The sequence below is a fragment of the Sphingobium yanoikuyae genome (assembly GCF_013001025.1).
In the GTDB taxonomy this organism is placed as follows: Bacteria; Pseudomonadota; Alphaproteobacteria; order Sphingomonadales; family Sphingomonadaceae; genus Sphingobium; species Sphingobium yanoikuyae_A.
The window spans coordinates 3083713-3196397 of the sequence record NZ_CP053021.1 but is presented as its reverse complement, the minus strand read 5'-3'; the positions used below and the strand labels follow the sequence as shown (position 1 = coordinate 3196397).

The window sequence follows — 112685 nt, the reverse complement described above, 5'->3', positions numbered from 1 at the left end:
CAGGGGAGCAGCGCCACGCCGCAGACGACCGAAGCCGATCGCAATCCGGAAGCGACCGGGGAGGTCGCGTCGTCGATCGTCGTGACCGGTTCGCGCATTCGTCGTCCGAATCTGGAAGCCAATGCGCCGATCACCACCATTTCGGGCGAGCAGTTCTTCGAGACGGGCCAGCTGTCGGTCGGTGATACGCTGAACGAGCTGCCGCAGCTGCGCAGCACCTTCAGCCAGCAGAACTCGACCCGCTTCCTCGGCACGCGCGGCCTTAACCTGCTCGACCTCTACGGCCTGGGCACGCAGCGCACCCTGGTGCTGGTCAATGGTCGCCGCCATGTCGGTTCCGACGTTCTGTCGAACGGCGTGTCGCCCGACACCAACACCTTCCCGACCGACCTGATCGAACGCGTCGACGTGATGACCGGTGGCGCATCGTCGGTCTATGGTTCGGACGCGATCGCCGGTGTGGTCAACTTCGTGCTGAAGCAGGACTATGAAGGCGTCCAGGTGCGCGGCCAGAATGGCGCGAGCAAATATGGCGATGCCGGCAACCGCTATGCTTCGATCCTGGCGGGCAAGAATTTCGCCGATGGCCGCGGCAATATCGCGATCAACGTCGAATATGCCCAGTCGGACGATTTCTACGGTTCCAACCGTCCGACCATGCGCCAGAATGATGCGTTCATCGTCGTCGACACCGACCCGGCCGGCACCGCCAACGGTTCGGACGGCGTGTTCGATCGCCAGTTCTTCCGCGACGTGCGTTCGGCCACCATCTCGCTGGGCGGCCAGACCGGCATCTTCCAGAGCGCCGGCAACGCGGCCTGCGGTCGTGATGCGGTAGGCGCGGCCTTTGTCTGCAACATGCTGTTCCAGCCCGACGGCACGCTGGTGCCGCAGACCGGTGAGCGCATCGGCCTGGGCCCCAACGGCAATTATGTCGGTGGCAACGGCACGAGCAGCCGCGAAGGCAAGCTGCTGGCACTGAGCCCCAATCTGGAACGCATTTCGGTCAACCTGATGGGCCATTATGAGTTCAGCCCGTCCTTTGTGCCCTTCTGGGAAGCGAAATATGTCCGGGCCGACGCCTATGGTTCGCAGAGCGGTCCCTTCTTCTCGCAGGGCACGACGCTGGGCGATCCGGGCGGCCGCGAACGCATCCGTCTCGACAACCCGTTCCTGTCGGACCAGGCCCGCACGCTCCTGACCCAGCAGTTGCTGGCGACGACCGTCAACGCCAATACCGGCGCAGCCCTGACGGCGGCGCAGCTCGACGCGCAGCGCGCCGCGATCAACGCCGGCACGTTCCGGTTCAACCTGCGTCGCAACTGGGTCGACTTCGGCATTCGTGACGAAGCCATCCGTCGTGAAACCTATCGCGCCGTCGTCGGTGTCCGCGGCGACTTCAACGACGACTGGAACTACGAACTGTCCGTCAACTATGGCGAGCATCGCGAGAAGAATGTCGTCAAGGGCAATGTCAACGTCCAGCGCTACCTGCTGGGCATCGACACCACCCGCGACGCCGCCGGCAACATCGTCTGCCGTTCGAAGCTGAATCCGGCCGGCACGGTCGACTATGGCGCGGATGCGGCCATCCTGGCCGCCGACATTGCGGCATGCGTTCCGATCAATCCCTTCGGCCAGGGCTCGGTCTCGCAGGCTGCGCGCAACTATGTGCTGATGGACACGGTCGCGACCGGCAAGATCAAGCAGTTCGTGGCGTCCGGCTTCGTGGCGGGCGACACCAGCGCCTGGTTCGAACTGCCCGGCGGCCCGGTCGGCTTCTCGGTCGGTGGCGAATATCGCCGCGAGAAGGTCTATTATGACCTGGATGAGCTGACCCAGCAGGGCTACGCCTTCTACAACGCGATCCCGACCTTCCGCGCCCCGGCGTTCGAAGTGAAGGAGCTGTACGGCGAAATCAGCGTGCCGATCCTGAAGGACGTTCCCTTCTTCAAGGAACTGACCGCCAATGCCTCGGGCCGCGTGTCCGACTATAAGGGCGCGACCGGCACCGTCTACACCTGGGGCACGGAACTGACCTGGACCCCGGTTCAGGACATCCGCTTCCGCGGCACCTACAACAAGGCGATCCGTGCGCCCAACGTGGTCGATCTCTATTCGGAGCAGAGCCAGAATTTCGCGCCTGCGCCGAACGATCCCTGCTCGCTGCGCAACATCGGTACCGGTTCCTCCTATCGCGAGGCCAATTGCCGTGCGGCCGGCGTGCCGACCAACTATGACTTCGTCTACACCTCGTCGATCGAGCTGATTTCGGGCGGTAACCCCAATCTGCGGGAAGAAACCTCGACCAGCTGGACTGTCGGTGGCGTTCTGCAGCCCCGCTGGATTCCGGGCCTGTCGCTGTCGGTCGACTATTTCAACATCAAGGTGGACGACGTCATCACCGCGCCGTCGGCCCAGCAGATCCTGAACGCCTGCTATGACGCACCCAATCTGGACAATCCGTTCTGCGGCCTGTTCACGCGTAACGGCGCGACCGAAGGTCCGTCGGGCGAAGCGGCCTATCAGGTGCTTCAGGGTTCGTTGCAGCAGACCACGCTCAACTATGCGAAGCTGACCGCGGAAGGCATCAACGCCGAACTCAACTATCGTCATGATTTCAGCTGGGGTTCGGCTGGTTTCAAGACGGTCTACACGCGCATGATCAAGCGGAACGAATATCTCAATCCGGCTGATCCGAGCTTCCGCAACCAGATCCTGGAAGAACTGGGTGATCCCAAGAACCAGGTCAACTTCAACGGCGACGTGAAGTTCGGCAAGCTGACGATCGGCTATCAGATGCGCTGGATCGACAAGATGTACCTCAACACCTATGAGGACTATAACTCGGTCAACGGGCTGCCGCCGCAGAATGCGGACTATGCCTCGCTCAAGAAATATCCCGACGTCTTCTATCATGACGCACGTATGGGCTATGACGTGACCGAAAAGTTCAACATCTATGTCGGTGTCGACAATATCGGTAACCGCGCACCGCCCTTCGGCCTGACCGGCGTGGGTGCGGGTTCGGGCATCTACGACGTCCGCGGCCGCTATGGCTATATCGGCGCCGTCGCCAAGTTCTGATCGCAGCGACATGCTGTAAGCGAGAGGGCCGGATTGACTTCCGGCCCTTTTCGTTTTCTGCTTGGCCATGACTTCCCCCACCGTTTCCCATGCCCGGCAACTGGCCGCATCCGGCCAAGTGGCGCAGGCTGTCGCCCGGCTGGAACAGGCATCGTCGCAGGGCGATGTCGATGCGCTCTTCTGCCTCGCCACCTGGCATCTGGCGGGCCATGGCGTGGCGCGCGATCTGGAGCGGGCGAGGGGCCTGCTGCGCCGCGCGGTCGAGATCGGCCATGTCGATGCGGCGCTGATGGAAATCGCGCTGACCGCCAATGGCAGCGGCGGGCCGGTCGACTGGAGGGAGGCGCTGGCCCGGTTGAAGATTGCGGCGCAGGGGGATCCGGTTGCGCAGCAGCAACTGGCGCTGATCAATCGCATGGCATTGGCCCCGGACGGTGCGCCTGTGGCCGTGCCCGCGGGCGAAGCGCTGGCCGGTGGCTGGGATGTCCGGCTGTTCCGCCAGTTCCTGACGGGCGACGAATGCCATCATGTCATCAGAGAAGGCCAGGCGCTGCTGGAACCGGCGATGGTGATCGATCCGCGCAGTGGCCGGCCCATGCCGCATCCGGTCCGCACGTCGGATGGCGGGATTTTCGGCCCGGCGCGCGAGGATCTGGTGATCCAGGCGATCAACCGGCGGATTGCGGCGGCAAGCGGGACGATGCTGTCGGGCGGCGAGCCGCTGACATTGCTGCGCTATGCCGTCGGCCAGCAATATCGGCAGCATCATGATTGCCTGCCTCATGTCCGCAACCAGCGGGCATGGACGATGCTGATCTATCTCAACGAAGGCTATGCCGGCGGGGAAACGATCTTCCCGCGGCTGGGCCTGTCGGTGAAGGGGCGGAAGGGCGATGCCTTGCTGTTCCGCAACACCGATGCGCAGGGGCAGGCGGCGGAAGCTGCCGTGCATCTGGGCGCGCCGGTCATGGCGGGACAGAAATGGCTATGCACCCGCTGGATCAGGCATGATCGTCACAATCCCTGGAACCCGTGAGCATGGGGGGCGGGCCCCGGCCGTGCCGGGGCTGCGCCCGACCGGAGCTTCTCCGCATTTCCACGCTCAGTGGAAGCGGATGCCGATGCGGTCGACGAAACCGCTATAATCGCGTGTGGGGACGTTGGAATCATTGCTGGCATAGCCGGCAATCGTGCAGAAGGGATGCGTGCGCTAGGCCCATTCGTAGAAGGGCCTGATTTCGATCTCGCTGGGGCCGGGCATGGGATTGGGGCAGCGTTTCGCCCAGGCGACCGCTTCGTCCATGTCGGCCACCTCCCACAGCCAGAAGCCGGCGACCAGTTCGCCGACCTGGGGAAAGGGGCCGTCGATGACGCGGCGATCGGTGCCGTCGAAGGCGATACGCTTGCCATGGGAAGAGGGGAGCAGGCCGTCGGCCATGCGCAATATGCCGGCCGCTTCCAGTTCGTCGTTGAAGCGGCCCATCGCCGCCATCATCTCCGGGTCGGGCGGGCCGCCTGCCTCGCTGTCCTGCGTCGCCTTCACAAGCACCATCACGCGCATCGATCGCCTCCCTGTCCGGACCGCAGGAGGATAAGCGAAAACGGCCGGTTGCGGTAGGCGCATCGACATCATTGGCCGGCGCGAGGTGCCGTCTCCCGCAACCAGGAAGAGAATTGACGACTTTCAAGCAGTTGGCGCGCGTTTATGCGGTGAAACGATGCGGCCCTTTTGCTGCCGGGATCATGTGTCTTAACCTTTTGGAAAGGCACGACCTGCGAAATGAAAGCGGGGACTACGGGGCCGTATAAATGTTGAAAAAAATCCGCACCCAGGACGTGAAACTGGGGATGTTCTTGCACAAGCTGGACGGGTCGTGGTTTTCCCACCCCTTCTGGAAACGCAAGATGCTGCTCGACGATCCCGAGCAACTGGCGGACCTGCATGCCAGCAAGGTCGAGTGGGTGACGATCGACGTGTCGCGCGGTGCGGATGTGGCCCCGGCCCAGCCGGTGCCATCCCGCGTGGTGCAGATGGCCGAGCCGCGCGAACGGGTGTTCGGTCGCGCCGGGCCGACGATCGTGCGCCGCGCCGCGCCCCAGCCGGTCGACCGTCCCTTCGATCCGCTGTCCAAGGACAAGCTGCCGATCCGCGCCGAGATGGTCCATGCCCAGCGGCTGGCGCGCAAGTCGGGTCGCACCATGCGCAAGCTCTATGAGGATGTGCGGCTGGGCAAGGCGGTGAAGGCGGCCAAGCTGGAAACCATGGTCGACGAGATTTCCAGCTCCGTGCAGCGCAACCCGCATGCCTTCATGGCGATCACGCGGATGAAGAATAGCGGCGAATATCTGTATCAGCATGCGCTGTCGGTCTGCGCGCTGATGATCGGCCTTGCCCAGCAGATGCACCTGTCGCCCGAGGATATCCGCAAGGCTGGCCTGGCCGGCCTGCTGATGGACATGGGCATGGCCCATGTGCCGCAGGAAGTGTGGGACAAGGATGCGCCGCTGACGCCGGAGGAGTGGGACGTGGTCAAGAGCCACACCACGCTGGCGCATGAATTCCTGACCCTGGGCGGCGAAATGCCGGCGGAAGTGCTGGACGTGTGCCTCAACCATCATGAGCGGCTGGACGGCAGCGGCTATCCCAATGGCCTGGCCGGCGAGCAGATCGGCATGTTCGCGCGCATGGCCGCGATCTGCGACAGCTATGACGCCATGACGTCCAATCGCTTGCACCGCAGTGGCGAAGACCCGTCGCGCGCCTTGCTGAAGATCGACGAGGATGGCGGCGCGCTGTTCGACGCGGAAATCTTTCAGGCGTTCCAGCGCGCGGTCGGCATCTATCCGATCGGGTCGCTGGTGCGGCTGCGATCGCACCGGCTGGCGATCGTGGTCGAGCAGAATCCCGATGACCTGACCCTGCCCAAGGTCCGCCCCTTCTATTCGCTCTCCGACCGGGCGTTCGAGAAGAGCGAGGATATTGACCTCGGCAATTGCTTCGGCGCGGATCAGATCATTACCCGCGAGACGCCCGAAGGATGGGACATGAGCGAATGGCCGGCGATGAGTGCCAAGCTGCTGGCAGTCGCAAGCTGAAACAGGGCGGGCGGCTCGGTCAGATCCGCGTCGCCTGCAACTCTTCCGCCCATTGGAGCAGGCGCTCCTTCAACCGGCGGTCGCGGCCGGCGCCGAGATCATCCGCTTTCAGTCGTTCGAGAATCTCGAAGTCGAAGCCGTCTTCGCCATGGGCATTCCAGGCGTCCTGCAGGCCAGGGTGCCGATCATGGCCCAGTCGCAGGGTGAACCAGAGCCGGTTGCGGATCGTGGCGAGATTGAGCGCGCTGCCGACCCAGCGCTGGCCAGAGGGTAGGCAAGATAGGGCATAGATGCCGCTTTCGACTTTCTGCTCCCTGTAGGCGGCGATCGCGGCCCACTTTTCCTCTTCGGTCATGAGGGGACTTTAATATTACCCGGATATATTGGCAAATGATATTTATCCGGGTCAAATATGCCGGCTTGATTTTGCGGTCATGAGAACGATGGTCTGCCCCCGTCTTCCTTAGCGGATCGGGAGTTTTGCCTAAGGGAAAACCCATATGGCGCATTATTGGAACAGCCTGTCGGAGGCTTAACCAAATCCCGCAACCGGGTGAAGACATTGTCTAACTAGGCTAGCTAAGGGCCCGCCTCCTTTTGGGTCTGACAGGGTAGGCAATTCATGAAGAAGATGGGGGGCGGCGTTGCCGCCGCTGTGGTTGCGCTGGCCGCGACGGGTGTTCTTGCGGCCGTTACACTATCGGGGGGCGAGGCGGATGCGCCGGACGCACGGGTGATCACCATCCCGTCATCGTCCAGTTCTGCGTCAGCCGCCAGCACTGGCACCAGCGCGACGGTGCCGACCACGACGGCGGCGCAGGCCTATGCTGCGGCGGCAGCGGCCGCCGTGCCGGCGGCTACGGCGACCAGCAGGTCCAAGGTGCTGCCGGGCATCAATATCTCTGGCGGCGAATTTGGCGGCACCGGTGGCAAGCTGGGCACAAACTATATCTATCCCAGCACGGCGGAAATGCGCAGCTATGCGGCGCAGGGCTTCAAGCTGCTGCGCGTGCCGTTCCGCTGGGAACGGTTGCAGCCCAATCTCTACGGCCCCTTGTCGGAGGTCGATCGCAAGGCACTGAAGTCGGTGGTGACCCAGGCCAATGCGCTGGGCCTGACGGTGATCCTGGACATGCATAATTATGGTGCGCGCCAGGTGAAGGGCTCTGCGGCCTTGGTCGGCAGCGGCACGCTGGCGACGACGGCGCTGACCAATGCCTGGGTCAAGATCATGGAGGATTATCGGTCCAACCCCAAGGTCTGGATCGGCCTGATGAACGAGCCCAATCGCCAGACGGCGGCGCAATGGTGGGCCATTGCCGGGCAGGTGACCAAGGGTATCCGCGCCCAGAAGATCAGCAACAAGCTGCTGATCCCCGGCACGGCCTGGACCGGGGCGCATAATTGGGTGAGTTCGGGCAATGCGGCGCAGGCGGTGAAGTTCGTCGATCCCGGCAAGAATTACGCGTTTGAAGTGCATCAATATCTGGATGCCTGGTCGACCGGCACCACCGACAAGTGCGAGGTCAAGGCCGGCCAGCGCGTGAATGCGGCGCTGACCTGGGCCGAGAAATACAAGGTGAAGCTGCTCTTCGGCGAGATTGGCGCGTCGGGCCAGCCGCAATGCGCGAAGGAATATCCCGACATGCTGCGCCGTCTGAAGACGTCGTCGGCGGTGCTGGGCTGGACCGCCTGGGGCGGCGGCGCCTGGTGGGCCTATGACTATATGTTCCGTCTCCAGTCGCGTACGACCACGCCGACGGCACATATGAAGCTGCTGCTCGCCAACATGCCCTGAGGCGGGGGTTACTCCAGCGCCAGCAGCGCGAAGCTGGACAGCCAATGTTCCCCCATATAGTCGCCGGCTATATGGGGGAGCGCGGCGTCGAGATGGACGAGGGCCGCCTGCTCGGCGATCGGCGCGATCGGGGCGTCGGCGCCCAGCGCGGCGGCGATGCCGCGCCAGCACCAGGCACGGCTGAGGTTCAGGCCGTCGAGATGGGCGATCTTGCCGTCGCTGCGATCCGACACGGTGGCCGGGGTGAACAGGGTCGCCGGCTGGCCGGTCAGAAGATCGGGCAGGAAGGCGCCGAACCAGTCGGCAAATTCATCGCGCGCGAGCAGCCGGCTCATCAGCAGCGCTTCGGTGAGCGCCGAGGAGAGAAACTCGTCGCCACCCGGTTCCCAGGCCTGGCAGGCGCGGTCCTGCCCGAACCAGGCAAGGGCGCGCTCGCGGATCAGTGCCTGGAGCGCGGGATCGCGGTTCTCGGCCCAGTCATAAGCGTGGATCAGCGCGAAGCTGCTGTTGAAATGGGTGCCGACGCGCAGCGGATAGGTCATTTTCGGCAGGAAGGCGTGGAAGCGCGCGGCGAAGTCGAGCGCCAGCGGTTCGATCGCGGCGGCCCAGGGGCCGTCCTGCCGGGCGAGTTCGGCATGAAGGGCGAGCAGCCAGGCCCAGCCATAGGGGCGTTCGAACCCGCCGGCGGTCGGGCGGGTGAGGAAGGCCCGTTCGCCCGCGACCTTGTCCGGCACCAGCATCATGTCGGCGCGGGCGCGGATCGCATCGGCCTGGGCCATGGCGGGGTAGAGGCGGCGCAGGCGCATTACCTGCCACCAGCCATGGACGCAACTGTGCCAGTCATAGCTGCCATGGAAGATCGGATGATGCTCCGCCGGGATGCGCGCATCCTCCGGCCCCTGATAGGTCAGGTCCATCTTGTAGGGATATTGCCGCCCCAGATGGGACAGGGTGAGGGCAGCGAAACGGTCGGCAATGTCTTGGGAAAGTCGGGTCATCGGAAGGCCAGCCAATAGATCAGGAGGATGTTGACGCAGAGCAGGGGGAGGGCGGTGCCGACTTGGCGGCGGATCACGCCATATTCATCCTTGAGCTGCAGCAGCGCGGCGGGGAGGAGGTTGAAATTGGCGGCCATCGGCGTCAGCAATGTGCCGCAAAAGCCCGCGAGCATGCCGATCGCGCAGATGATCGCCGGATCGCCATGATATTGGTGGATCAGCAGCGGGATGCCGATCGCCGCGGTCATCACCGGGAAGGCGGCAAAGGCATTGCCCATGACGATGGTGAAGAGCGCCATGCCCAGGCCATAAGCGATCACCGCGCCGAGCAGGCTGCCATCGGGAATGGCGAGGCGGACGATGCCGCCGACGACATCGCCGACGCCGGCCAGCGCGAACACCGCGCCGAGGCTGGCGAGCATCTGCGGCAATATGCCCACCCAGCCGACCGAGTCCATCAACTGCCGCCCCTGTTGCAGGGCGACGATCGGCCGGGCGCGCAGCCAGGTGCAGCCGATGGCGAGCGCGATCAGGACGCCGAGTGCCAGCGAGATGAGCGTGGTCTGCTTGGGATCGATCCAGGCGGGGAACGCCTTGAACAGGAAAGTGCCGGCCAGCGCGGTGACGGGGATGACCAGGGCGATGGCGAACAGGCCATTGCCATGGCGATCGGCCCGCGCCTGCCGCTCTTCCAGCGGCACGCCGCCGCTGCCGCGTCCCAGCCCCTTGAAGCCGGCAATGGCGACGAGGCCGAGGACCAGGACGCCATTGCCGATGTCGCCAATCCGATCGCCCGCCCACATGCTGAGCGCGAGCAGTGCCCAGAAGGCGGCGGTGGTGAAGCTGCGCGGGTTGCTGCGATCGGCGGCGCCGAGCAGCGCATAGCCGGCGAACACCGCGCCCATCAGCGCATAGACCCAGTGGAGCGTGATCATGCGGCGTCCTCCGCTTCCTTGGCACCCTGCGCGTTCAGCCGGCGGTCGAGCCGCCACAGGCGAAAGCCGTGGATCAGCAGCGCGGCGATCGCGGTCGGGATCGCCCAGACCGACAGCTGGAGCGGTTCGAGCAAGATGCCATATTGCTCCAGCAGCCCCTTGATCAGCAGGATCGACCCGATGGCGAGGAAGATATCCTCGCCAAAGAAGACGCCGACATTGTCGGTCGCAGCGGCCCAGGCCTTGATCTCGTCGCGCTGTTCTTCATCCAGTGCACCGGCCTGTTTCTCGGCCGCGGCTTCGGCGATCGGGGCGACCAGCGGGCGCACGGTCTGGGCATGGCCGGCGACCGAGATCAGGCCCATGGCGGCCGAAATCTGGCGGGCGACAAGATAGAATAGGAGGAAGCGGCCGGTGGTGGCGCCACGCATCCGGTCGATGAGGCCGCGTGCCCGTTCCTGAAGCCCATGCGCTTCGAGCAGGCCGATCACCGGCAGCACCACCCAGACGACCGAGACATAGCGCGAGTCGTTGAACGCCTTGCCAAAGGCGGCGAGGATGGTGAGCGGATCGAGCCCGGCGGCAAGGCCGGTGGCGATGGCCGAGGCGAGGATCACCAGCAGCGGATTGAAGCGCAGCACGAAGCCCGCGACGATCAGGGCGATGCCCAGCAACACCCACATCAGTCGTTCGCGTCCCGCAGTCGTCCGTCCGTCATCGTGACGGGGTAGCGGCAATGCAAGCCGCTGGCCATAGGCGGTTGAAATCCGGTGCGATGGTCGCACCGGTCGCACCGGACGGTCGGTTCGCATCTTTTCCGAAAATCCTGATGGCCAATGACATCGGCCTGACATAGTTGGAGGAGACAGGGGCGTATCAGACGTGGACGGCCAGACCCAAAAATGGGGCGGACGTGGAATTATTCGGAGAGAGCCTTTGACCATCATGGCGATCGATTTCGAGGCGTCGTGCCTGCCCCGGCACGGACGATCCTTCCCGATCGAAGTGGGCATAGCGGGCGGCGGCATTGCCCGCAGCTGGATCATTCGACCGCATGCAGCCTGGGCCGGCTGGGACTGGACCGCCGAAGCCGAGGCGCTGCACGGCCTGTCGCGCGCCCGGATCGAGGCGGAGGGCGAGCCGGCGGACCTGGTGCTGGCGCAGCTGGCGGCCGCAGTGGCCGGCTGCCGCGTGGTCGCCGACAGTGTGATCGACCAATATTGGCTGCAGACGCTGGCCGATACGCAGGCCGTGGTGGCGCCGTTCGCGATCGATCATGTCTCATTGTTGCTGGATGAATGGGGCGCGGACGAGCCGCGGATCACGGCCGCCATGGCCCATGCCGATGCGCTGCATACCGCGCGGCACCGCGCCGTGGCCGATGCGCTGTGGCTTTCTGGGCTGATCGAGGCCCTGTCGGGGGTGGCGCGACCGCTTCAGGCCAGTCCGGTGATCGCAGGGGTCGCTTGACGGCATGCTGCGACACAGCAATAATTTGTAACGTTCGGCATATTGGGGAGACATTCTCCCTGCCTAAACCCGTCGGAAGGATCCCGCTTATTGCTGGATATTGTCTGTTTCGAAGGGAAGCCACCCATGTTGCCGATCCTTGCCAGTGTCGCGGCGCTCGCCGCTTCGTCCACCCCGATCCACAGCGCCGAACTGACCCACGGCGCCCAGGCCTATACAGCCAGCTATCACACCGCATCGTCGGTGCGCTTCACCCAGGTCGAGCCGCGCTTCGGCAATCGCAACGCCATCCCGGTCTGCCGCTGGCAGGCTGATGTGCGCGTCGACCGCGCCGTCGCGGCCCAGGGCCAGTCGGTGCCGGCCTTCGGCAAGGCGGTCCATCGCTTCGCCCCGCTGTCGGGCAGCTATGCCGGCACCTGCGCCGCTGCCCGCAGCCAGGTGGACGCAGAGGTCGCCCGCTATGCCAGCGCCCGCAATGCCGAGGCCGTGTCGGTCGCGCAGCAGGACCGTGCCGTGCTGGTGAATGAACTGGACAGCGTACGCGCGCTGACCGTGAAGGGCTGATGAGTCCACCGCTGATACTGGTCGCCGAGACGCAGCAGGATTTGCGGCACAAGGTGCGCGAATTCCTGGAGCAGAGCGGGTTTCGCGCTCTGCCTGCGGCCTCGTCGAGCGATATATTCAGTGCCATGGACCGGATGCCGGTCGGCGCGGTCGTGCTGGATGCGGGACTGCGCGGGCCGGACGGCATGGACCTGTGCCGTGACGTGCGCGAGCGTAGCGACGTGCCGATCATCCTGGTCGGCGCCGACAGCAGCGAGGTCGACCGGGTGGTCGGCCTGGAGCTGGGCGCCGACGATTACATGGCCAAACCCTATTCGACCCGCGAACTGGCGGCGCGGCTGCGCGCCGTGCTGCGGCGCGGGCGCAGCGAGCGGGCGCTGGGCCTGCGGCGTCAGACCCAGGCGCGCTTCGACGACTGGGTAGTCGATTTCGCCCGGCGCGAAGTGACCGACCCGGCCGGCGCGCTGGTCGAATTGACGGCAGCGGAATTTTCGCTGCTCGCCGTATTGCTGGATCATGCCCAGGCGGTGATTGCCCGTGCGCGGCTGATGGAACTGGCGGGCGTGCGCGACGCGCCCTCGTCCGACCGCAGTGTCGACGTGCTGATCAGCCGGTTGCGGCGCAAGCTGTCCCATGAGGGGCGGCCTGCCGCGATCGTGACTGTTCGTGGCGTCGGATACATGTTCAGCGCGGTCGTCGACCGGCGCTGACCTCCCGAAAAGACGCGCTGATGGCGGTTTTCCGCCATTTGGCGCGCCTGTCGGGCGCTTTGCATCCCAGACATGATTTTTAACAATTCCGCTGCGCCGCAGCAAAATCTGCTGCGTATTTTGCAAGCTAGGCCGGTCCGCCCCCTGACCGGCAACGCAATAGTAATAAGAGGATGAAAGCCATGAACGAGCTTATCGGTCGTGTATTCAGTTTCGAGACCAAGGTCTTCCCGAACGAAAGCACGCTCTACAATCAGTTGGCCAGCCATGGTCAGAGCCCCAAGGCGCTGATGATCTCCTGCGCCGACTCGCGCATCGTTCCCGAGCACATCATGCAGGCCCAGCCGGGCGACCTGTTCGTCTGCCGCAACGCCGGCAACATCGTGCCGCCGCATGACAGCCAGCTGGGCGGCGTGACCGCCACGGTCGAATATGCCGTGATGGTGCTGGGCGTGCGCGACATCATCGTGTGCGGTCACAGCGACTGCGGCGCGATGAAGGCGCTGGCCACCGACGCCGACCTGACCGGCATGCCCAATGTCGCCGCCTGGCTGCGCCACAGTCATGCCGCGCAGAAGCTGTGCCGCGAATCCTATCCTGCCGACCTGGATGCCGCCGAAAAGCTGCGCAACATGGCGCTGGAAAATGTCGTCGTACAGCTGTCGCACCTGCGCACCCATCCGTCGGTCGCGTCGGGCATCGCCCGCGGCGAGATCGCCCTGCATGGCTGGTATGTCGACATCCATGCCGGCCAGGTCCTGGGTCTGGACGGCGAAACCGGCCGTTTCTCGGTGCTGCGCGAAGGGCAGAAGCTGCCCGTGGCGCTGCCGCATGGGCGTCGCCTGGCCGGCGAATCGCTCATCGCACAAGCTGCGGAGTAAATCATGTTGAAGGCCTTTTCCGGCGGCACGTTCAGCCGCGACTTCACGGCGTCGATCGTCGTGTTCCTGGTGGCCATGCCGCTGTGCATGGGCATCGCCATTGCCTCCGGCGTGCCGCCGGAAAAAGGCCTGATCACCGGCATCATCGGCGGCCTGGTCGTCGGCCTGCTGGCGGGTTCGCCGCTGCAGGTCAGCGGTCCGGCGGCCGGTCTTGCGGTCATCGTCTTCGAAATCGTGCGGGAACAGGGGCTGTCCGCCCTTGGCCCCATCCTGATCCTGGCAGGCGCGATCCAGATCGTCGCCGGCCTGCTGAAGGTCGGCGGCTGGTTCCGCGCCATTTCGCCGGCGGTCGTGCATGGCATGCTGGCGGGCATCGGCGTGCTGATCGTCGTCGGCCAGTTCCATGTGCTGTTCGATGACAAGCCGCTGTCGAGCGGCCTGCACAATCTGATCGCGATGCCGGGCCAGATTCTGGGCCTGACCAATCAGGATGCGGCCACCGCCTTCGCTGTCGGCCTGGTCACCATCGGCGCGATGCTGGGCTGGGAGAAGTTCCGCCCCGCATCGATGAAGTTGGTGCCCGGTGCGCTGGTCGGCGTGGTCTCCGCGACGCTGGTCGCCTTCGCGCTCGGCCTGCCGGTCGCCCGTGTTGTCGTGCCGGAATCGATCCTGTCCGCCATCAGCCTGCCCGAACAGGGCCTGCTGGCGCAGCTGATGAGCCCGACCATCATCACCACCGCCATTGCCATCGCCTTCATCGCCAGTGCCGAGACTCTGCTGTCGGCCGCGGCGGTCGACCGCATGCATGATGGCGTGCGCACCAATTACAACCGCGAACTGAGCGCGCAGGGCGTGGGCAACCTGCTCTGCGGCGTTGCTGGCGCGCTGCCGATGACCGGCGTCATCGTCCGCTCGTCCGCCAACGTCCAGGCCGGCGCCAAGACCCGCCTGTCGGCGATCCTGCATGGCGCGTGGATCCTGGGCTTCGTCGCCCTGCTGCCCTGGCTGCTGCGCGAAGTGCCGATGGCGGCGCTGGCCGGCATCCTGGTCGTGACCGGTTTCCGCCTCGTCAGCCTGTCGCACGTCAAGCATCTGTTCCACCTCTATGGTCCGCTGCCGGCGATCGTGTGGGCCGCGACGCTGATCTGCGTCGTCGCGACCGACCTGCTGACCGGCGTGCTGGTGGGCATCGGCCTGTCGCTGATCGAACTGATCCCCCATGCCAGCCGCCTGCGCCTGGGCGTCGAGGAAGCCAGTCGCGGCGATGCGCATGAAGTGGCGCTGCACGGCACGGCGAGCTTCCTGAGCCTGCCCAAGCTGTCGGCCAAGCTGGAATCGGTGCCGGCGGGGCAGCTGGTCATCCTCAATGTCGAGCGCCTGACCCATATCGACCATACCTGCGCCGAAATGGTGCGCGAATGGGCCGATCGCCGCACCGGCGCGGGCGCCAAGGTGGAGCTGTTCGGCGCGACCGGACGGATGCGCCAGCTCGTCGCCTGACGCAGGCCTGCATGACAGAAAAGCCGCCGCATCCCCGGATGTGGCGGCTTTTTCATGTTCAGATGCAATTCGGACATCAAATAGAAACAATATCGGTGGCAATTAGAAAAGAACCGTGATCGCTATATCACAGAGCCTCTCTTCCCTTGTGCAGATGCGAAGATAGAGGTTTGCGCCGAGGGCTGGCGAGAATAGTCGAGTAGTCATCCGCCGGTACGGAAGACGATATTCCAACAGATCTTCGGGCCGCGGATGCAGGACGGAACATTCTTTCGTAAAAGGGGAATGTTCATGAAGTATCAAATCGCTTGTGCCGCTCTGGCTCTGATGTCGAGTGCGCCGGCCTTCGCCCAGGAAGAACCCGCAGGCCCGGTCACCGTGACCGGCAGCGTCGGCCTGGTTTCCGATTATCGCTTCCGTGGTGTTTCGCAGTCCGATCGCGGCATGGCGATCCAGGGCGGCCTGACCGCAACCCATGAAAGCGGCGTCTATGTCGGCACCTGGGGTTCCAACCTGTCGGGCTGGGGCACCTTTGGCGGCGCCAACATGGAACTGGACCTGTTCGCAGGCTATGCCATTCCTCTGGGCGACAGCGGCGCGACGCTGGACCTCGGCCTGACCTGGTACATGTACCCGTCGGGCGCCGACAAGACCGACTTCGCCGAACCCTATGTGAAGCTGTCGAGCCAGGTCGGCCCGGTCAAGGGTCTGCTCGGCGTGGCCTATGCCCCCAAGCAGGAAGCGCTGGGCAAGTGGTGCAGCGACGCCGATTGCACCATCTACAAGCCGGGTGACAAGGAAGATAATTTCTACATCTGGGGCGATGTCAGCGGTGCGATCCCGAACACCCCGGTCAGCCTGAAGGCGCATCTGGGCTGGTCGAACGGCAATAGCGGCCTGGGCCCGAACGGCACGTCGGTCGCGCCGACCGGCAAATATCTCGACTGGCTGGTCGGTGCCGACCTGGCCGTGCCGGGCACGCCGCTGACGCTGAGCATCGCCTATGTCGACACCGACATTGCCCGCGTCGAGGAAAATTATCTGCGTCCCAACTTCCAGGTCGCGGACGGCGATAATTTCGGCAAGTCGATCGCGCGCAGCACGGTCGTCTTCTCGATCTCGGCCGCTTTCTGATCTTTACGGATCGGGCCCGTTCGCGCGGGCCCGATCTGCTGTATTTCCGGGCCTTATCTTGTGCCGAGCTGTCGCCGGCGTGACAAATTGTTGCTGTGGCCCCCGTCAACTGTTTCGGCAGCAAGCTGCGGTTGACCCTCCACCGGTCGCTGCTTATCTCCCAACATCATGAACAGCCTGATGTTGCTCCGCGCATGACCGCCCCCTCGATCATCCTTGTCGAAGACGATCCGCCGCTCCGCACGCTGACGGCGCGCGCGTTGCAGGAACATGGCTATCAGGTCCGTCCGGCCTCGTCCGGTCCGGAAATGTGGGTGGCCTTCGATGCCGGCCCGGTCGACTTGGTCGTTCTGGACGTCATGCTGCCCGGCACCAACGGCATCGACCTGTGCCGCCAGATCCGTCGCAAGAGCGACGTGCCCATCATCTTCATCAGCGCCAAGGGCAGCGAGACCGACCGTATCGTCGGGCTGGAACTGGGCGCCGACGATTATCTGCCCAAGCCCTTTGGCACGCGCGAGCTGATCGCCCGTATCCGGGCCATCCTGCGCCGCGTCGGCGTGGAGCGTGGCCCGGACGAGCAGCGCGAGAATGAAGCGCGCTTCGACGGCTGGATCGTCAACTTCCCGCGTCGTGAACTGCGGTCGCCGACCGGCGCGATCGTCGACCTGACCGGTGCCGAGTTCGACCTGCTGGGCAGCTTCCTCAGCCATCCGCAGCGGGTGATCGCGCGCGAGCGGCTGATCGAATTGTCGCGCACCCGCATGGGCGACAGTAGCGACCGCAGCATCGACGTGCTGGTCAGCCGCCTGCGCCGCAAGCTGTCGACCGAGGACCGGCCCGCGCCGATCACCACGGTGCGCGGCGTCGGCTACATGTTCAACGCGGAAGTCGCGCGCGCTTGAGACGACAGCGGTTCAGCCGGTCGCTCGGGCTGGTCGGCCGCATCTTTGGCATATTGCTGCTGACCGTCCTGCTGGAATTCGTGGTCGGCACGCTCATCTATGAGCGCGCCAGCCATTTGTCGCTGCAGGATGACGAGGCGCGCCGCCTGGCCGAGCATCTGGTGATCGCGCGCAAGCTGGTGGCCAAGGCGCCGGTCAGCCAGCGCGGCGGGGTCAGCGCGCAGCTGACCACCGACCGCTATGACATCCACTGGACGCTGGCCGCGCCGCCGCCACCGCCGCTGTCGCCCGAACTGGCGCGGATGCGGCAGCAGATCGTCGACTGGGAACCCAGCCTGCATGAATCGCGGTTGTGGCTGCGGCTCAATTCACCCGGCCGTTCCTCGCAGATCAATGGCGGGCTGCAGCTGGCGGACGGCAGCTGGCTCTATTTCGGCATGCACCATAGCGGCGGCAAATGGGCCTTCACCTTCGGTCGCTTCGGCCTGGCGCTGATCCCCGTGCTGGCGCTGCTGATCGCCGGTGGCGTGCTGATCCGGCGGACCCTGGCGCCGCTGCGTGACCTCACGCATGCGACCAAGCGGATCGGCCTGGCCCAGCAGGTGGCGGTGGCGGAAGCGGGCACCAATGATGTGCGCAACCTGATCCGCGCCTTCAACGCGATGCAGACCCGCATCCATCGCCTGATCAACGAGCGGACCGAGACGCTGGCGGCGGTCGGCCACGATATGCGCACGCCGCTCGCGCGGCTGCAATTGCGGCTGGAAGCGGTGGACGACCCCGAAATTCGCGAGGCGATGGGCGAGGATCTGGCCGAGATGGGCGAGATGATCGAGTCCGTGCTGGCCTTTCTGGGCGGCGAGAAGAATCCGGAGCCGGCGGTGCGGATCGACGTAGCGGTCACGATCGCGACGGTGGTGGACGCCTTCCAGGATCATGGCGACGATGTGATCTATGACGGGCCGGATCATCTGGAAATGGAGGTCCGCCCGCTGTCGCTGCGCCGCGCTGTACGCAACCTGATCGAGAATGCGCTCCATTATGGGGTGCGTGCGCGGGTCAGCGTGGCGCGGCACGATAATGAGGTGCTGATCCGCGTCGATGATGATGGCCCCGGCATTCCGCGCGACCGGCTGGAGGAGGTGCTGAAACCCTTCCACCGGCTCGACACCGCGCGCCAGCGCAACACGCGCGGCATGGGGCTGGGCCTGGCCATCGTCGCCAAGACGGTCGAGCAGGAGGGCGGCCGCCTGACCCTCGCCAACCGGCCCGAGGGCGGGCTGCGCGTCGAAATCTGTCTCTATCTGAACAGGCCGGAAGCCAAGGTCTGATCGGCCTCCCGGCGCGTTCGGCAAAGAGAATCTCGCTACCCCCAAGCAAAACTCGTTTATCCTGGCGCGCAGACGCGGGTTATTCCGGTTGCCCATCGGACAAGAGGCGCAGGGAATGGCGGACGGCGATATGCAGGGTGAAGGCGTGGGCTATTGGGATCTGGACCGGCTGGTCACGGACCTGGCCGCCGCGCGCAGTCGCTGGCGGCAGGAACAGCAGCATCATGCCGAATATGGCGCCGAAGGATTCCCGTCGCGCGCCAATCTGGTAAAGATCACCGGCGCGCTGTGCGGCGCGCTGTTCCCGCTGCGGCTGGGGCCGAGCTTCGTGCGGCTGCATAATGAGGACGCCTATGTCGCCGAGACGCTGCAGACCGTGCTCAGCCGCCTCTATGGCCAGATCCGGCTCGAACTCATCTATGCGATGAAGGATGACCCGATTGCCGCAGTCGACGCGGCGGCGGCGCGGATCATTGGCGAGTTCGCGCACAGCCTGCCGGCGCTGCGCACCCTGCTCGACAGCGATGTCGAGGCAGCCTTCCTGGGCGATCCGGCCGCACGCAGCGTGGACGAGGTGCTGATCTGCTACCCATCGATGCTGGCGATCATCCATCATCGGCTCGCGCATCGCCTCTATGAACTGGGCGCGCCGCTGGTGGCGCGGATCATTTCCGAGATCGCCCATTCCCATACCGGCATCGACATCCATCCCGGCGCGCGCATCGGCCACGGCTTCTTCATCGACCATGGCACCGGCGTCGTCATCGGCGAGACGGCGATCGTCGGCGATCGGGTGCGGCTCTATCAGGGCGTGACGCTGGGCGCGCGCAGCTTCCCCTCGGACGAGAAGGGGGCGCTCGAAAAGGCGCAGCCGCGCCATCCGATCATCGAGGATGATGTCGTCATCTATGCCGGCGCGACGGTGCTGGGCCGGATCATCATCGGCAGCCGATCGGTCATCGGCGGCAATGTCTGGCTGACCGAAAGCGTGCCGGCCGACAGTAATGTGCGCCAGGCCAAGGCCCGGCATGAAGTGACCAGCCGGGTCGAGGTGTCGGCCCCGCACCGAGTTCATGCCCTGCTGGAAAGCACGGACGGGATTGGCGAGAATATCTGATCCTCCCCCTTTTGACGGGGGGAGGATCGGCAAGGGCTTATTGCCCGGCGCAGCTGTCGTCCTTGCCGGCGACCAGATCGAGGCAGCGGCCGTCAATCTGGTCCTTGGGCACGGGCAGCTTGATCAGCGCGGCGAGGCTGGGGAGGATGTCCACCGTCTCGACGCCCAGCGGCTGTTCGAAATGCTGCATGCCCTTGCGCCAGAACAGGATCGGCACGCGGCGGTCCGTATCCCACGGCGAACCATGGGTGGCGACAGACCCCATCACTGCCTGTTCGGGGATCGACATGACGCGCGGCTTGAGCAGCAGCAGCAGGTCGCCCGAGCGGCTGGGGTAGAAGCTGGCGCGCGCTTCCTGGATCAGGCTCCAGCTTTCGGGCGGACCCGAGGGCGAGGGGGTGGCGGCGATTTCCGCCTTGGTGAAGACGGTCTGCACCTGCGGATGGGCGCGCAGATATTTGAGCGCTTCGGTTTCGACCCTGGCGCGCTGCGCGGCGGTCAGGCCCTTGTCATAATAGATGTCGCCCGACGGGCCGTCGCTCCAGATCACCTTCTTGCCGGGCAGGCCGGCCTTCTCGGCGATGGTGGCGTTGAGCGCCTTGGGCGTCAGCGCCATGTCGACCCGCTGTTCCATCGGCATCGCGTTCATGCGGTGGCGTTCGGGCAGGTCATGGCCGCCATGGTCGGCGGTCAGCACCACGACATAGTCGATGCCGTCCTTGTCGAGCTTGTCGAAGAAGGCGCCGAGTTCGGTGTCGAGCCGGTCGACCTGGATGCAGCTTTCGGTGCCTTCGGTGCCGAAGGTGTGGCCGACATAGTCGGTCGCCGACAGGCCGATCGAGATGATGTCGGTCTGCGCCTGCTTGCCCAGCTGCATGCTCTCGATCGCAGCGGCGGCGAAGGCGAGGGTCATCGCATCCTGCTCGGGCGAAATGCGGAAGCCCTTATAGTCGCCCGCGTCACGCGCGAAGCGGCCGGTGCCCACGGTGCGGTTGCCGGCCTGGACCGGAAAATCCTTCGACACGCACTGGGCGGGCAGCTCGAAGCCGGGGTTGGGCTGGGCGAGGCGCTGGGCAAAGGCCTGGTTGACCTGGGTGACGAGCGGGGTGGGGGCGACGCCCTTGTAGCTGACATAGCCCTGCGGCCCGCCGAGCCACCAGACCTGATCGGCGGTCGCGCCGCCCATCATGATCGCGGCGCGGTCCTTGCCGGCGACCGACACGACGCGGGTGGCGGGATTGGCCGCCTTCATCCGGCCGCCCAGCGTCGGCACCTTGAGGTGCAGGGGCGAGGCTTCATATTTGTCGCTGCTGCTGCCCGGCTGGCTCTCATCCTCGGCGCAATAGAGATTCTTGTCCTCGCGCTTGGCGTCGAGGTCGAACCAGTTATTGGCGATGATGCCGGTGCGCGACGGGCGACTGCCGGTCAGGATGGTCGAATGGCCGGGGCAGGTCTCGGTCGCGGCATGGCTCTGATAGCCGCGCGGGAAGACCGCGCCTTCGCTGGTCAGGCGCTTGAGGCCGCCGGTATAATATTGGCGATATTCGCTGAACAGGTCGGCCGAAAACTGGTCGACCGAGATGGCGACGATCAGCTTGGGCGGCGTCGCGGCAATGCTGCTGGCGGCTGGCGCAGGAGCGGCAGCAGGCGCGGGGCTCTGCGCCACGACGGGCATGGCAGTGGCGAGCAACAGGGCAGCGGCGACGTGTTTCAACATTATGGGTACCTTCTCATGCCTTGACGGCGGATAGGGAGCGACCTAGCCCCCTTGCATCCACGCGACCAGAGGCCCGATGCGGATTTTTCAAGTCATATTCATGACGCTCGCCATGCTGGCAGGGCTGTCGATCGCATCGCCGGCGGTACAGGCTCAGGGCGCTTTTGGCGGCGGCCCGGCGCATATCGCCGCGCAACTGATGGCCGAAAGTGCGGTGCCCGCGCCCGGCAAGGGGACGACCATCGCCTTTGCCATGAGGCCGGAAAAGGGCTGGCACGGCTATTGGGAAAATCCGGGCGACGCGGGCCTGGGCATGACCGTTACCTGGACCCTGCCCAAGGGCGTGACGATCGGCGCGCTGCGCTATCCGGTGCCCGAGACGCTGCTGATTTCGGGCCTGATGAACCATGTCTATGAAGGCCCCTATGCGGTGCTCGCCAATCTGAGCGTCGCGCCGGACGTGGCGGCCGGCACCCGCCTGCCGGTCCGGGTGAAGGCGGAATGGCTGGCCTGCACCGACAAGATCTGTGTGCCCGAAAGCGGTGAACTGGCGCTGGAACTGGTCGCGGGCGACGGCAAGGCCGTGCCGGCGATGCAGGCCCGCTTCGATGGCTGGCGCGGCCATCTGCCCCGGCCGCTGGGCAGCGAGGCTACCTATCAGATCGTCGACGGCAAGCTGCGCCTGTCGGTGCCGTTCCCGGCCGATGCGCAGGCGCGCGAGGTTCACCTCTTCCCGTTGAGCGACGGGCTGGCCCGCTTCGCCGCCGCGCAGAAGGTCAGCCGCGAGGGCGACCGGCTGCTGGTCGAGACGGAGGCGGGCGAGGGTTTCAAGGGCGGCGCTGCGCAGGCGGTGCTGCGCACCGGCGACCATGTCGGCTTCCTGCTGAGCGCCAAGCCCGGCGAGGTCGCGGCGATCGCGTCCAAGGGGCTGGCGGACACGGTCCTGCTGGCGCTGGGCGGGGCGATATTGGGCGGGCTGCTGCTCAACGTCATGCCCTGCGTCTTCCCGATCCTGGGGTTGAAGGCACTGAGCCTGGCCAAGGCGGGCGGCGACGAGCGGGCGGCGCGTCGCGAGGCGCTGGCTTACACCCTTGGCGTGATCGTCGCCTGTCTGGCTTTGGGCGGTCTTTTGCTCGGACTTCGTGCTGGTGGCGCGGCGCTGGGCTGGGCGTTCCAGTTGCAACGGCCCGAGATTATCATCCTGTTGCTTCTGCTCGTGACGGCCATAGCGCTCAATCTTGCCGGTCTGTTCGACCTGCCCGCTTTTGGTGGTGGCGATCGATTGACCCGCCAGCAAGGCGCGGCCGGTGCCTTCTGGACCGGCGCGCTGGTCGCCTTCGTTGCGACGCCCTGCACCGGGCCGTTCATGGGCGCGGCGATGGGCACGGCGCTGGTGCTGCCCCTGGGCGCGGCACTGGCGATTTTTGCCGGCCTTGGCCTTGGTCTGGCGCTGCCCTTCCTGTTGCTCGCTTATCTGCCGGCTTTGCGCAATCGCCTGCCACGTCCTGGTGCGTGGATGGGCCGCTTGCAGCGTATCCTGTCGATCCCGATGTTCCTGACAGCCTTGGGCCTTGCTTGGCTGTTGTGGCGGCAGCGGGGCTTGGAGGGCTTGAGCATTGGTTTCTTCGCCGTGCTGGTGTTCGGCGGTGCGTTGGCATTCTATGGCGAAAGGCAGCGATCCGGAAAAAAGGGCGGCATGACATGGCTGGTTGGCGCTGCCCTGATCTGCGTTGTTGCCATAGCCTCGGTGCCCTATGCCGACCCTCGCCTCCAACATCAGGATGAAGGCAACGTCGTCGCCTTCGACGCGGAAAAGCTCGATGGGCTGCGCGCCGCGAACAAGCCGGTCTTTCTCTATTTCACCGCCGACTGGTGCCTGACCTGCAAGGCCAATGAGGCCGCCGCGATCGAGCGGGCGGAGGTGCGCGCGGCGTTCGAGAAGGCGGGCGTCACCGTCATGATGGGCGACTGGACCAATGCCGATCCGGCGATTACCCGCTTCCTCGAAGCGCAGAGCCGTTCGGGCGTGCCGCTCTACCTCTGGTACGCACCGGGCAAGGAGGCCCAGACATTGCCGCAGCTACTGACCCCGTCGACCCTCACCGGACTGGTGCGCTGATGGCCAAGATTCGTGCCGACCAGTTGCTCGTCGACAATGGCCTCGCCGAAAGCCGCGCGCGGGCGCAGGCGCTGATCCTCGCCGGCCTGGTCTATCTGGGCGACAAGAAGGTGGAGAAGGCGGGGCAGCAGGTGGCGGCCGACGCCGAACTGGACGTGCGCGGGCGCGACCATCCCTGGGTCTCGCGCGGCGGCATCAAGCTTGCCCATGCGATCGATGAATATGGCATCGACGTCACCGGTTTCGTCGCGATCGACGTCGGCAGCTCGACCGGCGGCTTTACCGACGTGCTGCTGACCAAGGGCGCGGCAAAGGTCTATGCCGTCGACAGCGGCACCAACCAGCTTGCGTGGAAGCTGCGCTCCGATGATCGCGTCATCGTCCATGAGCAGACCAGCGCGCGTATCCTGACCGACGCCCACATAACCGAGCCGGTCGACATCATCGTGTGCGACGCCAGCTTCATCAGCCTGGCCAAGGTGCTGGAAAAACCGATCGGCTTCGCCCGGCCCGGCGCGCAGATGGTCGCGCTCATCAAGCCGCAGTTCGAGGCAGGGCGCGAGGAAGTGGGCAAGGGCGGGGTGGTGCGCGATCCTGCCATCCACCAGCGCGTCTGCGACGAAGTCGCTGCCTGGGTCCGTGAGAAGGGCTGGGAAGTGCTTGGAATCACGACCAGTCCGATCACCGGGCCACAAGGCAATGTCGAATTTCTGATTCACGCGCGGCTTGGCGGATAATCGCGCCAGCTTCGTTACCCGCCCTGCGATACATTTTGACACATTCCATGCGGTTGTGTCCGTCACAAAGGCCCGTTAGCCCCTCGTCATGCGCTCGACCCTGCCTGTCATTCTCGTTGCCCTTTGTCTTGCCGGTTGCGGCGGGGAGAAGGAAAAGAAAGCTCGCCCGCCGGCGCTGGTGGAGGCGGTGGCGATTGCGCCCACCCGCTTCACCGACAATGTCGAGGCGGTCGGCACCGCGCTCGCCAATGAGCAGGTGATATTGTCCGCGCCGGTGACCGAGCGGATCGACGTGCTGAACTTCACCGATGGCGGTTTCGTGTCCAAGGGGCAGGTGATCGCCCGCATGGCCGTGGGCCAGGAAAAGGCCGAGCTGGCCGCCGCCGAGGCGACCGCGCTGCAGGCCGATCAGCAGTTGAAGCGCATCCAGGCGCTCAAGTCGCGCGGCTTTGCCACCGGCGCCACGGTCGAGCAGCAGATCGCGCTCGCCAGCAGCGCTCGCGCCAATGCCGACCTCGCCCGTGCCGGCATCGGCGACCGCACCATTCGTGCGCCGTTCAGCGGTTGGGTCTCGCTGCGCACGGTCTCGCCCGGCGCGGTCATCACCGCCGGCACCGCGATCGCCACGGTGAGCGACATTTCGCGGATCAAGCTGGACTTCACCGTGCCCGAGACGCGGCTGTCGATGATCCGCGAGGGCATGCCGATCAAGGCACTGTCCGCCGCCTGGCCCGACCGGCCGTTCAATGGCACGATCGCAACGATCGACCCGGTGATTGATCCCGCCACGCGCGCCGTGCGGGTCCGCGCGATCATGCCCAATCCCGACAAGGCGCTGAAGCCCGGCATGCTGCTGACGGTCAGCGTCTTCTCGCGCGAGCGCCAGTCGCTGGGCGTGCCCGAACTGGCCGTGATCGGCGATGGCGACGAGCGTTTCGTCTTCGTGCTGGACGGTCGCACCGCCAAGCGGACCAAGGTCGAAACCGGCATCCGCCAGAACGGCCTGGTCGAGATTTTGGGCGGCGTGAAGGCCGGCCAGCAGATCGTGACCGAGGGCGTGGTGAAGCTGACCGATGGCGCGCCGGTGCGCCTGGCCGGCGACAAGAAGGGTGATGACGACAAGGGCGGCAAGGCCGCCAAGGCCGCCGGCTAAGCCGATGCAGCTGTCCGATCTCTCGGTCCGCCGGCCGGTCTTTGCGGCGGTGGTCGCGGTGCTGATGTGCATCGTTGGCCTGGTCGGCTATTTCAGCCTGTCGGTCCGCGAATATCCCGATACCGATCCGCCGATCGTCTCGGTCGAGACGACCTATACCGGCGCCGCCGCGTCGGTGGTGGAAACCCGCATCACCCAGCAGATCGAGGATGCGGTCGCGGGCGTGCAGGGCATCCAGACCATCACCTCGACCTCGCAGGACGGCACGTCCAACATCAATATCGAGTTCGATCCCTCGCGCGACATCGACAGCGCCGCCAATGACGTGCGCGACCGTGTCGGGTCGGTGACGCAGGATCTGCCCGAGGACGCGCTGGCGCCCGAGATCCGCAAGGTCGATTCCGACGCGCGATCGATCCTGTTCCTCGCCTTCTCGCGCCCCGGCTGGTCGCCGATCCAGATCAGCGACTATCTCGACCGCAACATTGCCGACCGCTTCGCCGCGATCGACGGCGTCGCCCGCGTCACCATCGGCGGCGAGGCGCGTCCGTCGACCCGTATCTGGTTCAACGCGGAAAAGCTGGCCGCCTTCGGCCTGACACCGGCCGATGTCGAGGCAGCGCTGCGCACCCAGAATGTCGAGCTGCCCGCCGGCCGTTTTGAATCGAAGGACCAGAACCAGACGCTGCGCGTCGAGCGGCCCTTCGCCACGCCGGACCAGTTCGCGCAGCTGGTCGTGGGCCGGGGCGAGGATGGCTATCAGGTGAAGCTGGGCGATGTCGCCCGGATCGAGGAAGGGGCCGAAAACCCCTATAGCAGCTTCCGTTCCAACCAGGGCACGGCGATCGGCATCGGCATCATCCGCCAGTCGGGCGCCAACACGCTGGAAGTGGCGCAGAAGGCCAAGGCGCTGATCAAGGAGTTGGAGCCGACCCTGCCCAAGGGCATGAAGGTGGCGATCGGTACCGACGAATCCCTGTTCATCGAACGCGCGATCGACAATGTCTATGACACGCTGATCGAAGCGGCGCTGCTCGTCATCCTCGTCATCTTCCTGTTCCTGGGATCGGTGCGCGCGACGATCGTGCCGGCCGTGACGGTGCCGATCTGCCTGCTCGCCACCTGCGCGGTGATGTGGCTGCTCGGCCTGTCGATCAACCTGCTGACCCTGCTCGCCTTCGTCCTCGCCATCGGCCTGGTGGTCGACGACGCGATCGTGGTGCTGGAAAATGTCTATCACCGCGTCGAACAGGGCGAAGATCCGCTGGTCGCCGCCTATCTCGGCACGCGGCAGGTGGGCTTTGCCATTATCTCGACCACGCTGGTCGTCTGCGCCGTGTTCGTGCCGGTCATGTTCCTGGCCGGCCAGACCGGCCTGTTGTTCCGTGAACTCGCCATTGCAATGATCGCGGCGATCGGCTTTTCGGGCTTCATCTCCTTGAGCCTCGCGCCGATGCTCTGCTCCAAGCTGCTCAAGAATGCCGAGCGTGGCCGGCTGGCGCGCTGGGTCGATGATCGCTTCCAGCGGATCGAGCATGGCTATGGCCGCTGGCTCGACTGGACCTTGAAGAAACCTCTGATGCCGCTGCTGGGCGTCGCGATCTTCCTGGGCGTCGCCTTCTTCCTCTTCACCCGCCTGCCGGCCGAACTGGCCCCGGCCGAGGATACCGGCGTGGTCGAGGCCAATGTCAACGCGCCCGAAGGCACCGGCTTCGACCGGATGATGGCCTATATGCAGAAGATCGAGAATGATCTCGCCTTCCTGCGCAAGGATGGCACGCTGCAGAATCTGGTGATCCGCACCCCCGGCGGCTTCGGCACCACCGACGATTACAATAACGGCAATGTCATCGCCTTCCTGCGGCCGTGGGAAGACCGCACCATCACCACGGCGGAAGTCGCGACCATCATCAACAAGGTGATCGCCGATCAGCCGGGCGTGCGCGGCAATGCGGCGCCGCGATCGGGCCTGGGCCGTGGTCGCGGCCTGCCGGTCAATATCGTGCTGGCCGGCTCCACCTATGAAGGGCTGGTGGCGGCGCGCGACCGCATCATGCTGGCGGCGGCGAGCTATCCGGGCCTCATCAACCTCGACAGCGATTATAAGGAAACCAAGCCGCAGATGCGGATCGAAACCGATCTGCAGCGCGCCGGCGACCTGGGCGTGTCGGTGAACGATGTCAGCCAGGCGCTGCAGAGCCTGCTCGGTTCGCGCCGGGTCACCACCTATGTCGACCGCGGCGAGGAATATCGCGTGCTGGTGCAGGCGGAGCGGGACGGGCGCCAGACGCTCGCTGATCTGGAACGTATCCAGGTGCGCAGCCGCAGTGGCGTGCTGGTGCCGCTGTCGGCGGTCGTGACCGTGCGCGAAGTGGCCGGCCCGCGTCAGCTCAACCGCTATAACAAGCTGCGCGCCATCACCCTGACCGCCGCGCTGGCGCCGGGGACGTCGCTGGGGCAGGGGCTGGCCTTCCTGGAGGATCAGGCGCGCCAGTCGCCCGAGGTGCTGGCGATCGGCTATCGTGGCGAAAGCCAGTCGCTGCGTGAGACTGGCGGGTCGATCTGGATCGTCTTCGGCCTCACCATCCTGATCGTCTATCTGTTGCTCGCGGCCCAGTTCGAAAGCTTCATCCATCCCGGCGTCATCATCGCGACGGTGCCGCTGGCGGTGGCGGGCGGCGCGCTGGGCCTGGCGATCACCGGCGGGTCGATCAACCTCTACAGCCAGATCGGCATCGTCATGCTGGTCGGCCTGGCGGCCAAGAACGGGATCCTGATCGTCGAGTTCGCCAACCAGTTGCGCGACGAGGGGATGGAGATTGCCGAGGCGATCCGCGAGGCGGCCAAGCGGCGTCTGCGCCCGATCCTGATGACGTCGATCGCGACCGTCATCGGCGCCGTGCCACTGGTGCTGCGCGGCGGGGCCGGTGCGGCGGCGCGCCATTCGATCGGCGTGGTGATCGTGTTCGGGGTCAGCCTGGCGACGCTCATCACCCTGTTCCTCATTCCCATTTTCTATTCGCGCGTTGCCAAGCGCACGGTTTCTCCGCAAACCGTTGGTCGCAAACTGGATTCGGCGCTCAAGGATTCGCCCGAACCCGCCGAATAGCTTGGAGCTGCGTTGCCGATGAACGAGATCGCGTCCCAGGGTCAGTTGCGTCTTGCCTATCTGCGCTGGGCGTTGGTCACGGTGCCCGCGATCGTCTTTCTCGGCTTCCTGTCGGGCAGGCTTGCCAATAGCGGTTTTGGCAATCGCTGGTTCGCCTCGCTCAACCTGCCGGCGCTGATGCCGCCGGGTTGGGCCTTCGCCGTCGCCTGGACGATCCTCTATATACTGATGGCGCTGGCCTTCGCGATCGTGCTGCATGCGCGCGGGGCCAGGGGGCGGGGAGCGGCGGTCGCGCTGTTCCTGGTGCAACTGGCGCTCAACCTTGCCTGGTCGCCGCTCTTCTTTCGCGCGCATCAGGTCGGTGCGGCGCTGGGGCTGATCCTTGTGCTGGCGCTGCTGGTGGCGCTCACCACCGCCCTGTTCTGGCGGATCCGTCCTTTTGCCGGTGCGTTGATGTTGCCCTATCTGGTCTGGCTGGTCTTTGCCTCCTACCTCAACTATGAGGTCGGCCGCCTGAACCCGGATGCGCACAGGCTTGTCGCGCCGGCACTCCAGACCCAGATATGATTTCGGCGCATCCACGCGCCTGATACGAGGATAGACGATCATGCAGAGCGAGAACCGCTTTTTCGACGACCTGGCCAAGCTGGTGAACGGCGCTGCCGGCACGGTCGCGGGCATGACCCGCGAGTTCGAATCCAATGCGCGCGAACGCGCCAAGGAATGGATCGGCGGCGTCGACTTCGTCAGCCGCGAGGAATTTGACGCGGTCAAGGCGATGGCGGCCGCCGCGCGCGAGGAAGTCGAACTGCTCAAGGCCCGCCTCGACGCGCTGGAAGGCAAGGCGCCCGAGCCGGTCACCAAGACCGTGCGCGCCGCCAAGACGAAAGCTGTGGATAAGGATGCGGGCGCCGAGTAAGCGCCCTGTCCTTTCGCCGCTTGCGGTGATAAAGGCGCGCCGATGATGGATAGCGACGAATTTGAGAATGGCGGCCATGAGGCCGCGCCGATCGACATGCTGGCGGCCTTTTACGAGGCGCATGGCTGGAGCTATGAGCAGGTCGGCGAGGACGAGATCGTCGCGAGCACCCAAGGGTCGTGGGCGCAATATGAGCTGCGCGGCATCTGGCGCGATGAGGATCAGGTGCTGCAGCTTCTCGCGCTGCCCGACATCCGCGTCAATGACGACAAGCGCGCCGTCATCTACGAGACGCTGGGCCTGATCAACGAACAGCTCTGGCTCGGCCATTTCGAACTGTGGTCGTCGAGCGGCATCATCCTGTTCCGCCATGGCGCCTTGCTGGGGCAGGGTGGCACGCTGACGCTGGACCAGGCGCAGGTGCTGATCGAGACTGCGATCGACGAGTGCGAGCGTTTCTATCCGGTGTTCCAGTTCGTCCTGTGGGGCGGCAAGAGCCCGAGCGAGGCGATCAGCGCGAGCCTGATCGAAACCCGCGGCGAAGCCTGACCATGACCATTGCCTGCTGGCCCGAACATCTTTTCCTTGTCGGCTGCGGCAACATGGCCGGGCAGATCCTGACCCGCTGGCTGGCCTGCGGCCTCGATCCCGCCCGCGTCACCGTGCTGCGGCCGAGCGGCAAGCCGGTGGCGCAGGGCGTGACCGTCGTTACCGCCTATCCCGACGCGCTGCCGGCCGGCACCACCGTGCTGCTGGGCATGAAGCCCTATCAGATTGCCGACGTGGCGGCGGGGCTTGCGCCGCTGCTGACGGCGGAAACGCGGCTGGTGTCGATCCTGGCCGGCACGCCGATTGCCGATCTGCGTCGCCATTTCCCGGCGCCGCGCGATGTCGTCTGCGCCATGCCCAATCTGCCGGTCGGGCTGGGCGAAGGCGTGGTGGCGCTCTGCACCGATGCGGCGACGGATGCGGTAGCCAAGGCCGACATCGCCGCGCTGATCGCGCCGCTGGGTCTGGCCGAATGGATGGGGGGCGAAGCCCTGTTCAATCAGGTGACGGCCCTGTCGGGCTGCGGCCCGGCCTTCCTGTTCCGCTTCATCGATGCGCTGTCGCGCGCCGGCGAGGCGCTGGGCATTCCCGCCGATCAGGCCGCACGCATGGCGCTGGCCACGGTGCAGGGATCGGCGAACATGGCCGCGCGCGCCAGCGTCAGCCCGGCGACCCTGGCGGATCAGGTCGCCAGCCCCGGCGGCATGACGCGCCAGGGCCTCAATGTGCTGGACGCCGACAATCGCCTGCTCGACCTTCTGACCGACACGCTGGTCGCCGCGCGCGACCGGGGTGCGGCGATGGCGCGGGGCGAATAGGGACGGTTCCGGTCCGCGCCATTATCCGTTAAGGGGGCGCGATCGATATACGGAGTCCGTTCATGCTGTCCCCCGAAACCCCCATCCTGCTGCTCACCACCGGTGGCACGATCGACAAGGTCTATTTCGACGCCCTGTCCGACTATCAGGTCGGCGAGACGGTGATGGCCAAGCTGTTGCAGGTGGCACGGGTCAAGCGGCCCTTCCGCATCGAGGAAATCACCCGCAAGGACAGCCTGGAACTGGACGACACGGATCGTGCGCTGATCGCCGCCCGCGTTGCCGCCGCGCGCGAGAAGCATATCGTCATCACTCATGGCACCGACACCATGACCGAGACGGCCAAGCTGTTGCAGGACATTCCCGGCAAGACCGTGGTGCTGGTCGGCGCGCTGGCGCCGGCGCGCTTTGGTGAGAGCGACGCGAGCTTCAACCTTGGCATGGCCTTTGCCACCGCGCAGGTCGCCGAACCGGGCGTCTACATCACCATGAGCGGATCGGTGTTCCGCGCCGACAAGGTGGTCAAGGACCGCGCCAAGGGCGCTTTCGTCCCGACCGGCGAGTAAGGCGGGCCAGCGGGGCGGCTGAAACCTTTGCCCGCTCTCCGGCATTGTTGCCCCCATGGGGTGACAAAGAGGAGAGACTATATGGCAGATTATCAGGAACGCCCGGCGCCCACGACGACCATCATCGAAAAGCGCAGCGGCGGCGGTGGCACGACCATCGCGATCCTGTTGCTGGTCGTGGTGGTGGCGGTTGCCGCCTTCTTCCTGATCAGCAGCCAGACCCGCAAGGATGATGCCGTGTCGAGCGCGGCGAGCCAGGTCGGTCAGGCCGCAAGCGATGTCGGCGACGCCGCCAAGGATGCCGCCGACAGCGTGAAGGGCAATTGATCCAAAGGGCCGGCTTCCACAGCGAAGCCGGTCCTTTTTCAGACCATGATCTTGTCGAGCGCAGCGCAGAAGGCCTGCATGTCGGCCATGGAGCCGACGGTGACGCGCGACATGGTGGGCCAGGGCGCCCAGTTGCGGCCGATGCCGACACCCGCCGCCAGGAACTGGGCCTGCACGCCGGCCGCCGGCTTGCCCCAGTCGACCATGAACATGTTGGCGTCGGACGGAATGAACTTGACCCCGCGCTTGGTGAGATGGGCGAAGGTGAAGTCGCGCGCCGCGATCATCTCGGCCCGGCGCTGCTCGATCAGCGCCTTCTGCGTCAGCGCCACGGTGCCGCACACGACCGAAGGCAGGGGCAGGTTGGTCGACATGCGCTTGCCGTCATAGCGCATCATCCTGGCATGCAGGTCCGGCCGCGCGATGGTGGCGCCCAGCCGCATGCCGGCCATGCCGAACAGCTTGGAGAAGGTGCGCAGCACGATCACGTCCTTGCCCTGCGCAACCAGCGGCGCGGCCGACTGGCCGTGCGAGAAATGGAGATAGGCCTCGTCCACCAGGACGATCGATCCGGCCGGCTTGTTGGCGACCAGCCATTCGATGTCGGCCACCGGCGTCAGCGTGCCGGTAGGGTTGTTGGGCGAGCAGATATAATAGAGGCCGGCGTCCGGATTGGCAGCCAGCATCGCCTTCACGTCGTGGCGATAATCGGGCGTCAGCGGCACCTTCGTCACCTTGGCGCCGGCCCATTCCGCCGTGCCCCAGGGCTGTTCATAGCTGACATCGGCGGTCACCAGCCCCTTTTGCGGCGAGCAGAAGGCGACGACGATGCGCGAGAGCGGGTCGCTGGACCCTGGCCAGGGCAGGACATGGTCGACCGGCACGCCCTCGATGGTCGCGAGCGTCTTCTTGAAGTCGGTGACTTCGGTGCCGGGGTGATAGAAATTGGCGTGTGAGACGATCTTCGCCGCGGCGGCCTGGGCGACGGGGAAGGGGCCGGTCCAGCATTCGTTGGAGCCGATCCGCACCTTGGGGAAATTGCCTTCTTCGGGGCCGTCATTGCGCTGCGCCCAGACCGGGGTGCCGGCGGTGGCGACCGCCACGCCCGCGCCCAGCACGCCCAATATGCGGGCGGCGTCGCGGCGCGAATAGCCGCGCTGGATCAGATCCTGCTGCGCGTCATTCTGGTCGGTCATGGCTATTCCCCTATGCGTCCTGAAGAACGGTTCGGGGGAGTCAACGGACGAGGGCGGGATTCCCGCAATGGCCCTGCCGTAACGAAGAAGGGCGCCCTCTGGGAGGGCGCCCTTCATCATGTTTCAGCCTGTTCGGGCGAAGCGATCAACCTTCGACCTTGGCATATTTCGGCGCGGCCTCATTGAGGATGCGCAGGATCTTCTGCAGCGCAGTGGGCTCGTCGGTCTCTTCCATCGCGGCGAGTTCGCGGGCGAGGCGGCTGGAAGCGGCCTCGAAGATCTGGCGCTCGGAATAGCTCTGCTCGGGCTGGTCGTCGGCACGGAACAGGTCGCGGGTCACTTCTGCGATCGACACCAGGTCGCCCGAATTGATCTTCGCTTCATATTCCTGGGCGCGGCGCGACCACATGGTGCGCTTGACCTTGGGCTTGCCCTTCAGGGTTTCCATCGATTCCTCCAGCGTCTTGTTGGAGGACAGCTTGCGCATGCCGACGCCTTCGGCCTTGTTGGTGGGAACGCGCAGCGTCATGCGCTCCTTTTCGAAACGGAGCACATACAGCTCCAGTTCCATGCCCGCGATCTGCTCCTTTTGGAGTTCGATCACACGGCCCACGCCGTGCTTGGGGTAAACGACATAATCACCAACGTCAAAGGACAGCGCCTTGGCAGCCATTTGAAACCTTTCTATTCAACCGGGGAACGGGCCGTCGCGGGGCAGGTGCAGCAGGGGCACGAGTCGGGGAAAGTCCGCGGCGTCACCGTCAAGACATGATGCGAATACTCCAGGACGAACGCGACCATGTTCGTCCGCTGGGCGCTATTTAGCAGATTCGTAACAAAATTGCCACCCCCGGACACAAAGTCTGGGGGTGCGGCACAAAATGGGACGCTGTGCCTTGATGGCGCAGGATAATATCGATCAGCTGCCCTCGCCGGGTTCGGGCGAGAAGAACTGCTCCAGCTTGTTCTCTACGCCGCTCATCGCGTCGGCGTCAGCCGGGGCCTCGCCCTTGACCGTGATGTTGGGCCATTCGGCCGAATATTTGGTGTTGAGTTCCAGCCACTTTTCGAGGCCGTTCTCGGTGTCTGGCAGGATCGCCTCCGCCGGGCATTCCGGTTCGCACACGCCGCAGTCGATGCACTCGTTGGGATTGATGACCAGCATGTTCTCGCCCTCGTAGAAACAGTCCACGGGGCAGACCTCGACGCAATCCATATATTTGCAGCGGATGCAGTTGTCGGTCACGACATAGGTCATTGTCAGGGCACTCTTTGGGTTGCGACAGCGGCGGCCCTGCTATGCCCGGCGCGCGCGAAGGTCAATGAGGATAATGTTGACGGGCGCGTAGGGGCGGTTTTGTGCTGTCGGCAGCGCAGATGGTCGGTCGGGCCGCCCGTTCGAGCGGCCCGAGCCATCCTCAGCTGCGCACGTCGGATTCGGTGACGGGCGAGATCTTGATTTCGACGCGACGGTTGGCGGCCTTGCCTTCCTCGGTCGCATTCGACGCGATCGGCTGGGTTTCGCCAAAGCCGCGCGTGGCGATGCGGGCCGACTGGACACCATGGCTGGTCAGATAGCCAGCGACCGACTGGGCGCGGCGTTCCGACAGCGTCTGGTTATAGGCGTCCGACCCGTCGCTGTCGGTGTGACCATATACGTCGATATAGGTCTTGGGATATTGCGACAGGATCGAGGACACCTCGTCCAGCGTGGGGCGGAACTGCGGCTGGACGCTGGCGTCGTTGAAGGCGAAGGTGATGCCCGAGGGCATGCGCAGCAGCAGGTCGTCGCCCTGGCGGATCACGTCGACGCCGCTGCCGGCGGTCTGCTGGCGCAGCTTGCGCTCCTGTTCGTCCATATAGGAGCCGATGCCGGCGCCCGCGATCGCGCCGATGCCGGCGCCCAGGATCTTTTCGGTGCGGTCATGCCGGCCGCCGACCAGATCGCCCAGCAGATAGCCGCCCAGCGCGCCGCCGATGCCGCCGATCGCCGCCTTCGACATGCGCTTCTGCCCGGTTTCCGGGTCGGTGGTGCAGGCCGTGGTGGTCAGCATCGCGGCCAGGCCGGCCGCCATCATGATCCGGTGCGAAATCCTCATTCTTCTATTCCCTTGTCCTTGGCATCCGCATGGATGGATGCATCCCTAATAACCCAGGCGATGGATTGTTCCACAAGTGAACTGAACGGGCGATGATGGGATGGTTGTGAAAACGAAAGAATAAAGGTTATAGGGGAGGGGACCACCATGGCCACGATCCCCCCTCCCGCTCCGACGCCCTTCCCCTGGGTAGACCTCATCATCATCCTGGCGCTGGTCGCGCTGAACGGCGTCTTCGCGATGTCGGAGCTGGCCATCGTGTCCGCGCGCAAGCCACGGCTGCAGGCGATGGAGAAGGCGGGCAAGCGCGGCGCCAAGTCGGCGTTGCAGCTGGCGGCGGACCCCGGCAAGTTCCTGTCGACGGTGCAGATCGGCATCACCCTGATCGGCATCATTTCGGGCGCCTATTCGGGCGCCAGCCTTGGCGGGCCGACCGGCGAGCGGCTGGCGGCGCTGGGCCTGTCGCCCAATATGGCCGAAAATCTGGGTTTTGCGCTGGTCATCGGCCTCACCACCTATGCCTCGCTGATCATCGGCGAACTGGTGCCCAAGCAGTTCGCGCTGCGTCAGCCCGAGCCGATCGCGGTGCTGGTGGCGACGCCGATGCTGTATCTGGCCAAGCTGACCGCGCCGGTGGTGTGGGTGCTCGACAAGTCGAGCGGCCTCATCTTCAAGCTGCTGGGGCTGGACCGCGAATCCGAACATCATGTCACGGTGGAGGAACTGCATCTGATCGTCGCCGAGGCGAGCCGGTCGGGCATCATCGAGGAAAGCGAGCGGGCGATCATATCCGGCGTGGTGCGGCTGGCCGACCGGCCGGTGCGCGAGGTGATGACCCAGCGCATGGATGTCGACTGGATCGACATCAACGCCGACGAGGAAACAGTACGCCTGCGCCTGCTGGAAACGCCGCATACCCGCCTGCCGGTGGGGCGTGGATCGGTGGAGGACATTATCGGCATCGTCCAGGCGCGCGACATCATGACCGCGCTATTCCGGGGCGAGGCGCTGAATATCGAGGCGCTGCTGCGCAAGGCGGAGGTCGTGCCCGATCAGGTCGACGCGATGGATGCGCTGGAAGTGCTGCGCAAGTCCGACGTGCCGATGGTGATGGTGCATGACGAATATGGGCATTTCGAGGGGATCGTGACCCCGGCCGACCTGCTGTCCGCCATCGCCGGCCATTTCGCATCCGACCGCGACGTCTATGACGAGCCTGACATCGTCGAGCGCGAGGATGGGAGTCTGCTGGTGTCGGGGCAGATGCCGATCGACCAGCTGGCCGAGAAGATCGACATCAACCTGTCCGAGGACCGCGATTATGCGACGGTCGCGGGCCATGTGCTGTGGCTGCTCAAGCGCCTGCCGGAAGTCGGCGACTATGCCGAGGATCAGGGCTGGCGCTTCGAGATTGTCGACATGGACGGACGCAAGATCGACAAGCTGCTGGTCGCGCAGCTCTGACCGTGGCGGCGACGGCGCTCGATGCGGTCGATCGCCTGGCGCTGCGCCTGCTGGAAGAGAAGGACGGCCTGGCCGTGCTGGGCCTGTGCGGGGCGCAGGGCAGCGGCAAGAGCACATTGGCGCAGGCGCTGCAGGCGCGCATGGGCGCGCGGGGCGTGGCGAGCGCGATCCTGTCGATCGATGATCTGTATCTGAAGAAGGCTGAGCGGGAAGTGCTCGCCGGGACTGTGCATCCGCTGCTGCGGACACGGGGCGTGCCGGGGACGCATGATGTCGCGCTGGGCTTGCGGGTGCTGGATGCGCTGGCGGCGGGGCGGGCGGCGTGCTTGCCGCGGTTCGACAAGGCGGTGGATGATCGCTTGCCTGAAAACGCGTGGCCGCAGGCCGAGGCAGGGCTGCGGCTGCTGATCCTGGAGGGCTGGTGCGTGGGCGCGTGGGCGCAGGCGGCAGGTGGCCTGGATGTTCCGGTCAATGCGCTGGAGCGGGACGAGGATGGCGACGGGCGCTGGCGGCGCTTCGTCAATGATGCGCTGGCGGGCGAGTATCAGGCGCTGTTCGGGCGGATCGATGCGCTGGCGCTGCTGGCGGCGCCGGGGTTCGACGTGGTGCAGGGCTGGCGGACGCAGCAGGAGGCGGCATTGCGCGCGCCCGGCGGCGGCAGTGCGGTGATGAACGATGCGCAGGTCGCCCGCTTCATCCAGCATTATGAGCGGCTGACCCGGCATATATTGGCGGAAATGCCGGCGCGGGCCGATCTGGTCGTGGCGCTGGATGCCCAGCGCGGCGCGACGGCGGTTCGCAGCCGATAGGAGAAGGGCGCCGCCACCGGCCGCGCCCTTCCAGAAATTTACTGCGCCGCGTTCTCGGCCGGGGCTTCGGTCGCGTTGGCGGCAGCATTGTCGCCGCCTTCGGCCGGGGCTGCATTGTCGGCCGCAGCGGGCGCGGCATCGGCGGCGGGCAGGGGGAGGTTGGACCCCTGCGTGTTCAGCCAGGCGATCAGGTTGGCGCGATCGGCCGGGTTGGAGAGGCCGGCAAAGGTCATCTTGGTGCCGGGGGCAAATTCACGCGGGCTCTTCAGCCAATGGTCGAGATTGTCGAAGCTCCATTCGCCGCCCTTGCTCTTGAGCGCTTCGGAGAAGGCGAAGCCGCCCTTGCCCTGGCCGATGCCTTCGCCGACGGTGGCATAGAGATTGGGGCCGATGCCGTTGGCGCCGCCCTGGTTGACGGTGTGACAGGCGGCGCATTTCGCGAACACCTTCTCGCCGGCCGCGACATCCGCGCTGGCAAGCAGGGTGTTGAGGCCGGGGCCGCTGTCGCCGCCGCCTTCGCCTTCCACCTCGACGCCCTCGATCGCATAGCCCATCTTTTCGGGCCGTTCATCGTGGAAATATTTGGAACTGACGATCGCGCCACCTAGCGCGATGATGCCTGCAAACAACGCCCACCCTGCAACGGTGTTGAATCGATCGCCCATCCGCAGATTTCCCTCGCATCTTTGTTATGGAGGCTGTCGTGCGCTCCCCCACTTAAGCACTTGCCATAATGGGGGATAGGCCGGGGTGCAACCCGCCGTGGCGCTTTTCGAGCGGTGCCGCCCCGCCGATGCTTGCGCGCGATCCCCCAACTGCCTAAGCGCGCAGGCAAGCATGGAAAATTATCCCGCCCCCGCTCGCGCGCTGGTCGCCGACATGTCGCAAAAGGCCGCTGCCGATCCGGCGCGCGCCGTCGCCTATCAGGGCGCGCCCGGTGCCAATTCGCACCTGGCCGCGCTTGGCTACGCCCCCGATTGCGTGCCGCTGCCCTGCTTTGCGTTCGAGGATGCGATCGACGCTGTGCGGGGTGGCCTTGCCGCCCGGGCGATCATTCCGATCGAGAACAGCCTGCACGGCCGCGTCGCCGACATGCATTTCCTGCTGCCCGAATCCGGGCTGCACATCGTCGACGAATATTTCCTGCGCATCCGCCACTGCCTGATGGCGCCCGACACGGTGCCGGTGAAGAGCGCGATCAGCCATCCGCAGGCGCTGGGCCAGTGCCGCCATTATCTGCGCGAGCGCGGCATCCAGCCGGTCGCCTATGCCGACACCGCCGGCGCCGCCGCGCTGGTGGCGGAGACGCGGGCGCCGGGCGAGGGAGCGATCGCCCCCTATCTGGCCGCCGAAATCTATGGCCTGCGCCTGATCGCCGAGAATATCGAGGATAGCGACGACAATATGACCCGCTTCCTGGTGCTGGCGCGCGAGCCCAAGGCGCCGGCGGCTGGCGTCGGCCCGGTCATGACCACCTTCCTGTTCGAGGTGAAGAATATCCCGGCCGCGCTCTACAAGGCGATGGGCGGCTTTGCGACCAATGGCGTCAACATGACCAAGCTGGAAAGCTACCAGCGCGGCGCCAGCTTTGCCGCGACCGAATTCTATTGCGATATCGAAGGGATGCCGGGTGACCCGGCGGTCGACCGCGCGCTCGCCGAGCTGGAATTCCACACCAAATGGGTGCGCGTGCTGGGCAGCTACCGCCAAGCCCGCCCCCGCACCTGACCGCCGCGCCCGATAAAGGGCGGTTTCAGGGTCACGCCTGGGTCGCTCCAGGGTCACGGTGCGAAGTTCACAGTGTCGTGACGCGACGTTATCGGCGTTTTGCGGCCTTTTCGCGCCTGCCACGCGCCGCCGACGCGCCTGTTGGATCACATCCGGGTCATGGCGACGCGACACCAGGGGCACGGTGACGCGCCTGTTGGGTTGCGGGGGTGGCGGCGCATCGGTGCGCGCGCAGGGGCGGGATCGCGGCTGCTCCATCGCGGAGGATAGATCAGAGATTGCGCGAGTAGGAAAGCGGAGGTGGATTGAGCTGACTGCGGACTGACAGTTTTAATGTGGTCAATTTAGAAAAGAGGCCATTCACACCCGGTAACATGTCCGCTGTGGCGCAACGTAACCAAAGAAGCTTTCTCTCATCAATGCTTGCTGTAAAAATACGGTAAAATTCTAAGTTGAGGATTCGTTGAGTGCAGCTTTCGTTCAAGCAACCGCATTTATCTTTATCGGCGTTTCCCGATATAGAGATTCCCCCATTTACGGTGATTGTTGGACTTAATGGCAGCGGCAAGAGTCATCTGTTGCAGGCAATTGCTAGTGGTCGCGTTGCTAATTCGGTGGTCGCAACACAGCCCGATCCTAATGGTAACGCCAAACCGCTCATAAAACTTCTTGGTCAGGATGGTCGAGCACTCGACCTGGGTCAAGCCTATAGCACTGCGCAAGGCGGGGGCGACCCCGTGTCGATCATGATGGGCAATTTCGAGCAAACGCGGCTGAACCTATTGGCTGCGCAGCGCGCGTCGCTTGATGAAGCTGCAAATCACCGGCTCTCGGAAATATTACAGCCGGGAGAAGATGTCTGGCGACTTGGAGCAAAGGAGGTCGCCCATAGGCTAGGCAAAGCGGATGCCAGTCCGATCGAAGCTATTTTCGTGGCAGCGGAGCGAGCGTTGATAACGCCCGATCAGGGGGCGCAACGCATGATGCAACGCAATCCGGGGATGCAGCCGGCGCAGATGCAGGCGGTCGCGCAGCGGGTCGCAGCGAAATTGGGTATCCCACCTTTGCATGTGAACACGATGCAGATGAAGCTATTCGCGCCATGGGGCAATACGGATCAGTTCTCGACTAATCTGCCGCTCTTGTTCGGCAAATATCGTGACGCTCTTGTCCAGAACCGACTGCTACGAATGAGCGACGCCGAGCGCGGTACAGAAACCGCTATGAGTGAAGAGGGTTTTGTAGCGAGTTTTGGTAGCCCGCCATGGGATCAAATAAACGAGACGCTCGCTGCGTTCGCATTGCCTTACGAAGTCACTCCACCGAGCCTTTTTAATTTCGATCCAGTCACTGTAAATCTCAAAAAGGTAGGGACGGGCGATGTTGTAAGCCCGCAAAACCTCTCATCTGGTGAGAAAGTATTGCTGCAATTTGCAGTCTCTTCATTCCATTACGATGAGCACTTCATGTCGGTGTCACGGCCGCAAATTCTGTTGTTGGACGAGATGGACGCTTCGCTTCATCCTGAAATGGTTAATAGGTGGCTTGGGGCGATCCAGCATGGTTTGGTTGAAGCGCAAGGTCTTCATTGCATTATAACGACGCACTCGCCCACCACTGTCGCTCTCGCTCCCGATGAATCTTTGTTTGAGATGAGGGATGGGCACTCAGGGCTAACCAAAATTTCCAAGCAAGATGCCCTCAACAGGCTAACCTTTGGTGTTCCGACACTTTCGATAAACTATTCCGGTCGTAGGCAGGTTTTCGCGGAAAGCGATACCGATGCCGCGATCTATGAAAGTGTTTACGCACTCATTAAGGCGCACGCTCGATGCGAACGCGAATTAAACTTTCTGTCGACGGGATTGCGCGACAAAGACAACGGTGAAATCAATGCGGGCTGCACTATCGTCAAGCAGACGGTTGATCGCCTAGCCAGCCTTGGCAACTCATCGATCTTCGGCATTATCGATTGGGACGGGGAGGCGGTTTCTACAAATCGGATCAAGGTCGTGGCTGGCGGTGAGCGAAATGGCATTGAGAACGTTCTTCTTGACCCACTTCTAGTGGCTCTACTTTTGATGAAGGAGCGACGCCTTCCCGAAGGGCTTCAGGACATCGACCGTTTCACGGGAGCGCCGAGCCTTAGACCTTTAGAGCTTCAACGGCTGATCGATGCGATTCAGATGGAAGTGTTCCCCAATGAGACAGATCGCGTCGAAGTCTCCTACCTTGGTGGAGCAAAAGGGAACGTTCTTCGCGCGTACCTTGAAGCCGACGACCATACCCTTGAAGCTGCTCTCGCCGAAAAATTTCCGATACTAAACAAATGGAAGAATCGAGGTAGAGGCGAACTTGTGAAAGCAGTAATCGAGCATGTGTTATCAGAGCACACGCCTTTCTGCCCCGTCGCGCTGCCAACCGTTTTTGAAGCTATCGCGAATGCACCCGGCTAGTTAGCCGTCACCACTGGATTAGGCGATCGCTTTGGGGCTGTCTGACGCCACTAATTAATGTCCAACAGGCGCTGCCCAACCGTTTCCCCCTCCGCTTCCGCTCCCCCGCAATCGCCGCTATAGCCCCGCCATGGTCGCTGCGATCCTCTTGTCCGCGCTGGCGATGACGCTGATCGTCGGGGTGCGCTATCTGATTGCCAGTGGCGGTTTCGCGCTGGCGACAAGGCTGCGGCAGCCGGGCCTCTATCGCGGGCAGGGGCGGCAGATCGGGCGGGAGATTGGCTGGTCGCTGGCGTCGGCGGCGATCTATGGCATTCCCGCCGGTGTCGTCGCCTGGGGCTGGCAGGCGCGGGGGTGGACGCGCATCTATGAGGATGTCGGCCGCTATCCGCTCTGGTATCTGCCGGTGTCGGTGCTGCTCTATCTCGCCGCGCATGACACATGGTTTTACTGGACGCACCGGTGGATGCACGTGCCCCGGCTGTTCCGCATCGCCCATGCCGTCCATCATGCGAGCCGGCCACCGACCGCCTGGGCGGCGATGAGCTTTCATCCGTGGGAGGCGCTGACCGGGGCGGTGGTGATCCCGGCTTTGGTCTTCCTGATCCCGATCCATGTCGGCGCGCTGGGCGTGGTGCTGTCGATCATGACGATCATGGGCGTGTCCAACCATATGGGATGGGAGATGTTTCCGCGCTGGATGGTGCGCGGGCCGATCGGCCGCTGGCTGATCACCGCCAGCCATCATCAGCGGCATCATGAGCAATATCGGTGCAATTATGGCCTCTATTTTCGCGTCTGGGACCGGCTGTGCGGCACCGACCGGGGGCTGGGCGAATTTCGGGGCGATTTGAGGAAGGAACAGGCGTGATCGGTCGGGTGCTATTTGCGGTGGTGGCGTTGATCGGACTGGCGGGGGCGGCGCCGGTGGACCTGGCCCAGCCGATCAGCATGACGGCCGAGGGGCTGCGATCGGCCAAGGGGCGCATCCTGATCTGCGTGGCGCGATCGGCCGATTATTTCCCCGATTGCAGCAAGGATCCCGACAAGCGCCACCTGATCGTGGCGACGACGGGCAATGCCATCCCGCTCGGCAATCTGGCGCCGGGCGACTATGCGATCGCGATCATCCATGACGAAAATGGCAATGGCAAGCTGGATACCTTTGCCGGCATTCCGCGCGAGGGGGTGGGCTTTTCGCGCAATCCGGTGCTCCGCTTTGGCGCGCCCAGCTTCCGGTCGGCCGAGTTCGTAGTGAGCGGCGCGCCGGTGCGGCAGGCGATCCGGCTCAAATATTTCCTGTAAGGCGGCGCGCGCGCCCCGACTTGTCCAGCAGGGGTGACGCCCCACATAAGGCGCTGTATGACGGCGGCGACTAACCGCATTGCAGGAGAATGAAGCGTGGCGACCCTGGGACTGAGCGAGGCCGACAAGGCGGCCGTGGAGGCGTTTCGCCAGGATGTGGTGGAGCCTTCGCGCACGAGCCTGGTGATCGTCGACTTCTGGGCCGAATGGTGCGGCCCGTGCAAGCAGCTGGCGCCGGTGATCGAGAAGGTGTGCGCCGACTATGCCAGCAAGGGCGTCAAGCTGGTGAAGGTGAATGTCGATGAAAATGGCTTCATCGCCAGCCAGTTCCGCGTCCAATCGATCCCGACCGTCTATGCCGTGTTCCAGGGCCAGCCGGTCGCGGACCTGAGCCAGGCGCGGACCGAGGGGCAGTTGAAGCAATATCTCGACCAGCTGCTCAGCCAGTTGCCGATCGAATCGGACGAGAAGGCGCAGGCGCAGGAGATCGCGCCGCTGATCGCGATGGGCGAGGAGATGCTGGCCGGTGGCGAGGCGGAGCGTGCCCTGTCGGTGTTCCAGCAGATTGCCGACATCGCGCCGGACAATGCCGAAGTGCTGAGCGGCCTGCTGCGCGCGCTGGTGGCGCTGGGGCAGCTGGACGAGGCTGATGCGCTGCTCGCCGAACTGCCCGCCGAGATGCAGAAGGACCAGGCGATCGAGCGCGCCAAGGCAGCGCTGGCGCTGGCCCGCAATGCCAAGCCCGTGGCCGACCTGTCGGGGGTCGAGGCGCGGCTGGCGGCCGATGGTGACGATCATGAAGCGCGCTTCGAACTGGCGACCGGGCTGATGGGCAATGGCGACCGGGATGGCGCGGCCGAGCAGCTGCTGGAGATCGTGCGCCGCGACCGGGCCTGGAATGACGGCGCCGCGCGTACGCAGCTGCTGACGCTGTTCGAGGCGGTCGGGCTGGAAGATCCGTGGGTGTCGGCGCAGCGCCGCAAGCTGTCGCAGATTCTGTTTTCCTAAAGGATCGGTGAGCCGGTGAACCGCGCGCGCATCTCGATCTTTCCCTTGTCCGGCGCGCTGCTGCTGCCGGGCATGGAGCTGCCGCTGCATATCTTCGAGCCACGCTATCGCGCGCTGGTGCAGGATGCGTCGGCGCGCGACCGGCGCATCGGCATGATCCAGCCGCGCAGCGAGGGGCAGAAGCCGCCGCTGTTCGACGTCGGCTGCCTGGGGCGGATCAGCCATATCGAGGCGCTGGACGATGGCCGGTTCAACATCATCCTGACCGGGCTGGCCCGGTTCCGGCTGGTGCGCGAGCTGGAAGTGTCGACCCTGTTCCGCCAGATCGAGGCGGAGGTCGAGCAGGCGCCGGAGGATGAGGTGCTGCATCTGGTCGAGCGCGCGGCGCTGGAGCAGGAATCGCGCCGCTTTGCCGATGCGCTGGGCTATGCGGTCGACTGGACGGCGGTGTCGCGGCTGGACGACATGGCGCTGGTCAACGGCATCGCCCAGATCGCGCCGTTCGACCCGGCGGCCAAGCAGACGCTGCTGGAGGCCGACACGCTGAGCGAGCGGGCCGACCGGATCATCCAGTTGATGCAGATTGTCGGCCGCGCCGAGCGCGACGGCGGCGCGACGATGCAATGAGCGAGATTATGAGCGAAGAGATAGCCTCGATCGACCCCTGGCTGCTGGCCAAGCTGGTCTGCCCGGTGACGCGCACGCCGCTGCGCTGGGACGGCGCGCGCCAGGCGCTGGTGTCGGACGCGGCGGGCCTGGCCTATCCTGTGCGCGATGGCGTGCCGGTGCTGGTGGTGCGGGAAGCGATCGCGCTTTCCTGACCAGGCGCGGCCGGTGTCGGCCTAGCCCTGTCCGCCGAGCAGCTGATATTTGAGGCCCATGGCCTGGGCGAGGTTGCGCAGCCGGCGTTCGACCGCTTCGCCGTAGAGATCGGCATCCTCGTCGCGCAGGTGGAGGTCGATGCGGTCGCCATGCCGTTCCAGATGGGAAATGGCGAGCGGGCCTTCGACGCCGCCCGACAGGCGCTGGGCCAGGCGGATGGCGAGGCCCCAGAGTGCGGCGCGGCGCAGCGCGTCGGGGCCGGCCATGCGGTCGAGGTTGGGCAGGGTGCCGACATCGCCGCCGAAATGGGTGTGCAGCGCCTGGCCCAGCATCGCCCGCTCGGCAGCGGTGATGCCGACCCAATTGCTGTGCAGGGCGATTTCGACGCCGCGTTCGGCGCGGAAATCGGGATTGGCGCGCCAGCTGACATCGGCCAGCAGGCAGGCGGCGCGGCGGATGCGGCGGGCATCCTTGTCATCGTCGGGGAAAAGCGGCGCGATCCAGCGGTCGATGCGGTCACCATGACCGCGGAAGCGGGCCTGCGCCTCGCCCTCCGCCTCGGCAGCGACCAGCAACGGATCATGGGCGCGGATATCGTCGGGCAGATTTTCGTAGAGCAGCCCTTCGCGCAGGCCATAGGCCGACACGATCATCCGGCTGGACTTGAGCTGGCGCACGACCACCGACAGCAGCGCGGCGGCATCCGGCAGGGTCGGCACGCGCGATCCGGTCATCGCCGGGATCTGCTTCAGCCGGCCCTTGTCGACATGGGAGATGATGCGGGTGAGCTGTTCGGCACGGGCCGCGCTCATCTCATATTGATGCACCACCGGTAGCGGGAAATGGGTGAGCTGCATGTCGAAGCGGGCGAGCGAGCGCCAGGAGCCGCCGACGAGATAGAAGGGCAGGTCCGGTTCCGCCTGCCAGCCGGCCTTTTCCAGCATCTTGGCGACGCAGCGATCAAGCGCACGCGGCCCCTTGGCCCGGATCTGTGGCAGGCGCAGCACGCCCAGCGGCAGCGAGATGGTCTGTTCGACCGCGCCCTTGCGCACGCGGGCCAGTTCCAGGCTGCCACCACCCAGGTCGCCGACAATGCCGTCGGCATCGGGAATGCCCGACAAGACGCCCATGGCGGCGCCGATCGCCTCCTGCGCGCCCGACAGCAGTTCGACTGTCAGGCCCATCGCCTTGGCACGGGTGATGAACTCGGCGCCATTGGTGGCGTCGCGCACGGCGGCCGTCGCCACGCAGCGTATGTCGGTGACGCGCATGTCCCGGCACAGATGGGCGAAGCGGCCGATGGCGCGCAGGCCGCGTTCCATCGCCTCCGGTTCGATCGCACCGGTCTTGGCCAGCGAAGCGCCGAGGCCCGCCATCACCTTTTCATTGAACAGGATGAAGGGGATGCGGCGCGGCCCGTCATAGACGACCAGGCGGACGCTGTTGGAGCCGATGTCGATGATCGCCGAGCGTGCGGTAGCGGGTTCGGGCGAGGTTGCCATGGTCTCCGCCATGGCGCGCACGCGGCTGAGCATCGAGTTCATCGCGCGATCAGGCCCGGCCACGCAGGCGCAGGGTCGGCACCGCGCCATGCTCCTGCGCTGCGCCGCGCCCGGACAGCGACGGGTTGGTCATGAAATAGCGGTGCAGGTTGAACGGCCGGTCGCCCGGCTCCAGCCGGGTATAATGGCCGTCGCGGTCCAGCACCCAGCTCTGTTCGGTGTCGATCAGATTGGCGACCATCACCTGGTCGAGAATCTGGTCATGGACGGTGGGATTTTCGACCGGTGCCAGAAATTCGACGCGGCGGTCGAAGTTGCGCGGCATCCAGTCGGCCGAGCTGATATAGACCTTCGCGCCGTTATTCGGCAGCGCCTTGCCATTGCCGAAGACGGTGATGCGGCTATGTTCCAGGAAACGGCCGACGACCGACTTCACCCGGATATTTTCCGACATGCCCGGAACGCCCGGACGCAAGCAACAGATGCCGCGCACGATCAGGTCGATCTGCACCCCGGCATTGCTGGCGGCATAGAGTTTCTCGATGATCGCCGGGTCGACCAGGCTGTTCATCTTGGCCCAGATGGTGCCGGGCCGGCCGGCGCGGACATGGTCGATCTCCGCATCGATGCAGGCACACAGCGTGTCGCGCAGGTCGCGGGGCGACATGACCAGCTTTTCCAGCCGCTGCGGCTCGACATAGCCGGTGATGTAGTTGAACAGCGCGGCAGCATCGCGGCTATAGGCGGGGTCAGCCGTGAAGAAGCTGAGATCGGTATAGATGCGCGCGGTGATGGGGTGATAGTTGCCGGTGCCGAAATGGCAGTAGCTGCGGAACTGGTCGCCCTCGCGCCGCACCACCATCGAGACCTTGGCATGGGTCTTCCAGTCGATGAAGCCATAGACGACTTGGACGCCCGCGCGTTCCAGCGCGTCGGCCCACATCAGATTCTGTTCCTCGTCGAAACGCGCCTTCAGCTCGACCACGGCGGTCACCGATTTGCCGGCCTCGGCCGCGTCGATCAGGGCGCGGATGATCGCCGACTGCTTGCCCGCGCGGTAGAGGGTCTGCTTGATCGCGACCACGTCCGGGTCGGACGCGGCCTGCTTCAGGAAGGAGATGACGACGTCGAACGCCTCATAGGGATGATGGACGACGATGTCCTTGGCGCGGATCGCGGCGAAACAGTCGCCGCCATATTCGCGGATGCGCTCTGGAAAGCGCGGCGCATAGGGTTCGAACTTGAGGTCGGGGCGGTCGGCATCGACGATGCCGGACAGGTCACCGATGCCGATGAAGCCCTCGACTTCGACCACGATCGCCTCATGGCCCTGGAGCATGTCCTGGAGCATTTCCTCGACCGGTTCGGGGATGCGTTCCTCTATCTCCATGCGTATCACGCGGCCGCGGCGGCGGCGCTTGATGGCGCTGCGGAAATAGCGGACCAGATCCTCCGCCTCTTCCTCGATCTCGATGTCGCTGTCGCGGATGATGCGGAACACGCCGCTGTTGCGGACGCGATAGCCGGGGAAGAGATCGGCCGAGAAGCGGCGGATCACTGCCTCCAGCGCCATGTATCGCATCGGTTCGCCCGGAATGCGCACGAAGCGGGCGAGCGAGGAGGGGATCATCACCAGTTCGCGGATCGGCTGCTTGTCCGACAGGCGCTCCAGATCGAAGACGATCGACAGGCCCTGATTGGGGATGAAGGGAAAGGGATGTGCCGGGTCCAGCGCCTGGGGGGTCAGGATCGGGAAGATCTGGGTCAGGAAATGTTCGCGCAGCCATTGGGCGCAGCCGGCATCCATTTCCGCGGACGGACCGATCACCTCGATCCCGACCTGCACCAGTTCGCCATGCAGCGCGCCCCAGACCTTCTGCTGGGCGCGCATCAGGCTGGCCGTAGTTTCGGTGATCGCGCCGAGCTGCTGCGCCGGCGTCAGGCCGTCGGCCGACCGCAGGTCGACATCCTGCAATTGCTGGCCCTTGAGTCCGGCAACGCGGACGGAGAAGAATTCGTCGAGATTGGCGCCCGAAATCGACAGGAAGCGGAGCCGTTCGAGCAGTGGGTGGGCCCGGTTCATCGCCTCTTCCAGCACCCGCTGGTTGAAGGCCAGCCAGGAAAGCTCGCGGTTGAAATAGCGCTCGCCCGCGGGCGAAAGGCTGGCGATGGGATCGGCTTCGGCCACGGATTACTCGCGCTGGTCGTTGGTGGGATCGGGCGGGACTATAGGCAAGATTCCTGCAGATTGCAGGGCCTCTTTCGCCAGTGCGACCGAAATCTTACGTCCAGATGACAGCGATGCCTCATCCAGCAGCGCCGTCACCGCCGCAATCGCGCCATAGCTGCGCTCGATCCGCCGGAGCAGCCAGGGGGCAAGGTCCGGCGCGAAGCTGGCGCCCGACGCGCCCAGCCGCCGCTCGATCAGCGCCAGCGCCAGCGCCTCGTCTGGTTCCTCGATCGCGACATGGGGCGATCCGGCCAGCCGCGATCGCAGGTCGGGCAGCGCCACCGTCCAGCGCAGCGGGGACGTGCGGCCGATCATCAGCAGCGGGCGATGCTCGGTCTGCGCCTCGTTCCAGGCATGGAACAGCATATGCTCGTCCTGCCCCTCGGCATCGTCGATCACGCTGCCGCCGCTCATCGCGACGAACTGGCGGCCCAGCGCCGAACGGCCCGACAGCGGCGGGCCGGTCAGCACGGTCACGGACACGGGCCAGTTGCGCCAGCGTTCTAGATGGGCAACGGCCAGTTGATTGGCCTCGCTCACCAGAAACTCCTCGCCCTGGCCCTGCCATTCGAAGGGCAGGCTGATCTGGCTCATGGCTGTCCTGCGGGCGCCTGCCGGCGCGAGATGCGCATGGTGTTGCCCGATACCGCCACGCTGTAGCCGCGCGCCTGCAATCCGGTGCGCAGCGCGTCGGCCGTGCCTTCGAAGCTGACCTGCATCACCGACGTGCCCCCCAGCGCCAGGCTGCTGGTCGCGGCCGAGCGGACGCCCGGAATGCTACGCAAGGCCGATTCGCCAGCGGTGACCGATCCGACGTCGGGCGTGTCGAACTGGATCGCGAAGCTGGCGACGCTGGCGCCGGCCGTCGGCAGCGGCATGTCGACCGCCTCGATCGGCGCCTCGGTCGCATTCTCGATCGCCAGCGCGCTCGGATCGACCGGTTCCTCGATGATCAGTGACGGATCGGGCCGCAGGCGTCCGTCATTGAGCGCGCGGATATAGAGTTCGTCGATCCGGCGCGCGCCCTCATCCAGCATCTGCGGGATGCCGCTGTCGTTCGAGGCGCGCAGCGCGAAATTGCCGATCAGGCTGTTGTCGGGACCGTAGCGGGCGGTGAAATTTGCCGTCACCGGGCCGCCGGGCCATTGCCGGTCGAGCCGCACCATCGGGATCACCACATCGGCCGCGCCATATTGGTCGAGCAGCACGCGCCACCACAGGCGGCCGCGCCGCCCGGTCTGGCCGGCGTTGAGCAATACCGGGTCGGCGACCGAGCCCGCGACCCGGACATAGTCGATCGCGCTGTCGCCGGTGCGATAACGCGCCCAGGCCTTCTGCCATTCATTGACCCGTTCATAGGACACGGCCGATCCGCCGTCCCACATGACCGGGATCACCAGCAGCGGCGGCGAGCGCATCACATTGCCGGAAACGCCCAGCAACTGGCCGGTACGCGCGCGGTCGAACAAGATGCCGAGCGTCGCGACATAGCGACCGGGGCCGGCCTGTTCATATTCGACCTCGATGCCCGATATCATGGCTTCGAGCTGCGAATCGGACAGGCTGGGCACGCCCGTTCCGCCATGGGTGCGGGTCCACAGCATCTTCCACGCCTGGCGCTGGGCCAGCCGCCAGCCGGCATAGCGGGCCGCGTCGGCGCTGCCGGCCTGGACGTCGACCTTCACGCCGCGCACCTCATAATCGCCGCCGCTGGCGATCGGCGGGACGCCGCGTTCGCCTTCCATCTGGGCGAACAGCGCAGCGCCGACCAGGCCGATTCCCACCGCGCCGGCGATCTGCGCCGGCCGGGACAGGGCATGGAGAGCAAGCGCTGGCGGAAACGACAGGCGCCGCAGGGTCTTGGGAAGAGTCTTGGCAAGGATCACGGGCGTCCTTTTGGCGAGATTTGCCCCGCATGCCAAGCGCGAACCTGCACGACCTTCCCCGTTCGGGCTGAGCGAAGTCGAAGCCTTCACCTGAGCTAAGCGAAGGCGCCTCGCTCCGTTCGGCGATGCCCTTCGACTTCGCTCAGGGCGAACGGGATATAGAGGCAATGGCCGCGCAAAACTCGACATCGGACCGTTTCGAACGTAGAGCGCAGCCTCATGAGCGACAACGAATCCTACAGCTACGCCAAGGCTGGCGTCGACATCGCCGCGGGCAACGCCCTTGTCCGTGCCATCGCCCCCCTGGCCAAGGCCACCCGTCGCCCCGGCGCGGACGCCGAACTGGGCGGTTTCGGTGGCTTTTTCGACCTGAAGGCGGCGGGCTATGACGACCCGTTGCTGGTCGCGGCCAATGATGGCGTCGGCACCAAGCTGAAGCTGGCGATCGACCATGACCGCCATGACGGCGTGGGCATCGACCTCGTTGCCATGTGCGCCAATGACCTGATCGTGCAGGGCGCCGAGCCGCTCTTCTTCCTAGACTATTATGCCACTGGCAAGCTGGAGTCGGGCGTCGCCGAGCGCGTCATCGCCGGCATCGCCGAGGGTTGCCGCCAGGCCGGCTGCGCGCTGATCGGTGGTGAGACCGCCGAAATGCCCGGCATGTACAGCGATGGCGACTATGATCTGGCCGGCTTCTGCGTCGGCGCGGTGGAACGCTCCAAGGCGCTGACCGGCAACAAGGTGAAGGCCGGCGACGTGCTGATCGGCCTCGCCTCCTCGGGCGTCCACTCCAACGGTTTCTCGCTGGTCCGCCGCCTTGCCGCCGACAAGGGCTGGAAGCTCGATCGCCCGGCCCTCTTCGACAATGAAGTTCTGCTGATCGACGCGCTGATGGCGCCCACGAAGATCTACGTGAAGAGCCTGCTGCCGCTGGTCCGCGCCGGCATGATCAATGCGCTGGCCCACATCACCGGCGGCGGCCTGCTGGAAAATATCCCGCGCGTCCTGCCCGAAGGCACCCATGCCACGGTCGACGCCGACGCCTGGGAACAGCCGCGCCTGATGGCCTTCCTCCAGGCGCAGGGCAATATCGAGCCGGAAGAAATGGCGCGCACCTTCAACTGCGGCATCGGCATGATCCTGGCGGTGGACGAGGCGCATGTTGTGGGCGTCACCCAGGCGCTGGAGGATGCGGGCGAAACCGTGTTCCGCGTCGGCACCGTCAGCGAAGGCGACAAGGGCTGCACCGTCAAGGGCAGCGCCGAAACCTGGAGCGCCAAGGCCGACTGGTCGGCCACGCATCTGGGCTGACAAGCACCACCAATCCCCCTCCCGCCTGCGGGAGGGGTTAGGGGAGGGTTTTCCAGGGGATCGCCTTTAAGACAGGCCCTCCCCCGACCCCTCCCGCCAGCGGGAGGGGAGACCCTATGACCAAAGCAAAGATCGGCGTCCTGATTTCCGGTCGCGGCTCGAACATGGCGGCTTTGCTCTACGCGGCGAAGGCGCAGGACTGTCCGTTCGAGATCGTGCTGGTCGCCGCCAATGATCCGGACGCGCCCGGCCTGGCGCTCGCCGCGGCCGAAGGCATCGCCACCTTCGGCCAGAGCCACAAGGGCATGAAGCGCGCGGAGTTCGACGCGGTGATCGACGCGCAGCTGCGTGCCGCGGGCGTCCAATATGTCGCGCTGGCCGGCTATATGCGGCTTCTGTCGCCCGAATTCGTGTCCGGCTGGGAAGACCGGATGCTCAACATCCATCCCAGCCTGCTGCCCAAGTACAAGGGCCTCGACACCCATCAGCGCGCGATCGACGCGGGCGACAGCCATGCCGGCTGTTCGGTCCATATCGTCACCGCCGAACTGGACGATGGCCCGGTGCTGGGCCAGACCCCGGTGGCGATCCTGCCCGGCGACACGGCCGACAGCCTGGCCGGGCGCATCCTGATCGCCGAACATCAGCTCTATTCGCGTACGCTCGCCGATTTCGTCACCCGTGAGCGCCAGCCCGACTGGCTGCTGAACAAGGTGCGCGAGGCCGCGCTGGCGCTGCCGCAGGCGGACGAGATCGTGTCGCATGGCATGCCCTGCTTCGGCATCGTCAAGGGCAAGAAATTCGCCTATTTCACGCGCGACCATCATGGCGACGGCATCATCGCCGTGCTGGTGAAGACCACCGCGCCGGAAGAGCAGGCGACCCTGATCGAAGCCGACCCGGCCCGCTATTATCCCCCCGCCTATTTCGGCAATGACTGGGTCGGCATCCGCCTGGACCTGGGCGATACCGACTGGGATCATATCGCCGATCGTCTCCACGCCAGCTGGCGCCAGATCGCGCCGCGCAAGCTGCTGGGCCTGATGGACATCGCCGACCAGTTCTGACCATCTGGTCGATCGGCCGAACAAATATGCAGGATGAGTTGTGACCTTCCTGCGTCGGGCCGATGCCGGACATTGTCCGGAAACATTGTGCTGTATTTACAGTATATTGACGGGAAATTACTGTGCCGGGCCATGGATGCCCGTGCGCCGGCATGGGGGCTGGTTGATCTTCGGACGGCCGTTTCGACAGGGATTTGCATAATGAAATCGACGATAGCCCGATGGAGCATGACGCTCCTCGCCATGGGCGCAGCCGCGCAGGTGGCAGTCAAGGCGCAGGATCTCAGCAGTTCGCGCCAGTCGGTGGGGCAGCCGAGCAAGGACCGGATCGTCATCGGCCTGGGTGCGGCGGTGACGCCAGTCTATCAGGGCGCCGACGATTATCGCGTGCTGCCGCTGCCCGCGATCGACATTGTCGAGGGGCGCTTCTTCGCCAATTTCCGCAATGGCGTGGGGCTCAATCTGGTCGATGACCGGGCGCTGACCATCGGCGCGGGTGTCACGCCGATGCCCGGCTATCGGCGGCGCGACGTGCCCACGGGCGTCGATCGGTTGTCCTGGGGCGTGGGTGGCCGCGTGTTCGCCAATCTGACCGGCGGCGGCGTGGTGGCGACGCTGGGTGCGACGCAGGGCATTACCGGCAGCACCGGCGGCTTCATTGCTGACGCCAGCCTCTCCTATCCTGTCATCCTCAATCCGAAGGTCATCATCACCCCCTCGATCGCCACCAGCTTTGCCGACGGCAAGCATATGGATGGCTATTTCGGGGTGAATGCGCGCGAGGCCGCAGCGTCCGGACTGGACCAATATCGCGGCAAGGCAGGGTTCAAGGATGTCTCGGCGCTGCTCAACATCGTCTATCGGCTCGACAGCCGCTGGAGCGTGACCGGATCGGTCGGGGCGACCAGCCTGCTCGGCCGGGTCAAGGACAGTCCGCTGGTCGAGCATGCGACGCGGCCGAACGGCTTTCTGGCGCTCGCCTACCGGTTCTGAACTAGGCGATCGGCGGCAAGTTTAGCTGCCGACCGTCAATTCCTCATAGCAGGCCTGCGCCTCGGGCGCGGGGCCGCGCCGGGTGGGCAACTGGATCACGCGGACGACGCGGACGCCGGCGGCGTGGGGAAAGGTGATGAGGTCGCCGGCGCGCACCGGCGCATGGGACCGGTCGATGCGCCGGCCGTTGAGGCGAATATGGCCGTCCTCGGCCAGCTTCTGCGCGGTCGATCGGCTTTTCGACAGGCGCGCGAACCACAGATATTTGTCGATGCGCAGGGACGGGCCGAGGCCCGTCCCTGGCCCCGTCCCCGGCATTGTCATGGCCCCCTTGGGGTCAGCCATTGCGCCCCAGCAGTTCGGCCAGGCCGGCGAAGGCATGGTTGCTGGTCGCCGCCTTGTGGCTGGCGGGAGTAGCGCGCGGCGCGCGATTATCGTCGCGATCGCCACCCTTGCGCGGGCCGCGATCGCCGCCCTTGCCACGGTTATCGCCACGACCTTCGCCGCGATTGTCGCTCTTGCCGGCAAACTTGCCCTCGGGGCGCTGCTGCTGATCGCGGCGGGGACCGCGCGGGCCACGATCGCCCTGCGGGCGGCCCTTCTGCCGACCCTTGAACACCCAGTTGGCGCCGGTGGCGGCCACGGGCGCTTCGGCCGGGGGTTCGGTTGCCGCTTCGGCAGGCGTCTCCGCGTCCGCTTCGACGGGGGCCTCGGCAACGGCTTCCACTGCGGCTTCAGGCGCAGCGTCCGTTACTTCCACCACTTCCGTGCCTTCCACGGCGGGCGCGGCTTCGGCCGGTGCCTCGGCGACGGGCGCCGGGGTCGGCACCGGATCGATCGGGCGGAAGCCGGCGGCGCGCATCAGCTGCAGGAAGGCTTCTTCGCTCAGGCCCAGCGACACGATCTGCGGGCTGAGCGCGCTGAACGGCTCGTTCTTCGCGATCGTTTCATGCGCGGTGCGGGCCATGCGCTCGGCCATGTCGATGCGCAGCATTTGCGGGCCAAAGCTGCGGAAGCCCGCAATGCGGGCGCCCATTTCCTGCGGCTTGTCGCCGGTCGGGATCAGGGTCAGGCCCGGCTGGGGCAGCGGCAGGCAGGGCTTGCCGATGCGCGCCGCCTGCAGCGCCGCACGCCAGCGCGCCGCGCCCGGCTTCAACAGGCCGGGGTGATAGAGGTCGAGCACGCCGATATCGATGCCGGCGCGGCGCAGCAGATGGCGCTGATCCTTGTCGAGATGGCCGAGCGCCGAATCAAGGTCGAGTCGCGGCGCGACGCCACCGGCATCGGCCAGCTGGGCGAAGACCGCGCGGACGACGGCGGGCACGGCCGGATCGGCAGCGCTTTCGCTCATCTTGACCAGTGGCAGCAGATGCTTCTGCTTCTGCGCCTCGAACCAGGTCGCCAGACGGGTGGTGACCTGCTTCTGCACATCCGGGCCCAGCGCGGCGAGCGCGCGATCGAGCCGGATTTCGGGCGCGAGCAGGCCTGCGCCCGCCATCAGCGTTGCGACCGGGGTTCCCTGCCAGGCGATGCCCGGCGTCTGTCCCGCATCGTCCATGAGCGCGAAATCCGTATCCGCAGCGCTCATCAATTCGTCAGCCTTCACTCGTAATACCTTTCCAAGGCGCCTTTCCGCCGCCGCCAGCAACAGCTTTCTGTCCTGGAGTCGCGTAGCGGGATCGACTGAGAAACGAAATCCGTCAAGTCGCCCGATCGTCTCGCCATCGACGCAGACCGTCCCATCCGGGTGGACCGTGACCGGCAGATTGCTCGCATTCTGTCCAATATCCCTTAGCAGAACTGAGGTGCGTCGGTCCACGAAACGCTGCGTCAGGGCCGCATGCAGCGCATCGGACAGTTTTTCTTCCAGCATGCGCGTGCGTTCCGCCATCTCCACCGGATTGGCCAGCCAGTCGGGACGATGGGCGATATAGGACCAGGTGCGCGCGGCGGCGATCCGGCCCGACAAGGTGTCGATATCGCCCTGGACCGAATCGAGGCGGGCGATCTGCTGGGCAAACCAGTCACGTGGAATATGGCCGCCAAAGCCCGAACCATTGCCGGCGATGAAGCGCCAGATGCGCGCCACGGTGCGGGCATGATGTTCCGCGCCCAGCTTCTGGAAATCGGGCAGGCCACAGGCGGCCCAGAGCCGTTCGACATCGCGCTTGGAGCGGACACGGGTCTGAACTTCCGGGTCTTCGGCCATGCGGCGCAGCACGGCCAGGTCGACCGCCTGCGGCGCGGCGCGCAGTTCCGGGCGGTCGGGCCGCGCCTCCAGATCGATGATGAGATGATCGATGCTGTCAGTGCGCGGGGCGCCGTCGCGCCAGAAAAGCTGGTCGACGGAGGGGAAGCGATGCGCCTCGATCGCCTCTATCTCTTCCGGCGTGAAGGCGGCATCGCCATCCTCTGACCCCAGACTGCCGAAGGTGCCGTCCTTGTGATGGCGCCCGGCGCGGCCGGCGATCTGCGCCATTTCGGCGACCGTCAGTCGGCGCGATCGGCGGCCATCGAACTTGCGCAGCGAGGCGAAGGCGACATGGGCGACGTCGAGGTTGAGGCCCATGCCGATCGCGTCGGTGGCGACCAGATAATCGACATCGCCATTGAGGAACATCTGCACCTGGGCGTTGCGGGTGCGGGGCGACAGGGCGCCCATGACGACGGCCGCGCCACCCCGGAAGCGACGCAGCATTTCCGCCACGGCATAGACTTCTTCGGCCGAGAAGGCGACGATGGCGGAACGGCGGGGCAGGCGCGACAGCTTCTTGGCGCCGGCATAGGAGAGGGTGGAAAAGCGCGGCCGGCCGATGATCTCGACTTCGGGGACGAGGCTTTTCACCGTCTTCGCGATGCTGGCGGAGCCCAGGATCATCGTTTCTTCGCGGCCGCGAGCGCGAAGGATGCGGTCGGTGAAGATATGGCCGCGCTCGGGATCGGCGCCCAGTTGCGCCTCGTCCAGCGCGACAAAGGCGAAATCGCTGAGGCCGCCGGTCATGGCGGCGGCTTCCCTGCCGCCACTGATGGGCATGGATTCGGCGGTGCAGAGGAAATAGCGCGCGCCCGGCGGCACGATCTTTTCCTCACCGGTGATGAGGGCGACCTGCTGCGCGCCCTTGATCGCGACGACGCGGTCATAGACTTCGCGCGCCAGCAGGCGCAGCGGAAAGCCCATCATGCCGCTCGAATGGCCGCACATGCGCTCGACGGCGAGATGGGTCTTGCCGGTATTGGTGGGGCCCAGCACAGCGGTGACGGGCGAACGGGCGAACTGGGCCATGATGGGGCCTATGTCGTGCAGGATGGCGGGCAGGGCAAGGACTTTGCGCGATCGGCCCGATGTTCCCTTGGTTAACGGGACTCTGCCCGGCCATGGGCACGTTTCGTCGCAGCGGCGCGGGTCATGACGGCGTCTTAAATTGACTTTAACCCTGCGCGTTCACAAGGGTGCGGTCCGACGCATGGCGCGGGGACCATTGCGTTGGCGATGCGATAAAAAGCACCCCGGGGGTTGCGGCTTTTGTTCCAGGATAATCAGTCGGGTTTTCAGCAGGGTGGCGCGTCCATGTCGCTATGGCTGGCGGACAGCCTGCAGCGACCGGCGGCGCCGCGCGACTGGCGCACGCGCCTTCGCGACTGGGCGGAGGACGTCAACCTCGTCCCGGACCTGGGGCAGAATGTTGGCAGCCTCACCTGGTTTCGCGGCCTTGCCACCTGTTTTGGCCTGTGCGCCACCGCCCTCTATCTCTCGCCCGGTTTCCAGCCGGTGCCCGGCGCGCCCGAACCGCTACTGGCGCCCGCCCAATATGACGAGGTGCGCAGCCAGATGATCACGCCGCTGGCGCTGGGCGCGGACAGTGGCCGGCGGATGGGCGCGACCGATGCGGTGCAGCCCCTCAAGGAAACGCCCGAACGGCCGCAGATCGAACTCAATGCCCAGATCGGCAGCAGCGACACGCTGGCCCGCGCCTTGTCGCGTGCCGGGGTCAGCAGCGGCGATGTCGCGACCGTGACCAGCATGGTTGGCGGCGATATCGGCGCAGGCGTGAAGCCGGGCACCCGGCTCGACATCATCCTGGGCCGCCGTGCCAGCCGCACGTCGCCCCGGCCGCTCGACAAGCTCAATTTCCGCGCGCGGCTCGACCTGGCGGTCGAACTCAACCGGGTCGGCGGCGTGCTGCAGGTGACGCGCGTGCCCATTCGCGTCGACAATACCCCGCTGCGCATCCAGGGCGTGGTCGGCGACAGCATCTATCGTTCGGCCCGCGCCGCTGGTGCGCCGCCCAAGGCGGTGCAGGCCTTCCTGCGGGTGATCGCCAAGCAGGTCGATCTGGGATCGATCGGCGCAGGCGACCGCTATGACATCATCACCGAATATCATCGCGCCGAAACCGGCGATGTCGAGGTGGGCGAGCTGCTCTATGCCGGTTTCCGCCGGGCGCGGGGCAAGGCGGTCGACATGCTGAAATGGACCAGCGAGGGCCGCACCGAATGGTTCGAGGCATCGGGCGTGGGCGAAAAGCGCGGCGTGCTGGGCGCGCCGGTCGACGGCGCCCGCATGACGTCGGGCTTCGGCATGCGCCGCCATCCGATCCTGGGCTATACCCGCATGCATGCCGGCATCGATTTCGGCGCGCGCTATGGATCGCCCATCTATGCCGTGACCGACGGCGTGATCGCCTTTGCCGGCCGTCATGGCGGACATGGCAATTATGTCCGCATTTCCCATGGCGGGGGCCTGGCCACCGGCTATGCCCATATGAGCCGGATCGCGGCGGTGCCGGGCCAGCGGGTGCGGCGCGGCCAGGTGATCGGCTATGTCGGCTCCAGCGGCCTGTCGACTGGTCCGCACCTCCATTATGAGCTGTATCGTAATGGCCAGGTGGTCAATCCGCTGTCGGTGAAGTTCACCACGACGGCGCAGCTGACCGGCAGCAATCTGGCCGCCTTCCGCGCGCGCCTGGCCCAGCTCAAGGGGCTGAAGGTCGGCACGCATGAGGTGGCGGCGGCCAAGCCAGCCGCAGCCGCGCCGGCTGCTGCGGGGAAATAAGCGGCTTTGCGGCGGTGGCTCGCTCGGCTAACGAGCGGGCATGACATCCTCCCATCCCGCCACCATCACCGCGATCCTGCTGGCAGGCGCGCGGCCGATCGCCGATCCGCTCGCCACCGCTGCTGGCGTGCCGGTCAAGCCGCTGGTGCCGGTCGCGGGGGAACCGATGATCAACCGCCCGGCGCGCGCCTTGCTCGCCCATCCGGCGATCGGCCAGCTGGTGGTGCTGACGCAGAATCCCGAATATTTTGTCGATGATCCGGCCACCGCCTGGCTGGCAAACGATCCGCGCGTGCGGTTCGAGCGCGGCGGCAAGGGCATCGCCTCCTCGCTGCTGGAACTGATGGAGAAGGCGGACCTGCCTTTCCCGCTGCTGATGACGACGGCGGACCATGTGCTGCTCGACGCGGCGATGCTGGACCAGTTCGTGGCGGAGGCTACGGGCGCCGACATCGCCGTCGCCATGGTCGAGAAGACGACCCTGCTGGCTCACTATCCGCAGTCGCGCCGCACCTGGCTCAAGTTCCGCGACGGCTGGTGGTCGGGCGCGAACATCTTCTGGTTCGGCAGCGCCAGGGCACGGCCGGTGATCGCGCTGTGGCAGGATGTCGAGCAGGACCGGAAGAAGGGGTGGAAGATCCTGTCCGCCTTCGGTCCGCTGGCACTGGTCGGCGCGCTGCTGCGCATCCTAACCCTGCGCGGCGGCATTGCGCGGGTGGGGCGGCGGTTCGGCCTGACCGCGCGGCTGGTGGCGATGGACCAGGCGGAGGCCTGCATCGATGCCGACAAGCCCGACGACATCGTGCTGATCGAATCCATCCTCGCGCGCTAAGGGGCGGGGCGTTTCCCTATCGGGTTATTCCCGATGCCGCGCGCTGTGGCTGCATGCTAGAAACAATCGGACCCGGCTGATGGGCCCGATGAAGGGAGCACCCGCATGCGCAAGATTCTGCCCCTGGCGACTTTGTTGCCCGCCACCCTCGTCCTGATGGCACAGACAGCGCCCGAAGCGGCTCCCCCGCCGCCGGCGCCGACGCCGGTCACTCCGGTCAGCGGCGATTCCCGCGACGTATCGGTCGCGGCCTGCCTGAACGAAGCCAAGGCCCAGGGCGCGAAGAAGGGCGTGATCGACGTCACCCTGCGCGAGGTCGAGGATACCGACAAGAAAAGCGACAGCCGCGGCGCTGTGCGCGCGCTGGTCAATGTCGTGATCGACAAGGATGGCAAGCAGAAGACGGTCAAGAAGACGTTCAAGTGCAGCACCCAGAATGGGGTGGTAACGGCCTTCAAATATTATTGAATTTCCCTAGCCCGGTCTCATCAGGCTGAACCGGGCGCGGCACCAGTGCGTCGTTCCTCTCCCCCCTCGATCCAGGGATGGCGCGCTGGTGTCGCTCAGTTCGCGTCGGGCTTCGGCGGCAGCGTATCGCGCAGCGCCAGCGCATGGCGGGTGGCAAGTCCCATCATCAGGAAGCCGGCGATCGAGGCGACGATATTGGCGATCGCCGCGCCGATCGTGCCATTCATCGGCAGCAGCACCGCCTGCATCCCCAACAGCAGCAGGGTGGAGGCAAAGGTGATGCGCAGCGACAGGCCGGCACGGTCGGTCGCCATCAGCAGCGGGCGATAGCTGACGCCGACCAGGTCGATACAGGCCGACACGCCCAGCAGCATCAGCAGCGGATAGGCGGGCAGGAATTCCTTGCCCGCGATCAGGCCCAGCAGCGGATGGCCGATGGTCAGGATCAGCGCGATGATGATGGCGCCGGCGATCAGCGCCAGCCGGTTGGTGCGGCGGAACAGGGACCGCAGCGCATCCACGCCATGGCTGGACTGGGTGCGCGACAGTTCGACGAAGATGCTGCGCGAGAGCAGGCTGGAAATCTTGGTCAGCGACTGGGCGAGCTGGTTGGCGAGGCGATAGAGGCCCGCGCCCACCGGCCCGACGAACAGGCCGACGACCAGCACCGCGACCTGCTGTCCCATGGCGGACAGGCTGGTCTGCAGGTTGGTGGCGGTCAGGAAGCCGACGATGCCGGGATTTTCCTGGCGCGCATCAAGTGCCCGTCCGGCGGTCCAGCTGCCGAGCCGACCCTTGCCTTCGCGCAGGGCAAGATACCAATAGGCCGCCGCGCACAGCAGTTCGGCGCTGCCCCAGGCGATCAGGAAGCCGGTGATGCCGGGCATGAGCGCCAGGGCCAGGCCCGCGCCGATCATCCGTCCGACCGGGATCATGGTTTCGGCGACGGCGGCCGAATCGAACCGGTCGAACAGGCGCAATATGCCGGTGGGGGAGGATCGGATGGTGATCATCATCACCATGCAGAACAGCCAGGCCTGAAGCCCCATGCCGGGCCCCAGTTGCAGCTGGTTGCCGAAGGCGAGGATGATGATCGCGGCGATCAGGCCGCCGGCCACGGCCGAGGCGAGATCGATCAGGATGCAGAAGCGCAGCACCCGGTTGAGCGCATTGCCGTTGCCGTCCGCCAGATGCGGCTGGCCATAGCGCACGACGATCTGCCAGCTGTCAAAGGACACCAGCGTCTTGATCACGTTTGCGGCGCTCAGCACCAGCGCGAAGCGGCCGAAATCGGCGACGCCCAGCGTGCGGGTGACGATGGCGAGATAGGCAAGGCTCAGCACCGCGCCCACGCCCTTGCCGCCCAGCAGCCAGCCGGTATTGGCCAGGATACGGGCAAAGCCATCCTGTGCGCTGCTACCCTTTGCGCGCTTCAACTTCACCGGAACAGGAGCCTTTCGCGTGACACGCCGTTTGTTGCTGGCGGGCGTCTATCTAGGGAAGGGCGGCGCATTGCGCAAATGCGTCCTTCTCTTCCCTGCGCTGCGAAATCGCTCTAAAGCGCGGGCATGACCATCAAGAAAGCCATCATCCTCTCCGCCGGCCAGGGTTCGCGCCTGCTGCCGCTGACCCGTGACGTGCCCAAGTGCATGATCGACTTCAACGGCCGCACCCTGATCAGCTGGCAGATCGCCGCGCTGGTCGCCAATGGCGTAACCGACATCGTCGTCGTCACCGGCTTCCGCACCGAGCGGGTCGAGGATCATGCGCTGCAGCTCTATCGCGAGACCGGCGCGCGCATCCGCACGCTGTTCAACCCCTTCTTCCAGGTCGCCGACAATCTGGGCAGTTGCTGGATCGCGCGCGAGGAGATGGACCAGGACTTCATCATCCTGAACGGCGACACCATCGTATCGGACGAGATCGTGGCGAAGCTGGTCACGGGCGCGAAGGACGCGATCACCGTCACCGTCGATGTGAAGCCCGACGGCGACTATGACGATGACGACATGAAGGTGAACCGGGACGAAAGCGGCCGCCTGCACCATATCGGCAAGCGGCTGCTGCCGCCCGACACCAATGCCGAATCGATCGGCATGCTGGCGTTCGTGGGCGAAGGGCCGGCGATCTTCCGTAACCAGGTCGACCAGATGATGCGCACGCCCGAAGGCGTCGCCCGCTGGTATCTGCGCGCGATCGACATCATCGCCAAGGGTAACCGGGTCGGCACCGTGTCGATCGAGGGGCTGGAGTGGCAGGAAGTCGACTTCCCGCAGGATGTCGATGCCGCCAATGCGCTCACCGAGAAATGGGTGGAAGAAGGGCGCTACGGCGCGTGAGCGCCGGGTTGCGTAGCCAATTCGGCGGTTGCCAAATGGCCGGAATGGGTGGGAGCAAGACATTCCTCCCCGTCACGGGGAGGGGGACCGCTCGCGTAGCGAGTGGTGGAGGGGCACAGGCCGGATAGCGCAGCGCTAAGAGGCACCTACCCCTCCGTCAGCGCTTCGCGCTACCACCTCCCCGTGCCGGGGAGGAATGTCCGCTTCTGGTCGTTTGCCGACCGTCTGATCTGTCTATCCGACCTAGAAGGCTTCGCCGATTCCGAAATAGAAGGCGGCGCCGTCCTTGCCCCAGGCAATGTCGGCCCGCAGATTCACATTGGCCTCCTTCGAGGCGAGATAGCGCAGGCCGAAACCGCCGGCCGGCAGCATCTTGGTATGTTTCCAGATATCCTTGCCGCTGCGCGCAATGCCGCCGATGCCGCCGAAGGCGACCATGCCGATCTTGCCGAACAGATGCTGGCGCACCTCGCCCTGCAGCGCCCAACTGGCCCGGTCGCGATAGCGGCCGGTTTCATAGCCGCGCAGGTCGCCATTCTGGCCATAGAGGCACAGGTCATAATAGGGCGCGCCGTCCGACGCCTCGCACAGCGTCTTGCGCACCACCAGCACGGTCTCGCGCCCCAGCGGGAAATAGCCATTGCCCGCAATCTGCAGCTTGTGATGGGTGAAGTCGCTGCCCAGCCAGTCGGCGCCATAGGTCAGTGAACCGGTGGTGTAGACGCCCTTGCGCGGATCGACCGGATTGTTGCGGCTGTCGAACGTGAAGGAGGGGCCGAGCATCGCAATCTGGCTGTGCCGCTCGATCGCGGGCGGTGTCAGGTTCGGATGATTGGGCAGCGGCAGCGAAACGCGGGCGTTCATGTCGAGATAATAGAGGCGCGCGCCGAAGGAAAGGTGGCGCAGGAAGCCCTTGCTGAAGATCTGATATTGGGTGTCGACCATGGCGGCGAAGGCCTTGTCGCGCAGCTTGATCGACAGGTTGGACGCGCCGGCATTGGCGCCGATGCCATAGAAGCGCAGATTGGCGATGCCATAGCCGGCCCAGCCCTGGAAGCGCAGACGGTCGTCGGCCAGCGTCATATTGTGCGACGCGCCCAGGCCCCAGCTATCGGTGCTAGTGTAGCCGCCGCCAAAGCCGCTGACCCAGGGGCGGGACGATCCGTTGGGATTATAATAGAGCACGGCCGCACCGGCGAGGCCGGTGCCCATCGCCGGATTGGACAGCGGGATCGGCGCGATTACCAGATCCGGCTTGGTGCTGGGCGGGGGCAGGGCGGCATCGGGCGCGGGTTCCGGTTCGCCGGCCTGGACGCTTTGCGCCTGATCCATGATCTCGCGCGATGGGCTGTTCTGGGCAGCGGCGGGAAGGGCCATGCCCAGGCACATCATCAGGCTTGGGCCGGCCAGCGCGTGTCGCACGCCATGTCTCCCTGTCATATCGGACCAGCCTAGAGGAAGGCGGGGGCGGCACCATCGGGGGAAATGTGCAGGCAAAAGGGGGAAATTACCCAGAAGCCAGGCAAGCGCCTTTCCCGCATATTGTCTGCCCGGCCCGAAGGAGCAGGGCGCGGGGCCGGGGGACAGGGAATGATGGCGATGCGAGGAGTGACGCTGCTATCGGTCATGACGCTGGGTGTGGCGGGCCATGCCCGCGCAGAAGAAGTGCCGCCCGTCCCGATAATTACCCAGGTTGCGACCAGCGCCGATCCCGTCAGCGGGACGGCCGACACGCCGATGCCCGTTGCGCCCGCAGAAGGGGCGGTGGAACCCCCGCCCGAGCGCAGGACATATCCGCTGCTGCCGATCGGCGGACGCGCGGCGATCGAGCGCGGCTATCATATCCAGCGCGCGCTGGGCGCCAGCGGCATGCTGATCCACAATGTCCAGCATATGAACAGCCGGAACCTGGCAGTTGCCATTGCCAAGGGCGAGGATCCGCCCGAAGGCGCGTCGCTGCTACAGGTGCCCTTCGTCACCACGACGGAGATGGAAAGCCGGACCAGCAACAGCGAGTTCAAGGCGGATGTCTGGCTGTTTCCCTTCCTCAACCTGTTTGCCGGCATCGGCAAGGTGAAGGGGCATGTCGATGTCGGCGTCGACATCGATCTCGATGCCTTCGTGCCTTTCCCTTTCTGTCGCCCGGCCAAGCCCTGCGGTCATAGCCAGCTGCCCTTCAAGGCGGATGTCGACAACACCTCCTTCACCTTCGGCAGCATCCTGGGTTATGGCAGCAACAGCTGGTTTGCCGCCCTGTCCCTCGCCAAGACGATCAGCGTGGCGAAGAAGGACCGGTCCGACATGCAGATGACCAACATCGCGGCACGGGCGGGGCCGCGCTTCTCGCTGGGCGGCGACACGATCCTGACACCCTATGTCGGCGCTAATTATTTCGACATGGATGTCACCGTGTCGGGGCTGGTGCGCAGCGGCCCGTTGTTCGAGGACGGCGATGGTGTCGGCCTGCGCTACAAGGTCGACCTGTCGAGCCGCCGCCCCTGGGCCGGCATCGCCGGCGCCAATCTGGAACTGTCCAGCCATTGGGCGATGCAGGCCGAATATAATCTGGGGCAGGAATCCAACCGCTTCGTGCTGAGCCTGACCTTCCGGCCCTGATCCGGCTGGCCCCGATCCGTCCGATCAGAGGGCGAAATGCCCCTTCAGCCAATCGCGCAGCGCCGTGTCAGCTTCGCTGTCAATCTTGACCGCGCTGCCAAGGTCGGGCTGGCCCGGCCAGCCGGCGTCGGCAATGGTCAGGCCGGCGGCGCTGCGTTCGCCCTCATAGCGGGGGATGACATGGAAATGGACATGCGGGTCGACCATCATCAGCATCAGATAGTTGATCTTGGCATAGTTCACCGCGCGGGTCAGCGCGGCCTCGATCGCAGCGGTGACGGCCTTGAGTTCTGCATGGGCGTCACCGGGCAGATCGCCGAACGCGGTCGCGTCGCTCTTGGCCGCCAGCACCAGCGATCCCAGCGTCGGCTGGGCCGGGCGCAGCAGCACGACCCAATGGTCGAATTCGGCGACCAGCGTCGCCGGCCAGCCGAATTTCGCGATGGTGGCGTTCATGCGGTGGCTTCCGCTTCGTCCATCCAGCTGACGATCGGCCGGCCGGAGCGGTGGACGATATAGGCCTGCGCCAGACGCACCGCATGGACGACCAGCGAGAGGATGGTCCACCAGGCAAGCGCGATCAGGCCGATGTCGGGCCGGCCGAACAGCAGCGCCACGAACAGGATCACCATGTTCGGGTTGCGGCGGGCGGTGATCAGGCGGAACTGGCTGTCGAACGGACGCCAGACATGGATGTCCATCTTGAAGTCCTTGAGGAACATCCCTTCGATCAGGCGCTGGAGGATATAGCCCGCGATCACGGCGGTCATGATGAAGGTGAAGGTGCCGGCCGACAGGCCCAGCCCCCAATAGGTGAGGCCCACGCCCCAGAAATACCACCAGAAGGGCGGGTGGACCAGGTCGACGCCATGGTCGATCACATTGCCCCATTTGGACGAGGTGATGGTGCAGCGGGCGAGCTTGCCGTCCACCGTGTCGAGCACCATGAAGATGAAGCCGCACAGGAAGCCGGTCCAGAACAGCCCCTTGGCGAACAGGAAGGTGGCGACGAGGCAGAGCGTCACGCCGATCACCGACACCATGTTCGGCGTCATCTTCAGCTGCGCGGCGATGCGCGTCAGGATCAGCGCCAGTTCGGGCCAGAGATATTTGGTCAGCAGGTCGGTCACGCCCTTATAGGCGCCGAAATAGCTTTGCCGCTCGATCGCCTTGCGGGTCTGGGGCACCAGTTCGCGCACCATCGGCTGTTCCAGCTTGCGCAGCTGGCGATTGTAGAGCTTGCGTCCGTCCGACAGGTCGATGAGGCCGCTGGCCTGCATCGGGTCGCTGCCCGCGGGCACCTGGCCGACGATTGGCTGGCCGGCCCAGGCGAACATCGTGCCGGGCGTTTCCAGCACCAGCCGCAGCAGCAGCGGGTCGAAGGCATAGGCGAGGTTGAAGACCAGTTCATGGCCCGGCGCCAGCGTGCTGCCATTCTTGGCCGCGCTTTCCGCCATGCGGCGATTGCGTTCGGCGTTGGACATGCCCCAGATCGGGGTCGCGTTCTCGCCGAGCAGGCGAACCGGGCCGAGGGTGGTGCTGATCGTCTGCATCATGCCTGTGCCTTCTGCGCAAAATCGAGGATGAGGGCGGCCTGCCGCTGCGAGGCGGGGACCGGAGAAAGATCGATACTATCCTGCATTGCCGCTTCCTGAGCAGCAACCAGGCCCGGTTGCAAGTCTGCTGCCCGATCGAGCGCGCCCTGAAGCGCATCCGCGCGGTCGATCACCTGGCCCAGACGCCAATGGGCGAAGGCCTGATCCTCGCGCCAGTCATGATGGTCGAGGTTGAGGAAGATGCAGGGGCGGGGGGTGAGCAGAAACTCGTAAACCTGGCTCGACACGTCGCCCAGATAGGCGTCGGCGCTGGTCGTGTAGCTCATGTCGATCGAGTGGCGGCTGCCCATGTCGACACGGATATGCGGCCTGTCGCTGTGGATCGGCGGGACGCGGCGGGCGAGCTTCACATGCGGCGCGATGATGATGTTCCAGCCCTGCAGCGCTTCGAGTGCGGCCATGACCTGCGGCCCGTGCCTGACCCAGGAAGACAGCTCCGGGTCGAAATGCGGATTGTAGAGCAGCACAGGCTTGTCATCGTCGAACAAGGGGCGGCGCGGCGCGCGCAGTTCGAACTTGGCATAGCCGCCGACCAGACAATTGGCGTCGGTGCAAAGGCCATATTCGATCATCCGCCGCCGGTCCTTCTCGCCCGCGACGATGGTCAGGTCGAAATCGGCGTGGCGCTGCTTGTAGCCGCCAGCCCGGTCGCCCGCGCCATGCTTGATCAGGATCAGGCGGGTGGCAAAGCCGGGCACCCGTTTCAGCCAGGCGCTGGTAATCTCCGTCGTCACCAGGGTCGGGAAGCGGGCGATGGCACGATAGTTGAGCAGCAGCGTCGCCAGCCGCGAGGGCAGGCGGAACAGGGAATCGGGCTTGGTCGAAGGGCGGCGCAGCTTGATGAGGTCGAGCCGTCCTTCGGGATCATAGCTGGCGACCAGATCGAGAATAAGGCGCGAGGGCGAGAGTATATGGACGCGCACATCCGCGCGCTTGCCCAGTTCAAGGGCGGCCGGCAGCCAGTGAAACACCTGCTGCGCTTCGGCGATGGCAAGAAAGGCGATGTCGATCGGCAATGAAGGCGGTCCCCACAGATATTCGCCGCCGCAGGGGCATGACCTGCGTTTGCTTTACTTCGCCCCGCGTCGCAATGCGAGGGGGGAGCGAAACGAGGTCGCTCTAGCGTGGCTGGCGCGGGACGCAAGCCGAAGCCCCTCTTCGGCAATGATTATTTGCAATCGATTTGCAACAAGGCCCGCCGGGGCAGAAACATGGTCTCAGTGCTGGACCTTTGCAGATTTTTCGTTATGCGGACCCCCATCAGACAGACATCGACGAAGAGGCTCGACGAGCGATGGCCGAATTTGCTTTGCCCAAGAACAGCAAGATCAGCGGCAAGGGCGTGACCCACAAGGCGCCCGAGGGCGCGACCAATGTCCGCAGCTTCAAGGTCTATCGCTACGATCCGGACTCGGGCGAGAATCCGCGCTACGACACGTTCGAGATCGATCTCGACAATTGCGGCCCGATGGTTCTCGACGCGCTGCTGAAGATCAAGAACGAGTATGACTCGACCCTGACCTTCCGCCGTTCGTGCCGCGAAGGCATTTGCGGTTCCTGTTCGATGAACATGAACGGCAAGAACGGCCTGGCCTGCACCACCGCGATCGACGAGTGCGCCGGCAAGCAGGTGCAGATCACGCCGCTGCCGCACATGGACGTCATCAAGGATCTGGTGCCGGACTTCACCCACTTCTACGCCCAGTACAACAGCATCAAGCCCTGGCTGCAAACCGTCAGCCCGGCGCCGAGCGGCAAGGAGCGGCTGCAGTCGCCTGCCGATCGCGAGAAGCTGGATGGTCTTTATGAGTGCATCCTGTGCGCCTGCTGCTCGACTAGCTGCCCCAGCTACTGGTGGAACAGCGACAAGTTCCTGGGCCCGGCGATCCTGCTGCAGGCCTATCGCTGGCTGGCCGACAGCCGCGACGAGTTCACCGGCGAGCGCCTCGACGAGCTGGAAGATCCCTTCCGCCTCTATCGCTGCCACACCATCATGAACTGCGCGAACGTCTGCCCCAAGGGCCTGAGCCCGGCCAAGGCGATCGCGGAGACCAAGAAGATGATGGTCGAACGGCAGCTGTAAGTTGACCAGCGACGGTGTTGCAGGCGGGCGACCGCTGAACGAAGGGAAATGGTCGGGCTGGACCGCCTGGCACGATCCGCATCCCGACACCTTCCTGCAGGCCATCGGCCGCGGTTACATGCGCGGGCTGGGCGAGAAGAAGGCGCATGTCGCGCTGGAAACCCGCACCAGCCACCGCAACCGGCTCGATACGCTGCATGGCGGCTTCCTCGCCGCCTTTGCCGACCATGCCTATTTCGGCGCACTCTGGGCGATGGGGCATCAGGGCCAGGTCAATGGCGTGACCATCGACCTGTCGATGCAATATCTGGGCGCGGGCAAGGTCGGTCCCGACCTGCTGGCCGAGGTGGAATTGCTGCGCGAGACCGGGCGCCTCATGTTCCTGCGCATGCTGATCACCCAGGAGGGCGAGCCGGTCGCGGCGTCCACCGCCACGCTGCGCAAGGCGCCCAAGGCGCAGTGACCAGCGTCATCGCCCGTTATGATGCGCTGGTCGCGGCTGGCGAATTGCGGCCCGATCCGGACCAGCGGGCCGCCGCCGTGCGACTCGACCAGCTTCAGCATGATCTGGAAGCGACGCCGGCGCGTGGCTCGACGCTATGGAAGCTGCTACGCAAGCAGCCCGAGCCGCCGCGGGGCCTCTATATGTGGGGCGGGGTCGGGCGCGGCAAGTCGATGCTGATGGACCTGTTCTTCGACACGGTCCATGTCCAGCGCAAGAAGCGCGCCCATTTCCATGAATTCATGCTCGACGTGCATGCCCGCCTGGCCGAGGCGCGCAAGTCCGAGTCGGGGGATCCGATCCCGCCGGTGGTCGAGTCGCTGGCCGAAGAGGCGCGGCTGCTCTGTTTCGACGAGATGGTCGTCAACAATATGGCCGATGCGGCGATCATGTCGCGCCTGTTCACGGGGCTGCTGGAAAAGCGGGTGACGATCGTCACCACCTCCAACCGCGAGCCGGATGAGCTCTACAAGAATGGCCTCAACCGCCAGCTCTTCCTGCCCTTCATCGACCTTATCAAGGCGAAGCTGGACGTGATGACGCTGAACGGTCCGGTCGATTATCGCCGTGATCGTCTGGGCGACTCGAAGCTGTGGCATGTGCCCAATGGGCCGGAGGCGACCAGGGCGCTGTCGGAGGCCTTCTTCCGCCTGACCGACTTTTCGGTCGAGGACCGGGCCAAGGTGCCCTCGGAGGAGATCGTCGTTCAGGGCGGGCGCACCATGCATGTGCCCAAGAGCCTGAAGGGTGTCGCCGTCTTCTCGTTCAAGCGGCTGTGTGTCGAGGCGCGCGGCGCGCCGGACTATCTGGCGATCGCGCGCAAATATCATACGGTCATCATCGTCGGCATTCCGGTTCTGGGGCCGGAGAAGCGCAACGAGGCAGCGCGCTTCGTCACGCTGATCGACTCGCTCTACGAATATAAGGTCAAATTGCTCGCCTCGGCCGATGCCGAGCCGATGCGACTCTATCCCGAAGGGGATGGGGCGTTCGAATTCGAGCGGACCGTGTCGCGGCTGATGGAAATGCAGTCGGACGATTATCTCGCGCTGGGCCACGGCCCCAAATAAGCGCGGCGCACCCCGTCGTGCGCGCATTTCGCCCTATCGCCGCTTGCGTCGACGTTCATCAGGGCGCAACTTTCTTACGGAAAAACAGACCGGATGCTTCCACTTGGGAAGCATCCGGCAGGCTACCGCTGCAGGGAAGGCTCTAGGTCCAGGGTAGGAGACCAGGAGCGACAGGGTGTGAAAAAGCCTCTAATGCAACTGCGAATGAATTGCAAAGATAATTTGCCACAGGGGGCTTTGTTTGGTTGAAACCCCCACAATATGGGCGTAGGCGCACTGACAATTCCAGAGTTCACATCTTGGAGGATGATTGCATATGGCCCGTAAGAAGATCGCGCTCATTGGCGCTGGCAATATCGGCGGCACGCTCGCGCATCTCGCGGCTCTCAAGGGACTCGGTGACATCGTCCTGTTCGACGTCGTCGAAGGCGTTCCCCAGGGCAAGGCTCTCGACCTGTCGCAGTGCGCCTCGGTCGAAGGCTTCGATGCGAAGATCACCGGTTCCAACGACTATGCCGATATCGCGGGCGCGGACGTCATCATCGTCACCGCCGGTGTCGCTCGCAAGCCGGGCATGAGTCGCGACGACCTGCTGGGCATCAACCTCAAGGTCATGAAGGCCGTGGGCGAGGGCATCGCCGCCAACGCCCCCGACGCCTTCGTCATCTGCATCACCAACCCGCTCGACGCGATGGTCTGGGCGCTGCGCGAATTTTCGGGCCTGCCCGCGAACAAGGTCGTCGGCATGGCCGGCGTTCTGGACAGCTCGCGCTTCAACCACTTCCTGGCGGAAGAATTCAACGTGTCGGCCAAGGACGTCACCAGCTTCGTGCTCGGCGGCCACGGCGACACCATGGTTCCGGTGATCGAATATTCGACCGTCGCCGGCATCCCGGTTCCCGACCTGATCAAGCAGGGCCGTTCGACCCAGGAGCGGATCGACGCCATCGTCAAGCGCACCCGTTCGGGCGGCGGCGAGATCGTCGCGCTGCTCAAGACCGGTTCGGCCTTCTATGCGCCCGCCACCAGCGCGATCGCCATGGCTGAAGCCTATCTGGGCGACAAGAAGCGCCTGCTGCCCTGTGCCGCGAACCTGACCGGCCAGTATGGCGTCGACAATCTCTATGTCGGCGTGCCGGTCATCATCGGCAAGGACGGCGTCGAGCAGGTCATCGAGATCGAGCTGAACGACGAAGCCAAGGCCAACCTCCAGGTGTCGGTCGACGCCGTCAAGGAACTGCTGGAAGCCTGCAAGGGTATCGATCCCTCGCTCGCCTGAGCCAACCAGCTTGCACCGTCCCGTTCCAGGTAAGTGCGCAGCCTGGGACGGGTCGCTTTAGACCCAAGTGCCACGTCCACAGAGAATAAAGGGACACCCATGTCCATTCTGGTGAACAAGAACACCAAGGTCATCACCCAGGGTATGACCGGTGCCACCGGCACCTTCCACACCGAAACCGCTCTTGCCTATGGCACGCAGATGGTTGGCGGCGTGACCCCCGGCAAGGGCGGCACGACCCACATCGGTCTGCCGATGTTCGACACCGTTGCCGAAGCCAAGTCGAAGACCGGCGCCGACGCCTCGGTCATCTATGTTCCGCCGCCGTTCGCGGCCGACTCGATCCTGGAAGCGATCGATGCCGAAATCCCGCTGATCGTCGCGATCACCGAAGGCATCCCGGTTCTGGACATGGTCAAGGTGAAGCGCGCCCTGTCGGGTTCGAAGTCGCGCCTGATCGGCCCGAACTGCCCCGGCCTGCTGACGCCTGGCGAGTGCAAGATCGGCATCATGCCCGGCAACATCTTCTCGAAGGGTTCGGTCGGCGTCGTGTCGCGTTCGGGCACGCTGACCTATGAAGCCGTGTTCCAGACCACCAATGCGGGCTTGGGCCAGACCACGGCCGTCGGCATCGGCGGTGACCCGGTCAACGGCACCAACTTCATCGACGTGCTGGAACTGTTCCTGGCCGACGACGCCACCGAATCGATCATCATGATCGGTGAAATCGGCGGCGACGCGGAAGAACAGGCTGCCCAGTTCCTGATCGACGAAGCCAAGAAGGGCCGCAAGAAGCCGATGGCCGGCTTCATCGCGGGTCGCACGGCACCTCCGGGCCGTCGCATGGGCCACGCCGGCGCGATCGTGTCGGGCGGCAAGGGCGACGCGGAAAGCAAGATCGCGGCGATGGAAGCGGCCGGCATCAAGGTCGCTGCCAGCCCGAGCCTGCTGGGCGAGACCCTGCTGGAAGTGCTGAAGGGCTGATCCGCCTTTAAAATATGATATGGAAACGCGGCCGGGCTGCACCCCGGCCGCACTTTCCCGCTCCGCGACTGCACGCGGCATGCATGGGACACAAGACGATGGGTTACGAGAACCAGGATTTCGAGATCGAACAGGGGCCGAGCTGGGCACGCCCCAACTGGCCGTTGGCGGACACCGACGACCTGACCGGGGCGATGGACCCGACGCAGATGCAGGTGGCCGTGAAGGCTGCTGCAAAGGCGCAGGGTGCCGCTGTTTCCGAGGCCGATATCGCATCGGCTGCCGAGGACGCAATCCGCGCACAGATGCTGATCCGCACATATCGCGTGCGCGGTCATCTGGCCGCCAATCTCGATCCGCTGGGCTTGGCCAAGCGTGACCTGCCGGCGGACCTGACTCCGGAATATCATGGCCTGACCGACGCGTCGAAGAAGGTCTTCCTGGGCGGCACGCTGGGCCTGCAGTACGCGACCGTCGCGGAGATCGTGACGATCCTGCGCCAGAATTACTGCGGCAATGTCGGCCTTGAATATATGCATATCGCGGACGTTGAAGAGCGCCGCTTCCTGCAGGAACGCCTGGAGGGCAAGGACAAGGAAATCCACTTCACGCCCGAGGGCAAGAAGGCGATCCTGGCCAAGGTCATCCAGGGCGAGCAGTATGAGAAGTTCCTGGGCCGCAAATATGTCGGCACCAAGCGCTTCGGCCTCGACGGTGGCGAGTCCATGATCCCCGCGCTCGAAGCGGTCATCAAATATGGTGGCGCATCGGGCGTGCGCGAGATCGTGTTCGGTATGGCCCATCGCGGCCGCCTGAACGTCCTTGTCAACGTCATGGCCAAGGGCTTCCGCGTCATCTTCCACGAATTCTCGGGCGGCACTGCCAACCCCGAAGACGTGGGTGGTTCGGGCGACGTGAAATATCATCTCGGCACCTCGACCGACCGTGAGTTCGACGGCGTCAAGGTCCATATGTCGCTGGTTCCCAACCCGTCGCACCTCGAAACCGTCGATCCGGTGGTGCTGGGCAAGGTCCGCGCGCAGCAGACCTTCCGCGACGACCTCACCAAGCATGAGCAGGTTCTGCCCGTGCTGATCCACGGCGACGCGGCCTTCGCCGGCCAGGGCATCGTCTGGGAATGCCTCGGCTTCTCGGGCGTCAGCGGCTACAACACCGGCGGCTGCGTCCACTTCATCATCAACAACCAGATCGGCTTCACCACCAGCCCGCAATTCTCGCGCGGCTCGCCCTATCCGTCGGACGTGGCGAAGGGTGTCCAGGCGCCGATCCTGCACGTCAATGGCGATGATCCCGAAGCCGTGACCTTCGCGACCAAGCTCGCCATGGAATATCGCCAGAAATTCCATCGCGACGTCGTCGTCGACATGTGGTGCTATCGCCGCTTCGGTCATAACGAAGGCGACGAGCCGGGCTTCACCCAGCCGCTGATGTACAAGGAAATCCGTCAGCATCCGCCGGTCAGCGACATTTATGCCGCGCGCCTGAAGGCGGAAGGCGTGGTGGACGATGCGTTCGTCTCCGGTTCGACCGACGAGTTCGTCGCCCATCTGGAAGACGAGTTCGAAGCCGCCAAGAGCTACAAGGCCAACAAGGCCGACTGGTTCGCCGGTCGCTGGTCGGGCCTGCACAAGCCGGCCGATGCCGAAACCGCGCGCCAGAGCGTGGAATCGGCGATCAACCAGAAGCTGTTCGACAGCCTGGGCCGCACGCTGACCACCGTTCCCGAAGGCCATAATGTCCACAAGACGCTGAAGCGTGTGCTGGATGCCAAGGCCGAGATGTTCAAGTCGGGTGCCAATTTCGACTGGGCGACCGGCGAGGCGCTGGCCTTCGGTTCGCTGCTGTCGGAAGGCTATGGCGTTCGCCTGTCGGGTCAGGATTCGGGTCGCGGCACCTTCAGCCAGCGTCACGCGGTCTGGACCGACCAGGACACCGAGGCCAAGTATATCCCGCTCTCGACCGTGCCGCATGGCCGTTTCGAAGTGCTGGACTCGCCTTTGTCCGAATATGGCGTGCTGGGCTTTGAATATGGTTTCGCTTTGGCGGACCCGAAGAGCCTGGTAATCTGGGAAGCGCAGTTCGGCGATTTCGCCAATGGTGCGCAGATCATCTTCGACCAGTATATCGCGTCGTCGGAAACCAAGTGGCTGCGGTCCAACGGCCTCGTCTGCCTGCTGCCGCACGGCTATGAAGGCCAGGGGCCCGAGCATAGCTCGGCGCGTCTGGAACGCTATCTGCAGCTCTGCGCCGAAGGCAATATCCAGGTCGCGAACATCACGACCCCGGCCAATTACTTCCACGCGCTGCGTCGCCAGATGCTGCGGCCCTTCCGCAAGCCGCTCATCATCATGGCGCCCAAGTCGCTGCTGCGTCACAAGGCCGCCGTCAGCAAGGCCGAGGACTTCCTGGGCGAAACGCACTTCAAGCGCATCCTGTCGGACCCCAACGGGTCGGCTGACAAGGATACCAAGCGCCTGGTGCTCTGCTCGGGCAAGGTCTTCTACGACCTGATGGAAGCCCGCGACGCCGCCGGCGATGCCAACACCCAGATCGTCCGTATCGAACAGATTTATCCGTTCGCCACTGACGCACTGGCCACGCGCATCGAGCGCATGACCAATCTGGACGAGGTCGTCTGGTGTCAGGAAGAACCGCGCAACAACGGCGCCTGGTCCTTCGTCGAACCCTATATCGAGGAAGCGCTGGCCAAGGCCGGCAAGGCGCCCAAGCGCGCCCGCTATGCCGGCCGCAAGGCTTCGGCATCGCCTGCCACGGGCCTGGCCTCGCGCCATGTGTCCGAACAGGGCGCCCTCGTCGCCGATGCGCTGGGTCACAGCGTTCGTGAAGAAATCCGTCGCCAGAAGAAAGGCTGAGAAAGCACATGGCAACCGAAGTCAAAGTCCCCACGCTGGGCGAATCCGTTACCGAAGCAACCGTCGGTCAGTGGCTCAAGAAGCCGGGTGAAGCGGTCAAGGCCGACGAGCCGATCGTCAGCCTTGAAACCGACAAGGTCGCGGTCGACGTGCCCTCGCCGGTCGCCGGTGTCATGGGTGATCTGGTCGCCAAGGAAGGCGATACGGTCGAGGTCGGCGCGCTGCTGGCCTATGTGAACGAAGGCGGTGCCGCTGCCGCCGCGCCGGCTGCTGCCGCTGCTCCCGCCGCCAAGGCGGAAGCCGCTGCACCCGCGCCGGCCGCTTCGGCCCCGGCTGCATCGGACGACGAAGAGGGCGGCAGCCTGACCCTGTCGCCGGCGGTCCGCCGCCTGGTGCTGGAGCATGGTCTTGACCCGAGCAAGATCAAGGGCACCGGCAAGGACGGCCGTCTGACCAAGGACGACGTCATGGCCGCCGTCGCTGCCGGCACTGCCAAGGCGGCTGCCGCGACCCCGGCTTCGGCGCCTGCCGCCGATGCGCCGGCCGCTGGCCCCAGCCGCAAGCAGGAACGCGTCAAGATGACCCGCCTGCGCCAGACCGTCGCCAAGCGTCTGAAGGAAGCGCAGAACAACGCTGCCCTGCTGACCACGTACAACGACGTCGACATGACCAACGTCATCGAGGCGCGCGCCAAGTATAAGGATCTGTTCGAGAAGAAGCATGGCGTCCGTCTGGGCTTCATGGGCTTCTTCACCAAGGCCGTCTGCATGGCGCTGAAGGACATTCCGGGCGTCAACGCGCAGATCGAAGGCGACGAGATCGTCTATAACGACTTCGCCGACATCTCGGTCGCCGTTTCGGCTCCGACCGGCCTGGTCGTTCCGGTCATCCGCAATGCGGAAAGCCTGAGCGTCGCTGCCATTGAAAAGACCATCGGCGGCTTCGGCAAGAAGGCCAAGGAAGGCAAGCTGACGATGGAAGATATGAAGGGCGGCACCTTCACCATCTCCAACGGCGGCGTGTTCGGTTCGCTGCTGTCCAGCCCGATCATCAATCCGCCCCAGTCGGCGGTTCTGGGCCTGCACCGCATCGAGGACCGTCCGGTCGTCCGCAACGGCCAGATCGTGATCCGCCCGATGATGTATCTGGCGCTCAGCTATGACCATCGCCTGATCGACGGTCGTGAAGCGGTGACCTTCCTTGTCGCGGTCAAGAACGCGATCGAGGATCCGACCCGTCTGCTGATCGACCTGTAATAATCACCATTTATTGTTGCCCCGGCTTAGGCCGGGGCGCCTCTTGCCCTTGATTTGGGGCAGAGCGATGCCAGTTTGGCTGGCATGACTGGAGAAGGGAAAACCCCATGTCCGATTTCGATTATGACGTCCTGGTTATCGGTGCTGGCCCGGGTGGCTATGTCGCCGCGATCCGTGCTGCTCAGCTGGGCCTGAAGACCGCCTGTGCCGAAAGCCGCGAGACGCTGGGCGGCACCTGCCTCAACGTCGGCTGCATCCCGTCGAAGGCGCTGCTGCACGCCTCGGAACTTTATGACGAGGCCGCCAACGGCGCGCTCGCCAAGCTGGGCGTCAAGATCGACAAGATGAGCCTGGACCTGCCCACCATGCAGGGCCAGCGCGTCGATGCCATCAAGGGCCTGACCGGCGGCATCGAATATCTGTTCAAGAAGAACAAGGTGACCTGGCTCAAGGGCCTGGCCAGCTTCACCGGCGCCAACACCGTCGAAGTGAACGGCGAGAAGGTGACGGCGAAGAACATCGTCATCGCCACCGGTTCGTCGGTCGCCCCGCTGCCGGGCGTGGCCGTGGACAATGCGGGCGGCAAGATCGTCGATTCGACCGGCGCGCTGGAACTGGACAAGGTTCCGGGCCATCTGGTCGTCGTCGGTGGCGGCGTGATCGGTCTGGAACTGGGTTCGGTGTGGAAGCGCCTGGGCGCCAAGGTCACTGTCGTCGAATATCTCGACCAGATCCTGCCCGGCATGGATGGCGAAGTCCGCAAGGAAGCCAACAAGATCTTCAAGAAGCAGGGCTTCGAATATAAGCTCGGCACCAAGGTGACCGGCGCCGAAGTCGGCAAGTCGGGCGTGACCCTGACCGTCGAACCCGCCGCCGGTGGCGAAGCCGAGAAGATCGAAGCGGACGTCGTCCTGGTGTCGATCGGTCGTCGTCCCAACACCGAAGGCCTGGGCCTCGACAAGATCGGCTTGGAGCTGAACGCGCGCGGTCAGATCGAGACCGATCATGAGTTCGGCACCAAGGTTCCGGGCGTCTGGGCGATTGGCGACGTCATCCCCGGCCCGATGCTGGCGCACAAGGCCGAGGACGAAGGCATTGCCGTCGCCGAGAATATCGCGGGCCTGACCGGCATCGTGAACCATGACGTGATCCCCTCGGTGGTCTACACCAAGCCGGAAATCGCGGGCGTGGGCCTGACCGAGGAAGCCGCCAAGGAACGTGGCGCCGTCAAGGTCGGCAAGTTCCCGATGATGGCGAACAGCCGCGCGAAGACCAATCACGAGCCCGACGGCTTCGTGAAGATCATCGCCGACGCCGAAACCGATAAGGTGCTGGGCGTGTGGATCATCGCCACCGTCGCCGGCACGATGATCGCACAGGCCGCGCAAGCCATGGAATTCGGCGCGTCGAGCGAAGACATCGCTTACACCTGCCATGCGCATCCGACGCACAGCGAAGCGATCAAGGAAGCGGCGATGGCCGTGACCGGCAAGCCGATCCACATGTGATCGACTGCGCTATCGCTGGATAAGGGAAGGGGCCTCCGCCAAGCGGGGGCCTTTTTCTTTTGGGGAAGGACGCGCGCTGCTCTATCGGACGGGCATGAACCAGTTCCCCTCCAGCCAGTCGGTGCCGTCGGCCAATCCTGAGCGGTTGTTCCTTGCGCTGTGGATCATCTTTTCGGTGCTGACCGCGCTGGCCGACATCATCGCGATCGTCCGCCATCCCGAAATGACGCTGCAGATATTGCCGCAGACGGCCCTGGGGCTGGCGGTGTGCCTGCCCTTCGGTGCGGTTGCGATCCTGCTGCGACGCCGACGGCTCAAGCGCCAGGCGGCGCGGGACGCCTTTCTTCAGGCGATGGCACGGCTCGACTGAGCATCGCCGGCGGGCGCCAGCGCGGGCCGAATGGCGACGCGGTTGCGGCCCTTTTCCTTCGCTTCATAGAGCGCGCTGTCGGCCCGTGCGATCGCGTCATGGATCGAGCGGTCGGCGCGGTGCAGGCTGGTGAGGCCGAAGCTGGCGGTGAGCGGGCCGGGCAGGCCAAGCCGGCTTGCCGCCTGTTCGGCAAAGCGCAGCCGGATCGCGTCGGCAATGCCGGTCGCCATGGCAGGGTCTGCGCCGGGCAGGAAGAGGATGAACTCCTCGCCGCCGAAGCGGGCGATGACGGCATCGGCCGGGGCCAGTGCGCGCAGCGCATCGGCCAGCGCGACGATCACCCGGTCGCCCAGCCCATGGCCATGGGCGTCGTTGACCCGCTTGAAATGGTCGATGTCACAGGCGATCAGGCTGCCGCTGGCATCATGGCGGGCCACCGCCTCCTCGAACCCGCGGCGATTGAGCAGGCCCGACAGCGGATCGACATGGGCATCATGGCGATAGCGGGTGAGCACGTCCTGCATGGCCGCCGCGAGTGCGGAGAGGGCCAGGAACAGGCCGAACATGCAGGCCAGCGCCTGCATCAGGAAGGCATATTGGCTGTCGCGGAACGCTACGCCGCCGGGCAGGGTGAAGGACACGCTGCTGCCGCGCAGCAGGTTGTCGAGGGCCACCAGGGTGACGGCAGCATAGAGGGCGCGATCGGGCCAGCCGCGCAACTGGCCGCGTCCGGCGATCAGCGGGATGGAAATCAGCAGGAAGCAGCCGAAGTCGGACGACACCAGTTCCAGCGGGACGATGTCCCGCATCACCGCAAAGCTGCAGATCAGGATCGATATCGCCCAGATGGCGATGCGCAGCCCCAGCACCCAATTGGGGCGCCAGCGCGTCAGCAGCGCCTGGCTGAACAGCAGGAAGCCGGTGGCAAAGGCGATGTCGGCGACGATGCCCCACAAGTCCGTCGGCAGGAAGTCGAACGCGACCGGCACGGCAAAGCCCATGGCGACGTTGAAGAAGGCGCCGCTCCACCAGCCGGCTTCCCGCGCGCCCCAGCCCCAGACGATGAGGAAGGCGACGCCGAAGCTGGCCATCATGATGGACAGGAAGAAGGCGAAATTCTCACCCACGAAGTGCGACCGATCCTTTGTGCAGCATGACGGCATGACGTCGCGTCATGCAGGAGCGCCATCCTGCATTTTCCGGTAAATGTCGATGGTTAAGAGAGCGTAACGGTTGCGGCGGGCCGAGCGGGAAACTGCCTAACCTGGATCAGAAACGCGGTTTCCGCTTCTCGCGGAACGCCGCGACGCCTTCGGCAAAGTCGGGATAGGTGAAGGCGTCGCGGAACATTTCCAGCGTCACCATGTCGTCATCCGCCTGACCGTCGAGGATGCGGCGGACCATCGCCTTGGATGCGCGCACGCTATGCTGGGCATTGCCGGCAATCTCGCGCGCCAGTGCGTCGGCAGCAGCCAGAGGATCGGTCGCGATCTCGTCGATCAGGTCGATGGCAAGGGCCGCCTCGGCATCGTGCAGCGCGCCGGTGAAGAGGATGCGCTTGGCCCGTGCCGGCCCGACCAGATCGACCAGCAGGCGGGTGTCGAACAGCGAATAGACGATGCCGAGCTTGGCCGGGGTGATGCCCAGCCGTGCGGTCGGCGCCGCGATGCGCAGGTCGCAGGCGATCGCCAGCCCGCATCCGCCGCCGACACAATCGCCGTCGATCGCCGCGATCACCGGCTTTTCCGCATGGGCCAGCGCATATTGGCTGGCGCGGATCGCGGCCTGGTTGGCGGCGCGCCAGTCGCCATCGCCCGAACAGGCGGCAAATTCATTGATGTCGGCACCGGCGCAGAACAGGCCGGGCGTGGCCGAGGCGAGGATCAGCACACGGATATCCGCATCGGCCATGGCATCGGCGACCAGATGGGGCATCGCCTCCCACATCGCCTGGGTCATGGCATTGCGGCGATCGGCCCGATCGATCAGCAGCCGGGCGACCGTGCCGTCCCGCTCCAGGCGCAAGCTCATGCCGGCCAGGCTTCCAGCATCGGCACCAGCTCGTCGAAATGGTGGATCACCGCGTCGGCCTCCAGATTTTCGACCGGGCCGTCGAGGAAGCCGAAGCTGACCGCGATGCTGGGAATGCCGGCATTGCGCGCGCCGGCAATGTCGTTGATCGTGTCGCCCAGGAAGATGGTGCGGCCGCCGCCGGCCCGCTCAATCATCGCATGGATCGGCGCCGGATCGGGCTTGGCAATGCCAACCGTGTCACCGGCCACGACCGAGGCGAAACGGTCGAACAGGCCCAGTTGGTGCAGCAAGGGAATCGTGAAGCGTTCTGCCTTGTTGGTGCAGATTGCCAGCTTCACGCCGCGCTCCGCCAGCGCATCCAGCATTGCCATCATGCCGGGATAGGGCAGGGAGTGGAGCGCCAGATTCTGCTCATAATAATCGAGCAGGATCGGCAGCGTCTGGTCGAGGATCGCTTCGTCATAGCCGCCCGACGCGTCGAGCGCGCGCTGCAGCATCACCTTGGCACCCTTGCCCACGAAGGGCCGGATGGAATCGACCGGGAAGGGGGCTCGGCCGATCGTGCCGATCGCATAATTGACCGCCGCGGCCAGATCGCCGCTGGTGTCGAGCAGGGTGCCGTCGAGGTCGAAGCCGACAATGTCGAAGGATAAGCGTGCCATGGCATCGCCATGCCGCGTCGGCGGTGGCAATGGCAAGGCAAACATGGCAGAGAGCCGTGATATTCCAGACCACTTGAACGAAAAGGACGCGCTCGCCGTGACCGCACCTCGCCCCCTAGCAGTCGTCATCCTTGCCGCCGGGCAGGGCACAAGGATGAAGTCCGGCACGCACAAGGTGCTGCACCCGATCGCCGGGCGGCCGATGCTGCTGCACCTGCTTGCCAGCGTCGCGGACCTGCTGCCCGAGCGGCAGGTGGTCGTGGTCGGCGCCGGCCGCGAGCAGGTGGAAAAGGCGGTCGAGGGCAGCGGCGTCGCCATCGCCGTGCAGGACCAGCAGCTTGGCACCGGTCATGCCGTGGCGCAGGCGCATGATGCGCTGGCGGGGTTCGCCGGTGACGTGCTGATCCTCTATGGCGACGTGCCGCTGGTCAGCGGCGCGACGATGAAGGCGATGCTCGATCGGCTGAGCCGGGGCGACGAGCCGCGCGCGGTGGTGCTGGGCTTCCGCCCGGATGATGCCGCCGCCTATGGCCGGATCATCGCCGATGGTCAGGGCATCATCGAGAAGATGGTCGAGTTTAAGGATGCGAGCGAGGCCGAGCGCGCCGTCACCCTGTGCAATAGCGGCCTGATGGCGGTGCGGGCGAGCGACCTGTTCGTGCTGCTCGACCAGATCGGCAACAACAATGCGGCCGGCGAATATTATCTGCCCGACATCATCATGCTGCCCGGCGCAAACAGCGCCGTGATCGAGACGGAAGCGTGGGAAGTGGCCGGCGTCAACAGCCGCGCCGAACTGGCCGGCGTCGAAGCCGTGTGGCAGGACCGCCGCCGGGCCGAGGCGATGCGCGAGGGCGTGACCCTGGTCGCGCCGCAGACCGTATTCTTCTCGCACGACACGGTGCTGGGCCGCGACGTGACGGTCGAACCCAATGTCGTCTTCGGTCCGGGTGTCACCATCGCCGACAATGTCGTCATCCATGCCTTCTCCCATCTGGAAGGCGCGACCGTGGCCAGCGGCGCCGACATCGGCCCCTATGCCCGGCTGCGTCCGGGCGCTGACATCGGCCCCAAGGCAAAGGTCGGCAATTTCGTCGAGATCAAGAAGGCGCGCCTCGACGAAGGGGCGAAGGTCAATCACCTGTCCTATATCGGCGACGCCAGCGTCGGCGCGGCGGCCAATATCGGCGCGGGCACCATCACCTGCAATTATGACGGCTTCTTCAAATATAAGACGCAGATCGGCGCGGGGGCCTTCATCGGCTCCAACAGCGCGCTGGTCGCGCCGGCGACGATCGGCGATGGCGCCATCGTCGCGGCGGGCAGCGTCGTGACCAAGCCGGTTCCGGCCGACGCGCTGTGCCTCGTCCGGCCGCAACAGGAAAGCAAGCCGGGCTGGGCGGCGGCGTTCCGTACCCGCATGCATGAGCGGAAGGCGAAGGCTTGAATTTCATCCGGCGCAGGCCGTTTCTGTCCGCCCTGTTGTTCCTGCTGCTGGTCGCGGTAGCAGGGCCGCTCTGGCTGTTGATGAATGCGCGCGCTATGCCGGTCGTGCGACGCGCCGATGTCGTGCTGCCTTTCCCGGCGGGCGCGTCGCAGCAGCCGATCAAGGTCGCGCTGCTGACGGACACCCATCTGTCCGGGCCGGACAACAGCCCGGCGCGGATGGCGCGGATCGTGGCGCAGATCAACGGCCTCAAGCCGGACCTGATCCTGCTGGGCGGCGACTATATCGGCGACAATAAATGGGGCGCGACCTATGATGCGCGCCACGCGATCGCGCCCTTCGCCGGGCTGCGCGCGCCGATGGGCGTGGTCGCGGTGCTGGGCAATCATGACAGTCGCAGCAGGAAGAACCGGGTGGCGCTGAGCCCCGATGACTGGCAGCGCGCCTTTGCCGATCTGGGCATTGCCCTGGTCCAGGATGGCGCGGTGCGGCGCGGGCCGCTGGCGATCGGTGGATTGAAGGACATCTATACCCGCAAGCCCGACATACCCGATACGTTGAAAGCGATGCAGGACATTGGTGGCGCGCCGGTCATCCTGTCGCATGGACCCGACGTCTTCCCGTTGCTGCCCGATGCGCCGTCGCTGACCCTGGTCGGCCATACCCATTGCGGTCAGGTGGCGCTGCCCTTTGCCGGAATCGTCTATGTGCCCTCCCGCTATGGCACCCGCTATGCCTGTGGCCGCTATCAGGATGGGCAGAAGGCGATGATCGTGTCGGGCGGGGTGGGCACCAGCGGCCTGCCCTTCCGCATGCTGGCGCCGCCCGACATCTGGCTGGTCACCATCCGGCCACGATGACATTCTTTTCATGGCTCGGCCATGGCACTGTCGCCTGACCGGCATTAATGGCATGGCGACAAAGCTGTCCTATATGGACGCTATCTGACTAATCTGGTTCGGCGGGGCTTTCCACCATGTGCGGTATCATCGGAATTATCGGTAAGGATCAGGTCGCGGAGCGGCTGGTCGATGGCCTCAAGCGGCTGGAATATCGCGGCTATGACAGTGCCGGCGTCGCAACCGTGCATGATGGCCGGATCGATCGCCGCCGGGCCGAGGGCAAGCTCAACAATCTGGTCAAGGAACTGGCCGCATCGCCGCTGGCCGGCACCACCGGCATCGCCCATACCCGCTGGGCCACCCATGGGGCACCGACCACCAGCAACGCGCACCCCCATGCGACCGGCGAAGTGGCGCTGGTCCACAATGGCATCATCGAGAATTTCAAGCCACTGCGCGACGAACTGATTGCCCGCGGCCGCACCTTCGACAGCCAGACCGACACCGAAGTGGTCGCCCATCTGGTCAGCGAACTGGTGGAGCAGGGCGTGGCGCCGAAGGAGGCCGTGGCCCAGGTGCTACCGCGCCTGCACGGTGCCTTCGCGCTGGCCATCCTGTTCAAGAGCCATCCCGACATGCTGATCGGCGCGCGCCTGGGTTCGCCGCTGGTCGTGGGCTATGGCGATGGCGAGACCTTCCTCGGCTCCGACGCGCTGGCGCTCGCCCCGCTGACCCAGCGCATCGCCTATCTGGACGAGGGCGACTGGGTCGTCATCACCAAGGATGGCGCCGAGATTTTCGACAAGGACAACAACCCGGTCGAGCGTCCGGTCACCATTTCCGGCGTGTCCGGCGCGATGATCGACAAGGGCAATCATCGCCACTTCATGCAGAAGGAAATCTATGAGCAGCCGGTCGTCGTGGCCCAGACGCTCAAGGCCTATCTGCAGCGGATGGATGATCGCGTGTCGCTGCCGATCCCGGATTTCGACCTGTCGACCATTCGCCGCGTCACCATCGTCGCTTGCGGCACCAGCTTCTATGCCGGCATGGTCGCGCGCTACTGGTTCGAACAATTCGCCCGCGTGCCGGTCGATTTGGATTTCGCCTCCGAGTTCCGCTACCGCGAGCCGGTGATGGAGGAGGGCGGCCTGGCCCTGTTCATCAGCCAGTCGGGCGAGACCGCCGACACGCTTGCTGCGCTGCGCTATGCCCGCGCCCAGGGGCAGAAGATCGCCGTCGTCGTCAATGTGCCGACCAGCAGCATGGCGCGCGAGGCCGACCTGCTGCTGCCGACCCATGCCGGCCCGGAAATCGGCGTTGCCTCCACCAAGGCCTTCACCTGCCAGCTTGCCGTGCTCGCTGCCTTCGCCGCCAATCTGGCGCGGGCCAAGGGCAAGCTCAGCGCCAAGGATGAAAAGGAAATTGTCCGTCACCTCGCCGAAGCGCCCGCCGCGATCAACGGCGCGCTCGCCTATGACGAGGCGATCGAGGCGATGGCCCATCATATCGTCCCGGCCCGCGATGTCCTGTATCTCGGCCGCGGCACCGACTATCCGCTGGCGCTGGAAGGCGCTCTGAAGCTCAAGGAAATCAGCTATATCCATGCCGAGGGCTATGCCGCCGGCGAGATGAAGCATGGCCCGATCGCGCTGATCGACGAACTGGTGCCGGTGATCTGCATCGCGCCCAGCGGCCCCTTGTTCGAAAAGACCGTCAGCAACATGCAGGAAGTGCAGGCGCGCGGCGGCAAGGTGGTGCTGATTTCCGACTATGACGGGGTGCAGGCGGCAGGCGAAGGCTGTCTCGCTACCATCACCATGCCCAAGGTCCACCCGCTGATCGCGCCGATGGTCTATGCCGTGCCGGTTCAGCTGCTGGCCTATCATGTCGCCGTGCTGAAGGGCACCGACGTCGATCAGCCGCGCAATCTGGCGAAGAGCGTCACCGTCGAGTGAGCCGGGCCGCCCCTGCCGTCATGATGGCAGGGGCCTTGGCTGCTCCCGCTTCGATCAGCCACCACCCGGCGAATTATGGCCACCGGCCGGCACCGGGCCGCCGCTTGGCGCGTGGCTGTGGTCGGGATTGCTGTCCCAGTCGATATGATAAAGGTCGAAGCGGCGGTCGCGCAGGTTGCGGACCGTGCCCTCGGCCCGTGCCCAGCTGAGGTCGGCCAGGTTCACGTCCGCCATGGTCAGCGTCTCGACATTCTCGCTCGCCTCGGCCGCGATGCCGTCACGGGCGAAGGGCAGGTCGCACGGCGTCAGGATCGCGCTCTGGGCATATTGGATGTCCATATTGTCGACGTTCGGCAGATTGCCAACATTGCCCGACATCACGACATAGCATTGATTCTCGATCGCGCGGGCCTGTGCGCAATAGCGCACGCGCATATAACCTAGGCGCGAGTCGGTGCAGAAGGGGACGAAGATGATGCGCGCCCCCTGATCGACCAGGCGGCGGGCCAGTTCGGGAAACTCGCTGTCATAGCAGATCAGCACGCCGATTGGGCCGCAATCGGTCTGGATCACGTCGAGCGCGTCGCCGCCCTTGATGTTCCACCAGAAGGCTTCGTTCGGGGTCGGGTGGATCTTTTCCTGGGTGTGGACCGATCCGTCGCGCAGCGCGACATAGGCGATATTCTGGATGTCGCCATCGTCGGCGCGGGTGGGGTGCGATCCGCCGATGATGTTGATATTATATTCCAGCGCCATCCGCGTCAGTTCCTTGGTCAGGCGCGGGGTATAGCCGGTCAGCTTGTCGATCGCCTCGATCGGGGAGAGCTTCTTGGTCTCGAAGGAGAGCAGGGGCAGGGTGAACAGCTCGGGGAAGACGATGAAGTCCGACCGATAATCGGCCGCCACATCGACGAAATATTCGATGTTGCGGACGAACTCGTCGAAATCCTTCACTGCGCGCGCCTGGAGCTGGCAGGTGGCGAGGCGGACGCTTTCCACGCCGCGCGGCACCCGCATTTCCGGCGCCTCGTCCGGGTCGACATAGGGGTTGCGCCAGACCAGATGCGCCGCATGTCCGTCCGACTGCTTGTCTTCGGGAAGGTAATTTTCCAGCACGCCCAGCGGCTCGAACTGGTTCTTCAACTGGAAGCTGATGACCTGGTCGCGCAGCTTGCCGCTGACCACCTTTTCCAGATAGTCGGCTGCGCTGCCGGCGCGGCGCTTGGCGCGGGCATAGCCGGGCATGCGGCCTGCAATGACGATGCCGTGCAGGTCCAGCTCCTCGGCCAGTTCCTTGCGCTCGTCATAGAGGCGCTGGCCGATGCGCAGCCCGCGCAGCTTGGGATCGACCGCCATCTCATAGCCATAGAGCCATTCGCCCGCGGCGCTGTGGCGGGTGCCGAAACCGTTGGCGGTGATCTCCTCCCAGTCATGATGGGAAAAGGCCATCGCCTTGCTGACGCGCATGGTGGCGCAATAGCCCACGACCTTGCTGTCATAGAGGGCGACGAAGCAGCCATTGGGGAAATTGTTGATCTGGCCGCGGATGGTGGCCAGCGAATAATTGGGCATGCCGGGATAGGCGCGGGCGATCAGCCGCTGGATGCCGCGCACATCGCCGGGCACCGCCGCCCGGACTTCCAGGCGCTTCTTGGCTGTCGTGGTCATTCTTTGCTCCCGTCGCATCAATCCGAAAAGGAAAAGGCGGCGCCGGGATGCGGCGCCGCCTCGTTCCGTTTCCGTATTGAAAGCTTCAGGAAGCGATCAGTTCCGGTAAAAAGCCTTTATCAGGCCCACTTGGCCATTTCGGCTTCCAGATTGACGCGGATCGCCTCGAAGAACTGCTCCGTGGTCATCCAGGCCTGATCCGGGCCGATCAGCAGGGCCAGATCCTTGGTCATCGCGCCGCCTTCGACGGTCTTGATGCAGACCTGCTCCAGCGTCTCGGCGAACTTCACGACGTCCGGCGTGTCGTCGAACTTGCCGCGGAACGACAGGCCCTGGGTCCAGGCGAAGATCGAGGCGATCGGGTTGGTCGAGGTCGCCTTGCCCTGCTGGTGCTGGCGATAGTGGCGGGTGACGGTGCCGTGCGCGGCTTCGGCTTCCACAGTCTTGCCGTCGGGCGACAGCAGGACCGAGGTCATCAGGCCGAGCGAGCCGAAGCCCTGGGCCACGGTGTCCGACTGGACGTCGCCGTCATAGTTCTTGCAGGCCCAGACGAACTTGCCGCTCCACTTCAGCGCCGAAGCGACCATGTCGTCGATCAGGCGATGTTCGTAGACGATGCCGGCCGCCTTGAACTTGTCGGCGAATTCGGCGTCGAACACTTCCTGGAACAGATCCTTGAAGCGGCCGTCATAGGCCTTGAGGATGGTGTTCTTGGTCGACAGATAGACGGGCCAGCCGCGGTTCAGGCCATAGTTGAAGCTGGCCTTGGCGAAATCGCGGATCGATTCGTCGAGATTGTACATGCCCATGGCAACGCCGGCGCTGGGGAATTCGAACACTTCATATTCGAGTTCCTCGCCATTGGTGCCGACCCACTTCATGGTCAGCGTGCCGGCGCCGGGCACCTTGAAATCGGTGGCCTTATACTGGTCGCCAAAGGCGTGCCGGCCGACGACGATCGGGTCGGTCCAGCCCGGAACCAGGCGGGGGACATTCTTGATGACGATCGGTTCGCGGAACACGACGCCGCCCAGGATGTTGCGGATCGTGCCGTTGGGCGACTTCCACATCTTCTTGAGGCCGAATTCCTCGACGCGCGCTTCGTCGGGGGTGATGGTGGCGCACTTCACGCCGACGCCATATTCCTTGATCGCGTTGGCGGCGTCGATCGTGATCTGGTCGCTGGTCTCGTCGCGCTTCTCGACCGACAGGTCATAATATTTCAGGTCGACGTCGAGATAGGGGAGGATGAGGCGCTCACGGATCCATTCCCAGATGATGCGGGTCATTTCGTCGCCGTCGATTTCCACGACGGGGTTTTTCACCTTGATCTTCGCCATAGCGCCTATTCGCCTTCTTCTCTTGGGTGGAATTATGGGGACGCCCTACGGCCTGCGCCGCCAATGTTCAACCGTCCAGCGCCGGATTTCCGGCCGATCATGCGATGCATGCGCAAGACTGTTGTGCGATGCGCGTTCATGCCGGGAGCCAAGGACCGGGATCGTCGTTGTCAGGATCAATGTCTCCCCCTAAAGACATGCCCATGGAAAATGACGAGATCACGATTGCCGCAGGCGGCAATGTCAAATGGCGCTTCCCCTCGGTCCATCCCGAAGGGGTGAAGTTCGGCGCGATCGCGGCTGCGATCACCGGCCTGTTCTTCGTGATGGGCTGGGAAATCATCGGCTGGCTGATGCTGATGGTCACCATCTGGGTGCTGGCCTTCTTCCGCGATCCGATCCGCGCCGTGCCGCAGGATGAAGGCGCGATCATCGCCCCGGCGGATGGCCTGGTGACCCTGATCCAGCGCGTGCCGCCGCCGCGCGAGATGGCCGGCCCTGATGGCCTGGGCGATCAGCCGCTGATCCGCGTGTCGATCTTCATGAGCGTGTTCGACGTCCATATCAACCGCACCCCGATCGGCGGCACGGTGAAGGCCGTCACCTATATTTCGGGCAAGTTCCTCAACGCTGATCTCGACAAGGCGAGCGAGGATAATGAGCGCCAGCATATCCTGGTCGAGCGTCATGACGGCCTGCGCGTCGGCTTCACCCAGATTGCCGGCCTTGTCGCGCGCCGCATCGTGCCCTTCGTCAAGCCGGGCGACATGGTCGCCGCCGGCCAGCGCATCGGCCTCATCCGCTTTGGCAGCCGTGTCGACGTCTATCTGCCCGCCGGCACCGCGCCGCGCGTGATCCTGGGCCAGCGCACCGTCGCGGGCGAGACGATCCTGGGCCAGATCGGCGATCGCCGCGTGATTGCGGGCATCCAGCAGTGAGGCGGCGTCGCGCCGTTCCGCGCGGGCTGCGGCGCGGCATCACGCTGCGCATGCTGGCGCCCAATGCGGTGACGGCGATGGCGCTGTGCTTCGGCCTCACCGGCGTGCGCTACGGCATTTCAGGCGAGTGGGAGCGGGCGGTATTGTCCATCCTGTTCGCTGGCGTGCTCGACGGACTGGACGGCCGGATCGCCCGGATGCTGCGGGGCGAGAGCCGCTTTGGCGCCGAACTGGATTCGCTGTCCGATTCGATTGCATTCGGCGTCGCGCCGGCGCTGATCCTCTATCTCTGGTCGCTGCACGCCATGCCGAAATTCGGCTGGATCTTCGCGCTGGCCCATGCCCTGTCCTGCGCGCTGCGCCTGGCGCGCTTCAACGCCAATATCGATGTCGAGGAACAGCCGCACAAATCGGCCGGCTTTTTGACCGGCGTGCCGGCTCCGGCCGGCGCCGGCCTCACCTTTGTGCCGCTCTATCTGTGGATGGTGACGGGCGAAGAGATTTTCCGCGCCTGGTATGTGGTCGCGCCCTGGACCGCGTTCGTGGCCTTCCTGATGATCTCCAGCATCGCCACCTATAGCTGGTCGGCGCTGCGGCTGCGCAAGCGCATCCGGCTGGAACTCATCGCCTTTGTCGGCCTGCTGGCGGCGGCGCTGGCGACCCAGCCCTGGTTCACTTTGCTGCTGATCTGCGGCGTCTATGTGCTGCTGATCCCGTTCGGCATCCTGTCCTACGCCAAGGTGCGCAAGCAGCCTGTTGGCTGAGCCGGAAGTCCTGTTCAGGCAGCGAGGGCGCTGCCGGGCAGGGCGGGGGCGGACAGGGTGGCGGCGCGGGCCGGCTGGCGCACGCGGTTCCGCGTGATGCGGATATGATAGACGGGTGGGGTCTGGGGAATCGGCTCGAACAGCAGGGCTGCGGCCATCTTCTGATGATAGAGCGCAAACATCCAGGCAATGGTGCCGACCGCCAGCAGGAAGGCGGCGGAGAAAATGGTCGCTGCAACAATGGTGAACATGGCCGCTGACTTTCTATCTTGCCATTTGCACGCTTAGGCTCACTATGTCGGTGCAAACGGGCGTTTAGACTGTTTGTTCCATCTGTTCACTTTATGTTCTCATATTGAGAGCGAGTCAACCCCTTGCGCAACGGGGTTTTGGGCGTTAAAGGCGCGTCCATTCCACATGGGAATCGACATATCCGGTGCCGGACGGGTCTTTGAGACCATCCAAGGTTCCTGATTCCCAGAGGTAGCAACCGGAAGGAGAAATGATTATGGCGACCCCCGTCGTCACCATGCAGCAATTGATCGAGGCTGGCGCCCACTTCGGCCACCAGACCCACCGCTGGAACCCGCGGATGAAGCCGTACATCTTCGGCGACCGCAACGGCATCCACATCCTTGACCTGTCGCAGACCGTGCCGCTCTTCGCGCGCGCCCTCGACTTCGTGTCGGCCACCGTCGCCGGCGGCGGCAAGGTTCTGTTCGTCGGCACCAAGCGCCAGGCCCAGGATCCGATCGCCGAAGCCGCCCGCAAGTCGGGTCAGCACTTCGTCAACCATCGCTGGCTGGGCGGCATGCTCACCAACTGGAAGACCATCTCGGGCTCGATCAAGCGCCTGAAGACCCTCGAAGAGAAGCTGTCGGGCGATACCCACGGCTTCACCAAGAAGGAAGTCCTCCAGATGACCCGCGAGCGCGAGAAGCTGGAACTGTCGCTGGGCGGCATCCGCGACATGAACGGCATCCCCGATGTCATGTTCGTGATCGACGCCAACAAGGAAGAGCTGGCGATCAAGGAAGCCAACACCCTGGGTATCCCGGTTGTCGCCATCCTCGACTCGAACGTCTCGCCCGACGGCATCGCCTTCCCGGTTCCGGCGAACGATGACGCCAGCCGCGCCATCCGCCTCTACTGCGACGCCGTTGCCGCTGCCGCCACCAAGGGCAACCGTGGTGCGCAGCAGGCTTCGGGCATCGACCTGGGCGCTCTGGACGAGCCCGAGGCCGAAGAGGTCGTCGCGCAGGCCTGATCCGCGGTCTTCGAACTGCAAGAATGACAGGCTAGGGCGCGGTCCATTACGGAGCGCGCCCTAGTGCTTATCTGATTAAACCCCTTTTGATTTAGGAGCCTCAACATGGCCGAGATTACCGCTGCCGCCGTCAAGGAACTGCGCGACCGTTCGGGCGCGGGCATGATGGATTGCAAGAAGGCCCTCACCGAAGCCAATGGCGACATCGAAGCGGCGACCGACTGGCTGCGCGCCAAGGGTCTGGCTGCTGCCCAGAAGAAGTCGAGCCGCACCGCCGCTGAAGGCCTGGTCGGCGTTGCCGTCGCCGGCACCAAGGGTGTTGCCGTCGAAGTGAACAGCGAAACCGACTTCGTTGCCAAGAACGACCAGTTCCAGGACTTCGTTCGCACCGTGTCGGCCGTTGCGCTGGAATCGGGCGCGGCTGACGCCGAAGCCCTGTCGGCCCAGCCGCACCCCGCCGGCGGCACCATCGCCGAAAAGCTGGTCGCCAACATCGCCACCATCGGCGAAAACCAGAATCTGCGTCGCGTCGCCCATGTCGAAGTGACCGAAGGCGTCGTCGTGCCCTACGTGCACAACGCTGCTGCGCCGGGCCTCGGCAAGATCGGCGTGCTCGTCGCGCTCGAAGGCGAAGCCCCCGCCGACGTTCTGGAGCCGCTGGGCAAGCAGCTGGCCATGCACATCGCCGCTGCCTTCCCGCTGGCCCTGTCGGCTGACGACATCGATCCGGCCCTGCTGGAGCGTGAGCGCGCGATCGCCGCTGAAAAGGCCGCCGAATCGGGCAAGCCCGCCGAAATCGTCGCCAAGATGGTCGACGGCGCGGTCGCCAAGTTCGCCAAGGAGCAGGCTCTGCTCTCGCAGCTGTTCGTGATGGACAACAAGACCCCGATCGCCGACGTCGTCGCCAAGGCGGCCAAGGATGCCGGCAAGTCGATCTCGCTCAAGTCCTATGTCCGCTTCCAGCTGGGCGAAGGCATCGAGAAGGAAGTCAGCGACTTCGCCGCCGAAGTGGCTGCTGCCGCCGGCGCCTGATCGCCGATCGAGCGACAAGCAAAGGGAAGGGGCGTCCTGCGGGGCGCCCTTTTTCTATGAGAGCGTGGTGCGTTCGGCGGTCGGCGCCGGTCGGGCCGGGCGCCATCGGTGCCGCTTTCTCCATGAAGAGGCTGGAGCGCACGACAAACGCCCCTTGGCATCGCGCTTTACCGCCTCTAATGTCCCGGCCGCTTCCCCTGCCAACCATCAAGGATTCTTGCCCCACATGACCCGGCCAGCCTTCAAACGCATCCTGCTGAAATTGTCGGGCGAGGTGCTGATGGGGTCCGGCCAGTTCGGCATCGATCCCGAGACCGTTGATCGCGTCGCTGGCGAAATCGCCGCCGCGAAGGATGCGGGCTTCGAACTGTGCGTGGTCGTCGGTGGCGGCAACATCTTCCGCGGCCTTGCCGGCGCGGCCAAGGGCTTCGACCGTACCAGCGCCGACTATATGGGCATGCTGGCGACCGTGATGAACGCGCTGGCGGTGCAGAATGCGCTGGAAAAGATCGGCTGCGACACCCGCGTCCAGTCGGCCATTCCGATGGCGTCGGTGTGCGAACCCTATATCCGTCGCAAGGCCGTGCGCCACATGGAGAAGGGCCGGATCGTGATCTTCGCGGCGGGCACCGGCAATCCCTTCTTCACCACCGATACCACCGCAGCCCTGCGCGCGGCGGAAATGAACTGCGACGCGCTGTTCAAGGGCACCAGTGTCGATGGCATCTATGATGCCGATCCCAAGAAGGTGGCGGACGCCACCCGCTATGAGGCGATCAGCTTCGATCAGGTGCTGACCGACAATCTGAAGGTCATGGACGCCAGCGCGATCGCGCTGTGCCGTGAAAATCATATTCCCATCGTCGTCTTCAACATCCGCGAGGAAGGCAACCTGGCCAAGGTGCTGGCGGGTGAAGGCACCGCGACGATCGTGCAAAATCAGGAGCGCTAATAATGGCCCAGTATAACAAGTCCGACCTCGAACGCCGCATGGCCGGCGCAATCGAAGCGCTGAAGGGCGATCTCACCGGTCTGCGCACCGGCCGCGCCAATGTGCAGCTGCTCGATCCCGTCATGGTCACCGTCTATGGCGCCAACATGCCGCTGAACCAGGTCGCCACCGTGTCGGCGCCCGAGCCGCGCATGCTGTCGGTCCAGGTGTGGGACAAGGCCAATGTCGGCCCCTGCGACAAGGCGATCCGCTCGGCGGGCCTGGGCCTCAACCCGATCGTCGACGGCCAGACGCTGCGCCTGCCGATCCCGGACCTCACCGAGGAACGCCGCAAGGAACTGGCCAAGCTCGCCAGCAAATATGCCGAAGGCGCGCGCGTCGCCGTCCGCAACGTCCGTCGCGACGGCATGGACAGCCTGAAGACCGACGAGAAGAAGGGCGAGATCAGCGAAGACGAGCGCAAGCGCCTGGAAACCGAAGTCCAGAAGCTGACCGACGCCACCATCGTGGATATCGACGCGGCCGCTTCGGCCAAGGAAAAGGAAATCCTCGGCCAGTAAGCCGGGGCTTTTCTTTCGCGGCCAAAGCACGCATTCCTATCTGATGGCCACACAAGCCAAGCCCGATCTTACCAGCGCTGCGCCTGCCCATGGTGCGCGTCATGTCGCCATCATCATGGACGGCAACGGCCGCTGGGCGAAGAAGCGGCTGTTGCCGCGCATCGCCGGCCATCGCGCCGGGGTGGAGGCGGTACGTCGCGTCGCCCGCGCGGCGCAGGATATGGGCCTTGAATGCCTGACGCTCTACGCTTTCTCCTCGGAGAACTGGAAGCGTCCGGCGACCGAAGTGTCCGACCTGATGGGCCTGCTGCGCCATTTCATCCAGTCGGATATCGATGAGTTCCATGCCAATGGCGTGCGGCTGCGGGTCATCGGCAACTACAAGGCGCTGGAGCCTGGCCTGGTCGAGCTGATCGAAAGCGCGATGGCGCGTACCGCTGCCAACACAGGCCCGGTGATTGCGATCGCGCTCAACTATGGCGCGCAGGACGAGATGGTGCGCGCGGCGCAGCGTCTGGCCGAGCGGGTGGCGAGCGGTGAATTGTCGGCCGAGAATATCGGTATCGAGGCGATCGATGCCGAACTCTACACCGCCGACCTGCCGCCGCTCGACCTGCTGATCCGTACTTCGGGCGAACAGCGGCTCAGCAATTTCATGCTGTGGCAGGCGGCTTATGCCGAACTCTATTTTACCGATATGCTCTGGCCCGATTTCGATGGCCGGGCATTGGCGCAGGCGCTCGACGCCTTCCGCATGAGGGACCGCCGTTTCGGCGGACTGTGAGTAACATGTCGAGTGAATTGCGGACCCGCACGATCGTTGGCCTTGGCCTGATCGCCATGGCTGTGGGCGCGCTGGTCTTTGGTGGCTTCGTCTTCTGGATGCTGCTGTCGATCGCCGGTGTGCTGATGATGGGCGAATGGGGCATGCTGACCGGCGCCTCGTCCGATCAGCGCAAGATGGCGATGTATGCCGTCTCGGTGCCGCTGGCGATCCTCTGCCCGGTGGCGGCGGGCGTGTCCTGGCTCGGCTTCGGCCTGATGATGGCCTCCTTCTTCTTCGTCCTGATCACCAGCCGCGCGATCAAGCTGGCGCTCGGCATTCTCTACATCTGCCTGCCGGTGATGGCGCTGCTGTTCCTGCGTGGGCAGGCGCCCGACAGCCATGGCCTGCTGCTCGCCTTCTGGGCGCTGGGTCTGGTCTGGGCGACCGATATCGGTGCCTATTTTGCCGGCCGATCGATCGGTGGTCCGAAGCTCGCGCCGCGGGTCAGCCCGTCCAAGACCTGGTCGGGGCTGGGCGGCGGCGTGCTGGCGGCCCTGCTCACCGGCTTCCTTCTCTATCGTTTTGCCGACCTGCCGATCCAGCTGGCGGCGGCGAGCGGCCTGCTCGCCGTGGCGGCACAGCTTGGCGATCTGCTCGAAAGCGCGATGAAGCGCCGCGCCGGCGTCAAGGACAGCAGCAACCTGTTGCCCGGCCATGGCGGGGTGATGGACCGGCTCGATGGCGTGGTGGCGGCCGCGCCGCTTGCCGCCTTGCTCTATCTGGTCCTGGCGGGCGCCTGATGCGCAGCGTTTCCGTCTTCGGCGCCACCGGATCGGTCGGCATGTCGACGCTGGACCTGATCCAGCGCGAGCCCGATGCCTATGAGGCCATTGCCCTGACCGCCAATCGCGATGTCGCTGGCCTCGCCGCCGCCGCGCGCGCGGTCGGTGCGAAGATCGCCGTGGTCGCGGACGAAGCCCAATATGGCGCGCTCAAGGATGCGCTCGCCGGATCGGGTGTCGAGGCGGCGGCGGGCGAGGGCGCGCTGGTCGATGCCGCGGCGGCGGGTGCCGACTGGACCATGGCCGCGATCGTCGGCTGCGCGGGCCTCAAGCCCACCATCGCCGCGCTGCAGGCCGGCGGCACGGTGGCGCTGGCCAACAAGGAGTCGCTGGTGTCGGCCGGCGCGCTGATGATGCAGGCGGCGACCGCATCGGGCGCGACGCTGCTGCCGGTGGACAGCGAGCATAATGCGATCTTCCAGTGCCTGGCGGGCAGCAGCCTGGACGATGTCGCCCGCATCATCCTGACCGCAAGCGGCGGACCGTTCCGCACCCTGGGCTATGAGGATATGCGCGCCATCACGCCTGCGCAGGCCGTGGCGCATCCCAACTGGTCGATGGGCGCGAAGATCAGCGTCGACAGCGCGACGATGATGAACAAGGGGCTGGAACTGATCGAGGCGGCCCATCTCTTCCCGGTCGGGCTCGACCGGATCGAGATATTGGTCCACCCGCAATCGGTCATCCATTCGATGGTCGAATATCGCGACCGGTCCACTTTGGCACAGCTCGGCTCGCCCGACATGCGCATCCCGATCGCCCATGCGCTGGCCTGGCCGGCGCGGATCGCCACGCCTTGCCAGCCACTTGATCTGGCCCGGATCGGCCGTCTGGACTTTGAAGCGCCCGACGACCGGCGTTTCCCCGCGCTGCGCCTGGCGCGCGCGGCGGCGCAGGCGGGCGACGCATCGGCCGCCATCCTCAACGCCGCGAACGAGGTCGCCGTGGCGGCCTTTCTGGCCGGCCGCATCGGCTTCCTTGATATCGCCATGATTGTGGAGGATGTTCTCAACCGCTATAGCGCGCCGATGCCAGCCTGCATGGACGATGTCCTGCACGCCGACGCAACGGCACGGGTTATGGCGGGTGATGTGATGGAAAGATTGACGGTTTGATCCACAATCCCGGTTTCCTGTTGACCATCTTGGCTTTCGTGGCGGTCATCGGGCCGCTCGTCTTCGTGCATGAACTGGGTCATTATCTGGTCGGACGCTGGTGCGGGGTGAAGGCGGAGGCCTTCTCGATCGGCTTCGGCCCGGAAATCGCCGCCTGGGTGGACAGGCGCGGCACGCGCTGGCGGCTCGCGGCGCTGCCGCTGGGCGGCTATGTCCGCTTCAAGGGTGACATGAACGCGGCCAGCCAGACCGATCCCAAATGGCTGGAAATGTCAGCGCAGGATCGCGCCGAAAGCTTCCCGGCCAAGCCGCTGTGGCAGCGCGCGGCGATCGTCGCCGCCGGCCCGGCGATCAATTTCCTCTTCGCCATCCTGATCCTGGCCGCCTTCGCCTTCCTGCATGGCGAAAGCCGGACCCCGGCGGTCGCCGGCATGGTCCAGCCCGGCAGCGCCGCTGCCATGGCCGGCATCCAGCCGGGCGATCGTATCGTCTCGCTCAATGGCCGGGCGATGAGCACCTTCGACGATATCCGCCTTTATGCCCAGATCCGTCCCGGTGAGCCGGTTACGATCCTGCTCGACCGCAAGGGGCAGGTGATCGAGAAGCAGGGCCATGTCGGCGCGGTCAGCGAAGATGACGGCTTCGGCAACAAGTTCCGCATCGGACGTCTGGGCATCGCGCCGGGCGAACCGGTGATCGAACCGGTCAGCCTGCTGCGCGCCCCCGTGGTGGCGATCGAGCGCACTGGCCAGATCATCCGCACCATGGTGGAGACGCTGGGCCAGGTGATCGGCGGCGATCGTTCGGTCAAGGAACTGGGCGGGCCGCTCAAGATCGCACAGGTGTCGGGGCAGGCGGCAACGCTGGGGCTGGAGAGCTTCATCTTCTTCATCGCCCTCATCTCGATTAACTTGGGGTTCATCAACCTCTTGCCAATTCCCATGCTGGATGGCGGTCATCTGCTTTTCTATGGGGTGGAGGCAGTGCAGCGGCGGCCGGTGAGCCCGCAGGTGCAGGATTGGGCCTATCGGTCGGGTCTGGCGCTGCTGATGACGGTCATGTTGCTGGTGACCTTCAACGATTTGTCGTCTTTCGGATTGTGGGAGCGGCTGTCCGGCTTGATCGGCTGAGCCGCATCGGGCAGGGAAGGCGCGGTTCGGCGCCGTCTATTTCTGGCGAAACAGTTTTTTACTTTTTTGAGGTGAGCGGGTGACAGCGATGAACAGCAGCAAGGGCCAGCGTCCGATCATCGCGGCCCTGTTGGCCACGACGATGATTGCGGGCCTGTCGGCCGTGCCGGCGATGGCCCAGAATGCGGCCCCGGCAGCACCGGCGGCTGCGCCGATCGCGGCGTCCACGGCCAATACGCCCGAAGGCACGATCCGCAGCATCACCGTGACCGGCACCCAGCGTCTGGAGCAGGACACGGTCATGTCCTACACCAAGCTGCGCGTGGGCCAGGCCTTCAGCCAGGAATCGCTCGATCAGGCGCTGCGCGACCTGTATGAGACCGAACTCTTCGCCGACGTCCAGATCCGCAACGATGGCGGCGCGCTGACCGTCGAGGTGAAGGAAAACCCCGTCATCAACCGTATCGTCCTTGAAGGTAATAAGCGCCTGAAGGACGACAAGATCCGTCCCGAAATAAAACTGGCGCCGCGCCAGATCTATACCCGCTCCAAGGTCCGCGCCGACGTCGCCCGCATCGTCGAGCTGTATCGCCGCCAGGGCCGCTTTGCCGCGACGATCGAGCCCAAGATGGTCCAGCTGGACCAGAACCGCGTCGACATCGTGTTCGAAATCTCGGAAGGGCCCAAGTCCAAGGTCCGCCAGATCAACATCATCGGCAACGAGAAGTTCAAGGACGGCGAACTGCGCGGCCAGATGGTGACCAAGCAGTCGCGCTGGTTCCGCATCTTCTCGTCGGGCACCAGCTACGATCCGGATCGCCTGGCCTATGACCAGCAGAAGCTGCGCCAATTCTACCTGACCGAAGGCTATGCCGATTTCCGCGTGATCTCGGCCGTCGCGGAACTGACGCCTGACAAGCAGGACTTCATCATCACTTATGTGGTCGAGGAAGGGGATCGCTACAAGTTCGGCGACGTGAAGGTCGAATCCGACATTCGCGACCTGTCGGGCGATGCGCTGACCCGCCGCCTGCCGATGAAGAAGGGCGACTGGTACAATGCCAAGCAGGTCGAGGACACGGTCGACACGCTGAGCGAAACCGCCGGCCTGTTCGGCTATGCCTTCGCCCAGGTCGAACCCGACTTCAACCGGTCGAAGGACGACCTGACGATGGGGATCAATTTCCGCATCGCCAACGCCCCGCGCGTCTATGTCGAGCGCGTCGACATCAACGGCAACACGCTGACGCAGGACAAGGTGGTCCGCCGCGAGTTCCGCCTGGCCGAAGGCGACGCCTTCAACAGCTTCCTCGTCAAGCGCTCGAAGGACCGTATCAACTCGCTCGGCTTCTTCCAGGAGAAGCTGGACATCGAGCAGAAGCCCGGCTCGGCGCCCGACCGCATCGTGCTGGAAACCAACGTCCAGGAAAAGTCGACCGGCGAACTCTCGCTCTCGGCCGGCTACTCCTCGCTCGAACGCTTCATCATCTCGGCGTCGATCACCCAGCGCAACTTCCGCGGCAAGGGCCAGGAACTGCGCACCTCGGTCAATTATTCGGCTTATTCCAAGTCGGTCGAAGTGGGCTTCACCGAGCCCTATTTCATGGACAAGAATATCGCGCTGGGCGGCGATATCTATCGCCGCGACCTCAACAGCTTCCGTTATCTCAGCAATAACGACCGCGACACCACCTATGAACAGACCACGACCGGCTTCCAGCTGCGTGCCGGCGTGCCGATCACCGAATATGTGTCGCTGGCGCTGCGCTACACGCTGAACTTCGACGACGTGACGCTGGACAAGGACACCTATTATACCGACGGTGTCTGCGACCCGCTGCTGGCCGGCCGCTATCTCTGCGATGCCATCGGCAAGCGCACGACCTCGTCGATCGGCTACTCGCTGATCTATGATACCCGCGACAACCGCATCCGTCCGACCCGTGGCCAGACCGTCACGCTCAGCCAGGACTTTGCCGGCCTGGGCGGCGACGTCCGCTACATCCGCACCCGCGCCAATGCCGCCAAATATTGGGGCCTGGGCGGCGGCTTCATCTTCTCGCTGACGGGCGAAGGCGGCTATATCCACAGCCTCCAGGGCACACGCTATGACGCCACCGGCGCCGAAGTCGACCCGATCCGCCTGACCGACCGCTTCTTCCTGGGTGAACCGCAGATGCGCGGCTTCGACATTCGCGGCGTTGGTCCGCGCGTGAAGCGCTATTATCTGGTTTCGCAGACCAATGATGACGGTTCCACCAGCTATGTCCGCCAGACCGGCAACAATAATGTGTCGGATGACGCGCTGGGTGGCCGCGTCTATTATATGGCCCGCGCCGAAATGGAGATTCCGCTGGGTTCGGGTGCCCGTGAAATGGGCCTGCGTCCGTCGATCTTCGCGGATGTCGGCGCCGTCGCCGGCCTGAAGAATCCGGGCACCATCAACTTTGCGGGCTATTGCTCCGACTCCACCGGTTCGCTGAGCACCGTCCGTGCGACCGGCACGGCGGCCAGCCCGGTCTGCCCTGTTGGCTATGACACCAAGAGCGGCATGTTCGAGGAAGATTATCTGGGCGACACGCTGAAACCGCGTCTGTCCGTGGGCTTCGGTGTCAACTGGAACTCGCCCTTCGGGCCGTTCCGTATCGACATCGCCAAGGCCCTGCTCAAGGAACCAGGGGACGACAACAAACTCATCACCTTCAACGTAGGGACTCAATTCTGATGAAGACGTTTATCAAGGCTCTGGCGCTCGGTATCGCGCCTGTCACCGCCATCGCTCTGACCGCCGCGCCCGCCGCTGCCCAGTCGAAGCAGGGCATCGCCGTCGTCGATCTGCAGCGCGCGGTTGCCACCAGCGCGGCCTATTCGACCGCCCGTACCCAGATCCAGACCACCTACAAGGCGCAGATCGACAGCTTCACCGCGCGCAAGACTGCGATCGACACTGATCTCAAGACCAAGGGCGACGCCCTGCAGGCTGCCCTGAAGGCGGCCGGCGGCAAGCCGACCCCGGCGATCGAAACCCAGTATCAGCAGTTCCAGCAGTCGCAGCAGACCGCGCAGGCCGAACTGCAGCGCCTGGGCCAGCCGATCGCGCTCGCCAACGCCTATGTCGAGGAACAGATCACCGCCAAGCTGTCGGACGCGCTGAAGGCCGCCATGACCAAGGCGAAGGTCGACCTGGTCCTGTCGCCCGACGCGACCGTGTCCTATCAGCCGACCGTCGACATCACCGCCGCGGTCGTGACCGAACTCAACACGCTGGTGCCCAGCGTCGGCATCACCCCGCCCGCCGGCTGGCAGCCGGGCGGTCGTCAGGGCCAGGCTGCGGCCCCGGCCGCTGCCGCTCCGGCCCCCGCCAACCCGGCGCAGGCGCCTAAGTCGCGCTGATAAGATGACCGGAGAGGTTGATAACAAGGAAGCCCGTGGCCCGATGGATATCCGTCGGGTCATGGCTGCCCTGCCGCATCGCTACCCGATGCTGCTGGTAGATCGCGTGGCGTCGCTGGTGCCGAGCCAGTCGATCCACGCGATCAAGGCGGTGTCGATGAACGAGCCCTTCTTCCAGGGGCATTTCCCCGGCCGGCCGATCATGCCGGGCGTGCTGATCGTCGAGGCCATGGCCCAGGCGGCCGGCGTGCTGGTGGTCGATTCGCTGGGGCTCGCGGATTCGGGCAAGCTCGTCTATTTCATGAGCATCGACGGCGCGAAGTTCCGGACCCCGGTGGAGCCGGGCTGCCTGCTCGACCTGCATGTCGAAGTGACGCAGATGCGCGGCGCGGTCTGCAAGTTCGCGGGTCGTGCGCTGATCGAGGGCAAGCTGGCGGCGGAAGCCAATTTCGTCGCGATGATTGCCGATCCGCCCAAGGACTGAGCGAAGGCACATCCTTTTCCTTGCTTTGGCGCGCCGAAAACGCTAACGGCGCGCCTTCGCATTTTATCGCATCCATAGCCGGTCGGAACCGGCACACACACGGAGCAAGACGCCATGAAGGCCGATACCCACCCCGATTACCACTTCATCACCGTCCAGATGACCGACGGCACCACCTTCCAGACCCGCTCGACCTGGGGCAAGGAAGGCGACACGATGGCGCTCGACATCGACCCCAAGTCGCACCCGGCTTGGACCGGCGGCAACCGCCAGCTGGATACCGGTGGCCAGGTTGCGCGCTTCAACAAGCGCTTTGGCGGCCTGACGCTGAAGAAGTAATCGGCCTTTCACAGGCACGATATCGAAAGGGCGCCCCACCGGGCGCCCTTTTTTTGTGCCTGGGCGCGATGCGCACGGCACAAAAAAAGGCCTCCAGCTAAAAGCTGGAGGCCGAGGTTCAGGGGAGGATCAGCGGCGACAGAGGGGGATCTGCAAGGGGATGCCGCTGACAAGGACTGGTCTAGCCCGCAAATGCTGCGTGCGAATGTCCCGATTATTACCGAGGCCGATCGGTGCTGAAATGTCGGGACAAGCCAAGGCCGTCACCCCAGCGAAAGCTGGGGTCTGAGGCAATGAAGCGTGACAAGGCCACAGATCCCAGCCTTCGCTGGGATGACGAAATGAAAGGCCGACTGGCGCCCGCGCGCCGCCCTGGTCAGGCGCCGGCGCGGTCCGCGTCGAGGAACGCCGCCACATCGTCCAGCACCACATCCTTCGACAGGAAGGTCTGGCCGATGCCGCGCGCCAGCAGGAAGGGCAGGGTGCCCGCCGCCATTTTCTTGTCGTGCAGCATATGCGCCACCAGCGCCGCGCCGTCGGCCGTTACATGGGCGCTGGCCAGGTCATGGGGCAGGCCGATCGCCTTCAGATGCGCGGTCACCCGCTCCGCGTCCGATGCGCTGCACAGGCCAAGGCGCGCCGAATAGCGGAAGGCAAGCGCCATGCCGGCGGCCACGCCCTCGCCATGGAGCAGCGTGTCGGAAAAGCCGGTATCGGCCTCCAGCGCATGGCCGAAGGTGTGACCAAGGTTCAGCAGTGCCCGCCGGCCGGTCGTCTCGCGCTCGTCATCGGCGACGATCGCGGCCTTGGCGCGCACGCTGCGCTCGATCGCATAGGTGCGGGCTTCCGCGTCGCCGGCCAGCAGCCGGTCGGCATTGGCCTCGCACCAGGTAAAGAAGTCGGGATCGTCGATCAGGCCATATTTGACCACCTCGGCATAGCCGGCGCGGGTTTCGCGCAGCGGCAGGCTGTCGAGCACCGACGGGTCGATCAGCACCAGGCTGGGCTGGTAGAAGCTGCCAATCAGATTCTTGCCGGCGCGTGCGTTGATCGCGGTCTTGCCGCCGACCGAGCTGTCGACCTGCGCCAGCAGGGTGGTGGGCAGCTGCACGAAATGGCAGCCGCGCTTCAGGATGGACGACGCAAAGCCGACCAGGTCGCCGATCACGCCGCCGCCCAGCGCGATTACATGGTCGCCACGCTCGATCTCCAGCGCCAGCAGCGCGTCGAGCAGTTCCTCCAGATGGCGCCAGCTCTTGGTCTGTTCGCCCGCCGGCAGGATGATCGGTTCGATGACGATATTGGCGCGGCGCAGGCTGGCGTCGAGCCGGGGCAGTTGCGCCGCCGCGACATGGGTGTCGGTGACGACCACCAGCCGCCCGCCACGGGCATAGCGTGCCAGATGATCGGCCGCACGGTCGAGCGCGCCCTGTTCGATGACGATGTCATAGCTGCGTGCGCCCAGCGCGACGGGGACTAGTGCCATGCGGATAGCTGCTCCAGGATGCGGTCGACGGCGACCTCGTGCGGCGCGGCGATGCTCTTCACATGGATCGGCGCCAGCGCGTAGATGGGGTTGCGGACTGCCGCCAGCTCGGTCAGCACGATGCGCGGGTCACGATCCTTCAGCAGCGGGCGCCCTTCACGGCGCGACACGCGATCGACCAGTACCTCGATATCGGCATCCAGCCAGATGGTGGTGGCATGGTCCAGGATCAGCGCACGGGTCTCGTCCTGCATGAAGGCGCCGCCGCCGGTCGCGATCACCTTGGGCACGCCGTCCATTAGCCGGGCGATCACCCGGCGCTCGCCATCGCGGAAATGGGCCTCGCCATAGCGGGCGAATATCTCGCTCACGCTCATGCCCGCAGCCCGCTCAATCTCTTCATCGGCATCGACGAAGCTCAGGCCCAGGCGCGCGGCAAGGCGCCGGCCGACGGTGGATTTGCCCACGCCCATCATGCCGATCAGCACGATCGGGCCGCGCTTGGCGTTGCTCTCCGGGAATTTGCTGTTTCGCTGCATGGCGAGGGGGGCTATACAGCCAGCCGTCGCTGAGGCAAACGCAACTTTCCCCTGTCGTCCGGCAAACATCGCCGGGCCAGCCGCAGAAGAGACCATGAAGAATAATCGTTCCCTGAGCAGTTTCGAAGGCGGTTCGCGCCGTCGCACCCGTCTGCCGATCCTTCCGATCGCGGCGGTGTTGGTTCTTGTCCTGCTGATCGGCGTGCTCTGGTCGCGCGGTGGCGAGCAGCCGCAACAGCCCGTCGAGAAGGTCATCCCGGCCGAGAAACTGGGTCAGTAAGCCGCATGAGCCGCCTGCGGGGGAATGCGAAATGGGCGCTGGGCAGCTTTGCGCTCGCATTGGCGCTGCCGGTCGTTGCGCAGCAGGCGCCCGAATCGCTGCTGCCGCCCGGTTTTGGTGATCCGGCCCCGGCGCCGACCCCCACGCCCGCGCAGCCGGCCCGTCCGGCATCGCCCGCACCGGTCGTCCCGACCGTGCCGGTCACGCCGTCGCCATCGGGCGAAATCGTCCAGCCGCTCGACCTGTCGGTCGCCAATGCGGTGGACAATGCCGCCGAGGCGATGAGCGCGGACGAACTGGCCGCTGAAAAGGCCAAATATGACCTGCCGCAGAGCGCGCGCCGCTCGCTCGACCGCATCGGCCCGCTGACGCCGGCCACGCGCGGCATGGAGCCCGACGCCTTCGGCGCGGAATATGGCCCCTATCTCGCCACGCTGATGAAGCAGACCCATGCGCCGATCCTGTCGCGCTGGGCCTCCATCCTGCTTCGGCGCGCGCTGCTCGGCGCCACAAACACGCCGCGCGGCATCAATGGTGCCGACTGGGCGGCCGAGCGCGCCTGGCTGCTGCTGCGCATGGGGGAGGCGGACAGCGCCCGGCTGCTGGTGCAGAGCGTCGATCCCGACAAATATACGCCGCGCCTCTACGCGATCGCGATGCAGACCTATCTGGCGACCGCCGATCCGGCGGGCCTATGCCCGCTGTCGGCGGGCGCGCTGCGCACCAGCAAGGAACCGGGCTGGGACATGACGCGGGCGATCTGCCCGGCGCTGTCGGGCGATCAGGGTTCGGCCAGCGCCGCACTCAACCAGGCCCAGCGCAAGGGCGTGGTGCGCGGCATCGATTATCGCTTGGCCGAAAAGATGGTCGGCGCGGGCTTCAATGCGCGTCGTTCGGTCAAGATCGAATGGGACGGCGTCGATGGCCTCACCGCCTGGCGCTATGGCTTGGCGACGGCGCTCAACGTGCCGATCCCCGACGACATGTTCGGTAGCGTCGGCCCCCATGTCCGTGCCTGGGAAGCCCGCGCGCCGGCACTGACCGCCGTGCGTCGCCTGCCGGGCAGCGAAGTCGCCGCACGGCTGGGCGTCTTCTCCAGCGAGGCGCTGGTCAATTTCTATGCCGAGCTGGGCAGCGAAGGCGATCTCGCGTCCGATCTGGCCGATCGCGTCGATGCGCTGCGCAATGCCTATTCCGGCCCGACTGCGGGTGCGCGCATCCAGGCGATGCAGACGCTGTGGCGCGGCAATGCCGCGCCCGATTATGTCGGCCTGATCGCCACGGCCCGCGCCGCCGCCGCACTGCCCGTGTCGCAGGCCGATGCGCGCGATGCCGCCAATCTGGTCGCGGCGATGCTGACCGCCGGCTATGATCGCAATGCGGCCCGCTGGGCGCAGGCGATCGGCCAGATCGATGGCGATGGCGCACAGGATTTCTGGGCGTTGCTCGCGGTCGGCGCGCCCAGCACGGTCGTCGACAGCGGCAGCAGCCGCATCTCCAGCTATGTCGGCGATGCCGGCCCTGAAAAGGGACGGATGCTGATCGCCGCGCTGGCGGGCCTGTCGCGCCTGTCGGCCAATGATGCGGCCGCGCTGGCGCAGGATAATGGCTTCACCCTGGCCGCCAACAGCCGCTGGGCGCGTGCGATCGACGCCGCCGCACAGCGGGGCGAGAAGGCGACCGTGGCGCTGCTCGCTGCCGTCGGCATGCAGGGGCGCGACTGGCATCGCCTGCCGCCCGGCCATCTCTATCATGTGGTGGCGGCGCTCCATCGCGTCGGGCTGGACCCGGAGGCGCGGATGATCGCGGCCGAGGCCCTGACCCGCCTGTCCTGACCCGGTCCGGGGCGATGGATGACGATGCCGTCCTGATCGACCGCTTCCTCGAAATGATGGCGGCGGAACGGGGCGCGTCGCGCAACACGCTGCTCGCCTATCGCACGGACCTTCAGGGCGCGGGCGAGATTGTCGGCGGCCTTGCCGCCGCCAGCCAGGACACGCTCGGCCGTCTTGCTGGCGAATGGGCGCCGCTCGCGGCCTCCACCGTGGCGCGCAAGGCGTCCGCGCTGCGCGCCTTCTACGCCTTTCTGGAGGAAGAGGGGCTGCGCGCCGACAATCCCGGCGCGGCATTGCCCCGGCCGGTCACACGCCGGCCGCTGCCCAAGATCTTGTCGTCGCATGAGGTCGATTCGCTTTTTGCCCTGATCGCCCAGCGGGTGGAGACGGCGTATCCCGCGCCGCTCGACCTGCGGCTCTCGGCGCTGATCGAACTTCTCTATGGCTCGGGTCTGCGCGCGACCGAACTGGTTTCGCTGCCGCGCAAGGCTCTGGCCGTCGATCGCCCCTTCCTCATAATCAAGGGCAAGGGCGCGCGCGAACGGCTGGTGCCGATCTCCGACCGTGCCCGCGCCGCCGTCGCCACCTGGCTCGCCCATGTGCCGGCCGACAGCCTCTGGCTTTTTCCCTCGGGCAAGAGCCATGTCAGCCGCATTCGCCTCTATCAGCTTGTGAAGCAACTGGCCGCAGCGGCCGGCATCGCACCCGAACGGGTCAGCCCCCATGTGCTGCGCCATGCCTTTGCCACCCATTTGCTGGAGGGCGGGGCGGACCTGCGCGCGCTGCAATCGATGCTGGGCCATGCCGATATCGGCACGACGCAAATCTACACCCATGTCGACAGCCGCCGGCTGGTCGAACTGGTCAACAGTCGGCACCCGCTGGCCGGCATGCAAGCCAGGATCGCGCATCCCCGCGTTGACGGCGACGCGTCCGCGCCTTAACGCCATCCGCCATGGTAAGCTTTCTCGAATTTGAAAAGCCGGTCGCAGAGCTGGAAGCCCGCATCATCGAACTGCGCCAGACGGCCTCCGTCGGCGACATCGACATTAGTGGCGAGATCAACACGCTGGAACAGCGTGCCGACAAGATGCTGTCGGACATCTATGCCAAGCTGACGCCCTGGCAGAAGACGCAGGTGGCCCGCCACCCCGAACGCCCGCACTTCAAGGATTATGTCGCGGGCATGTTCGACAATTTCATGCCGCTGGCCGGCGACCGCGCCTTTGCCGACGATCAGGCGATCATCGGCGGCTTCGCGACGCTGGGCGAGCGCAAGGTCATGGTCATCGGCCATGAAAAGGGCGACGATACCGCCAGCCGCGTCCGCCACAATTTCGGCATGGCCAAGCCCGAAGGCTATCGCAAGGCGATCCGCCTGATGGAACTGGCTGACCGGTTCGGCCTGCCGGTCGTCACGCTGGTCGACACCTCGGGTGCCTTTCCCGGCGTCCAAGCCGAAGAACGCGGCCAGGCCGAAGCCATTGCCCGTTCGACCGAAGCCTGTCTGGCGCTCGGCGTCCCCATGGTCGCGGCCGTGGTGGGTGAGGGCGGCTCGGGCGGCGCGGTGGCTCTGGCCGCGGCCAATCGCGTGCTGATGTTCGAACATGCCGTCTATTCGGTGATCTCGCCCGAAGGCTGCGCTTCGATCCTGTGGCGCACCGCCGACAAGGCGAGCGACGCGGCGACCGCGATGCAGGTCACGGCGCAGCATTTGAAGGGCCTGGGCGTGATCGACCGCATCGTGGCAGAGCCGGTGGGCGGCGCCCATCGCGAGCCGGTGCAGGCGATCGCCAATCTGGGGGCGGCCATTGGCGAGGAACTGGACGCGCTGTCCGGCCTCGAACCGCAGGCGCTGCGCACCGATCGCGCCGACAAGTTCCTGGCCATCGGTATCTGACGTCAATTTCCCGGAACAGCATCCTGTCCTCGCTCGTTACGGCACGGTAACAGGGGGCAGGGTGTCAAGGATGGGAATGGAATGAATCGAACATGGTTGTCGGCCGGCCTTGGCGTCGGCCTGATCGTCGCCGGCGTGGCGCCGGAGGTGCTGGGGCAGCAGCGGGCGATTCGCACCGTTTCCTCGATCAGCGCGCAGGACAAGGCTTCGGGCGCCAAGCAGCATCCCGAACTGCTCAAGGAATTTGGCGGCGCCTATGTCGGGCCACAGGCGCGCTATGTGGAGTCGGTGGGGCGCCGCATCGCGGTCCAGTCCGGCCTCTCCAATGCGCAGGGCGATTTCACCGTCACCCTGCTCAACTCGCCGGTCAACAACGCCTTCGCCATCCCCGGCGGCTATGTCTATGTCACGCGTCAGCTGATGGCGCTGATGAATGACGAGGCGCAGCTGGCCGGCGTGCTGGGCCATGAAGTCGGCCATGTCGCCGCCCAGCATGGCCAGCGGCGCCAGCAGGCGGCACAGCGCAACGCGATCGGCGGCGCGCTGCTGCAGGTGCTGACCGGCGCCTTGCTGGGCGATTCGGCGCTGGGTGGCGTGCTGCAGCAGGGGATCGGCACCGGCAGCCAGCTTCTGACCCTCAAATTTTCGCGTAGCCAGGAGTATGAGGCGGACGATCTGGGCATCCGCTACCTCGCCTCGGCCGGTTATGATCCCCGTGCGCTGTCGGACATGCTGGCCTCGCTGGCGGCGCAGACCAGCCTGGACCAGCGTGTGTCGGGTGACGCGCGCTCCATGCCCGAATGGGCCAGCACCCATCCCGATCCGGGCGAGCGCGTCGATCGGGCGGCGCAGATGGCGTCACGCACCGGCGCGACCAGCACGCTGCGCAACCGCGATGCCTTCCTGACGGCGCTCAATGGCGTTCTTTATGGCGACGATCCCAAACAGGGCGTGATCGACGGCAGCCGTTTCCGCCATCCCGACCTGCGCCTGTCCTTCACTGCGCCCTCGGGCTTCGGCATGGAAAATGGCGCGGACGCGGTCAGCATCACCGGTTCGGGCGGTCAGGCGCAGTTTGGCGGCATCGCCTATAATGGCAATCTGTCGACCTATATCGATTCGGTGCTCAAGCGACTCGCCGGCAATGCCGGCGCGCCGCCCGCAGGCGAGGTGCAGCGCACGACGACCAACGGCCTGCCGGCCGCCTGGCGCACGGTGCGCGCCAACACCAAGTCGGGTCAGATCGACGCGACCGTCTTTGCCTATGATTTCGGCGGCGGAAAGGCCTATCACTTCCTGCTGCTGACCCCGGCGGGCAAGGGTATCGGTCCATTCGACTCGATGGTCCGTTCGGTCCAGCGCCTGTCGGCGCAGGAGGCGGCGGCGATCAAGCCGCGCCGGGTCAATCTGGTCACCGTCAAGGCGGGCGACACCGTCCAGTCGCTTGGCCGCCGCATGGCCTATAGCGATTATCCGCTGGAGCGCTTCCTGGTGCTGAACGCCCTCAACGAACGCTCCGTGCTGAAACCGGGCGATCGGGTGAAGATCGTCACCTGGTAAGATTCGGCAGATTCCAGGCAAAGAAAAAGGGCGGCGGAATTGCTTCCGCCGCCCTTTTCTAACATCGGTTTCGAGCTTACTTCAGGTTGCCCGAAACGTTGTTGAAGGTGCTGCCCAGCTTCGAGCCCAGGCTGGTCATGGCGCCGATGGCGGCCACGGCGATCAGAGCGGCGATCAGGCCGTATTCGATGGCGGTCGCGCCCTTTTCGTTCTTCAGCATCTTGCGAATGAACTGCATGTGATGTCTCCTTGACAAACGTTACGTTAAACTACCCGGCCGCCCCGCTTTGGATTAGGTCAGCGAAGACCTCTCTAGATTGGCTCGGTTGAGAAAAGTTTAATGCGGAAAGTGGCGTGTCAGAATTTGTTGGTTAATGCTTGGTAACTTCTTCGGCGACGTTGTTCCACATGCCGGTGGTTCGTGTCGCGACGTTGTTCAGTGCCGCGATCATGGCCAGCACGATCATCGCGATGATCAGGCCATATTCGACCGCGGTTGCCCCCCGCTCACATCGCGAAAGCGCGGATTTCGTGACGAATTCGATGATCGCGCGCATATGACCCCGCTTGGCTACAGACACTCCACGATCTGGGTGTAAAGCAGCCACGGTTAACAAAGCCCTTGCAAGGGAGCGTTATGCAGAGTTTTACCCCGTTTCTGGTCGTCGCCGTCGCCCTGATCGATGCCGATGGGCGCGTTCTGGTGCAGCAACGTCCGCCGGGAAAGCCGATGGCGGACCTGTGGGAGTTCCCCGGTGGCAAGGTCGAGTCGGGCGAAACGCCCGAGGCGGCGCTGGTGCGCGAACTGGAGGAGGAGCTGGGCATCCGCACCCATGAGAGCTGCCTGGCGCCCGCAACCTTCGCCAGCGCCCCGCTGGAGAACAAGCATCTGCTGCTGCTGCTCTATGTCTGCCGCAAATGGGAAGGGATGCCCGAAGCGCGCCATGCCACCGCGCTGCAATGGGTGCGGCCTGCGCAAATGTATGCGCTCGACATGCCACCGGCCGACCTGCCGCTGATCGGCATTCTCGACGCACTGATCTGACGGAAATCCGGCTCTGCACCGATGGTGCAGGGTTAGGCTATAAAGGGCGGGGGAAGGGCGATACGCGCCTTCCCCCGCAGCCTGTAACGGGGCCGACCGCCGGACAGCCGGCCCCGCGCGTTCGTGTCAGTCTTCCTTGGCCTTGCTCTGCAGCTGGACATAATTCTGGATGCCCATGCGCTCGATCATCTCGAACTGGGTTTCCAGCGTGTCGACATGCTCTTCCTCGCTTTCGAGGATATACTGGAACAGGTCGCGGCTGACGAAGTCCTTGATCGACTCGCAATAGGCGATGGCGTCGCGCAGCACCGGCAGCGCCTCATATTCCAGCTCCAGGTCCGCCTTCAGGATTTCCTCGACGGTCTCGCCGATCTTCAGGCGACCGAGCAGCTGGAAATTGGGCAGGCCGTCGAGGAACAGGATGCGCTCCGCCACCTTGTCGGCGTGCTTCATCTCGTCGATCGATTCCTCATATTCGAACTTGGCGAGCTTCTCGATGCCCCAGTGATTGAGGATGCGATAGTGGAGGAAATATTGGTTGATCGCGGTCAGCTCGTTCTTGAGGACCTCGTTCAGATAATCGATAACCTTCTGGTCGCCCTTCATGGCGCTATGCTCCGGCTGTTATTGGGAATGCCGGACATATAAAGGTTTCGCATCCGGTTGTTAAGCCAGAAAGGCGCAGAAAACCGCCATTTTTCAGGCGGCTATTGCGTGATGTTCGCGATTGTCAGGGGCCTTTTACTGCGCCTGCTTCGCAATGATATCAGGCCGTCGCGCGCTCCGCCGCGATGATCGTGCGGGCATAGCCGACACATTGGCCGCACTTGGGCCGACGGCCGAAACGGGCATAGGCGCTACAGGGGGTATCGGCACCATCGCGCGCCGCTTCCCGCAGATCCTTTTCGCGAATGGCATTGCAAACACAGACGACCATTGGATTCTCCTGACCCGTGAAATAGGTCAGATGCTAATGGATCGCAATAGAAGATCATGCGCTCCTGCGAATCTTTTGCAGTTTTCCCCGTTGCAGGCTGCGCCATAGCCATTCGGCCGGCCCCATCGCGAATCGGTCGAGCCAGGGCTTGGACCACAGCAGCATCACCGCCCAGGCGGCAATAAGGAAGAGCGGAAATGCTGCCGGGCGCACCTGTCCGAACAGCCCCAGGCCCCAGCCATAGAAGATCGCCGTCATGACGAGGCTGGTGCCCAGATAATTGCTGAGCGCCATGCGCCCGGTCGCGGCGATCCGGCCGACCAGCCAGTGATCGCGATGCCGCGCCAGCAGCCACAGGATCAGCGCCGCCCATCCGACCGCCAGCGGGATGCGGAAGGGGAAGGACCAGAGCAGCGCGGTCGAAAAGGCGGTCAGCGGCGCAAAGCCGCTCGCCACCACCCAGATGGTCAGGCCGATCATCGGCACCAGCCCGATCAGGAAACAATGGCGCGCAGTCTGCCAATATTGCTCGGCGGGCCAGCGGCCGATCAGGAATCCGCCCTTCAGCATCGCCATGCCCAGCAGCATGAAGCCCAGCGTGTCGAGCCCGGTGAAGAGGAAGGTCCACAGCCAGTCGCCGACAAAGCCGGTCAGATGGTGGCGCACGATCCCGCCGAAGCTGCCGGTATAGATGGCGATATCCTGCTGGATGATTGGGCTGTTGGGGTCGGACAGGCCGGCAAGGAAGCTGTCCAGCCCCTCGCGCGTTGCGGCGGCGACGCCGGGCGCGGCTGCGGCATGGGCCCAGCCATAGAGGCTGGCGATGAAGGCGCCACAGATCAGGAAATGAATAAGGAAGGCGAGGAACGCCCATTTGACCAGCGCCAGAGGCTCCTTCTGCGAGAAGGCCAAGGCGATGGTGCCGACCACCGCATAGGTCACCAATATGTCGCCCCACCACAGCAATATGTGATGCAGCAGGCCGATCGCCAGCAGCCAGAAGCCGCGCACCAGTTGCGCCCGCGTGCCGTCGCGCCCGGCCATTTCCTCCCGGTCGATAAGCAGCAGCATCGATGCGCCGAACAGCAGCGAGAACAGCCCGCGCATCTTGCCGTCGACCAGGATCAGGCTGCTCGCCCAGAAGGCGATGTCGCCCGCCGACATCGGCCCGGCCGCGACCGGATTGAAATAGGCGTTCTGCGGCAGGGCGAAGGCGGTGATGTTCATCCACAATATGCCCATCACCGCGCAGCCGCGCAGCACGTCCATGGCGGGGATACG

General features: G+C 65.2%; 107 protein-coding genes (2 of these 107 only partly in view). 72 read left to right on the top strand and 35 right to left on the bottom strand.

The features are described 5' to 3' along the window. Both HH800_RS15525 and HH800_RS15520 read left to right on the top strand, forming a co-directional pair. Positions 1 to 3087 carry the 3' portion of a TonB-dependent receptor domain-containing protein gene (locus HH800_RS15525; RefSeq protein ID WP_169861595.1) on the top strand. It extends 6 nt beyond the left edge of the window, so the window shows 3087 of its 3093 coding nt (coding positions 7-3093); its start codon lies beyond the left edge, outside the window; it ends in the stop codon at positions 3085 to 3087. 67 nt (positions 3088 to 3154) lie between these two features. Continuing rightward, complete coding sequence (locus HH800_RS15520; RefSeq protein WP_169861594.1) at positions 3155 to 4123, top strand: 2OG-Fe(II) oxygenase; 969 nt, start codon at positions 3155 to 3157, stop codon at positions 4121 to 4123. A gap of 174 nt (positions 4124 to 4297) precedes the next feature. On the opposite strand, the gene HH800_RS15515 is transcribed toward HH800_RS15520, so the two are convergent. Continuing rightward, positions 4298 to 4648, bottom strand: a complete 351-nt coding sequence (locus tag HH800_RS15515) for a YciI family protein (protein WP_169861593.1) — start codon at positions 4646 to 4648, stop codon at positions 4298 to 4300. A 248-nt stretch (positions 4649 to 4896) separates the two neighbouring features. Between HH800_RS15515 and HH800_RS15510 the strand changes: the two genes are divergently transcribed. Further along, a complete protein-coding gene (locus tag HH800_RS15510; protein WP_136187892.1) occupies positions 4897 to 6183 on the top strand; it encodes an HD-GYP domain-containing protein in 1287 nt (428 codons plus the stop codon). Positions 6184 to 6202: 19 nt separating this feature from the next. Here HH800_RS15510 and HH800_RS15505 read toward each other — a convergent pair whose 3' ends face one another. Then, entirely contained in the window at positions 6203 to 6538 is a 336-nt protein-coding gene (locus HH800_RS15505; RefSeq protein ID WP_169861592.1) for a GIY-YIG nuclease family protein, read from the bottom strand. A gap of 267 nt (positions 6539 to 6805) precedes the next feature. On the opposite strand from HH800_RS15505, the gene HH800_RS15500 reads away from it, so the two are divergent. Next, a complete protein-coding gene (locus HH800_RS15500) occupies positions 6806 to 7981 on the top strand; it encodes a glycoside hydrolase family 5 protein (protein ID WP_169861591.1) in 1176 nt (391 codons plus the stop codon). Between the two features lie 8 nt (positions 7982 to 7989). Here HH800_RS15500 and HH800_RS15495 read toward each other — a convergent pair whose 3' ends face one another. Genes HH800_RS15495 through HH800_RS15485 form a run of 3 tightly spaced genes read right to left on the bottom strand, consistent with a single transcriptional unit; the run spans position 7990 to position 10597 of the window. After that, complete coding sequence (locus HH800_RS15495; protein ID WP_169861590.1) at positions 7990 to 8979, bottom strand: DUF2891 domain-containing protein; 990 nt, start codon at positions 8977 to 8979, stop codon at positions 7990 to 7992. Continuing rightward, positions 8976 to 9914, bottom strand: coding sequence for a DUF979 domain-containing protein (locus HH800_RS15490; RefSeq protein ID WP_169861589.1), 939 nt, complete (start codon positions 9912 to 9914; stop codon positions 8976 to 8978). The genes HH800_RS15495 and HH800_RS15490 overlap by 4 nt, the downstream gene beginning before the upstream one ends. Beyond that, a complete protein-coding gene (locus tag HH800_RS15485; protein ID WP_161732833.1) occupies positions 9911 to 10597 on the bottom strand; it encodes a DUF969 domain-containing protein in 687 nt (228 codons plus the stop codon). Before HH800_RS15485 ends, HH800_RS15490 begins: the two co-directional genes overlap by 4 nt. A 262-nt stretch (positions 10598 to 10859) precedes the next feature. On the opposite strand from HH800_RS15485, the gene HH800_RS15480 reads away from it, so the two are divergent. The 9 genes from HH800_RS15480 (at position 10860) to epsC (ending at position 19526) form a co-directional block, all read left to right on the top strand. Further along, positions 10860 to 11384 carry a hypothetical protein gene (locus tag HH800_RS15480; protein ID WP_235682131.1) on the top strand — a complete coding sequence of 175 codons (525 nt, stop codon included), beginning with the start codon at positions 10860 to 10862 and terminating at the stop codon, positions 11382 to 11384. Between the two features lie 126 nt (positions 11385 to 11510). Then, positions 11511 to 11948: a hypothetical protein gene (locus HH800_RS15475; protein WP_004211071.1), complete on the top strand. Its 438-nt coding sequence runs from the start codon at positions 11511 to 11513 to the stop codon at positions 11946 to 11948. Beyond that, positions 11948 to 12658 (top strand): winged helix-turn-helix domain-containing protein, encoded by a 711-nt coding sequence (locus HH800_RS15470; RefSeq protein ID WP_004211073.1) that lies wholly within the window; start codon positions 11948 to 11950, stop codon positions 12656 to 12658. Before HH800_RS15475 ends, HH800_RS15470 begins: the two co-directional genes overlap by 1 nt. 182 nt (positions 12659 to 12840) lie before the next feature. Next, the gene (locus HH800_RS15465) at positions 12841 to 13539 is read left to right on the top strand and encodes a carbonic anhydrase (RefSeq protein ID WP_004211075.1); all 699 of its coding nucleotides are present in this window, start codon (positions 12841 to 12843) and stop codon (positions 13537 to 13539) included. 3 nt (positions 13540 to 13542) lie between these two features. Next, positions 13543 to 15039, top strand: coding sequence for a SulP family inorganic anion transporter (locus HH800_RS15460; RefSeq protein WP_010336999.1), 1497 nt, complete (start codon positions 13543 to 13545; stop codon positions 15037 to 15039). A 285-nt stretch (positions 15040 to 15324) separates the two neighbouring features. After that, entirely contained in the window at positions 15325 to 16173 is an 849-nt protein-coding gene (locus tag HH800_RS15455) for a TorF family putative porin (RefSeq protein WP_010337000.1), read from the top strand. A gap of 194 nt (positions 16174 to 16367) precedes the next feature. Further along, positions 16368 to 17078 carry a response regulator gene (locus tag HH800_RS15450; RefSeq protein ID WP_004211079.1) on the top strand — a complete coding sequence of 237 codons (711 nt, stop codon included), beginning with the start codon at positions 16368 to 16370 and terminating at the stop codon, positions 17076 to 17078. Next, a complete protein-coding gene (locus HH800_RS15445; RefSeq protein ID WP_010337002.1) occupies positions 17075 to 18409 on the top strand; it encodes an ATP-binding protein in 1335 nt (444 codons plus the stop codon). The genes HH800_RS15450 and HH800_RS15445 overlap by 4 nt, the downstream gene beginning before the upstream one ends. Positions 18410 to 18524: 115 nt before the next feature. Beyond that, positions 18525 to 19526 carry a serine O-acetyltransferase EpsC gene (gene epsC / locus HH800_RS15440; RefSeq protein ID WP_004211082.1) on the top strand — a complete coding sequence of 334 codons (1002 nt, stop codon included), beginning with the start codon at positions 18525 to 18527 and terminating at the stop codon, positions 19524 to 19526. 37 nt (positions 19527 to 19563) lie between these two features. On the opposite strand, the gene HH800_RS15435 is transcribed toward epsC, so the two are convergent. Further along, positions 19564 to 21243: an alkaline phosphatase family protein gene (locus HH800_RS15435; RefSeq protein WP_169861587.1), complete on the bottom strand. Its 1680-nt coding sequence runs from the start codon at positions 21241 to 21243 to the stop codon at positions 19564 to 19566. Positions 21244 to 21319: 76 nt separating this feature from the next. Here HH800_RS15435 and HH800_RS15430 point away from each other — a divergent pair, with 76 nt between their 5' ends. The 10 genes from HH800_RS15430 (at position 21320) to HH800_RS15385 (ending at position 31540) form a co-directional block, all read left to right on the top strand. After that, positions 21320 to 23362, top strand: a complete 2043-nt coding sequence (locus tag HH800_RS15430; RefSeq protein WP_169861586.1) for a protein-disulfide reductase DsbD family protein — start codon at positions 21320 to 21322, stop codon at positions 23360 to 23362. Beyond that, positions 23362 to 24099: a TlyA family RNA methyltransferase gene (locus HH800_RS15425; protein ID WP_169861585.1), complete on the top strand. Its 738-nt coding sequence runs from the start codon at positions 23362 to 23364 to the stop codon at positions 24097 to 24099. The genes HH800_RS15430 and HH800_RS15425 overlap by 1 nt, the downstream gene beginning before the upstream one ends. Positions 24100 to 24187: 88 nt before the next feature. Then, complete coding sequence (locus HH800_RS15420; RefSeq protein ID WP_037510228.1) at positions 24188 to 25252, top strand: efflux RND transporter periplasmic adaptor subunit; 1065 nt, start codon at positions 24188 to 24190, stop codon at positions 25250 to 25252. A 4-nt stretch (positions 25253 to 25256) separates the two neighbouring features. Next, positions 25257 to 28361: an efflux RND transporter permease subunit gene (locus HH800_RS15415; RefSeq protein ID WP_169861584.1), complete on the top strand. Its 3105-nt coding sequence runs from the start codon at positions 25257 to 25259 to the stop codon at positions 28359 to 28361. 18 nt (positions 28362 to 28379) lie between these two features. Further along, a complete protein-coding gene (locus HH800_RS15410) occupies positions 28380 to 28928 on the top strand; it encodes a TspO/MBR family protein (protein ID WP_169861583.1) in 549 nt (182 codons plus the stop codon). Between the two features lie 40 nt (positions 28929 to 28968). After that, positions 28969 to 29280, top strand: a complete 312-nt coding sequence (locus HH800_RS15405; protein WP_004211090.1) for an accessory factor UbiK family protein — start codon at positions 28969 to 28971, stop codon at positions 29278 to 29280. Positions 29281 to 29322: 42 nt separating this feature from the next. Next, a complete protein-coding gene (locus HH800_RS15400) occupies positions 29323 to 29829 on the top strand; it encodes a YbjN domain-containing protein (protein ID WP_004211091.1) in 507 nt (168 codons plus the stop codon). A gap of 2 nt (positions 29830 to 29831) precedes the next feature. Further along, on the top strand, positions 29832 to 30647 hold the full coding sequence (locus tag HH800_RS15395) for a pyrroline-5-carboxylate reductase family protein (protein WP_169861582.1): 816 nt from the start codon (positions 29832 to 29834) through the stop codon (positions 30645 to 30647). A gap of 62 nt (positions 30648 to 30709) precedes the next feature. Then, a complete protein-coding gene (locus HH800_RS15390; protein ID WP_004211094.1) occupies positions 30710 to 31213 on the top strand; it encodes an asparaginase domain-containing protein in 504 nt (167 codons plus the stop codon). 81 nt (positions 31214 to 31294) lie between these two features. Continuing rightward, positions 31295 to 31540, top strand: a complete 246-nt coding sequence (locus HH800_RS15385; protein ID WP_004211096.1) for a hypothetical protein — start codon at positions 31295 to 31297, stop codon at positions 31538 to 31540. A 38-nt stretch (positions 31541 to 31578) separates the two neighbouring features. Here HH800_RS15385 and HH800_RS15380 read toward each other — a convergent pair whose 3' ends face one another. The 4 genes from HH800_RS15380 to HH800_RS15365 form a co-directional block, all read right to left on the bottom strand. Further along, on the bottom strand, positions 31579 to 32736 hold the full coding sequence (locus HH800_RS15380; protein ID WP_169861581.1) for a pyridoxal phosphate-dependent aminotransferase: 1158 nt from the start codon (positions 32734 to 32736) through the stop codon (positions 31579 to 31581). Positions 32737 to 32881: 145 nt separating this feature from the next. After that, positions 32882 to 33409 (bottom strand): CarD family transcriptional regulator, encoded by a 528-nt coding sequence (locus tag HH800_RS15375; protein WP_004211100.1) that lies wholly within the window; start codon positions 33407 to 33409, stop codon positions 32882 to 32884. Between the two features lie 246 nt (positions 33410 to 33655). Continuing rightward, entirely contained in the window at positions 33656 to 33994 is a 339-nt protein-coding gene (gene fdxA, locus HH800_RS15370) for a ferredoxin FdxA (RefSeq protein ID WP_004211101.1), read from the bottom strand. Between the two features lie 160 nt (positions 33995 to 34154). Beyond that, positions 34155 to 34835, bottom strand: coding sequence for an OmpA family protein (locus HH800_RS15365; RefSeq protein WP_029547626.1), 681 nt, complete (start codon positions 34833 to 34835; stop codon positions 34155 to 34157). 147 nt (positions 34836 to 34982) lie between these two features. Between HH800_RS15365 and HH800_RS15360 the strand changes: the two genes are divergently transcribed. Then, positions 34983 to 36299, top strand: coding sequence for a hemolysin family protein (locus HH800_RS15360; protein WP_169861580.1), 1317 nt, complete (start codon positions 34983 to 34985; stop codon positions 36297 to 36299). 2 nt (positions 36300 to 36301) lie between these two features. Continuing rightward, positions 36302 to 37108 carry a kinase gene (locus tag HH800_RS15355; protein WP_169861579.1) on the top strand — a complete coding sequence of 269 codons (807 nt, stop codon included), beginning with the start codon at positions 36302 to 36304 and terminating at the stop codon, positions 37106 to 37108. A 38-nt stretch (positions 37109 to 37146) separates the two neighbouring features. On the opposite strand, the gene HH800_RS15350 is transcribed toward HH800_RS15355, so the two are convergent. Next, positions 37147 to 37773 carry a c-type cytochrome gene (locus tag HH800_RS15350; RefSeq protein WP_017500238.1) on the bottom strand — a complete coding sequence of 209 codons (627 nt, stop codon included), beginning with the start codon at positions 37771 to 37773 and terminating at the stop codon, positions 37147 to 37149. Between the two features lie 172 nt (positions 37774 to 37945). On the opposite strand from HH800_RS15350, the gene HH800_RS15345 reads away from it, so the two are divergent. The 7 genes from HH800_RS15345 to HH800_RS15315 all read left to right on the top strand — a co-directional run bounded on the left by HH800_RS15345 (position 37946) and on the right by HH800_RS15315 (position 44426). Further along, positions 37946 to 38836 (top strand): prephenate dehydratase, encoded by an 891-nt coding sequence (locus HH800_RS15345; RefSeq protein ID WP_037517683.1) that lies wholly within the window; start codon positions 37946 to 37948, stop codon positions 38834 to 38836. 467 nt (positions 38837 to 39303) lie between these two features. Further along, positions 39304 to 41292 carry an AAA family ATPase gene (locus HH800_RS15340; RefSeq protein ID WP_169861578.1) on the top strand — a complete coding sequence of 663 codons (1989 nt, stop codon included), beginning with the start codon at positions 39304 to 39306 and terminating at the stop codon, positions 41290 to 41292. Between the two features lie 130 nt (positions 41293 to 41422). Next, positions 41423 to 42163 (top strand): sterol desaturase family protein, encoded by a 741-nt coding sequence (locus HH800_RS15335; RefSeq protein WP_169861577.1) that lies wholly within the window; start codon positions 41423 to 41425, stop codon positions 42161 to 42163. Further along, positions 42160 to 42597 carry a DUF2141 domain-containing protein gene (locus HH800_RS15330; RefSeq protein WP_169861576.1) on the top strand — a complete coding sequence of 146 codons (438 nt, stop codon included), beginning with the start codon at positions 42160 to 42162 and terminating at the stop codon, positions 42595 to 42597. The genes HH800_RS15335 and HH800_RS15330 overlap by 4 nt, the downstream gene beginning before the upstream one ends. Before the next feature lie 96 nt (positions 42598 to 42693). Then, positions 42694 to 43605, top strand: coding sequence for a tetratricopeptide repeat protein (locus tag HH800_RS15325; protein ID WP_159365537.1), 912 nt, complete (start codon positions 42694 to 42696; stop codon positions 43603 to 43605). 15 nt (positions 43606 to 43620) lie between these two features. Next, complete coding sequence (locus HH800_RS15320) at positions 43621 to 44232, top strand: LON peptidase substrate-binding domain-containing protein (protein ID WP_037510200.1); 612 nt, start codon at positions 43621 to 43623, stop codon at positions 44230 to 44232. Positions 44233 to 44240: 8 nt separating this feature from the next. Then, entirely contained in the window at positions 44241 to 44426 is a 186-nt protein-coding gene (locus HH800_RS15315; RefSeq protein WP_235681897.1) for a Trm112 family protein, read from the top strand. 21 nt (positions 44427 to 44447) lie between these two features. Here the strand turns inward: HH800_RS15315 and HH800_RS15310 are convergent, their stop codons facing one another. Genes HH800_RS15310 through HH800_RS15295 form a run of 4 tightly spaced genes read right to left on the bottom strand, consistent with a single transcriptional unit; the run spans position 44448 to position 50045 of the window. Next, entirely contained in the window at positions 44448 to 45971 is a 1524-nt protein-coding gene (locus tag HH800_RS15310) for a Ppx/GppA family phosphatase (RefSeq protein WP_169863344.1), read from the bottom strand. Between the two features lie 7 nt (positions 45972 to 45978). Next, positions 45979 to 48117, bottom strand: a complete 2139-nt coding sequence (locus HH800_RS15305; protein WP_099233932.1) for an RNA degradosome polyphosphate kinase — start codon at positions 48115 to 48117, stop codon at positions 45979 to 45981. Between the two features lie 3 nt (positions 48118 to 48120). Then, complete coding sequence (locus HH800_RS15300; protein WP_169861574.1) at positions 48121 to 48753, bottom strand: HdaA/DnaA family protein; 633 nt, start codon at positions 48751 to 48753, stop codon at positions 48121 to 48123. Next, positions 48750 to 50045 carry a heavy-metal-associated domain-containing protein gene (locus tag HH800_RS15295; protein WP_169861573.1) on the bottom strand — a complete coding sequence of 432 codons (1296 nt, stop codon included), beginning with the start codon at positions 50043 to 50045 and terminating at the stop codon, positions 48750 to 48752. The genes HH800_RS15300 and HH800_RS15295 overlap by 4 nt, the downstream gene beginning before the upstream one ends. Before the next feature lie 219 nt (positions 50046 to 50264). Between HH800_RS15295 and purM the strand changes: the two genes are divergently transcribed. From purM to HH800_RS15280, 3 genes are all read left to right on the top strand, one after another. After that, positions 50265 to 51359 (top strand): phosphoribosylformylglycinamidine cyclo-ligase, encoded by a 1095-nt coding sequence (gene purM, locus HH800_RS15290; protein ID WP_037510193.1) that lies wholly within the window; start codon positions 50265 to 50267, stop codon positions 51357 to 51359. A gap of 116 nt (positions 51360 to 51475) precedes the next feature. After that, a complete protein-coding gene (gene purN, locus HH800_RS15285; RefSeq protein ID WP_169861572.1) occupies positions 51476 to 52426 on the top strand; it encodes a phosphoribosylglycinamide formyltransferase in 951 nt (316 codons plus the stop codon). 228 nt (positions 52427 to 52654) lie between these two features. Next, entirely contained in the window at positions 52655 to 53419 is a 765-nt protein-coding gene (locus HH800_RS15280) for a MipA/OmpV family protein (protein ID WP_235681896.1), read from the top strand. A 21-nt stretch (positions 53420 to 53440) separates the two neighbouring features. Here HH800_RS15280 and HH800_RS15275 read toward each other — a convergent pair whose 3' ends face one another. Beyond that, positions 53441 to 53764 (bottom strand): RNA-binding S4 domain-containing protein, encoded by a 324-nt coding sequence (locus HH800_RS15275; protein WP_235681895.1) that lies wholly within the window; start codon positions 53762 to 53764, stop codon positions 53441 to 53443. Further along, on the bottom strand, positions 53757 to 56702 hold the full coding sequence (locus tag HH800_RS15270; RefSeq protein ID WP_169861571.1) for a helicase-related protein: 2946 nt from the start codon (positions 56700 to 56702) through the stop codon (positions 53757 to 53759). The genes HH800_RS15275 and HH800_RS15270 overlap by 8 nt, the downstream gene beginning before the upstream one ends. A 285-nt stretch (positions 56703 to 56987) precedes the next feature. On the opposite strand from HH800_RS15270, the gene HH800_RS15265 reads away from it, so the two are divergent. The 3 genes from HH800_RS15265 (at position 56988) to HH800_RS15255 (ending at position 59772) form a co-directional block, all read left to right on the top strand. Next, positions 56988 to 58472 carry a M23 family metallopeptidase gene (locus tag HH800_RS15265; RefSeq protein ID WP_235682130.1) on the top strand — a complete coding sequence of 495 codons (1485 nt, stop codon included), beginning with the start codon at positions 56988 to 56990 and terminating at the stop codon, positions 58470 to 58472. 40 nt (positions 58473 to 58512) lie between these two features. Next, entirely contained in the window at positions 58513 to 59304 is a 792-nt protein-coding gene (locus HH800_RS15260; RefSeq protein WP_169861569.1) for a nucleotidyltransferase family protein, read from the top strand. 105 nt (positions 59305 to 59409) lie between these two features. Continuing rightward, positions 59410 to 59772, top strand: a complete 363-nt coding sequence (locus HH800_RS15255) for a hypothetical protein (RefSeq protein ID WP_037518092.1) — start codon at positions 59410 to 59412, stop codon at positions 59770 to 59772. A gap of 95 nt (positions 59773 to 59867) precedes the next feature. Here the strand turns inward: HH800_RS15255 and HH800_RS15250 are convergent, their stop codons facing one another. After that, positions 59868 to 61214: a lipopolysaccharide biosynthesis protein gene (locus HH800_RS15250; protein WP_169861568.1), complete on the bottom strand. Its 1347-nt coding sequence runs from the start codon at positions 61212 to 61214 to the stop codon at positions 59868 to 59870. A 126-nt stretch (positions 61215 to 61340) separates the two neighbouring features. Here HH800_RS15250 and HH800_RS15245 point away from each other — a divergent pair, with 126 nt between their 5' ends. Then, the gene (locus tag HH800_RS15245; RefSeq protein WP_037518095.1) at positions 61341 to 62111 is read left to right on the top strand and encodes a sugar phosphate nucleotidyltransferase; all 771 of its coding nucleotides are present in this window, start codon (positions 61341 to 61343) and stop codon (positions 62109 to 62111) included. A 243-nt stretch (positions 62112 to 62354) separates the two neighbouring features. On the opposite strand, the gene HH800_RS15240 is transcribed toward HH800_RS15245, so the two are convergent. Continuing rightward, a complete protein-coding gene (locus HH800_RS15240) occupies positions 62355 to 63533 on the bottom strand; it encodes a BamA/TamA family outer membrane protein (protein ID WP_235681894.1) in 1179 nt (392 codons plus the stop codon). 168 nt (positions 63534 to 63701) lie between these two features. Here HH800_RS15240 and HH800_RS15235 point away from each other — a divergent pair, with 168 nt between their 5' ends. Then, positions 63702 to 64727, top strand: a complete 1026-nt coding sequence (locus HH800_RS15235) for an outer membrane beta-barrel protein (RefSeq protein ID WP_169861567.1) — start codon at positions 63702 to 63704, stop codon at positions 64725 to 64727. Positions 64728 to 64751: 24 nt separating this feature from the next. Here the strand turns inward: HH800_RS15235 and HH800_RS15230 are convergent, their stop codons facing one another. From HH800_RS15230 to HH800_RS15220, 3 genes are read right to left on the bottom strand one after another with little or no spacing between them, the layout of a single operon-like run. Next, entirely contained in the window at positions 64752 to 65183 is a 432-nt protein-coding gene (locus HH800_RS15230) for an HIT family protein (protein WP_169861566.1), read from the bottom strand. Continuing rightward, positions 65180 to 66283: a CDP-alcohol phosphatidyltransferase family protein gene (locus tag HH800_RS15225; RefSeq protein WP_169861565.1), complete on the bottom strand. Its 1104-nt coding sequence runs from the start codon at positions 66281 to 66283 to the stop codon at positions 65180 to 65182. The genes HH800_RS15230 and HH800_RS15225 overlap by 4 nt, the downstream gene beginning before the upstream one ends. After that, positions 66280 to 67359, bottom strand: coding sequence for a glycosyl transferase (locus tag HH800_RS15220; RefSeq protein ID WP_037518107.1), 1080 nt, complete (start codon positions 67357 to 67359; stop codon positions 66280 to 66282). The genes HH800_RS15225 and HH800_RS15220 overlap by 4 nt, the downstream gene beginning before the upstream one ends. Before the next feature lie 278 nt (positions 67360 to 67637). Between HH800_RS15220 and HH800_RS15215 the strand changes: the two genes are divergently transcribed. From HH800_RS15215 to HH800_RS15175, 9 genes are all read left to right on the top strand, one after another. Next, positions 67638 to 68426 carry a succinate dehydrogenase iron-sulfur subunit gene (locus HH800_RS15215; RefSeq protein WP_004211148.1) on the top strand — a complete coding sequence of 263 codons (789 nt, stop codon included), beginning with the start codon at positions 67638 to 67640 and terminating at the stop codon, positions 68424 to 68426. Between the two features lies 1 nt (position 68427). Continuing rightward, positions 68428 to 68889, top strand: coding sequence for a PaaI family thioesterase (locus tag HH800_RS15210; protein ID WP_010337482.1), 462 nt, complete (start codon positions 68428 to 68430; stop codon positions 68887 to 68889). Next, positions 68886 to 69998, top strand: coding sequence for a cell division protein ZapE (gene zapE / locus HH800_RS15205; protein ID WP_004211152.1), 1113 nt, complete (start codon positions 68886 to 68888; stop codon positions 69996 to 69998). The genes HH800_RS15210 and zapE overlap by 4 nt, the downstream gene beginning before the upstream one ends. A gap of 316 nt (positions 69999 to 70314) precedes the next feature. Further along, positions 70315 to 71277: a malate dehydrogenase gene (gene mdh / locus HH800_RS15200; protein ID WP_010337480.1), complete on the top strand. Its 963-nt coding sequence runs from the start codon at positions 70315 to 70317 to the stop codon at positions 71275 to 71277. Positions 71278 to 71376: 99 nt separating this feature from the next. Beyond that, a complete protein-coding gene (gene sucD, locus HH800_RS15195) occupies positions 71377 to 72261 on the top strand; it encodes a succinate--CoA ligase subunit alpha (protein ID WP_004211155.1) in 885 nt (294 codons plus the stop codon). 98 nt (positions 72262 to 72359) lie between these two features. Then, on the top strand, positions 72360 to 75155 hold the full coding sequence (locus HH800_RS15190) for a 2-oxoglutarate dehydrogenase E1 component (protein WP_169863341.1): 2796 nt from the start codon (positions 72360 to 72362) through the stop codon (positions 75153 to 75155). Positions 75156 to 75163: 8 nt separating this feature from the next. After that, a complete protein-coding gene (gene odhB, locus HH800_RS15185; protein WP_004211157.1) occupies positions 75164 to 76411 on the top strand; it encodes a 2-oxoglutarate dehydrogenase complex dihydrolipoyllysine-residue succinyltransferase in 1248 nt (415 codons plus the stop codon). Positions 76412 to 76518: 107 nt separating this feature from the next. Further along, positions 76519 to 77919 (top strand): dihydrolipoyl dehydrogenase, encoded by a 1401-nt coding sequence (lpdA, locus tag HH800_RS15180; protein ID WP_010337479.1) that lies wholly within the window; start codon positions 76519 to 76521, stop codon positions 77917 to 77919. 94 nt (positions 77920 to 78013) lie between these two features. Further along, entirely contained in the window at positions 78014 to 78289 is a 276-nt protein-coding gene (locus HH800_RS15175; protein ID WP_125998728.1) for a hypothetical protein, read from the top strand. Here HH800_RS15175 and HH800_RS15170 read toward each other — a convergent pair. The 3 genes from HH800_RS15170 to HH800_RS15160 all read right to left on the bottom strand — a co-directional run bounded on the left by HH800_RS15170 (position 78265) and on the right by HH800_RS15160 (position 80985). Next, positions 78265 to 79416 (bottom strand): GGDEF domain-containing protein, encoded by a 1152-nt coding sequence (locus tag HH800_RS15170; RefSeq protein ID WP_169861564.1) that lies wholly within the window; start codon positions 79414 to 79416, stop codon positions 78265 to 78267. The genes HH800_RS15175 and HH800_RS15170 overlap by 25 nt on opposite strands. Positions 79417 to 79558: 142 nt before the next feature. Next, positions 79559 to 80320, bottom strand: a complete 762-nt coding sequence (locus HH800_RS15165) for an enoyl-CoA hydratase/isomerase family protein (RefSeq protein WP_169861563.1) — start codon at positions 80318 to 80320, stop codon at positions 79559 to 79561. Beyond that, entirely contained in the window at positions 80317 to 80985 is a 669-nt protein-coding gene (locus HH800_RS15160) for an HAD family hydrolase (RefSeq protein ID WP_169861562.1), read from the bottom strand. Before HH800_RS15160 ends, HH800_RS15165 begins: the two co-directional genes overlap by 4 nt. Positions 80986 to 81139: 154 nt before the next feature. On the opposite strand from HH800_RS15160, the gene glmU reads away from it, so the two are divergent. The 3 genes from glmU to glmS all read left to right on the top strand — a co-directional run bounded on the left by glmU (position 81140) and on the right by glmS (position 85232). Beyond that, positions 81140 to 82432 carry a bifunctional UDP-N-acetylglucosamine diphosphorylase/glucosamine-1-phosphate N-acetyltransferase GlmU gene (gene glmU, locus HH800_RS15155; protein ID WP_235682129.1) on the top strand — a complete coding sequence of 431 codons (1293 nt, stop codon included), beginning with the start codon at positions 81140 to 81142 and terminating at the stop codon, positions 82430 to 82432. Then, positions 82429 to 83292, top strand: a complete 864-nt coding sequence (locus HH800_RS15150; RefSeq protein ID WP_169861561.1) for a metallophosphoesterase — start codon at positions 82429 to 82431, stop codon at positions 83290 to 83292. The genes glmU and HH800_RS15150 overlap by 4 nt, the downstream gene beginning before the upstream one ends. 116 nt (positions 83293 to 83408) lie before the next feature. Next, positions 83409 to 85232, top strand: coding sequence for a glutamine--fructose-6-phosphate transaminase (isomerizing) (glmS, locus tag HH800_RS15145; protein ID WP_037510157.1), 1824 nt, complete (start codon positions 83409 to 83411; stop codon positions 85230 to 85232). A gap of 54 nt (positions 85233 to 85286) precedes the next feature. On the opposite strand, the gene HH800_RS15140 is transcribed toward glmS, so the two are convergent. After that, positions 85287 to 86900, bottom strand: coding sequence for a bifunctional GNAT family N-acetyltransferase/carbon-nitrogen hydrolase family protein (locus HH800_RS15140; RefSeq protein ID WP_017501588.1), 1614 nt, complete (start codon positions 86898 to 86900; stop codon positions 85287 to 85289). 119 nt (positions 86901 to 87019) lie between these two features. Further along, positions 87020 to 88240, bottom strand: a complete 1221-nt coding sequence (locus HH800_RS15135) for an NADP-dependent isocitrate dehydrogenase (RefSeq protein ID WP_004211167.1) — start codon at positions 88238 to 88240, stop codon at positions 87020 to 87022. 203 nt (positions 88241 to 88443) lie between these two features. Here HH800_RS15135 and HH800_RS15130 point away from each other — a divergent pair, with 203 nt between their 5' ends. Both HH800_RS15130 and HH800_RS15125 read left to right on the top strand, forming a co-directional pair. Then, entirely contained in the window at positions 88444 to 89178 is a 735-nt protein-coding gene (locus HH800_RS15130; RefSeq protein ID WP_029547694.1) for a phosphatidylserine decarboxylase, read from the top strand. 50 nt (positions 89179 to 89228) lie between these two features. Then, positions 89229 to 89942, top strand: a complete 714-nt coding sequence (locus HH800_RS15125) for a CDP-alcohol phosphatidyltransferase family protein (RefSeq protein ID WP_051035757.1) — start codon at positions 89229 to 89231, stop codon at positions 89940 to 89942. Between the two features lie 14 nt (positions 89943 to 89956). On the opposite strand, the gene HH800_RS15120 is transcribed toward HH800_RS15125, so the two are convergent. Then, entirely contained in the window at positions 89957 to 90193 is a 237-nt protein-coding gene (locus HH800_RS15120) for a hypothetical protein (protein ID WP_169861560.1), read from the bottom strand. 257 nt (positions 90194 to 90450) lie between these two features. On the opposite strand from HH800_RS15120, the gene rpsB reads away from it, so the two are divergent. From rpsB to rpmE, 12 genes are all read left to right on the top strand, one after another. Then, positions 90451 to 91209, top strand: a complete 759-nt coding sequence (gene rpsB / locus HH800_RS15115) for a 30S ribosomal protein S2 (RefSeq protein WP_010337471.1) — start codon at positions 90451 to 90453, stop codon at positions 91207 to 91209. 105 nt (positions 91210 to 91314) lie between these two features. Beyond that, on the top strand, positions 91315 to 92241 hold the full coding sequence (tsf, locus tag HH800_RS15110) for a translation elongation factor Ts (protein ID WP_169861559.1): 927 nt from the start codon (positions 91315 to 91317) through the stop codon (positions 92239 to 92241). Positions 92242 to 92467: 226 nt separating this feature from the next. Further along, positions 92468 to 93193, top strand: coding sequence for a UMP kinase (gene pyrH / locus HH800_RS15105; protein WP_004211175.1), 726 nt, complete (start codon positions 92468 to 92470; stop codon positions 93191 to 93193). Between the two features lie 2 nt (positions 93194 to 93195). Next, a complete protein-coding gene (gene frr / locus HH800_RS15100; RefSeq protein ID WP_004211176.1) occupies positions 93196 to 93753 on the top strand; it encodes a ribosome recycling factor in 558 nt (185 codons plus the stop codon). A 43-nt stretch (positions 93754 to 93796) separates the two neighbouring features. After that, on the top strand, positions 93797 to 94537 hold the full coding sequence (locus HH800_RS15095; RefSeq protein WP_069336798.1) for an isoprenyl transferase: 741 nt from the start codon (positions 93797 to 93799) through the stop codon (positions 94535 to 94537). Positions 94538 to 94542: 5 nt separating this feature from the next. Next, positions 94543 to 95319 (top strand): phosphatidate cytidylyltransferase, encoded by a 777-nt coding sequence (locus HH800_RS15090; RefSeq protein WP_004211179.1) that lies wholly within the window; start codon positions 94543 to 94545, stop codon positions 95317 to 95319. Beyond that, positions 95319 to 96476, top strand: coding sequence for a 1-deoxy-D-xylulose-5-phosphate reductoisomerase (locus HH800_RS15085; RefSeq protein ID WP_169861558.1), 1158 nt, complete (start codon positions 95319 to 95321; stop codon positions 96474 to 96476). Before HH800_RS15090 ends, HH800_RS15085 begins: the two co-directional genes overlap by 1 nt. Next, complete coding sequence (rseP, locus tag HH800_RS15080) at positions 96473 to 97606, top strand: RIP metalloprotease RseP (RefSeq protein ID WP_017499846.1); 1134 nt, start codon at positions 96473 to 96475, stop codon at positions 97604 to 97606. Before HH800_RS15085 ends, rseP begins: the two co-directional genes overlap by 4 nt. Before the next feature lie 88 nt (positions 97607 to 97694). Next, positions 97695 to 100331, top strand: coding sequence for an outer membrane protein assembly factor BamA (gene bamA, locus HH800_RS15075; protein ID WP_017499847.1), 2637 nt, complete (start codon positions 97695 to 97697; stop codon positions 100329 to 100331). After that, entirely contained in the window at positions 100331 to 100999 is a 669-nt protein-coding gene (locus HH800_RS15070; protein WP_004211184.1) for an OmpH family outer membrane protein, read from the top strand. Before bamA ends, HH800_RS15070 begins: the two co-directional genes overlap by 1 nt. Before the next feature lie 4 nt (positions 101000 to 101003). Further along, positions 101004 to 101483 (top strand): 3-hydroxyacyl-ACP dehydratase FabZ, encoded by a 480-nt coding sequence (fabZ, locus tag HH800_RS15065; RefSeq protein WP_037518190.1) that lies wholly within the window; start codon positions 101004 to 101006, stop codon positions 101481 to 101483. A gap of 114 nt (positions 101484 to 101597) precedes the next feature. Further along, a complete protein-coding gene (rpmE, locus tag HH800_RS15060; protein WP_004211187.1) occupies positions 101598 to 101822 on the top strand; it encodes a 50S ribosomal protein L31 in 225 nt (74 codons plus the stop codon). Between the two features lie 376 nt (positions 101823 to 102198). Here the strand turns inward: rpmE and aroB are convergent, their stop codons facing one another. Continuing rightward, positions 102199 to 103308, bottom strand: coding sequence for a 3-dehydroquinate synthase (aroB, locus tag HH800_RS15055; RefSeq protein WP_169861557.1), 1110 nt, complete (start codon positions 103306 to 103308; stop codon positions 102199 to 102201). Beyond that, positions 103299 to 103847 carry a shikimate kinase gene (locus tag HH800_RS15050; protein WP_048937845.1) on the bottom strand — a complete coding sequence of 183 codons (549 nt, stop codon included), beginning with the start codon at positions 103845 to 103847 and terminating at the stop codon, positions 103299 to 103301. Before HH800_RS15050 ends, aroB begins: the two co-directional genes overlap by 10 nt. Positions 103848 to 103941: 94 nt before the next feature. Between HH800_RS15050 and HH800_RS15045 the strand changes: the two genes are divergently transcribed. The 5 genes from HH800_RS15045 to HH800_RS15025 all read left to right on the top strand — a co-directional run bounded on the left by HH800_RS15045 (position 103942) and on the right by HH800_RS15025 (position 109422). Then, entirely contained in the window at positions 103942 to 104127 is a 186-nt protein-coding gene (locus HH800_RS15045) for a hypothetical protein (protein ID WP_004211192.1), read from the top strand. A gap of 5 nt (positions 104128 to 104132) precedes the next feature. Continuing rightward, a complete protein-coding gene (locus HH800_RS15040; RefSeq protein WP_169861556.1) occupies positions 104133 to 105962 on the top strand; it encodes a hypothetical protein in 1830 nt (609 codons plus the stop codon). Between the two features lie 14 nt (positions 105963 to 105976). Beyond that, on the top strand, positions 105977 to 106906 hold the full coding sequence (locus tag HH800_RS15035; RefSeq protein WP_169861555.1) for a tyrosine recombinase: 930 nt from the start codon (positions 105977 to 105979) through the stop codon (positions 106904 to 106906). Between the two features lie 11 nt (positions 106907 to 106917). Continuing rightward, on the top strand, positions 106918 to 107862 hold the full coding sequence (locus HH800_RS15030) for an acetyl-CoA carboxylase carboxyltransferase subunit alpha (protein ID WP_010337461.1): 945 nt from the start codon (positions 106918 to 106920) through the stop codon (positions 107860 to 107862). A gap of 81 nt (positions 107863 to 107943) precedes the next feature. After that, positions 107944 to 109422, top strand: coding sequence for a M48 family metalloprotease (locus tag HH800_RS15025; protein WP_169861554.1), 1479 nt, complete (start codon positions 107944 to 107946; stop codon positions 109420 to 109422). 76 nt (positions 109423 to 109498) lie between these two features. On the opposite strand, the gene HH800_RS15020 is transcribed toward HH800_RS15025, so the two are convergent. After that, a complete protein-coding gene (locus HH800_RS15020; protein ID WP_004211201.1) occupies positions 109499 to 109660 on the bottom strand; it encodes a Flp family type IVb pilin in 162 nt (53 codons plus the stop codon). Positions 109661 to 109793: 133 nt separating this feature from the next. After that, entirely contained in the window at positions 109794 to 109979 is a 186-nt protein-coding gene (locus HH800_RS15015; protein ID WP_048937848.1) for a Flp family type IVb pilin, read from the bottom strand. An 80-nt stretch (positions 109980 to 110059) separates the two neighbouring features. Between HH800_RS15015 and HH800_RS15010 the strand changes: the two genes are divergently transcribed. Next, entirely contained in the window at positions 110060 to 110467 is a 408-nt protein-coding gene (locus HH800_RS15010) for a (deoxy)nucleoside triphosphate pyrophosphohydrolase (RefSeq protein WP_004211203.1), read from the top strand. Between the two features lie 126 nt (positions 110468 to 110593). On the opposite strand, the gene bfr is transcribed toward HH800_RS15010, so the two are convergent. The 3 genes from bfr to HH800_RS14995 all read right to left on the bottom strand — a co-directional run. Beyond that, a complete protein-coding gene (gene bfr / locus HH800_RS15005; RefSeq protein ID WP_004211204.1) occupies positions 110594 to 111073 on the bottom strand; it encodes a bacterioferritin in 480 nt (159 codons plus the stop codon). Between the two features lie 160 nt (positions 111074 to 111233). Then, positions 111234 to 111404: a (2Fe-2S)-binding protein gene (locus tag HH800_RS15000; RefSeq protein ID WP_004211205.1), complete on the bottom strand. Its 171-nt coding sequence runs from the start codon at positions 111402 to 111404 to the stop codon at positions 111234 to 111236. Positions 111405 to 111458: 54 nt separating this feature from the next. Further along, positions 111459 to 112685: the 3' portion of a DUF418 domain-containing protein gene (locus HH800_RS14995; protein WP_169861553.1), read on the bottom strand. Its footprint extends 18 nt past the window's final position; only the last 1227 of its 1245 coding nucleotides appear in the window; its start codon lies beyond the right edge, outside the window; its stop codon occupies positions 111459 to 111461.

What these genes read in the sequence shown, in the direction of transcription:
- HH800_RS15415 (WP_169861584.1), top strand. Translation starts at nt 25,257, where the DNA reads ATGCAGCTGTCCGATCTCTCGGTCCGCCGGCCGGTCTTTGCGGCGGTG.
- HH800_RS15390 (WP_004211094.1), top strand. Translation starts at nt 30,710, where the DNA reads ATGCTGTCCCCCGAAACCCCCATCCTGCTGCTCACCACCGGTGGCACG.
- HH800_RS15280 (WP_235681896.1), top strand. Translation starts at nt 52,655, where the DNA reads ATGACGCTCCTCGCCATGGGCGCAGCCGCGCAGGTGGCAGTCAAGGCG.
- HH800_RS15455 (WP_010337000.1), top strand. Translation starts at nt 15,325, where the DNA reads ATGTTCATGAAGTATCAAATCGCTTGTGCCGCTCTGGCTCTGATGTCG.
- sucD (WP_004211155.1), top strand. Translation starts at nt 71,377, where the DNA reads ATGTCCATTCTGGTGAACAAGAACACCAAGGTCATCACCCAGGGTATG.
- HH800_RS15360 (WP_169861580.1), top strand. Translation starts at nt 34,983, where the DNA reads ATGGCCACGATCCCCCCTCCCGCTCCGACGCCCTTCCCCTGGGTAGAC.
- fdxA (WP_004211101.1), bottom strand. Translation starts at nt 33,994, where the DNA reads ATGACCTATGTCGTGACCGACAACTGCATCCGCTGCAAATATATGGAT.
- HH800_RS15190 (WP_169863341.1), top strand. Translation starts at nt 72,360, where the DNA reads ATGGGTTACGAGAACCAGGATTTCGAGATCGAACAGGGGCCGAGCTGG.
- purN (WP_169861572.1), top strand. Translation starts at nt 51,476, where the DNA reads ATGACCAAAGCAAAGATCGGCGTCCTGATTTCCGGTCGCGGCTCGAAC.
- frr (WP_004211176.1), top strand. Translation starts at nt 93,196, where the DNA reads ATGGCCCAGTATAACAAGTCCGACCTCGAACGCCGCATGGCCGGCGCA.
- HH800_RS15380 (WP_169861581.1), bottom strand. Translation starts at nt 32,736, where the DNA reads ATGACCGACCAGAATGACGCGCAGCAGGATCTGATCCAGCGCGGCTAT.
- glmS (WP_037510157.1), top strand. Translation starts at nt 83,409, where the DNA reads ATGTGCGGTATCATCGGAATTATCGGTAAGGATCAGGTCGCGGAGCGG.
- HH800_RS15010 (WP_004211203.1), top strand. Translation starts at nt 110,060, where the DNA reads ATGCAGAGTTTTACCCCGTTTCTGGTCGTCGCCGTCGCCCTGATCGAT.
- HH800_RS15510 (WP_136187892.1), top strand. Translation starts at nt 4,897, where the DNA reads ATGTTGAAAAAAATCCGCACCCAGGACGTGAAACTGGGGATGTTCTTG.
- HH800_RS15120 (WP_169861560.1), bottom strand. Translation starts at nt 90,193, where the DNA reads ATGTTCACCATTGTTGCAGCGACCATTTTCTCCGCCGCCTTCCTGCTG.
- odhB (WP_004211157.1), top strand. Translation starts at nt 75,164, where the DNA reads ATGGCAACCGAAGTCAAAGTCCCCACGCTGGGCGAATCCGTTACCGAA.
- HH800_RS15275 (WP_235681895.1), bottom strand. Translation starts at nt 53,764, where the DNA reads ATGGCTGACCCCAAGGGGGCCATGACAATGCCGGGGACGGGGCCAGGG.
- glmU (WP_235682129.1), top strand. Translation starts at nt 81,140, where the DNA reads ATGAAGTCCGGCACGCACAAGGTGCTGCACCCGATCGCCGGGCGGCCG.
- rpsB (WP_010337471.1), top strand. Translation starts at nt 90,451, where the DNA reads ATGGCGACCCCCGTCGTCACCATGCAGCAATTGATCGAGGCTGGCGCC.
- purM (WP_037510193.1), top strand. Translation starts at nt 50,265, where the DNA reads ATGAGCGACAACGAATCCTACAGCTACGCCAAGGCTGGCGTCGACATC.
- HH800_RS15345 (WP_037517683.1), top strand. Translation starts at nt 37,946, where the DNA reads ATGGAAAATTATCCCGCCCCCGCTCGCGCGCTGGTCGCCGACATGTCG.
- HH800_RS15215 (WP_004211148.1), top strand. Translation starts at nt 67,638, where the DNA reads ATGGCCGAATTTGCTTTGCCCAAGAACAGCAAGATCAGCGGCAAGGGC.
- epsC (WP_004211082.1), top strand. Translation starts at nt 18,525, where the DNA reads ATGGCGGACGGCGATATGCAGGGTGAAGGCGTGGGCTATTGGGATCTG.
- aroB (WP_169861557.1), bottom strand. Translation starts at nt 103,308, where the DNA reads ATGGCACTAGTCCCCGTCGCGCTGGGCGCACGCAGCTATGACATCGTC.
- HH800_RS15335 (WP_169861577.1), top strand. Translation starts at nt 41,423, where the DNA reads ATGGTCGCTGCGATCCTCTTGTCCGCGCTGGCGATGACGCTGATCGTC.
- HH800_RS15245 (WP_037518095.1), top strand. Translation starts at nt 61,341, where the DNA reads ATGACCATCAAGAAAGCCATCATCCTCTCCGCCGGCCAGGGTTCGCGC.
- HH800_RS15130 (WP_029547694.1), top strand. Translation starts at nt 88,444, where the DNA reads ATGGAAAATGACGAGATCACGATTGCCGCAGGCGGCAATGTCAAATGG.
- HH800_RS15505 (WP_169861592.1), bottom strand. Translation starts at nt 6,538, where the DNA reads ATGACCGAAGAGGAAAAGTGGGCCGCGATCGCCGCCTACAGGGAGCAG.
- HH800_RS15015 (WP_048937848.1), bottom strand. Translation starts at nt 109,979, where the DNA reads ATGCGCGCGATCATCGAATTCGTCACGAAATCCGCGCTTTCGCGATGT.
- HH800_RS15070 (WP_004211184.1), top strand. Translation starts at nt 100,331, where the DNA reads ATGAAGACGTTTATCAAGGCTCTGGCGCTCGGTATCGCGCCTGTCACC.
- HH800_RS15000 (WP_004211205.1), bottom strand. Translation starts at nt 111,404, where the DNA reads ATGGTCGTCTGTGTTTGCAATGCCATTCGCGAAAAGGATCTGCGGGAA.
- HH800_RS15175 (WP_125998728.1), top strand. Translation starts at nt 78,014, where the DNA reads ATGAACCAGTTCCCCTCCAGCCAGTCGGTGCCGTCGGCCAATCCTGAG.
- HH800_RS15270 (WP_169861571.1), bottom strand. Translation starts at nt 56,702, where the DNA reads ATGGCCCAGTTCGCCCGTTCGCCCGTCACCGCTGTGCTGGGCCCCACC.
- HH800_RS15315 (WP_235681897.1), top strand. Translation starts at nt 44,241, where the DNA reads ATGAGCGAAGAGATAGCCTCGATCGACCCCTGGCTGCTGGCCAAGCTG.
- HH800_RS15140 (WP_017501588.1), bottom strand. Translation starts at nt 86,900, where the DNA reads ATGACCACGACAGCCAAGAAGCGCCTGGAAGTCCGGGCGGCGGTGCCC.
- HH800_RS15460 (WP_010336999.1), top strand. Translation starts at nt 13,543, where the DNA reads ATGTTGAAGGCCTTTTCCGGCGGCACGTTCAGCCGCGACTTCACGGCG.
- HH800_RS15045 (WP_004211192.1), top strand. Translation starts at nt 103,942, where the DNA reads ATGAAGAATAATCGTTCCCTGAGCAGTTTCGAAGGCGGTTCGCGCCGT.
- HH800_RS15480 (WP_235682131.1), top strand. Translation starts at nt 10,860, where the DNA reads ATGGCGATCGATTTCGAGGCGTCGTGCCTGCCCCGGCACGGACGATCC.
- HH800_RS15050 (WP_048937845.1), bottom strand. Translation starts at nt 103,847, where the DNA reads ATGCAGCGAAACAGCAAATTCCCGGAGAGCAACGCCAAGCGCGGCCCG.
- pyrH (WP_004211175.1), top strand. Translation starts at nt 92,468, where the DNA reads ATGACCCGGCCAGCCTTCAAACGCATCCTGCTGAAATTGTCGGGCGAG.
- HH800_RS15095 (WP_069336798.1), top strand. Translation starts at nt 93,797, where the DNA reads ATGGCCACACAAGCCAAGCCCGATCTTACCAGCGCTGCGCCTGCCCAT.
- HH800_RS15135 (WP_004211167.1), bottom strand. Translation starts at nt 88,240, where the DNA reads ATGGCGAAGATCAAGGTGAAAAACCCCGTCGTGGAAATCGACGGCGAC.
- HH800_RS15520 (WP_169861594.1), top strand. Translation starts at nt 3,155, where the DNA reads ATGACTTCCCCCACCGTTTCCCATGCCCGGCAACTGGCCGCATCCGGC.
- HH800_RS15420 (WP_037510228.1), top strand. Translation starts at nt 24,188, where the DNA reads ATGCGCTCGACCCTGCCTGTCATTCTCGTTGCCCTTTGTCTTGCCGGT.
- HH800_RS15450 (WP_004211079.1), top strand. Translation starts at nt 16,368, where the DNA reads ATGACCGCCCCCTCGATCATCCTTGTCGAAGACGATCCGCCGCTCCGC.
- HH800_RS15410 (WP_169861583.1), top strand. Translation starts at nt 28,380, where the DNA reads ATGAACGAGATCGCGTCCCAGGGTCAGTTGCGTCTTGCCTATCTGCGC.
- HH800_RS15430 (WP_169861586.1), top strand. Translation starts at nt 21,320, where the DNA reads ATGCGGATTTTTCAAGTCATATTCATGACGCTCGCCATGCTGGCAGGG.
- lpdA (WP_010337479.1), top strand. Translation starts at nt 76,519, where the DNA reads ATGTCCGATTTCGATTATGACGTCCTGGTTATCGGTGCTGGCCCGGGT.
- HH800_RS15465 (WP_004211075.1), top strand. Translation starts at nt 12,841, where the DNA reads ATGAACGAGCTTATCGGTCGTGTATTCAGTTTCGAGACCAAGGTCTTC.
- HH800_RS15035 (WP_169861555.1), top strand. Translation starts at nt 105,977, where the DNA reads ATGGATGACGATGCCGTCCTGATCGACCGCTTCCTCGAAATGATGGCG.
- HH800_RS15160 (WP_169861562.1), bottom strand. Translation starts at nt 80,985, where the DNA reads ATGGCACGCTTATCCTTCGACATTGTCGGCTTCGACCTCGACGGCACC.
- HH800_RS15485 (WP_161732833.1), bottom strand. Translation starts at nt 10,597, where the DNA reads ATGTGGGTGTTGCTGGGCATCGCCCTGATCGTCGCGGGCTTCGTGCTG.
- bamA (WP_017499847.1), top strand. Translation starts at nt 97,695, where the DNA reads ATGAACAGCAGCAAGGGCCAGCGTCCGATCATCGCGGCCCTGTTGGCC.
- HH800_RS15385 (WP_004211096.1), top strand. Translation starts at nt 31,295, where the DNA reads ATGGCAGATTATCAGGAACGCCCGGCGCCCACGACGACCATCATCGAA.
- HH800_RS15515 (WP_169861593.1), bottom strand. Translation starts at nt 4,648, where the DNA reads ATGCGCGTGATGGTGCTTGTGAAGGCGACGCAGGACAGCGAGGCAGGC.
- bfr (WP_004211204.1), bottom strand. Translation starts at nt 111,073, where the DNA reads ATGAAGGGCGACCAGAAGGTTATCGATTATCTGAACGAGGTCCTCAAG.
- HH800_RS15300 (WP_169861574.1), bottom strand. Translation starts at nt 48,753, where the DNA reads ATGAGCCAGATCAGCCTGCCCTTCGAATGGCAGGGCCAGGGCGAGGAG.
- HH800_RS15310 (WP_169863344.1), bottom strand. Translation starts at nt 45,971, where the DNA reads ATGAACTCGATGCTCAGCCGCGTGCGCGCCATGGCGGAGACCATGGCA.
- HH800_RS15025 (WP_169861554.1), top strand. Translation starts at nt 107,944, where the DNA reads ATGAATCGAACATGGTTGTCGGCCGGCCTTGGCGTCGGCCTGATCGTC.
- HH800_RS15495 (WP_169861590.1), bottom strand. Translation starts at nt 8,979, where the DNA reads ATGACCCGACTTTCCCAAGACATTGCCGACCGTTTCGCTGCCCTCACC.
- HH800_RS15435 (WP_169861587.1), bottom strand. Translation starts at nt 21,243, where the DNA reads ATGTTGAAACACGTCGCCGCTGCCCTGTTGCTCGCCACTGCCATGCCC.
- HH800_RS15090 (WP_004211179.1), top strand. Translation starts at nt 94,543, where the DNA reads ATGTCGAGTGAATTGCGGACCCGCACGATCGTTGGCCTTGGCCTGATC.
- HH800_RS15225 (WP_169861565.1), bottom strand. Translation starts at nt 66,283, where the DNA reads ATGATGCAGACGATCAGCACCACCCTCGGCCCGGTTCGCCTGCTCGGC.
- HH800_RS15395 (WP_169861582.1), top strand. Translation starts at nt 29,832, where the DNA reads ATGACCATTGCCTGCTGGCCCGAACATCTTTTCCTTGTCGGCTGCGGC.
- HH800_RS15165 (WP_169861563.1), bottom strand. Translation starts at nt 80,320, where the DNA reads ATGAGCTTGCGCCTGGAGCGGGACGGCACGGTCGCCCGGCTGCTGATC.
- HH800_RS15405 (WP_004211090.1), top strand. Translation starts at nt 28,969, where the DNA reads ATGCAGAGCGAGAACCGCTTTTTCGACGACCTGGCCAAGCTGGTGAAC.
- rpmE (WP_004211187.1), top strand. Translation starts at nt 101,598, where the DNA reads ATGAAGGCCGATACCCACCCCGATTACCACTTCATCACCGTCCAGATG.
- HH800_RS15500 (WP_169861591.1), top strand. Translation starts at nt 6,806, where the DNA reads ATGAAGAAGATGGGGGGCGGCGTTGCCGCCGCTGTGGTTGCGCTGGCC.
- HH800_RS15265 (WP_235682130.1), top strand. Translation starts at nt 56,988, where the DNA reads ATGTCGCTATGGCTGGCGGACAGCCTGCAGCGACCGGCGGCGCCGCGC.
- tsf (WP_169861559.1), top strand. Translation starts at nt 91,315, where the DNA reads ATGGCCGAGATTACCGCTGCCGCCGTCAAGGAACTGCGCGACCGTTCG.
- HH800_RS15375 (WP_004211100.1), bottom strand. Translation starts at nt 33,409, where the DNA reads ATGGCTGCCAAGGCGCTGTCCTTTGACGTTGGTGATTATGTCGTTTAC.
- HH800_RS15475 (WP_004211071.1), top strand. Translation starts at nt 11,511, where the DNA reads ATGTTGCCGATCCTTGCCAGTGTCGCGGCGCTCGCCGCTTCGTCCACC.
- fabZ (WP_037518190.1), top strand. Translation starts at nt 101,004, where the DNA reads ATGACCGGAGAGGTTGATAACAAGGAAGCCCGTGGCCCGATGGATATC.
- HH800_RS15235 (WP_169861567.1), top strand. Translation starts at nt 63,702, where the DNA reads ATGATGGCGATGCGAGGAGTGACGCTGCTATCGGTCATGACGCTGGGT.
- HH800_RS15490 (WP_169861589.1), bottom strand. Translation starts at nt 9,914, where the DNA reads ATGATCACGCTCCACTGGGTCTATGCGCTGATGGGCGCGGTGTTCGCC.
- HH800_RS15470 (WP_004211073.1), top strand. Translation starts at nt 11,948, where the DNA reads ATGAGTCCACCGCTGATACTGGTCGCCGAGACGCAGCAGGATTTGCGG.
- HH800_RS15030 (WP_010337461.1), top strand. Translation starts at nt 106,918, where the DNA reads ATGGTAAGCTTTCTCGAATTTGAAAAGCCGGTCGCAGAGCTGGAAGCC.
- HH800_RS15400 (WP_004211091.1), top strand. Translation starts at nt 29,323, where the DNA reads ATGATGGATAGCGACGAATTTGAGAATGGCGGCCATGAGGCCGCGCCG.
- HH800_RS15365 (WP_029547626.1), bottom strand. Translation starts at nt 34,835, where the DNA reads ATGAGGATTTCGCACCGGATCATGATGGCGGCCGGCCTGGCCGCGATG.
- HH800_RS15125 (WP_051035757.1), top strand. Translation starts at nt 89,229, where the DNA reads ATGCTGGCGCCCAATGCGGTGACGGCGATGGCGCTGTGCTTCGGCCTC.
- HH800_RS15040 (WP_169861556.1), top strand. Translation starts at nt 104,133, where the DNA reads ATGAGCCGCCTGCGGGGGAATGCGAAATGGGCGCTGGGCAGCTTTGCG.
- HH800_RS15085 (WP_169861558.1), top strand. Translation starts at nt 95,319, where the DNA reads ATGCGCAGCGTTTCCGTCTTCGGCGCCACCGGATCGGTCGGCATGTCG.
- HH800_RS15230 (WP_169861566.1), bottom strand. Translation starts at nt 65,183, where the DNA reads ATGAACGCCACCATCGCGAAATTCGGCTGGCCGGCGACGCTGGTCGCC.
- HH800_RS15260 (WP_169861569.1), top strand. Translation starts at nt 58,513, where the DNA reads ATGACATCCTCCCATCCCGCCACCATCACCGCGATCCTGCTGGCAGGC.
- HH800_RS15020 (WP_004211201.1), bottom strand. Translation starts at nt 109,660, where the DNA reads ATGCAGTTCATTCGCAAGATGCTGAAGAACGAAAAGGGCGCGACCGCC.
- HH800_RS15350 (WP_017500238.1), bottom strand. Translation starts at nt 37,773, where the DNA reads ATGGGCGATCGATTCAACACCGTTGCAGGGTGGGCGTTGTTTGCAGGC.
- mdh (WP_010337480.1), top strand. Translation starts at nt 70,315, where the DNA reads ATGGCCCGTAAGAAGATCGCGCTCATTGGCGCTGGCAATATCGGCGGC.
- HH800_RS15255 (WP_037518092.1), top strand. Translation starts at nt 59,410, where the DNA reads ATGCGCAAGATTCTGCCCCTGGCGACTTTGTTGCCCGCCACCCTCGTC.
- HH800_RS15425 (WP_169861585.1), top strand. Translation starts at nt 23,362, where the DNA reads ATGGCCAAGATTCGTGCCGACCAGTTGCTCGTCGACAATGGCCTCGCC.